Genomic DNA, 114,776 nt, shown 5'->3' with positions numbered 1-114,776 from the left:
CCGCTCGCTGGGCGCGCTGACCATCGGTGTGGTGACCCGCCCCTTCACCTTCGAGGGTCGTCGCCGCGCGAACCAGGCCGAGTCCGGCATCGGGTCGCTGCGCGAGGAGGTCGACACCCTCATCGTGATCCCGAACGACCGCCTGCTGTCGATCAGCGACAAGGGCGTCACCATGCTCGACGCCTTCCGCTCGGCCGACCAGGTACTCCTCTCGGGTGTGCAGGGCATCACCGACCTCATCACCACCCCGGGTCTGATCAACCTCGACTTCGCCGACGTGAAGTCGGTCATGCAGGGTGCCGGCTCGGCCCTCATGGGCATCGGCTCGGCCCGCGGTGAGGACCGCGCGGTCGAGGCCGCGGAGCTCGCCATCTCCAGCCCGCTGCTGGAGGCCAGCATTGACGGCGCCTACGGCGTGCTGCTCTCGGTGCAGGGTGGCAGCGACCTGGGTCTGTTCGAGATCAACGAGGCCGCCCGCCTGGTGCAGGAGGCCGCCCACCCGGAGGCCAACGTCATCTTCGGAACCGTCATCGACGACGCGCTGGGCGATGAGGTGCGCGTCACCGTCATCGCCGCCGGGTTCGACGGTGGCGAGCCGACCCCCCGCGAGGACGCCAGCGCGCAGACCGGCCAGCAGGCCGCCGGCGAGCATGCCGCCGGTGGGCACCTCGGTGCGGGCTTCGGTGGCCCGTCCCGCCCCTCCGTGCAGCGCCCGGCCCAGCAGGGTGGCACCCAGCCGGCGCCGCAGCGCCAGCAGGCCCAGCGTCCCCCGCAGCAGGCCGCGCAGCAGCGTCCGGCCCCGCAGAAGCGCCAGCAGCCCGCCGGTCAGAAGCCGAAGGGCCAGCAGGCCGGTCAGCGCCAGGCCGACCTGGACGTGCCCGACTTCCTGAAGTGATGGCCGAGGTCGCCAGCCGCACCGCCTGACCCCGGGCCGGGACCGATCGTCCCGCCCCACCCCAGGCCCCTCCCGCGCTGAACCCGCATCGGTTCATGCCGGGAGGGGTCTGCGGCGTGTCCGGGGGGCCAGGAGGTCACAATGGAGGAGTTCCCCCGCACACGACCGAAGGTGCCCCGTGACCCCGTCTGGATCCACCTCCCACGCCCCCGCCACGCCCGTGTGGTGGCAGGAGTCCCTGCCCCCCGCGGATGACCTCTGGGGGGTCGAGTGGCTCTTCACCCGCCGGGCTGTGGACCACTTCCCGGGGGAGGGCGGCATGGCCGGCTTCAATCTGGGCGACCACGTCGGCGACGATGCGGGGCGCGTCGCCGCGCACCGGAGGGCCCTGGCCCGGGGTCTCGGCGTGGGGCTGGACGACCTGCACTGGATGAACCAGGTGCACGGGGCCTCGGTCCGAGTGGTGGACGCCGAGTCGGCCAGTCACACCCCGGCCGGTTCGCACGTGCTCCCCGAGTCCGACGGCCTGGTGGTCGATGCGGCCGAGCGCCACGCGGCGGGCCTCGAGCCCGGAGCCGGCCTCGTGGTGGTGGCCGACTGCACCCCGACCCTCCTGGTGGACCGTGAGCGAGGTCTGTGTGCCGTCGTCCACGCTGGGCGCCCGGGCATGCTCGCGGGGGTCGTGGAGCGCACCGTCCAGGAGCTGCGAGCGCGGGGGGCCCAACGGCTCGAGGCCGTCGTCGGCCCGTCGGTGTGCAGCCGCTGCTACGAGGTGCCGGCCGAGACGCGTGACGACGCCGAGCGACGGGAGCCGGTGTCCGTCGGCCGGACCTCCTGGGGGACCCCCAGCATCGACGTCGCCGCCGGGGTGGTGGAGCAGCTGTCCCGCCTCGGGGTCTCGCTGCGTGAGTGGGTCCGCGGGTGCACCCTGGAGGACGAGGACCTCTTCAGCTACCGCCGTGACGGCAGCACCGGCCGGCTGGCCGGCGCGGTCCGCCTGGTGCCGCCGACCTCGGGGGGCCTGTCGTGAGGTCCGATGCGGTGACCCTGCCCGAGGACGCCGACGCGCGCACCGCGGAGCTGGCCGACGGGCTGCAGGCGACGCTCGCCCGCATCGAGGAGGCCTGTGGCCGGGCCGGGCGGTCGCCCGAGGAGGTCACCCTGGTGGTGGTCACGAAGTTCTTCGGGGCCGAGGACCTCGCCCGGCTGGTGCGCCTCGGGGTCCGGGACGTGGGGGAGAACCGCGACCAGGAGGCCGCGGCGAAGGCCGCCGCGTGGCCCGACCACCTGCCGGCGGGGGAGCGGGGCGTGGCCGAGGCGGTGCGGATGCACTTCATCGGGCAGGTGCAGAGCAAGAAGGCCGGCTCGGTGGCGGGCTACGCCGACCTGGTGCACTCGGTGGACCGGCTCAAGCTGGTGGGTGCCCTGGACCGCGGGGCGCAGCGGCACGGCCGACGCCTCGCCGTGTGCGTGCAGGTGGACCTGGACCCCGTGGTCGAGGGTGGCGAGCCCGACGCCGGACGTGGTGGGGCCCACCCCGACGACCTGCCGGAACTGTGCGCGGCGGTGGACCGGTCCGAGCGGCTGGACCTCGCCGGGCTGATGACGGTCGCCCCGCCCCAGGTGGAGCCCGCCCGGGCCTTCGCCGAGCTGGCCCGGGTGCACGCCGCGGTGCTGGCCGAGCACCCGGGCGCCACGATGCTGTCGGCGGGCATGAGCGGGGACCTGGAGGCCGCCGTCGCCGCCGGTGCGACACACGTGCGGGTGGGGTCGGCAATCATGGGGGCACGTCCGCCGCTGGGCTAGCCTTGCCCCACCACGCCGACCGACCCCGATGCCTCCCCGGAGGTCGATCCTCGGGGGCGGCGTGCCGGAACTTCCCACGATTGCCCGTCAGGACCAGCCGGGAGCTAGGAGCGACACATGGCCGGTGTCTTCAACAAGACGATGGAGCTGTTGGGCTTCGCCGAGATCGACGAGCGCGACCGCTACGACGCCTACGACGACGAGGTCGACCGCGACGAGGCGGACCGTGACCCGCGCAGGGCCCCCGGTCGGGAGGAGAGCGGCGCGCACCGCCTCGACGACGATGACGCGCGCAGCCCCCGCGAGGAGCGCGGCCGTGCCGTGGCCCCCGTCCCTGCGGACCGGCGTGAGCGCGCCGTGACGCCGCGTCCCGAGTCCCGTCGATCCGCAGGAGTTCCCATGGGCGGCATCCACCGCATCACGACCATCCACCCGGCCACCTTCAACGAGGCCAAGCTCATCGGTGAGAGTTTCCGCGAGGGCGTGCCGGTGATCATGAACCTGACCGACCTGTCCGATGGTGACGCCAAGCGCCTGGTGGACTTCGCCGCCGGTCTGGTCTTCGGCCTGTACGGCTCGATCGACCGCATCACGAACAAGGTCTTCCTGCTGTCTCCGGAGGGCGTGTCCTCCGAAGGCGGGCAGGGCGACCCGACCGGCCAGAACCCCGGCCAGAACAGCTCCGACTGACCCGTGGTCGTCCTCCTCGCCGTCCTCCACCTGGCGCTGTTCCTGTTCTTCTGGGCCCTGCTGGTCCGGATGATCTTCGACTGGGTGCAGTCGTTCGCCCCCTCCTGGCGCCCCTCGGGTCCGGCCCTGGTGCTCGCCGAGGGCGTCTTCACGGTCACCGACCCGCCCCTGAAGGGGCTGCGCCGGCTGATCCCGCCGCTGAACCTCGGGGGGATCCAGCTCGACGTCGGGTTCCTGGTGCTGGCCATCGGCACGCTGATCCTGATGGGGATCGTCAACCCCCTCGGCTGACCGTCCTCCTGCTCGTCCACACGACGGCCCCGCCCCGCCCGGGCGGGGCCGTCGTGCGTGGCAGACTCGAGGGTGACGGTGACGCGAGAGGACGAGGATGCCCCTGAACCCTGATGACCTGTTCGAGCACGAGTTCGACGAGACCCGGCTGCGCCCCGGGTACGAGAAGAGTCAGGTCAACGACTTCTTGGACGGCGTGCAGGTGGAGCTGCGTCGCCTCATCGCGGAGAACGAGTCGCTGCGCGACCGGCTGCACGGGCAGAGCGAGGCGCCGGAGTTCGCCGGGGGCTGGGAGGGGCCGGTGGAGCCGATCACCCACGCGCCGCCGACGACGGGGTCGATGGGGCGGGCCACGGCGGACGACGGCTTCGTCCCGGCCGGCGGTCCGGCTGCGCCCGCCGGTTCGGCCGAGCAGGTCCGGCAGGAGGCCGACCAGCGGATCATGGCGGCCATGCACGCGGCGGAGAGCGCGGAGTTCGACGCGCACCACCGCATCGAGCAGGCGCGCCGTGAGCAGACGGAGGCCGAGGCCGCGCTGGAGCGGGTGAAGGAGCGCGTGGCGGGTCTCACGAGCGCTGCCGACCGGGTGGAGGCGGCCGGTGACGAGGGGGCGCAGGCCGGAGAGCTGTTGGCTGCCGCGCAGCGCCTGCACGACGAGCACGTGTGGGCCGCCGAGGAGTCGGCCCGCTCGCGCGAGCAGCACGTCGAACGGAGGCTGGCGGAGCTCGAGCAGCGCATCGCGGACGCGCGGGAGCGCCTGGCCGAGTCCGACGCCATGCTCCGATCGCGCGCCGACGAGTTCGCCGCGTGGGCCGCCGAGCAGCGGCGCTTCCTGGCCGCCCCCCCGGAGCGCAACGCGGGCCAGCCCAGAGGTCGCTCGGGAGCAAGCTCCCTCTGGGGGTGACGGGTTCCGCTTTCCTGCGTGAGTGAACTCCGGTCGAACAGCAGGTGACGATTTGGGCACAAAGCGGGTGTGTGCTTTGTCTCACGTCGAGAAGAGCCTATGGTTCCCGCAATCGTTCCGCGAGGGAACGCCACGCACAGTCACAGGCCGTCCGCAGTCCCCTGTCGAGGGGCGCCGGGGCCGGTGTTCGACGAACCGAGGAGAAGCGGTGGCCACGACGACCGCGAGCAAGAAGGCACCGGCCAAGGCGGCTTCCACCGCCACGAAGGCCCCGGTGAAGTCCACCGCGAAGAAGGCGCCGGCCACCAAGGCACCCGCGTCGAAGACGGCGTCGACGAAGACGACCTCATCGAAGTCGGCTGCCAAGAAACCCGCTGCCAAGAAGGCGCCGGCGACGAAGGCCACGGCGAAGACGGCCGCGGCGAAGACCCCGAAGAAGGCCGCAAAGTCGGCCGCCAAGAAGGCTCCCGCCACGAAGGCGCCGGCGACGGTGGGTGAGCGGCTCACCGGTCGCAAGGCCGCCAAGCCGAAGGCCCTGGTCGTCGCACAGGCCGAGGCCCCCTGGTCCAAGGCGGAGCTGAGCGAGGTGCGCACCGAGCTCGAGGCCGAGCTGCGCCGCCTCACCCAGGAGCTCGAGCTGGCCGAGCAGGACCTGCTCGAGCTGGTGAGCAGCAGCATCGACTCCCAGGGCGACGAGGCCGATGCCGGGTCGTTCAGCAGCGAGCGCCAGCACGAGATGACGCTGGCCGAGAACTCCCGCGCGCTGCTGGTGCAGACCACCACCGCGCTGGGGCGCATCACCGACGGCACCTACGGACAGTGCGAGGTGTGCTCGGAGCCGATCGGCAAGATGCGGCTCCAGGCCTTCCCTCGTGCGACCCTGTGCATGCCATGCAAGCAGCATCAGGAGCGGCGCTGAACGCGCCCCACACCCCGTCCTCCGACCGTCCGACCCGCCGCCGGGGCCACCTGCCCCTGGTGGCGGGTCTCGCCACCGTGTGGGTGGTGGTCGACCAGGTCACCAAGGAATGGGCCCTGGCCCGTCTCGACCGGGGGGAGGCCGTCCCCGTCTTGGGTGAGCTGCTGCAGCTCCGGCTGGTGTTCAACCCCGGCGCCGCCTTCAGCCTGGGCACCTCGGCCACGCCGGTGTTCACCGTGCTGGCCACGGTGGTCTCGCTGGCGATCCTCTGGTTCAGCCGCCAGGTCATCAGCCCCGCGTGGGGCGTGGCCCTGGGGCTGATCGCCGGCGGCGCGGTCGGCAACCTGGTTGACCGGCTCGTCCGGGCGCCGGGCTTCGCGCGGGGGCACGTGGTGGACTTCCTGGCCCTGCCGAACTGGCCGGTGTTCAACGTGGCCGACATCGGTGTGACCTGCGGGGCTGCCCTGGTGGTCCTGCTGGCCCTGCGCGGCATCGAACCCACCGATCCCGACGCGGCGGACGAGGCCGTTGCGGCCCCCGCAGCCCCCGCCGATGCCCCCCACGCGGCCCCCGACAACCCCCAGGAGCGCGCATGAGCGACACACGGACGGTCGTCGTCCCCGACGGCCTCGAGGGCGAGCGGGTCGATGCGGGGCTCTCTCGGCTGCTGGGCCTCTCCCGCAACAAGGTGGCCGACATCGCCGCCGAGGGGGGCGTGCTCATGGGGAGCAAGGCCCTGGGCAAGGGGGACCGCCTGCTGGCCGGTGAGCTGGTGACGGTGACCCTGCCGCCGGAGAACCAGGCGCCGCCGGTGCTGCCGAGCACCGAGTCCATCCCCGGCCTGCGCGTGGTCCACGAGGACACCGAGATCATCGTCGTGGACAAGCCCGCCGGGGTGGCCGCGCACCCGAGTGTGGGGTGGAAGGGCCCGGACGTGGTCGGCGGGCTCGCCGCCGAGGGCTACCGCATCTCCACCTCCGGGGCGGCCGAGCGGCAGGGCATCGTCCAGCGCCTCGACGTGGGCACCTCCGGGCTCATGGTGGTGGCCAAGTCCGAGCGCGCATACAGCGTGCTGAAGCAGGCCTTCCGGGACCGCGTGGTCGAGAAGACCTACCACACGCTCGTGCAGGGCCTGCCGGATCCGCTCCAGGGCACCATCGACGCCCCCATCGGACGCCACCCGGGCCACGACTACCGGTTCGCCGTCATGTCGAACGGGCGCCCCAGCATCACGCACTACGAGCTGCTCGAGGCCCACCGGGCGGCGTCGCTGCTGGAGGTGCACCTGGAAACCGGGCGCACCCACCAGATCCGCGTGCACTTCTCGGCCATGGGCCACCCCTGCGCCGGTGACCTGACCTACGGCGCGGACCCGACGTTGGCCAAGCGCCTGGGCCTGGTGCGGCAGTGGCTGCACGCCGTGGAGCTGGGCTTCACGCACCCCGGTTCCGGGGAGTGGGTGACCTTCACCAGCGAGTACTCCGAGGACCTGCAGGCGGCCATCGACCAGCTCCGCGGCTGACCGGGGCGGGGGAAGCCGGCCGTCGGCGAGGCTGTCGGTGGCGCGACCTAGAATGACCCGCGATGAGCGCGCCTGGGTCTGCTGAGAACTTCGTCCACCTGCACAACCACACCGAGTACTCGATGCTGGACGGTGCAGCGCGCATCGACGACATGTTCACCGTCGCCGACGAGATGGGCATGCCCGCCATCGCCAGCACCGACCACGGGTCGGTCTTCGGGGCCTACGAGTTCTGGTCGAAGTCGCGGAAGTTCGAGACCAAGCCGATCGTCGGTGTGGAGGCCTACCTCACCCCCGGCACCCACCGCACGGACAAGACGCGGGTGAAGTTCGGCGACGGGGGCCGCAACGACGTCTCCGGTTCGGGCGCCTACACCCACATGACGATGTGGGCCGAGACCACCGAGGGCATGCACAACCTCTTCCGGGCGTCCTCGCTGGCCTCCATCGAGGGCTTCTACTTCAAGCCGCGCATGGACCGCGAGCTGTTGGACCGCTACGGCAAGGGGATCATCGCCACCACGGGGTGCCCGTCCGGTGAGGTGCAGACCCGGCTGCGGCTGGGGCAGTACGACAAGGCCAAGGAGGCCGCGGCCGAGTTCCGGGACATCTTCGGCAAGGACAACTTCTTCTGCGAGCTGATGGACCACGGGCTCGACATCGAGCGCCAGGTCCGGGCCGACCTGCTGAAGCTCGCCAAGGAACTCGACCTGCCGCTGGTGGCCACCAACGACCTGCACTACACGCACAAGGAGGACGCCAAGGCCCACGGTGCCCTGCTGTGCGTGCAGTCCGGGTCGACGCTGATGGACCCCAACCGGTTCAAGTTCGACAGCGACGAGTTCTACCTGAAGTCGGCCGCTGAGATGCGCCACCTGTGGCGCGAGGTGCCCGAGGCCTGCGACAACACGCTGCTCATCGCCGAGCGGTGCAACGTCGAGTTCACCGAGGGCGAGGGCCGGTACATGCCGCGCTTCCCCTGCCCCGACGGCCACGACGAGACCAGCTGGTTCATCTCCGAGGTGCAGACCGGGCTGGCCCGTCGCTTCCCCGAGGGGGTGCCGGACTACGCGCTGAAGCAGGCCGCCTACGAGCAGGACGTCATCATCAACAAGGGGTACCCGGGGTACTTCCTGGTGGTCGCGGACTTCATCAACTGGGCCAAGGAGAACGGCATCCGGGTCGGGCCGGGCCGTGGCTCGGGTGCGGGGTCCATGTGCGCGTACGCGATGGGGATCACCGACCTCGACCCCATCCCGCACGGACTGATCTTCGAGCGCTTCCTCAACCCCGAGCGCGCCTCGATGCCGGACTTCGACGTCGACTTCGACGAACGCCGTCGCCCCGAGGTCATCAAGTACGTCACCGAGAAGTACGGCAGCGACCGCGTGGCCATGATCGTCACCTACGGCACCATCAAGGCCAAGCAGGCCCTGAAGGACGCCTCCCGCGTGATGGGCTTCCCGTTCGCCACCGGGGAGAAGCTCACCAAGGCCATGCCCCCGGCGGTGATGGGCAAGGACATCCCGCTGTCGGGGATCTTCGACGAGAAGCACCCGCGCTACGCCGAGGCCATCGACTTCCGCGAGCTGCACGCCAACGACCCCGAGGCCCGCGAGGTGTTCGACACCGCGGTGGGGCTGGAGGGGCTGAAGCGCCAGTGGGGGGTACACGCGGCCGGCGTCATCATGGCCAGCGAGCCCCTCATCGACCTCATCCCGATCATGCGGCGCGAGGCCGACGGCCAGATCATCACGCAGTTCGACTACCCCAGCTGCGAGACGCTCGGCCTGGTCAAGATGGACTTCCTGGGCCTGCGCAACCTCACGATCCTCGATGACGCGATCGCCAACATCGAGATGAACCGCGAGGAGACGATCGACCTCGATGCCCTGAGCAAGGACATGACCGACCCGGCGGCCTACAAGCTGCTGGCGCGCGGTGACACCCTCGGTGTGTTCCAGCTCGACGGCGGCGGCATGCGCTCGCTGCTGCGGCTCATGCAGCCGGACAACTTCGAGGACATCTCCGCCGCCCTCGCGCTGTACCGCCCCGGCCCGATGGGGGCCAACGCCCACACCAACTTCGCGCTGCGCAAGAACGGCAAGCAGCCGGTGGACTACATCCACCCGGAGCTCACCGAGGCGCTCGAACCGATCCTGAAGATGACCTACGGGCTGATCATCTACCAGGAGCAGGTCATGGAGATCGCGCAGAAGCTGGCCGGGTACACGCTCGGCAACGCCGACCTGCTGCGTCGCGCGATGGGCAAGAAGAAGAAGGAGGTGCTGGACGCCGAGTACGTGAACTTCGAGGCCGGCATGCTCGCCAACGGCTACTCCAAGGACGCGGTGGAGACGCTCTGGGGCATCCTGCTGCCCTTCAGCGACTACGCGTTCAACAAGGCCCACACCGCGGCCTACGGCGTGGTCTCCTACTGGACGGCCTACCTCAAGGCCAACTACCGGGCCGAGTACATGGCCGCCCTGCTCACCAGCGTGCGCGACGACAAGGACAAGTCCGCGCTCTACCTGGGGGAGTGCCGCCGCATGGGCATCAAGGTGCTCCCGCCGGACGTCAACGAGTCCATCGCGAACTTCGCGGCCGTCGGGCAGGACATCCGCTTCGGGCTGGAGGCCATCCGCAACGTCGGCGGCAACGTGGTGCGCGCCATCGTGGCCACGCGCGAGGAGAAGGGGAAGTTCACCTCCTTCGAGGACTTCCTGCGCAAGTGCCCTGCGGTGGTGTGCAACAAGCGCACCATCGACTCCCTCATCAAGGCCGGGGCGTTCGACGACCTGGGCCACCAGCGGCAGGCCCTGGCGACCGTGCACGAGGCCTACGTCGACGCGCTGGTGGGGGAGAAGAAGGAGCAGGAGCGCGGCCAGGAGTCGCTGTTCGCCTCGCTGATGGGGGACGGCGGCGACGACGCCTCCAGCATCGGCGGCATGCCCGCGATCCCGGACCTGGAGTGGGACAAGCAGACCCTGCTGGCCTTCGAGCGGGAGATGCTGGGTTTGTACGTCTCGGACCACCCGCTGTTCGGCATCGAGCACGCCCTGAGCCGGGCGAGCGACACCAGCATCGCCCACCTGAACTCCGAGGACGGCCGGCCTGACGGGGCGGAGGTCACCATCGCCGGGCTGATCACGCAGGTGGTCACCAAGCGTAACAAGCGGGGTGAACTGTGGGCGATCGCGACGGTGGAGGACCTCGAGGGGTCCATCGAGTGCCTGTTCTTCGCGCGCACCTACATGACCGTCTCCACGATGCTGACGCAGGACGTCGTCTGCGTGGTCAGCGGGCGCGTGAAGCGCGGGGACGATGCGGTGTCGATCTTCGCCAGCGACCTGCGCCTGCCGGACCTCGACGACGGACCCCGGGGCCCGGTGATGATCCACATGGCCATGAACCAGACCACCGACGCGGTGGTCGGCAAGCTGCGCAACGTGCTCTCGGACCACCCCGGGCCCACCGAGGTGCAGATCCACCTCACCCAGCCCGGTCGGCGCGTGGTCATGCGGGTGGAGGACAGCCTCCGCGTGGAGGCGAGCAACTCCCTCTTCGGTGACCTCAAGCAGCTCCTGGGCCCGAACTGCCTGCCGGTGGCCTGAGCGTGTCCTGAGGTCTCCGTGAGGGAGACACCAGGACACGCTGGGGCTACACCCCCCGTGGGTGCTGCTCACCGCGTGGGCTCGCCGGCCCTCAGAGGGACCCCTGCTTCTCCACCACGAGGATGCGGGCCGGGCCCTGGGGATGGGCCACGTGCTCGTCGCCCGCCTCGGCCACGCAGATGCGCCCCGGGGCGAGGCGCTCGGTGTGCTCGACCCCGTCGGCGCGGTAGTGCATGTCCACGGTGCCGTCGAGCACGACGAACACCTCGGTGCCGTCGTTCACGTGCCAGACGTAGGGTTCGTCGGTCCAGTGCAGGCGCACCGAGGCGCCCTCCACCACGGTGAGGTCCTGGGCGCCCCAGGCGCGGTCTGCGGTGTACTCGGAGGCGGTGAGGAAGCGCATGACCCCACGATAGTTCCCCGCCGCGTGACCGTAGGGTGAGCCCATGTCTGCCAGCATCCCCTCCCAGCCCCCGGTCGCACCCCGCCGCCCCCTCGTCCGCGAGCACCACGGCCAGGTCTTCACCGACCCGTGGGAGTGGTTGCGCGACACCGAGGACCCCCAGGTGGTGGCCCACCTGGAGGCGGAAAACGCCTGGACCGACGAGCAGCTCGCCGACCAGGCGCCCCTGCGGGAGACCCTCTACGGTGAGATCGCCGGCCGCACCCAGCAGACCGACGTCTCGGTGCCCGCCCGCCACGGTCAGTGGTGGTACTACACGCGCACCGTGGAGGGCCAGCAGTACCCGATCCACGCCCGGGTGGCGGCCACGGGCGAGTACGCCGCGGACCGCCCCCGGCTCGATGCGGGAAACGTCCCAGCGGGCGAACAGGTCCTGCTCGACGGCAACGCAGAGGCCGGGGACTCCACCTTCTTCTCCCTGGGCGGTTTCACCGTCAGCCGCGACGACGCCCGGCTGGCCTTCGCGACCGACACCACCGGCGACGAACGGTTCGACGTCACCGTGGTGGACCTGGCGACCGGCGAGCGCATCGACGAGTCGATCACCGGGGTCGGCTACGGCCTGTGTTTCAGCCACGACGCCAGCCAGTTGTTCTACGTGCGCGTCGACGAGTCCTGGCGCCCCCACGAGGTGTGGCGCCACACCATCGGCGCCGACCCGGACACCGACGAGCTGCTGCACACCGAGACCGACGAGGCCTGGTGGATGGGGCTGGACTCCTCGGGCGACGAGCGCTGGGTGCTCATCGGCAAGGCGTCCTCGGACTCCAGCGAGTGGTGGCTGGTGGACGCCACCGACCCCACCAGCCAGCCGCGGGTTGTGCAGCCGCGCCGCGACCGCTTGGAGTACGACGTCGACGTGGCCGGTGAGGACCTCCTGCTGGTGCACACCGTGAACACCCCCGAGGGGGAGCTCGCCACCGCCACGGTCGACGCGCCGGGGCTCGAGCACTGGCGGCAGGTCACCCCACCGGCCGACGGCGAGCGCCTGCTCGGCTGCGAGCTGTTCGAGCACTTCGCGCTGGTGACCCTGCGCCGCGACGGGCTCACGGGCCTGCGCGTGCTGCCCCGCGGGGTGGACGCCGGCGGGGCCCCCCCGACCGACGACGCTGGCGGCCTGACCCTGGGCGCCGCGGTGGACGTGGCCCCCGACGAGGCGCTCTACAGCATCGGCGCCGGCGCGAACCCGGAGTTCACCGCCACCACGCTGCAGGTGGTCACCGAGTCCCTGATCACCCCGCCGACCACCAGCGAGTACGACCTGGCGCCGCTCCTGGCCGGTGGCCCGCTGCCCGCACCCACGGTGCTGCGCCAGCAGCCCGTCCTCGGCGGGTACGACCCCGGCGCCTACACCCAGGAGCGGCTCTGGGCCACCGCGGCCGACGACACCCGCATCCCCATCTCGGTGGTGCGCCGCAGCGACCTCGAGCCCGACGGCACCGCACCCGGGCTGCTCACCGGCTACGGGGCCTACGAGGTCTCCAGCGACCCGGACTTCCGCATCAGCCGACTGTCCCTGCTCGACCGGGGCGTCGTCTTCGCCATCGCCCACGTGCGCGGCGGTGGCGAGATGGGGCGCGCCTGGTACGAGAGCGGTCGCATGGAGCACAAGGCCAACAGCTTCACCGACCTCAACGCGTGCGCGCACGCCCTCATCGATGCCGGGTGGGTCGATGCGGGGCGCCTCGCCGTCGAGGGTGGGTCGGCCGGGGGTCTGCTGCTCGGTGCGGCGATCAACCTGGAGCCGGACCTGTACCGGGCGGCCCACCTGGCCGTGCCCTTTGTGGACGCACTGACCACCATCCTGAACCCGGAGCTGCCGCTGACGGTGGGGGAGTGGACCGAGTGGGGCAACCCGCTGGCGGACCCGCAGGTCTACGAGGGCATGGCCGCCTACACGCCGTACGAGAACGTGCGTGCGGAGCAGTACCCGGCGATGCTGGCGACCACCAGCCTCAACGACACCCGTGTGGGCTGCGGGGAGCCGACCAAGTGGGTGCAGATGGTGCGCTCCCGGGCGACGAACGACCCCATCGAGCGGCCCGTGCTGCTGCGCACCGAGATGGTGGCGGGCCACGGCGGGCGCTCCGGGCGCTACGACGCCTGGCGCGACCGGGCGCTCGAGCTGGCCTTCCTGCTCACCCACATCGGGGTCGATCGGTGACCACCACCGGCGCGGCTCCCCGCGCTGGCCAGGACGGGGAGGAGGGTCGGGAGATCGCCCGCCTGCAGGTGCTGAGCACCGTCTGGTCCGTGGTCGACCACGCGTCGGGCATGCAGGACGACATCCCGGCACTCTGGGCCCGGTGTGCCACGGAGGCCGCGCCGACTCGGGTGGTGCGGCTGCTGCCGGCAGGGGAGACCGCGCCGCGCTCGGTGGACGCCGCTGGCGTCGCTGACGCAGCGGATGCGCGGGCCACCCACCCGGCCACCGGCGAGCCCGCGCGGCTGCCCGAGCAGATCCTGACCGTCACTGACGAGCAGTCCGGGTACCGATTCGCCTCCCGGGTCATCTCGTCGTCGATCGCCGAGCACGTGGGCAAGGCCCTGATGTTGCACGCCGGCGCGCTCACCGTGGCGGGCGGGGACCGCGCCGTCGCGCTGGTGGCCGCCTCGGGGACGGGCAAGACCACGGCCAGCCGGGTGCTGGCCCAGCAGGGGTGGGGCTACCTGACCGACGAGTGCGTGGCCGTGGGGGAGGACCTGACCATCCAGCCGCTGGCCAAGCCCCTGTCGGTCGTCACCGACCCGGCTGCCGGCGGCCACCTCAAGCACCAGGTGGGGCCGGACGAGCTGGGCATGGCAGAGCCCGGGGAGTCGGCCGTGCTGGCCGGCATGGTGCTCCTGCGCCGCCTGCGCAACGAGGAGGAGGTCGCCCGGGACGGGGGCATCCTGCCCCGGCTCGATGAGGTGGACCTCGCCGAGGCGCTGGGCCGCCTCGCGCCGCAGACCTCGGCGCTCAGCCGCACGCCCGGGGGACTGGCGCGGCTTGCGCAGGTGGTGCGCGAGGTGGGCGTGGTCGAGCTCGTCTACTCCGAGATCGAGCAGGCCTCGGGGTTGCTCGCCGACTGGGTGGCGGGCCAGGCCCACCGCCCACGGCTGCCTGCCGACGAGCCCGACGTGCTGGTCGGCGGCGCGCCGTGGGACCAGGTGCTCGTGAAGCCGGGCGAGGTCGAGGCGTTGACTCCCTCGGCCCGGTGCCAGCGGGAGGACCACTCCAGCGCGGTGCTCACCACCGACGGCCAGGCCGTGGTGATGACCGGATCCGAGGTCACCCAGTTGGGCCCGCTGGGACGGGTGCTGTGGGAGCGGCTCGCGGAGCCCCGCGCGCTCGGGGAGTTGCAGGAGGCGCTGGTGGAGGCCTTCGGGGAGCACCCCGACGCTCCGGCGATCACTGCCGAGGCCCTGGCTTCCCTGCGGTCCCAGGGCCTGGTGCGGGTGGTCTGAGGGCGCCGGCCGGGCTCACCCCGGCTGGCGCACCCCGGACGCACGACCGCCTGCTGTCCGCGGGTGCGGACAACGGGCGGCCTGATGCCGGCACCGTGGGGGAGAAGTGCTGTTCCCCAGGGGATCCGGATCAGATGTGGAAGTACAGCTCGTACTCGTACGGGTTCGGGCGCAGACGCATCGGCTCGATCTCGTGGGTCCGCTTGTAGTCCACCCACGCGGCGATCAGGTCCTCGGTGAACACGTCACCCTCGGTGAGGAAGTCGTGGTCGGCCTCGAGCGCAAGGAGCGCGTCGTCGAGCGAGAACGGCAGCTGGGCGATGGCGTCCTGCTCCTCCGGCGGCAGCTCGTAAAGGTCCTTGTCCACCGGCTCCGGCGGCTCGATGCGGTTGCGGATGCCGTCGATGCCGGCCATCAGCTGCGCGGCGAAGCACAGGTAGGGGTTGGACGACGGGTCCGGCACGCGGAACTCCACGCGCTTGGCCTTGGGGGACGAGCCGGTGATCGGGATGCGGATGCAGGCTGAGCGGTTCCGCGCCGAGTACACCAGGTTCACCGGGGCCTCGTAGCCGGGCACTAGGCGGCGGAACGAGTTGATGGTCGGGTTCGTGAAGGCCAGCAGGGCCGGGGCGTGCTTGAGCAGGCCACCGATGTACCAGCGCGCCGTGTCCGAGAGCTGGGCGTAGCCGTTCTCGTCGTGGAACAGCGGCTCGCCGTCCTTCCACAGGCTCTGGTGGGTGTGCATGCCCGACCCGTTGTCACCCATCACCGGCTTGGGCATGAAGGTGGCCGAGCGGCCGTCCTCCCACGCGGTGCCCTTGACGACGTACTTGAACTTCATCATGTCGTCGCCGGCGTGCAGCAGCGTGTTGAACTTGTAGTTGATCTCCTGCTGGCCGGCCGAGCCCACCTCGTGGTGGCTGCGCTCGACCTCGAGGCCCACCGCATCGAGGTTCTTGCAGATGCGGTCGCGCAGGTCGGTGTAGTGGTCGGTCGGGAAGACCGGGAAGTACCCACCCTTGGTGCCCACCTTGTAGCCCTGGTTGCCCCCGAGCTCCTCCTCGCCGGTGTTCCAGGCGGCGGCCTCGGCGTCCACGGCGTAGAAGGCGCTGCCGGGCTTGGTCTCGAACCGGACGTCGTCGAGCACGTGGAACTCGGCCTCGGCGCCGATGAAGACGGTGTCGGCGATGCCGGTGGTCTTCAGGTACTCCTCGGCGCGCTTGGCGATGGTGCGCGGGTCACGGCCGTAGGGCTCGTCGGTGAAGGGGTCGACGATGGAGTAGTTCATCACCAGCGTCTTGGCGTCACGGAAGGGGTCGATGTAGGCGGTGGCCACGTCCGGCAGCAGCTTCATGTCGGACTCGTGGATGGCCTGGAAGCCGCGGATGGAGGAGCCGTCGAACATCTGGCCGGTGGCCAGGGCCTCGGCGTCGACCGTGGAGGCCGGCACGTTGAAGTGCTGCATCACCCCGGGGAGGTCGCAGAAGCGGATGTCGAGGAACTCCACCTCCTCGTCGCGGATGTAGTCGATGACCTCTTGCGGGCTGGTGAACACGTCGGTGCCCTCCTGGGAGCGAGATGTGGCCGCCATCGTGTGGTCGGGACCGTCGATGACGAGGAGACTCCCCCACACTATCGATCGGGCTTTGCCGAGGCGTCACCTGCGTGTTACGGGCTGGTTACGTGTCGGGTCCTGACTCCTCGATGGGGTGCGCGCCGCGGCCCGCGGGCCCCTCCGTACCCTGTGCGCGTGGACAGACGTGAGATCGGCTCGTGGCTCAGCGGACCCCGTGCGGCACTGCCGGAGGATCAGCGGCCCCCGGACCAGGACCACCCGGGGCAGCGCCTCGGTTTGCCCGCGCAGGGCCCGGGTTCCATCGCCCCGCTGATGCGGCGGCTGGTGGCCCTGTTCATCGACTGGTTCGCCTGCCTGGCCATCACCGCGGCCACCTGGGGTGACCTCCAGGCCGGCGGGACCGGACAACTGGTCACCCTGGGCATCTTCGTGCTCGAGAACATCGTCCTGGTGGCCACCCTCGGCTCCACCCTGGGCCACAAGGTGATGGGCCTGCAGGTGATCCGTCTGGACGACCGGCCGGTCACCCTGTTCGATGCGATCTCCCGCTCCCTGCTCATCGGGTTGGCGATCCCCGCGCTGATCTGGGACCGCGACCTGCGCGCCATGCACGACTGGCCGCGCCGCACCGCCATCGTCCGCGGCCGCTGAGCCGGACCGCCCCGGCCCGGGGCGCCCCCGTCCCGCATCGCGACCCGACCCCGCCGCGACGGCCCGACACGACGAAGGACGCCCCCCGCCGGAGGATCCGGGGAGGGCGTCCTTCGTCGTGCGCTGGTTCGCCTCAGCGCATCGTGGAGCGCTTGGCGGTACGCATCCGCTGTGGGTCGATGCCCTTGGGCAGGCCCGCCTGTTGCTTCAGGCCCCCCATTGCCGTCAAGCGGCGGTGCACGGCCTCGGCCTCGGCCGTCGTGATCTGCTTGGGCAGCTTCTTCACCTCGCGGATGACCTGGCTCATCGGCGTGCGGTCGTCACCGGAGCCCACCAGGTAGGTGGCCACGGGGACCTCGGGGCCGACGATGCGGTGCACGTGTTTCTCCTGCGCGGTGAGCATGCGCTGCGCAGCGTTCTTGGGCCCCTCGGCCACCAGCAGGACCCCTCGACGGCTCACGCCGCGGAAGACCATGGCGGCGGCGCTCATGTCCTGCATCGAGCGCGCACGGCGAGGCATCTCGGCCGCCACGGGCTCCTGCTCGTACCACCAGCTGCGACCGAGGGCCTGCAGCACGGCGCCACCCTGACCGGGCTGGCCCTCCACCTGGGTGTAGGCCGCCTTCTGCGCCAGCCGGCCCAGGGTGAAGGTCACCGCCACCAGGGCGATCGGCAGTCCGAGCACCATGAAGTAGACGAAGAGGTCGAACAGCAGGCCGAGGACGCCGAACAGCACCATGACGCCCAGGAAGACCGCCAGCATCAGCCACGGGGTGTTCGGGTTCGCCCGGGCCGTCATGCGGTAGACCTCGCCGATCTGCGACAGGGTCTTCTTCATGCGGCTGGTCAGCTTCGGCTTGTCGGCCTTCGCCTTCTTGCCGGCGGGGGTGGTCTTGTTCTTCGCCATGCGGGGACTGGTTCCTCGGTCTGTGGGTTCGGAGGGGGAGGGGGCCGTCAGGCGGACGCGCTCAGACGCTTCTCCACGAGCGTGCGGGCCTCCTGGCGGGCGCCGTCGTCGGCGGCCTCACCCAGGTGGGAGAGGTGCTCCGGGATCTCGCGGCCCAGCTTCTTCATGGTCTGGGCCCAGAGGCGTCCCGCACGGTAGGAAGAGCGCACCAGCGGTCCGGCCATGATGCTCATGCCCAGGGACTCACCGTACTCGCTGTGGGCGACGAACTCCTCGGGCTTCACCCACCGGTCGATGGGGTGGTGCAGCTTCGAGGGCCGCAGGTACTGCGTGATCGTCAGGATGTCGCACCCGGCGTCGCGCAGGTCCCGCATCGCCTGGCGGATCTCCTCGTCGTCCTCGCCCATGCCCAGGATGAGGTTCGACTTCGTGAGCAGACCGTCCTCCTTGGCCATGGAGATGACCTTGAGGGACTTCTCGTAGGTGAAGGCCGGGCGGATCTGGCGGAAGATGCGCGGCACCGTCTCCAAGTTGTGGGCGAACACCTCGGGGCGGGCGTCGAACACCTTCTGGACGAGTTCGGGCTTGGCACCGAAGTCCGGCGGCAGGATCTCCACGCCCGTGTTCGGGTTGCGCTCGTGGATGGCGCGGATCGTGTCGGCGTACAGGGTGGCGGCGCCATCGGGCATGTCGTCGCGGGCCACACCGGTGACGGTGGCGTAGCGCAGCCCCATCTGGGCCACGGAGTTCGCGACCTTCAGCGGCTCCATCGGGTCCAGCGCCTGGGGCTTGCCGGTGGCGATGTCGCAGAAGTCGCAGCGGCGGGTGCAGGTGTCACCACCGATGAGGAAGGTGGCCTCGCGGTCCTCCCAGCACTCAAAGATGTTGGGACAGCCGGCCTCCTGGCACACGGTGTGCAGGCCCTGGCCCTTCACCATCGAGTTCACTTCGCGGTACTCCGGTCCCATCTTGGCGGTGGTCCGGATCCACTCGGGCTTGCGCTCGATCGGCGTCTCGGCGTTGCGCGCCTCGACGCGCAGCAGACGGCGACCCTCGGGGGCGATGGTCACTTCACGACTCCCTGCGTTGACGATGGTGTCCCGGGCCCCCGCGTGCGGGGTGGCGCCCGGCCAGTGCTCAAGGATACGCCGCGGGCCGGCCGAGCCGGTCTGCGGGCGGGGCTCAGGCGGTGGCGGCCTCGGCGGGGGTCGCGGTCCGTGCCACCTCGACGGCGCCCAGCACCTCGTGCAGGTGGCGCTCCACCGCCGGGAGCACGTCCCGGACCGTCACGGGGGCCCGCCCGGCGCGCTCGAGCTCGATGGCCAGGGTGGTCACCCCCGCATCGGCGATGCCGCAGGGGACGATGCCGTCGGCCCACCCCAGCGTGCAGTCGACGTTCAGGGCGAAGCCGTGCATGGTGACGTCGCGGCTGACGCGGATGCCGATGGCGCCGATCTTGCGGTCCTGGCGCACGGCGGGGTCCGGGGAGCCCGGGTCACCCAGCACCCACGCACCACTGCGCCCCTCCACCCGGGTGGCCTCGATGCCGTACTCGGCCACCGTGCGGATCAGGACGTCCTCCAGCCGCCGCACGTGGGCCACCACGTCCACCGGGTCGGCCAGGCGGACGATGGGGTAGCCGGTCAGCTGACCGGGGCCGTGCCAGGTGATCTTGCCGCCGCGGTCGACGTCGACCACGGGGGTGCCATCGAGCGGGCGCTCGTGCGGCTCGGTGCGCTTGCCGGCGGTGTAGACCGCGGTGTGCTCCAAGAGCAGCACCGTGTCCTCCCCGCCGTCGGCGACCTGCTGGTGGACCTGCTTCTGCAGCTCCCAGCCCTCCATGTAGTCCACGGTGTCCGGTACGAGTCCCAGGTGCTCACAACGCATGCCCCCGAGGGTACGCCTGTGGACGGCGCACGACACGGAGGTCGCCTGCTGGGTCAGGCTGCGGTCATGGCACGACTGGACGAACTGCTGCAGGACGGGTGGAGGCCGCAACCGCGCGAGGTGGTGCGCCTGCTGCGCGACGTGGGCTCGGAGCTGACGCGGCTCCACCGCGGGGGAGCGGTCCACGGGGGCATCAGTCCCGCATCGGTGGAGCGGACCGCGGACGGCGGCTTCCGCCTGTGCCCGGCCGACGCGGCCGGGCGGGACCCCTGGCTGGTGGAGCCGCCGGAGGTGGTCGATGGCGACGCCCCCACCGTGCAGAGCGATGCGTACGAGTTCGCTGCCACCACGGAACAGGTGGTGCGGTCCGTGGAGTGGGAGGTGCCCGGGGCCGTGGTGGTCGCGGTGCAGCGGTCCCTGCGGGAGAACCCCGGCGCCCGGCCGTCGGTGACGGCCTTCGTCGTCTGTGCCACCGAGGAACTCGTCGAGCACCAAGACGAGGACGAGGACGAGGACGAGCACGCACACGAGGGCAAGGGCAAGCACGAACACGTGGAGGAGGGAGGGGTTGCCACCGGCGAGGTGATCGAGGGCGAGGGGCCGGAGGCGGGGCCGGAACCGCCCACCGACCCCCTGCCCGTGGTGGACGGCCCCGGGGACCGCGAGGGGCAGGACGTCGCAGGGGACCAGGACGCCCAGCGGATTGCGGCCCTCCGGGAGTCGTTGCGGGCGGCGGCGGCCGAACCGCCTCGACGCGGGCTGCAGGGCGCGGGGCGTCGGCGCGGGCGGTTGCTGGCCGTGGGGGCGGCGGCGCTGCTGCTGACCGGCAGCCTCTGGTGGGCGGGGCGCCCGGCTCCGGCTCCGGCTCCGGAGCCGGTGGCGGCGCAGGTGCCCGCCGCGGAAGGGAGCGTGGCAGCCGGGGAGCAGGCCATCCCGTCGGCCGCGGAGTCCTCGTCACCCCCGTCCACATCGCCCCCGCCCTCGCCGGGGGCCACCGAGGACGGCCAGGGCCCCTCGCAGGCCGCAGGGCCGATGCCTGCCGCCGAGGACGTCGAGGCGCTGCTGGACGCGCGCGCCGCCGCGTGGGCCGAGGGTGACGAGGAGGCGCTGGCCGAGGCAGTCGTCCCCGGCAGCCCGGCCTGGGAGCGGGACAGTGCCACCGGCCCCGGTGGCGGGGAGGTCGAGCTCCCGAGCTACCGGGTGTCGGACCTACAGGCGGTGCCGGGGAAGGGGACGTCCGGGCTGGTGCTCACCGCATCGGTCGCCCAGGGCTCCGACGGCGACCCGGTGCCCGTGCGCCTGGTGCTGGAGGCAGCCGATGGCGCCGGAGCGGGCCGGCTCGTGGACTGGACGGTGCTCTCCGCGGCCGAGGACGCGCCGACCGACGGGTGACCGGTCGGCGTGGGTGCTGCGGGTGCTGTGGGGTGACGGGGCGACCCTCGGTGCCCGGGCGGGGTCACCCCATCGGGCGGGCCCGGGACACGGCCAGGGGCCCCTCACGCGTGAACGTGAGGGGCCCCTGGGTGCAAGGGGGAACCGCCGCGGCGGTGCCGGTGATCAGACGTCGAACTGACCGCTCTCCAGACGCTCCTTCATGGTGCCCAGGAAGCGCGCGGCGTCGGCGCCGTCCACGATGCGGTGGTCGTAGGACAGGGCCAGGTACACCATCGAGCGAATGGCGATGGTCTCCAGGCCGTCCTCGTCGCTCACCACGACCGGACGCTTCACCACGGCACCGGTGCCGAGGATCGCCACGTTCGGTTGGTTGATGATCGGCGTGTCGAACAGCGCCCCGCGCGAACCGGTGTTGGTCAGCGTGAAGGTCGCGCCGCTCAGCTCGTCCGGGCCCACCTTGTTGTCGCGGGTGCGGGTGGCCAGGTCGTCGATCTTGCGGGCGATGCCGGCGATGTTCAGCGAACCGGCGTCCTTGATGACCGGGACCAGCAGGCCCTTCTCGGTGTCGACGGCCATACCCAGGTTCTCCTGGGCGTGGTAGATGATCTCGTCGCCCTCCAGGCTGGCGTTCACCGTCGGGTGCTCCTTGAGCGCCTCGATGGCGGCCTGCGCGAAGAAGGGCAGGAAAGAGAGCTTCACGCCCTCGCGCGCCTGGAAGTCCTTCTTCGTGCGGTCACGCAGTCGGGCGATCTTGGTGACGTCCACCTCGACCACGGTGGTGAGCTGCGCCGAGACCTGCAGCGACTCCATCATGCGCTGGGCGATGACCTTGCGCAGCCGGCTCATCTTCTCGGTGGTGCCGCGCTTGGCCTGCAGGCCCTCCAGGGCCCCACCGGAGGACTTCGCCGGAGCGCCGGAGTCCTTGGACCCGGACTTCGCGGAGTCCTTGCCCTCGGCGGACGCCTTCTCCGCAGCGGGCTTCTCCTCGGCGGCGGGCTCCTCGGCCTTTGCGGAGTCCTTGCCCTCGGCAGCGGCCAGCACGTCCTGCTTGCGGATGCGGCCACCCACGCCGGAACCCTCCAGGCTGGAGAGGTCCACGCCGTGCTGCTTGGCCAGCTTGCGCACCAAGGGGGTCACGTAGGTGTCGGAACCGGAGGAGTCCTTGTCCTCGGACTTCTGGTCCTTGGCGGGCTTCTCCTCCTTCTTCGGCTCTTCCTTGGCGGGCTTCTCGGACTTCTCCTGCTCGCCCTTCGCGTCGGCGTCGCCACCCTGGTCGGCGCCGGCGGCCACCTCCTCGGCGGTCCCGGCCTCCATCGAGTCGTCCTCGGAGGAGTCGGCGGCCTTCTCCTCGGCCTTCTCCTCCTCCTTCGGCTTCTCGTCCTCGGAGTCGCCCGCGTCGTCACCGCCGGCCTCGCCACCGATCACACCGAGCTCGCCGCCGACCTCGATGGTCTCGTCCTCGCCGGCGATGATCTTGGACAGCACACCCGCGTAGGGGGAGGGGATCTCGGTGTCGACCTTGTCGGTGGAGACCTCGAGCAGGGGCTCGTCGACCTCGACCTCGTCGCCCTCCTCCTTCAGCCAGCGGGTGACGGTGCCCTCGGTCACGGACTCGCCGAGCTCCGGCATCGTGACGGTCTGGCCCTCGCCGCCGCCACCACCGGAGGACTTCTTCGGCTTCTCGTCCGCGGAGTCGTCCTGGGCCTCCTCGTCCTGCGCCGGCTCCTCGGACTCCTCGTCCTGCGCGGGCTCCTCCTCGGCCTTCTCGTCCTCGGCGGGCTCGCTGTCCTCCTCGGAGTCACCCGAGTCGTCGGACGAGCCACCCTCGTCGTCGCCGATGACGGCCAGGTCGCCACCGACCTCGACCGTGTCGTCCTCCTCGGCGAGGATCTCCTGCAGCACTCCCGCCACCGGGGAGGGGATCTCGGTGTCCACCTTGTCGGTGGAGACCTCGAGCAGCGGCTCGTCGACCGCAACCTCGTCACCAACGCCCTTCAGCCAGCGGGTCACCGTGCCCTCGGTCACGGACTCGCCGAGCTCCGGCATCGTCACCTTTTCAGACATTCCCTGTCTCCTCGGTAGATCGTTGAGCGGTCATTGCCAGCCCTTGCGGGCCCATTGTCCACGGTCTCGACGGTCGCGCACTACCCGGGGCGCGACCGCCGCTCCGTGCTCGTCTCAGTTGTGTGCGTGCAGCGGCTTGCCGGCCAGGGCCAGGTGGGCCTCGCCCAGGGCCTCGTTCTGGGTGGGGTGGGCGTGGATGAGGGCCGCGACCTCCTCGGGCATGGCCTCCCAGTTGTAGATGAGCTGGGCCTCGCCGACCTGCTCGCCGATGCGGGCGCCCACCATGTGGATGCCCACGACGGGGCCGTCGGTGCGGCGCACCAGCTTCACGAAGCCCTGGGTCCCCAGGATCTGGCTCTTGCCGTTGCCGCCCAGGTTGTACTCGACGGACTCGACCTCGCCGTACTTCTCCTTCGCCGCGGCCTCCGTGAGGCCGACCGAGGCGATCTCCGGGTCGCAGTAGGTGACGCGGGGGATCCCGGACTCGTCGATGGGGGTCGGGTCCAGTCCGGCGATCGTCTCGGCCACGAAGATACCCTGCGCGAAGCCGCGGTGGGCGAGCTGCAGACCGGGGACGATGTCGCCGACCGCCCACACGTGGTCCACGGAGGTGCGCAGCTTCTCGTCCACGGTCACGAAGCCGCGGTCCAGGGTGACCCCGGCCTCCTCGAAGCCCATGTCCTCGGTGACGGGGCCACGGCCGATGGCGACCAGCAGCATGTCGGCCTCGAGCTCGGTGCCGTCCTCGAGCGTGACGGTGACGCCGTCCTCGCGGTTGTCCACCGACTGGAACCTGACCCCCGTGCGCACGTCGATCTTGCGCTTGCGGAAGGCCCGGTTCAGGGTCTTGCTCACGGCCTCGTCCTCGGCGGGCACGATGCGGTCGAGCCCCTCCACGACCGTGACCTTGGCGCCGAAGCTGGTGTAGACGCTGGCAAACTCGACGCCGATCACGCCGCCGCCGAGCACCACCACGGACTCCGGCACGGTGTCCAGCTGCAGGGCCTGCTCGGAGGTCATGACCCGGCCGCCGACCTCCAGGCCGGGGATGAGCTTCGGGCGGGAGCCGGTGGCCAGCACCACGTCCTTGCCCACGAGCTCGCGGTCGCCCACGGTGACCGTGTTCGGGGCGGTCAGGCGCCCCTCGCCCTCGACGTACTCGACCTTGCGGGACTTCACCAGGCCCTGCAGCCCCTTGTGCAGGCGGCCGATGATGCCCTCCTTGTAGGAGTTCACCCGGCCCATGTCGATGCCCTCGAAGGTCGCGTTGACGCCGAAGGTGTCGCTCTCACGCGTGCTGTCGGCCACCTCGGCGGCGTGCAGCAGCGCCTTGGTGGGGACGCAGCCCGAGTGCAGGCAGGTGCCGCCCAGCTTGCCCTTCTCGACCAGCGCGACCGTCAGGCCCAGCTCCGCGGCGCGCAGGGCCGCGGCGTAACCACCGCTTCCGCCGCCGAGGATCACGAGGTCGTGGGTGGGCGTGCTGCTGGGCATGGGGACTCCTGACGTCGGCGGCCTCCACGGGCGCCCTTGCCCGGGAGGGGAACGTGGCCCATCGTGCCACGCGGGCTCGCCCCGATGACTCCAGGTGCGCGGTCCCCGCCAGTGCGCCGTGCCCGGGCCGGAAACCCTGTGGACGCGGCCCGCTGCCGGTGCAAGGGTGGACCCCAGTCGAGCACCGCGGACCGGCCGTGTCGCAGCATCGGCGGGAAGGAGGTCGAGTCATGACGAACGAGCACGTCACCGACGAGACCAAGCGCAAGTTCGAGGAGGCCCTCAAGGCCAAGAAGTCCCACGGCGGCACGGACGTGTCCGCCGAGGGGCGCCACGGCAAGGTGGACAATTCCCATGGTGCCGAGACCTCGGGCGCCCAGCAGATGTTCCGTCGCAAGAGCGTCTGAGCGCCGCCCTCGCGGTGCACGGAGCCCCCACCCGGTCCGGCCGGGTGGGGGCTCTGCCGTGTCCCCGCTCCGGGGCGGGCGACGCAGGGTCAGGCGACCGGGACGTCCTCGAAGACGGCCAGCAACGTGCGCACGCCCGAGCCGGTGCCGCCGGTGGGGGTGTAGCCCCAGGGGCTGCCCTCGTTGAAGGCCGGGCCCGCGATGTCCAGGTGGGCCCACGGGATCTGCTCGGCGTCGCCGGTCACGTGGTCCGCGCCGCCCTGGGCGCCGACGAAGCGCTCCAGGTAGGCCGCAGCGGCCTGCATGCCGGCCGGCTTGCCCGGGATGATGTTGCGCAGGTCGGCCACCGAGGAGGTGACGCCCTCACGCACCTCCTCGGGGATGGGGAAGCCCACCATCGGCTCGCCGGTGCGGGCGGACGTGCCCACGACGGCGTCGCGGACGGCGTCGTCGTTGCCCATCACGGCGATGGTGCGGTCACCCAGCGCCATCACGGCCGCGCCGGTGAGGGTGGCGATGTCCATGATCAGGTCCGGGTTCTCGCGGGTGGCGAGCACCAGGCCGTCGCACATGGCCAGGCGGCCCTCGGCGTCGGTGTTCAGGACCTCGACGGTCAGCCCGTTCAGCGCGGTGACCACGTCACCGGGGCGCTGCGCGTTGTGCGAGGGCATGTTCTCGGCCAGGCACAGGATGCCGGTGATGTTGGCCTCCACGCCCAGCTCGGCGGCAGCGAAGACCGCCCCGGCCACGGCAGCGGCCCCACCCATGTCCATCTTCATGGTGAACATGGAGGCGCCCGGCTTCAGCGAGATGCCACCGGTGTCGAAGGTGATGCCCTTGCCGACCACGGCGACGTGCTGGGTGGCGTTCTGCGGGCGGTAGCGCAGGACCGCGATGCGCGGCTTGCGCTCGGAACCCATGCCCACGCCGTAGAGCGCGCCGGCGCCCATCTCGCGCAGCTGGGTGTCGTCCATGACCTCCACCTCGATGCCGGCAGGGGCCGCGGCCTGCACGGAGGCCACGAAGCTCTCCGGGTACAGGTGGTTCGCGGGGGTGTTCACCAGGTCACGGGCGTAGCGCATCTGGCGGCCCAGCACGGCGGCCCGCGCGAAACCGGCCTCGAGCTCACCGGCGCCCTCGGGGGCGACCACGGCGATGCGGCGGACCTCCGGGGCGTCGGCCTCGACCTCGTCGGTCTCGGTGACCTTGCTCTTGTACCGGGTGTCGGCGTAGGCGCCCAGGGCCGCACCCTCGGCGACGGCGACGGCGCCCTCGGCGTCGGCGGCCGGCAGGGCGAAGGTGATGCTGGTGGCGCCACCGCTGGCGTGCACGCCGGCCCCGGCGGCGCGGCGCAGGCGGTCGGCGGTGAGCTCCTCGGCGTCGGCGGACCCCAGGCCGGCCACGACGACCAGGCCGGCGGAGGTCCCGGCGGCGCCGGCGAGCACGGTCGTGCTGTCGATCTTGCCGGTGGCCTTCAGGGTGGTCAGGGCCTTGGTGATGGACTCGGTGGCCTCGGAGGGCAGGCCCGCATCCGCCAGCTGGGCCTTGCCGCCCACCGCCCAGGCCCCCAGCACCAGGGCGTCGGTGTCCGCCTCGGCGGCGGTGCCGCTGGCGACCGTGAGCTCCAGGTCGTACGCGGACAGCTCGAAGGGCAGGCTCGTCATGGGTTCTCCTAGCAGTTTTCGGGGTGCGCGGCGCGGCCGCGGAGAGCACCTTGATCGTACGCACCCCATCCCGGTGCTGTGACCGCGGTCACCGGTACGGTTCGACCCATGACCGACAACTCCCTGAAGAAGTCCCCCCTCCACGACGCCCACGTGGCGCGCAACGCCAAGATGGCCGACTTCGGTGGCTGGGACATGCCGATCGAGTTCCCCGGCGGCGGGGTCAAGGCCGAGCACACCGCCACCCGTGAGGCCGTGGGCCTGTTCGACGTCTCCCACATGGGCAAGGTGCGGGTCTCGGGCCCCCGGGCTGCGGACTTCGTCAACAGCTGCTTCACGAACGACCTGAAGCGGATCGAGCCGGGCAAGGCGCAGTACACGATGTGCTGCGCGCCCGACGGTGGCGTCATCGACGACCTCATCCAGTACCTGCGCTCCGACGAGGACGTCCTGCTGGTGCCCAACGCTTCCAACGCCACCGAGGTGGCCGAGCTCCTCACCGCCGAGGCCGCCGATCGCGCCCCCGGGGTGACCGTCTCCGACGAGCACACCCAGCACGGCATCATCGCCGTCCAGGGCCCGAAGGCCGACGAGGTGATGGCCGAGCTGGGCCTGCCCACCCACCACCCGGACTTCATGTCCTTCCTGGACGCCCAGTGGGAGAGCCACGAGGTCGTGGTCTGCCGCTCCGGCTACACCGGGGAGAAGGGCTACGAGATCATCTGCCCGTGGGACGCCACCCCGGCCCTCTGGGAGGCGCTGGTCGCCGCGGCCGAGGAGCGCGGCGGCCTGCCGGCGGGACTGGGTGCCCGCGACACCCTGCGCACCGAGATGGGCTACCCGCTGCACGGCCACGAGCTCTCCCGCGAGATCTCCCCGGTCATGGCGCGCAATGCCTGGGCCGTCGGCTGGGACAAGGAGTCCTTCTGGGGCTCCGAGGCGCTCGCCGAGCAGCGGGCCGCGAAGTCGGGGCGCCTCAACCGCGGCCTCAAGGTGACCGGGCGCGGCATCCCGCGGGAGGGCAACGAGATCAAGGACTCCGAGGGCACCGTCATCGGGGTCGTCACCTCCGGCACGTTCTCGCCCACGCTGGGCCACGGCATCGGCATCGCGCTGGTGGACCGCAGCCACACCTTCGGCGACCAGGTGGTCATCGACGTCCGCGGCCGCGAGGTGCCCGCCGAACTCGTGAAGCCTCCGTTCGTGGAGGCCGGCGTCCGCGCCTGACCGAGGATGCGTGCCGATGAGGCCCGCCCCAGCCGGGGCGGGCCTCATCTGTGCGGGTGGGTCTCAGCGTCGCCTGCGGCGCCGCTCCTGGAGCCGGCGGGAGACGGTGGAGCGCAGGCCCCCGGCACGCCCGGGCGTGGACGGCAGGGGCCGCAGCAGCAGCCACAGCCCAGCGCCCAGGAGCGCCAGCGCCAGCAGGGTGGCGTACCAGGGGACCAGGCCACCGGCCGGCTGCACGGCAGCGGCCTCCTCGGGGGCACCCGGGTCCGCGTCGTCGGCGATCGCGCCGTCCTCGGAGTCCGTGGGGGAGGGGACCCCACCCTCCTCGGGGGCGCTCGTCTCGTCGCTGGACCCGCCGTCGCTGGATCCGTCGTCGGTCTGTGGTCCGCCCGGCTCGTCCTCCTCGCCCTCGGGCAGCGTGGGGGAGGCGGGCTCGGGAACCTCGGGCGTGTGGCTGGCCTCCTCGGGGGAGAGCACGACGGCCTCCACCGGCTCCTCCGATGCGGTGAGCACCGCCGAATCGGCATCCGCCACCAGGTTGGCCGAGCAGCCCTCGGAGGGGTGCCCGTTGACCGCGCAGATGCCCTGCCCGGAGTCCTCCACGTCCAGCACCGACTGCAGCGTCTGCTCGGTGGTGAAGTCCACCGGCACGGTGGCGCAGGTGGTCTCCACCTGGGGTAGGTGGTCCGGGCGGGCCACCGGGGCCTCCTCGCCGCGGCCGTAGTCCACGACGACGGCCACCCGTTTCACGCCCTCGTACCAGGTGGCGTCGCGGCACGAGCTGTCGAAGTCGGGCAGGGCGCGGGGCTGGCGACCCTCACCGGTGTCCCGGGGGACCAGGGAGTACCGCACCCCCACCGTGGATCCGTCCTCGGGGACCGCGGTCCGCGGGCCGTCCTCGGGGACCTCCCACCCCTCCCAGCCGGCTGTCCAGGAGGACCAGTACCGCGTGCCGGTGTCGGCCGCTGCCGGGCCGGCCAGGGCCACGGGGCCGACCAAGGCCACCGTGGCGGCCACCCCCCATCGAGTCGCGGCCCCCCGCCGCGAGGTCGCCGGTCGGCGCGCCCCGCCTGTCGTCTCGCGCTGCATCGTGTGTCTCTCCCCGTCCGTGGGTGCTGGGTCGTCCCAGTGCCTGCGCGCCGCAGTATGTCACCGCCCGTATCCTTGGGCCATGGCCCGCCGACTTACCGAGCAGACGATCGAGGACCTCCCGGAGCAGGAGGTGGACACCCGCCCCGCTGGACAGCAGAAGAAGGGACGACCCACCCCCAAGCGCCGGGAGGCCGAGGCCGCGCGCCGCAAGCCCCTGGTGGTGGCCGACCGCAAGGCCGCCAAGCAGGCCGACCGCGAGGAGCGGGCACGGCAGCGGGCGATCGTCCGGCAGGGGACGCTGGCGGGTGACGACCGCTACCTGGCCCCCCGGGACCGCGGGCCGGTCCGGGCCTACGTGCGCGATCGCGTGGACGGGCGGTTCTCGGTCGGCCAGGTGATGCTGCCGGTGCTGCTGACCGTGCTGGTGGCCACCGTGGTGATGATGTATCTGCCCGAGCAGTCCTCGTGGGTCCGCATCGGTGTGTTCGTCGCCGTCTACGGCATGTTGCTCTGGGGCCTGGTGGACGGGTGGATGCTGGCTCGCCGCCTGAAGGGCGAGATCGGGCGCGTGTTCCCCCAGCGGGCCGGCGAGACCAAGGGACTCACCAGCTACGTGATCCTGCGGAGCTTCCAGATGCGCGGCTCGCGCACTCCGCGCGCCGCCGTGGAGCGGGGCGAGACCCCGCGCGCCCTGCGCTGAGCCCGCCAAGTACACCGCCCGTCGGGCTCTGACCGGCCCCACACGGCCGCCGGTGCGGCATAGGGTCGGGGCATGAGCCAGAACGACCAGTCCTCCGCGTCCTCCTCCCGCCCCACCGCCGCCGAGCTGCGGGCCGCCGTCCGGGCCGGCATGCCACGGGTCGTCGACGAGCTGATCGAGCTGGCGCGGATCCCCAGCGTCTCGATGCCCTCCTTCGACCAGGCGCACGTGCAGGCCTCGGCCGCGGCGACTGCCCGGCTCCTGCAGGACGCCGGGCTGGCGGTCGAGATCGTCACCGAGGGCGGCGCCCCGGCGGTCATCGGCAGCCTCCCCGCACCCGAGGGCGCCCCGACCGTACTCCTCTACGCCCATCACGACGTGCAGCCGCCCGGGGACGACGCGGACTGGGACACCCCGCCCTTCGAGCCCACCCGACGGGGCGACCGGCTCTTCGGCCGCGGGTGCGCCGACGACAAGGCCGGCATCATGGCCCACGTGGCGGCGCTCCGTGCCCACGGCGGGCGACCGCCGGTGGGCGTCACCGTCTTCGTCGAGGGGGAGGAGGAGTACGGCTCCGAGAGCCTGCCGGCCATCCTGGGGAAGCACGGGCACAAGCTGGAGTGCGACGCCATCGTCCTGGCGGACTCGGCCAACTGGAAGGTTGGCGTCCCCGCCCTGACCACTTCGCTGCGCGGCATGGTGCGCGTGCAGGTCACCGTCTCGACGCTCAGCCACGCGGTGCACTCGGGCATGTACGGCGGCCCGGCGCTGGACTCGCTGACCGCGTTCTCCCGCCTGGCAGCCACCCTGCACGACGAGCAGGGGGACGTGGCGGTCGACGGGCTGGTGTCCGATGCGGTGGGCGACCTGCCGATGGTCGAGGCCGATTTCCGGGCCGAGTCCGGCATGCTGCCCGACAGCCACCTGATCGGCACCGGCAGCCTGACCGAGCGCCTGTGGGGCAAGCCGACCGCGAGCGTCATCGGCGTCGACGCCCCGAAGGTGTCCGAGGCCTCCAACACGCTGCTGGCCTCCACCACCGGGCTGTTCTCCTTCCGTCTGGCCCCCTCCCAGGACCCGCAGGAGGCCTATGCCGCCATCGAGCAGCACCTGCGCGCCAACGCCCCCTGGGGTGCGACCGTGGAGGTGAGCCTGCAGGACGCCGGCAGCGGGTTCAGCGCCGACGCGACGGGCCCGGCCTACGACGCGGCCCGGACGGCCTTCGGTGCCGCCTGGGGGACCGACGCGGTGGACATCGGCCTGGGCGGTTCGATCCCCTTCATCGCGATGTTCGCCGAGAAGTTCCCGCAGGCGTCCATTCTGGTGACCGGCGTGGAGGACCCCGACACGCGCGCCCACGGGGCCAACGAGAGCCTCCACCTGGGCGAGTTCGAGAAGGTCTGCGTCGCCGAGGCACTGCTGCTCGACGTCCTCGCCGGGTGATCTCGGTGCGCCTCCTGCCGTGGCGGCGGAATGTCCACACCGGTGTGGGCGTTCCCGCGGGGGAGGGGCGTACCCTTGACATTGATTCCAGCAGCACCATCAGTGAGGACTCACCATGACTGTTCAGGACACCACCACGTCCGAGGCCACGCACGGCGTGACCCTGACCCCGGTCGCGGCCGAGAAGGTCAAGAGCCTCCTCGACCAGGAGGGGCGCGACGACCTGCGCCTGCGCATCGGCGTGCAGCCCGGTGGCTGCTCGGGCCTGATCTACCAGCTCTACTTCGACGAGCGCACCCTCGACGGTGACGCCACCCGCGACTTCGGCGGCGTCGAGGTCGTGGTGGACCGCATGAGCGCTCCGTACCTGGAGGGTGCGGCGATCGACTTCGCGGACACCATCGAGAAGCAGGGCTTCACCATCGACAACCCCAACGCGGGCAGCTCCTGCGCCTGCGGCGACTCCTTCAGCTGAGTCCGTGAGGTTCCGCTGCGGCCTGGACTTCGAGTCCGCCGTCGCCGCGGCGGACCCGCAGGAGGACCTCCTGGGTGCCGGGGGCGATCTCGCCCCCGGCACCTTGCTGTCCGCCTACTCCCACGGCGTGTTCCCGATGGGGCTGGGGCCCGGTGGGAGGGGACCCCTGGGCTGGTGGTTCCCGGTGGAGCGGGGCGTCCTGCTGCCGGGGGAGATCCACGTCAGCCGCTCGCTGCGGCGTTCGTTGCGCACCTTCACGCTCACGGTCGACCGGGCCTTCGGTGCGGTGACCGAGGCCTGCGCCGACCCGGACCGGGAGGGGGCATGGATCACGCCCGAGGTGCGGCGCGCCTACGGTGACCTGCACCGGATGGGGTGGGCACACAGCATCGAGGTGTGGCGCCAGCATGAGCTCGTGGGCGGGCTGTACGGCGTGGGGATCGGGGGATTCTTCGCCGGGGAGTCGATGTTCCACCACGTCACCGACGCCTCGAAGGCCGCGATGGTGGGGATGGCGCGGGTCATGGCGCAGGCCGGTCAGGACGCCCTCGTGGACGTGCAATGGCGTACCGACCACCTCGCCTCGATGGGGGTGCGGACCGTCGACCGGCAGGAGTACCTGCGCAGGTTGGAGGTCGCCACCGAGGGGGTGGATCCGTGGCGGCGAGCCTCCCGGGACGTCGTCTCCGACGTTGGGTAGGATGAACGCACAACTGCAGTGCTCCGTCTCACGATCGTGCACTGTCGAACCCTGCTTCACGGAAGGCGGCATCGAGTGCACAGGCACCCCGAGAACACACGGCGCTGGCAGCGCCCCGCGGTCCTGGCCGGCGCGGCCACCCTGGGCGCACTGGTCCTCAGCGCGTGCGGAAGTTCAGACCAGATCGCGCGGGGCTACCTCCCCGAGGGCGTCACGGAGAACTCCGACGGCGTGACGACCTTCTGGGTCGGCATGTGGATCGCCGCCCTCGCGGTCGGCGTGCTCGTCTGGGGACTCACTGCCTGGTGCATCGTCGCCTACCGCCGCAAGGACGACAGCGAGCTGCCCAAGCAGGTCCGGTACAACATGCCCATCGAGATCCTGTACACCGTGGTGCCGATCGTCATGGTCGCCGGCCTGTTCGTGCAGAACGTGAAGCTGGAGAACGACCTCATGGACCTCAACGAGGAGCCCGAGAACATCGTCCACGTGGCGGGCAAGCAGTGGAGCTGGGACTTCAACTACCTGAGCGACGACGTGCACGAGTCCGGTCAGCAGGCCGTTCTCACCGGTGAGGAGGGCGTGGCCGAGGGGCTGCCGACCCTGTACCTCCCGGTCAACGAGCGCACCGAGTTCGTGCTCACCGCGCGTGACGTCATCCACTCCTTCTGGGTCCCGCAGTTCCTCCAGAAGCTGGACATGATCCCCGGTGTCGTCAACCGCTTCCAGGTGACGCCCACCGAGGTCGGCACCTACCAGGGCAAGTGCGCCGAGCTCTGCGGCGCGTACCACTCCGAGATGCTCTTCCAGGTGAAGGTCGTCGAGCGGGACGAGTACGACAAGCAGATGCAGGCGCTGGAGGACGCGGGCAAGTCCGGCTTCCTCGACACCGGCTACGACCGCAAGGAGCTGGTCCATGGTGAGAACGACGTGGAGGACCGCGACGTGAACCACAACGACTGGATGCTCAAGGGCGGGAAGGACGACTGATGGCAACCATCTCTCACCCGGGGGCAGCGCACCGCGTCGCTGACGAGGCGCGCCCCGTGACCCGGCCGCAGACCCGCGCAGGGTCCATCGCGGTCAAGTACCTCACGACGACCGACCACAAGGTCATCGGCAACCTGTACTTCATCACCTCCTTGGCGTGGTTCTGCCTCGGTGGCCTGATGGCCCTGCTGATCCGCGCCGAGCTGTTCGACCCGGGCATGCAGGTGCTGCAGTCCAAGGAGCAGTTCAACGCGCTGTTCACCATGCACGGCACGGTGATGCTGCTGCTCTTCGCGACGCCGCTGTTCGCGGGCTTCGCCAACGCCCTGATGCCGCTGCAGATCGGCGCGCCGGACGTGGCCTTCCCGCGCCTCAACATGTTCGCCTACTGGCTCTACCTCTTCGGTGGGCTCATCGCGGGGGGCAGCTTCCTGTCCCCGTCGGGTGCGGCCTCCTTCGGCTGGTTCGCCTACCAGCCGCTGGCCGGTCCGACCTACAGCCCGGGGCTGGGCGGTGACCTCTGGGTCATGGGTCTGAGCCTCGCCGGCTTCGGCACGATCCTGGGATCGGTCAACTTCATCGTGACCATCGTGTGCATGCGCGCGCCGGGCATGACGATGTTCCGGATGCCAGTCTTCACGTGGACCATCCTGATTACCTCGATCCTGGTGCTGGTCGTCTTCCCGGTGCTGACCGCGGCCATGTTCGCGATGGCGGCCGACCGCATCGTGGGGACCCACATCTATGACCCCTCCAACGGTGGCGCGATGCTGTGGCAGCACCTGTTCTGGTTCTTCGGCCACCCCGAGGTCTACATCATCGCCCTGCCCTTCTTCGGCATCATTTCCGAGATCATCCCGGTGTTCAGCCGCAAGCCGATCTTCGGGTACAAGACGCTGATCCTGGCCGCCGTGGCCATCGCGGCGCTGTCGATGTCGGTGTGGGCCCACCACATGTACGGCACCGGTCAGGTGCTCCTGCCCTTCTTCGCCGTCATGACCATGCTGATCGCGGTGCCCACCGGTGTGAAGTTCTTCAACTGGATCGGCACCATGTGGAACGGTTCCCTGAGCTTTGAGACCCCGATGCTGTGGTCGCTGGGCTTCATGGTGACCTTCCTCTTCGGTGGTCTGACCGGTGTGGTTCTGTCCGCCCCGGCGGTGGACCTCCACCTCACCGACTCCTACTTCGTGGTGGCGCACTTCCACTACGTGGTGTTCGGCACCGTGGTGTTCACGATGTTTGCCGGCTTCTACTTCTGGTGGCCCAAGCTCACCGGCAAGATGCTGAACGAACCGCTGGGCAAGCTGCACTTCTGGATGCTGTTCATCGGCTTCCACACCACCTTCCTGGTGCAGCACGTGCTGGGCGTCGAGGGCATGCCCCGTCGCTACGCCGACTACATGGTCGAGGACGGGTTCACCCTCCTGAACCAGATTTCGACGGTCGGATCGTTCATTCTGGGTGCATCAATGCTGCCGTTCTTCTGGAACGTGTACATCACCCACAAGAAGGGCGAGTACGTGAACACCGACGACCCGTGGGGTTGGGGTTCCTCGCTCGAGTGGGCCACCAGCTGCCCGCCGCCGCGTCACAACTTCAACTCCATCCCGCGGATCCGCTCCGAGCGTCCGGTGTTCGACATGAACCACCCGGAGGTGGCAGCTCTGGACGCCCCGACCCCTGACTCCCAGGTTCTGGGTTCTCTGGTGGACGAGCCGGACATGGCTGGTGTGCACGGTGGCAACTCGTCCCACGAGGACGCGAACTACAGCGACGGCCCCGCGGCCGGCCGCACGACCGAGAAGTGAGGACACCCATGAAGGTTGAAGGCAAGCTCTTCTGGTACCTGGTGCCCCCGCTGGTGCTGTTCTTCTTGGTGTACTCCTTCTGGACCGGGTGGAACGAGTGGGTCGGAGCCATCGGGCTCGCACTCTCCGCGGCGATGGTGGCCATGATCGGCTGGTACATCGGTGTCACGGCCAAGACCCTGCCGGGCCTGCGCCCGGAGGACGACCGGTACGGACACATCGACCAGATCTCTGGCCACTACGGTCACTTCGCCCCGTACTCCTGGTGGCCGCTGTGGCTGGCCCTGGCCGCTGCCGTGGTCTTCCTCGGCGTGGCCATGGGCTGGTGGATCGTCTACATCGGTTCGGTGTTCCTGGTGTTCGCAGTGATCGGTTGGGTCTACGAGTACTTCTCCGGCGCCCACCACGTCTGAGCCACCGCGCCTGACGTCCTGAGCACCGCGCCACGCGGCCCCGTCCTCCCTTGGGAGGGCGGGGCCGCGTCGTTGTGCAGCCATGCCACGCCAGCGCAGTCCCGCGCGGCGGTGGCCGGCCGGGTGGGCGGAAACTGCGCCCGTGGCCTGGCGGGGCAGGGGCGTGCGGAGAGGGAACGGACCAGCTACACCGGCGCAGGCTCACGTGACCGTGCTGTGGCGCGGTGGAGTGAGTCCCACGCGGTAGTGGACGGCGCGCAGGTGGGCGGGGAGCGCGCGCTGCGACGGCAGGCAGGCAGGCGGGCAGCGCAGGGCGGGCGGCGGAGTGAGTCCCGCGCGGCGGCGTCCGGTGAGGTCAGGCCCAGCCGAGCTCGTGCAGCCGGTCGTCGTCGATGCCGAAGTGGTGGCCCACCTCGTGCAGCACCGTCACGGCGATCTGCTCCCGCAAGGCGTGGGGCGTGCGGTATGCGTGAGAGAGGGGCCCCCGGAAGATGAAGATGCGGTCAGGGATCGGGGGCGGCATGAACCCCCCGCGCTGGGGCAGGGGGACGCCCTCGTAGAGGCCGTACAGCACCGTTCCCTCGGCGTGGGCGCCCGGAGCGCTGATGCTCTCCAACTGCGCACGGTCAGGTTCCTCCTCGACGAGGATCACCACGTTGTCCATACGGTCGATCAAGGCCTCTGGCAACCGGTCCAGGGCATCGCCCACAGCTTCCTCGAACTGTTCGAGCGTCAGGGCATAGGAGGCGGCCATGCAGGGCAGAGTACGCCAACCGTGGCGACGTGCCACGGGGTCGCCAAACCGCGGCGGGGTGAGCACGAGAACGGGCCGCCCTCCCGAAGGAGGACGGCCCGTTCAAGCGGGGGAGTGCGTCAGTGGCGCTTCTGGCCCTGCAGCGTCTCCTCCACGGCAGCCACCTCGTTGCTGGCCTGGGCGGCCAGGTGGTGGTCGTGCGCGTGGTGCTCGTCGGCGTGGGCCTCGGCGAGCTCGGCCGGCGTCACGGCCGGGATGCGGTCCTCGAAGAAGAACGAAGTCATCTTCGCGCGCGACTTGTCCATGAAGGACGGCTTGCGCTGCACACCGTTCTCGTCGGTGCCCGCGATCTCCTCGGCGGTCAGCGCCCGGTAGTCGGGGTGCTGCACGAGATTCCAGCGCTCGTAGGGCGAGAGCTCCTCGTGAGCCTCGAAGAAGCGGCCCTCCGGCGTGCGGACGATGCGGCCGGACTCGCGCCCGTGCAGCACCTTCTCGCGGTCGCGGCGCTGCAACGAGAGGCAGATGCGCTTGGTGACCCAGAAGGCGATCACCGGGCCGACGAAGAACAGCGTCCGCAGGGCGATGGTGATGTCGTTGATCGACAGCCCCAGCTTGATGGCCATGAGGTCGTTACCGGCCGCGGCCCACAGGACCACGTAGACGGTGACGAAGGCGGCACCCAGACCGGCACGGACCGGCGCGTTGTACGGGTACTGCAGCAGGTGGTGCTCACGGTCGTCGCCGGTCACCCAGGCCTCGAGGAACGGGTAGACCATGGCCAGGCCGTACATGAACGGGATCAGGAACAGCGAGCCCGGGAAGATGTTCATGCTGAACGTCCGGTCGAAGAGGACGAACTCCAGCCAACCAGGCAGCAGTCGCAGGGCGCCGTCCGCGAAGCCCATGTACCAGTCAGGCTGTGAACCAGCCGTCACCTGTGTGGGCTCGTAGGGCCCGTAGGCCCAGATCGGGTTGATCGTGACCAGGGCCGAGATCAGCACCGTCAGACCGAACACGATGAAGAAGAAGCCACCGGCCTTCGCGGCGTACACCGGCATCACGCGGAAGCCCACGACGTTGTCGTTGGTGCGACCCGGCCCGGGGTACTGGGTGTGCTTGTGCACGGCCACCAAGATGATGTGGACCGCGAACAGGCCGACCAGGATGGCCGGGATGATCAGCACGTGGAAGGCGTAGAAGCGGGGGATGATCAGCTCGCCGGGGAAGCCGCCGCCGAAGAGCATGTACGACAAGTACGTACCGACGATCGGGGCGGACATCAGGAAGCCCTGCATGGCGCGCACACCGGTACCCGAGAGCAGGTCGTCCGGCAGCGAGTAGCCCATGAAGCCCTCGAAGATGGCGATCATCGACAGCGCGCAACCGATGACCCAGTTGATCTCGCGCGGCTTGCGGAACGCGCCGGTGAAGAACACGCGGAGGGCGTGGAGCATGATCGCGACGATGAAGATCAGCGCGGCCCAGTGGTGGATCTGCCGCATGAGCAGACCGCCCTTGATGTCGAAGCTGATCGCCAGCGACGAGTCGTAGGCCTCGGACAGACCGATGCCGCGCAGGGGCTCGTAGTCGCCGTCGTACACCGTGTGTGCCATCGACGGGATGAACCACATGGTCAGGAAGACGCCTGTGATGAGGCAGATGACCATGGAGTACATGGCGATCTCACCGATCATGAACGACCAGTGGTCCGGGAAGACCTTGCGCATCAGGTACTTCGAGAAACCCGCACCGCCGGTGCGTGCGTCGACCCAGGTGGCGACGTTCTCGATGGGGCCGCGCTGCGTCTGCGCGGCGGGTGCCGGACGCGTGCGACGCGCCGTGCGGGACTCTGCAGCGGTGCTCACAGTTCACGCTCCCAATAACTCGGACCAACGGGCTCCGCGAAGCCCTGGTCAGCCTTCAGGTAACCCTCGTCGTCCACCGAGATCTTCAGCTGCGGCAGCGGGCGCTTGGCCGGGCCGAAGATCACCTTGCAGTCCTCCGTCACGTCGAAGGTGGACTGGTGGCACGGGCACAGCAGGTGGTGCGTCTGCTGCTCGTACAGCGCCACCGGACAGCCGACGTGGGTGCAGATCTTGGAGTAGGCGACGATGCCCTCGTAGCCCCAGTCGCGCTGCTTGTCCGACTTGATGTCGTCGGGGTTCAGGCGCATGAGCAGGACGGAGGCCTTGGCCTTCTCGTCCAGCGGGTGCTCGGCGTCGTTGATGCCCTCGGGGAGGATGTGGAAGACCGAGCCCAGCGTGACGTCGGAGGCCTTCACGGGGATGCCGTCCGGGTCGGTGACCAGACGCTTGCCCTCGGCCCAGAAGGTCTCCGCCAGGTCGTTGCCCGGGAGGGGGCCCATGGAGCCGACCAGCTGGATGCCCAGCGGCAGGGCGAACAGGCCCATGGCGCCACCGAGCGTGTACTTGATGAGGGGGCGACGCATGATCTGCGAGGACTCCAGGCCCTCGGCCACGGTGTCGGCGAAACCCTGACGCGTCTCGGCGTCGGCGGCCAGCACGTGGCGCTCCTCGGTGACCTCGTGGTCGTCCATCAGGGTCTTGGACCAGTGGACGATGCCCAGGCCGATGCCGAGCAGCGACAGGGCCATGGTCACACCGAGGACCACGTGGTACAGGTTCTGGGAACCGATGCCGGGGATGGTGCCCACGGCGTCCTGGTCCATCCAGAAGTAAGCCACGATGAAGCCCAAGGTGCCCAGGATCGACAGCAGGAACAGACCTGCCACCTGGCGCTCGGCGCGTGCAGCAGCCTTGGGGTCGACGTCGGCCCAACGCAGGACGTGCGGGGGATGGCCGGGGTTCTCGAAGTGTTCCGGCACCACGTCGTGGTGGGAGTCACCACCGTGGGGCACCGGGCGGTTGGAGCCGTGCGACATGGCGTCCTCTCCGTGGGCGGGAATGTGGGCAGGGGGCATCAGCTGGACTTCCTCGTCAGCCAGAAGGCAGCACCGAGGAAGAGTCCGATGCCCAGGGTCCAGATGAAGACACCGTCGGCCACCGGGCCGAGGTTGCCGAGGTCGTTACCACCCTGGTTGGGCGCGTTGTGCATCTCGTCCAGGTAGGCCGAGATGTCCTCCTTGTCCTGGGGGGACAGGTTGGAGTCACTGAAGACCGGCATGTTCTGGGGGCCGGTGTCCATGGCCTGATAGACGTGCTTGGGGCTGACGCCCTCCAGGGAGGGGGCGTACTTGCCGCGCGTCAGGGCGCCACCGGAGCCGTTGAAGTTGTGGCACATGGCGCAGTTGACGCGGAAGAGCTCACCACCGTGGGCGGCATCAGCGCCCTCGAGGTCGGTGTACTGCTCCTCCGGGACGGCCGGGCCGTCACCCAGGCTGGCCACGAAGGCGGCCATCTGGTCAATCTGCTCCTGGTCGAACTGCGGCTCCTTGCGCATGGCCTGCACACCGGGGGCGGCCAGCGGCATGCGGCCGGTGGCGACCTGGAAGTCGACGGCGGCAGCGCCGACGCCCACCAGCGACGGCCCGGCATCGGTGATGCCCTCGCCGTTCGCGCCGTGGCAGGTGGCGCAGTTGGCCTGGAAGAGCTTGTTGCCCTCCTGGACGTCCTCAGCGGACATGGCGGCCGTCTCGGCGCGCACCTCCGAGGGCTTGAGGGCCATGTAGAGACCGCCCATGACGGCCAGGGCTGCCAGCAGCAACACGAAGATCGCGGCGGGGTGGCGCCGGTATTCGAGGAGGGAGTTCATCGGTCGGACCAATCGTCGGAGGACTCAGGGGCGAACTGGGGGTGGCGGGGCGAGGCGGCCATCACCGAAGCAGGTAGATCGAGGCGAACAGGACGATCCACACCACGTCGACGAAGTGCCAGTAGTAGCTCGTCACGATCGCGCCGGTGGCCTGCGAGTGCGAGTAGTGGCGGGTGGTGAACGTCCGGCCGATGATCAACAGGAAGGCCATGAGTCCACCCAGCACGTGGATGCCGTGGAAGCCGGTGGCCAGGTAGAAGATCGACGTGTAGGAGTCGGTCTGCAGGGTGAAGCCCTCGTGCACCAGCTCGGCGTACTCGAAGACCTGGCCGGCGATGAACACCGAGCCGAAGATGTAGGTGAGGACGTACCACTCGCGCATGCCCCACTTGCCGACCTGCAGGAGGCTGCCGGTCCGGGAGGACTGGCCGTGCTCGGCCTTCATCACGCCGAGCTGGCACCACACGGAGGAGATCACCAGGATCATCGTGTTGCCCAGCGCGAACGGGACGTTCAGCGAGGGAGTGTGCAGGTCCCACAGTTGCGGGGCTACGGCCCGCAGAGTGAAGTACATCGCGAATAGACCGGCGAAGAACATGAGCTCGGAGCCGAGCCACACGATCGTCCCGACCGCAGCCATGTTGGGTCGGGTCACCGGGCCGAGTGCGTTGGAGCGGATCTCGGCAGGAGCAGGGGAGTAGTTCGCAGTCGCCACCTGAGCATTATGGACCATGGCCGATCGTGAACCGGGGAGGGTCACCCCCTCTACGACGGCGCGTCGCACTTTTCGGCCCGGACCCGCTCCGGTGGAGGGTCCCGGGGCGTCGTTAGGCTGGCGGCATGACGACCAGTTCCGGTGACCTCACGTGGCGTTCGATCCTCTCGGAGCTGCTGGCTGGCAGGGACCTGGGTGGGGACGCCGCATCGTGGGCCATGGATGAGGTGATGTCCGCCCGGGCGTCGGACGTCGAGGTGGCCGGGTTCCTCGTGGCCCTGCGGGCCAAGGGGGAGTCCGTGGCCGAGGTCCGCGCACTGGCGGACGTGATGGTGGAGCACTCGGTGCCGCTGCCCCTGCGACGTGAGGGCCGCCGCGTGGTCGACATCGTCGGGACCGGGGGAGACGGCTTCGACACGGTCAACATCTCCACCATGGCCTGTGTCATCTCGGCGGCCGCCGGTGTGACTGTGGTGAAGCACGGGAACCGGGCCGCGTCCTCGAAGTCGGGCGCCGCCGACGTGCTGGAGGCACTGGGGGTGGATCTGGCGCTGGAGCCCGCGGACGTTGGTCGCGTGGCCGAGGAGGCGGGCATCACCTTCTGCTTTGCCCAGACATTCCACCCCTCGATGCGGTTCGCGGCCCCTGCCCGCCGTGGGCTGGGCGTGCCCACCGCCTTCAACATCCTGGGGCCCATCACCAACCCGGCGCGTCCCGAGGTCTCGGTGGTGGGTTGTGCGCAGGAGTCCGTGATGGACCTGCTGGCCGGGGTGTTCGCCGACCGGGGCACCTCCGCCGTGGTGATGCGGGGGCGGGAGGGTCTGGACGAGGCGAGCACCGCTGGGCCGACCGACGTCCGGTGGGTGCGTGACGGCGTCGTCACGCAGTTCGTGCTGGAGCCGGCGGTCGTGGGTGTGCGCCACCACACGACCGAGGAGCTGCGGGGTGGCGATGCCGCGCACAACGCCGAGGTCGCCCACCAAGTCCTCGGAGGGGCCGACCTGCCGGCCACCGAGGCGGCCGTCCTCAATGCGGGACTGGCTCTCGCCGCAGCCTCACCGGTCGACGGGGCGCTGGACCAGGCGGGTTTCGACGCCCTGGTGGCCGACAGCGTCCGGGCTGCGCGTGCTGCGATCGCGGACGGCTCGACCCAGCGGGTCCTGGCCGACTGGGTACGGGCGTCGCGCGGCACCACCTACCCGGCGTGACCCACCCGGTCGGCCCGCCGGCCTGACCGGCGCGGTGGGCCGCCTCAGCTGTCGAGGCCGATGGCGAACGCCTGGGCCTCGTCGTCCGCGGAGTAGGTACGGAACGCGATGTGGGTCTCGGTGTCGGTGACGCCCTGGACCTTGTTGAGCCGGTCGGCGATGACGTCGGCGAAGTCCTCGTGCCGCTCCACCTGCACCACGGCGATGAGGTCGACCGCGCCGGCGGTGGAGTACACCTTCTCGATGCCGGGGATCTCGGCGATGCTCTGGGCCACCTGCGGGATCTTGGCGGACTCGGCGTGGATCAGGACGATGGCGGAGATCATGGGCCCAGCCTAGCGCCGGGGGCCGCGGCGGGACCGGGCCGAGGGCAGGTCGGCGGCGACGGCCTCCTCGAGCAGGTCGGTGACGGCGGCGGCGGAGTGCACCGGGGTGGCCCAGCCGTCCGAGGCGGTGACCAGGCGCACCCCCTCGGCCTCCAGCCAGCGCAGGACCAGGTCGGTCTCACCCGGCAGTGCCGCGGGGGAGCCGTCGGTCCGTGCCCGGACCACCTCGGCCGTGGCGGTGAGGGCCTCGACGACCGGCATGGGGTCGACACCCCGGGGGGCCAGGGCCGACCCGGCGAGGCGACCGTGGCGGATGCACACCAGCTCCCAGCCGCCACCCCGCATCGGGGCGGCGGCCACCAGCTCACGGACACCGGCCAGCGCCTCGTGCCGCTGGCGACGGGCGGCTGCCCGCAGGTAGGCGCGGGCGCCGTCCCGCAGCACCCTGGCCTCCTCGTACCGTTCGGCGCCCGCGAGCTCGTCCATCCGGGCCGCCAGGGCCTGCCAGGCCTCGCGGTGGTCGGTGGCCAGGGCAGCGCGCGCACGCGTGGTGACCTCCGCGTACTCGGAGCGGGACATGGCGCCGGTGCAGGGCGCACCGCATCGGCCCAGGTCGGCCAGGGCGCAGGCGGTCGTGGCGCGGGCGGCGGAGGCCTCGGTGATGCGGCTGGTGCACTGACGCAGGGGGAGGGCCGAGTGGAGGGCCTGGACCGCCTCCTTCGCGGCGCTCGCCGAGGGGAAGGGGCCGATGTGGGTCGCCGCGTCGTCCGAGACCGCGCGCACCACGGACAGGCGGGGGAAGGGTTCGTCGGTCAGGCGCACGTAGGGCAGGGAGGCGCCCTTGAGCCCGGCGCGGTTGTACCGGGGCCGGTGCTCGGCGATGAGGCGCAGCTCCCGCACGGAGGCCTCCAGTGCCGTGGGGCACACGATCGGCACCACGCGCTCGGCGAGGCGCACCATGTCCCCCATGCGCCGCCTGGTCTCCGAGGCCGTGAAGTACTGGGACACCCGGCGGCGGATGTTGACCGCCGTGCCCACGTAGAGCACCTCACCGGCCGCGTCGAGGAAGCGGTAGACGCCGGGGGCTTCAGGCAGGTCGGCGGCCAAGGTGCGCTTGCGACGCCGCGCCTCCGGCACGTGCCGGCTGTACGCCAGCAGCTCCTCGAGCGAGTGCACACCCAAGGGGCCCACCCGCTCGATGAGCCCGTGGAGCACGTCCACGGTGGCCCGTGCGTCGTCGAGCGCACGGTGGGAGGGTGTGGTTTCGGCCCGGAAGTACGCCGCCAGCGTGGAGAGCTTGTGGTTGGGCACCTCGGGGCGGGGGAGCAGCTGCCGGGCGAGGTGGACGGTGTCGAGCACGGGGTTGCCGGGCGCCGGGCGGCCGGTCCGCTCGCACGCGCGCCGGACGAAGGCGGTGTCGAAGCGGGCGTTGTGGGCGACGAGCACCGCATCGCCCACGAACTCCAGGAAGTTCGGCAGGACCTGCTCGATGGAGGGGGCGGCCGAGACCATCGCCGTCGTGATGCCGGTGAGCACCTGGATGTACGGGGGGATGCCCGCGGCGGGGCGCACCAGGGTCTGGAACTCGCCAACCACCTCGCCGCCGCGCACCTTGACCGCCCCGAACTCGGTGATCTCGCTGTCGGCCGAGCTGGTCCCCGTGGTCTCCAGGTCGAAGACCACGAAGGTCACGTCGGCCAGCGGCGTGCCCAGGTCCTCGAAGCTGCCCTGGATGCCGTGGCGGGGCGGGGTGCTGTGCGGCATGGCGGCACCGTAGACGCGAGGGCCGACAACCTCCGGAGACCGGGCGGGATGTGGACAGAGGAACGGATGTTGTCGGTCGTGTGTTCTAGCGTGGGTTCGTGTCGGGGCGAGGTGCCGAACCCGCCCGTGGATCCGAGGAGGAGACGACCATGCAGCAGCACGGGATGACGCAGCAGGACACCGACCGGCCGGGGTCGACCGGGTGCTCGGCCTGTGCCACCCACCTGGGGGGCGACTCGCCCCGCCGAGCCGCTGGCGGCGGGTGCGAGGACCATCTGGACCCCCGCGAGCAGGAGGCCGTCGCGGCGCTCGTGCGCGGCGGCCTGGTGGAGCTCGGGACGGCGCTGGGCCTGCGGGCCGAGGTCGTGACGACGGCGGGTGCGGGTCGGGTGGTCACAATGGTGTGATGCACCCTTCTCCGCGCCGCGCTGGACCCTGGGCGGCTGGGGTGATCTGTGCCGCTGTGCTCGTGACGGCGTGCGGGGGAGAGCAGGGTCCCGTGCCGGGGGTCGGGGGTACGGAATCGTCCGCCGGTGCGGGGGGATCGGGTGGCCCGCCCGGTGAGTGGAGCCGGGGCGCCCCGTCCTGTGCCGGTCCCTCAGGACGTCCGGGCGCGTTGGGGGCCGGCGGCACCCCGTGGCCCGATGAGGTCCGCGCGGCCGACGAGCTCGTCCGGAGTCGGTGGGAGGCGCGGCCCGGCCCGCGAGACGTCGTGGTGCGCCTGGTGGAGGACCGCGAGGAGTTCGAGGCCCTGGGTGGCACGGACGCGGTCCCGGGGTTCACCCGGGGACTCCAGGTGTCCCCCGGTGGTTCCACGGCCGTGGACTGTCCGTCTCCGGGTGACGGGAGCGTCGAGGTCGTCCTGCACCCGGGGGTGGCGGACCTGGCACCGGCGGACCGTGGCCTGGTGCTCCGGCACGAGCTGGTCCACGCCCGCTACGACCAGGTGATCGACCCCGCCGAGCCGGAGTGGTGGCGCGAGGGGGTGGCGGAGTGGGTCGCGCACGGCTCGCCACCGGGATCACTCGCGGCGTCGGACCCCTCGGTAACGACGTCCCCGGCCGCCCGCGCCAAGGACTACCGCACCGCACACCGGGCGGTCGCGGCACTCGCGGACCACCGGCCCGGCCTGGTTGCCGACGTGGACGCTGCCTGGGGCACCCCGGAGCTGGAGGACGCCTCCGAGCTGAGGGACCACCTGGTGGCCCGGGGTGTGCCCCGGGCCACCCTCGAGACCGTGGTGGACCGGGCCCAGGATCAGGCAGACTGAGCCAGCCTCCGGGACGTCCGGTGGTCCCACCCGTCCGGCGCCCGTGCCGGACCGCCTGGTCGTTCTCTCTGTGGAGGTTGTATGTCCCTCGCCATCGGTGTCGACATCGGAGGCACCAAGATCGCTGGGGCCCTGGTCCGGGACGGCGAGATCCTCCAGCGGGCGCGGGTCGAGACCCCCGCCGAGGACGTCGGAGCCATCGTCGAGGCCGTGACCACGGTCATCCAGGACCTCCAGGGCAAGGCGGGGGGCGAGGACGTCGTGGGTGCCGGCATCGCGTGTGCAGGCCTGGTGGACGCCGCGGGCGAGACCATCCTGTTCGCCCCGAACCTGGCGTGGCGGGACGAGCCCCTCAAGGCGAAGGTGGCCGCCCAGGTCGACCTGCCGATCCGGCTGGAGAACGACGCCAACGCGGCAGCCTGGGGGGAGTTCCGCCACGGAGCTGCCCGGGACCACGACGACATGACCCTCATCACCGTCGGGACCGGCATCGGCGGCGGCATCGTCAACGATGGCACCCTCCTGCGAGGCGCTGCCGGAGTGGGCGCCGAGATCGGCCACATGCGCGTGGTGCGCGACGGCCTGCGCTGCGGGTGCGGCAACCGCGGCTGCTGGGAGCAGTACGGCTCGGGCAGCGCCCTGGTCCGCGAGGCCCGCGACCTCATCCGGTCCGGTACCCCCCACGCAGCTCGCCTCAGCGGCGCCTGCGGGGGCGATCCCGACGCGCTCGAGGGGGCCGACGTCACGAAGGTGGCCGAGGAGGGCGACCCCGCGGCGGCGGAGCTCATCCACGAGCTGGGGGTCTGGATCGGCGAGGGCGCAGCCAGCCTCGCGGCGATCCTCGACCCGGCGGCGATCGTCATCGGCGGCGGGGTGAGTGCTGCCGGCGACCTGCTGCTCGAGCCCGCTCGCCGGGCCTTCCACCGCAATCTCACCGGTCGCGGTTACCGCCCGTGGCCGGAGATGGTGATGGCGAGCCTGGGCAACGACGCGGGCGTCATCGGCGCGGCCTCGATCATGCTCGACGAGCGGCCCACGAGCTGAGGCCTCACTGGTCGCCGGTCACCCGGCGGGCGAAGGCCACGGACTCCTCGTGGACGCGGGGGGCGTCGTGGTCGAGCGGGACCACGTGGAAGCTGTTCTCGAGCACGACCTCGCGGACGTCCGTCGAGGAGATCCGCCGCAGGATGCTGGCACTGCTGCGGGCCGGCACTACGTGGTCCACGGCCGAACGCATCAGCAGGACCGGGCAGGTGACCTCGCGCGCCCGCCGCCGCACTCCCCGCCACAGGGCCCGCTGGGAGTTCAACGCGTGCATGGGCACCCGGTCATAGGCCAGCTCACCGGGACTGTCGGGATCGGCGACGTCGCCGGCGATGCCGGGCATCGACGGCCGGACGTGGCGCACCAGGGGGGTGAGGGGCACGAAGGGGTTGACCGCCGCGACGGCCGGGTTGACCAAGATCACACCGGCCACCCGGCCGGGGTGGGCGACGGCGAGCGCCAGGGCGAGCGCGCCCCCCATCGACAGGCCGCCGACCACGGCGGGACGGAGCTCGCTGGCGCGCAGGAGGGACCGTTCGGCGATGCGGTACCAGTCCTCCCAGCCGGTCCGGTTCGCCGCCTGCCAGGTGCGTCCGTGCCCGGGAAGCCGCGGAACGTCCACGGAGAACCCGGCCTGCTGGAGCGCCTCGGGCCAACGCCCCAGCGATTGCGCCGTCCCGGTGAAGCCGTGGCACAAGACCACCTGGGCCGAGCCCTGCGGCCCCGGCAGGTATCGGCCCTCTCCGCCGGGCAGGGGAGGGGTGACCGGTTCGATGACGGGGGTGGGGGGCGCCATGGAGACCATCCTGACACGGGGGCACGGTCGTGGCCGTGGAAAGATGGGGCCCGCGGTGCAGGAACACCGTCGAGCAGGACTGCCACCACGCCCGGACCGCGTGGTGGTCGTGTCGAGACGCAGGAGAACAGGTGCTCTACTGGACCCTCAAGAACGTGGCGCTGGGCCCGGCGCTCACGGCGCTGTACCGGCCCGTGGTCCACGGGCTGCACCACGTGCCCCGCAACGGTCCGGCGATCATCGCCGCCAACCACAGCAGCTTCTTCGACTCGATCGCCCTGCCGCTCGTGGTGCCGCGCCAGCTGCGCTACCCGGCCAAGGCCGAGTACTTCAACCAGCCCGGGGTCAAGGGCAAGGTCATGGCGGGCTTCTTCCGGGGCGTCGGGCAGATCCCGACCGACCGGTCCGGGGGTCGCGCCAGCCTCGCCGCGCTGGGGGAGGCCGAGCAGGTGCTCAAGGACGGCAACCTGCTGGGGATCTACCCGGAGGGGACGCGCTCCCCGGACGGCCGCCTCTACCGGGGGCGCACCGGTGTGGTCCGCCTGGCCCTGGCCACCGGCTCCCCGGTCGTCCCGGTGGGCCTGGTGGGCGTGGACGAGATCCAGCCCATCGAGGCCTCGGTGCCGAAGGTGCGGAGCTTCACCGCCACCTTCGACGAGCCCTTCGACGTGACCTCGTTCGTGCAGTCGCTGCATGCCGGCGAGTCGGCCGAGGAGCAGAACCGGGCGGTTCTGCACCCCCGTCGTGACGACCTGCGGGCCGCCACCGACGAGATCATGCGCCGCATCCAGTCCATCACCGGCCAGGAGTACGTCGACGAGTACTCCAGTGTGGTCAAGAGTCGACGAGCAGCGGAGGGCTCATGAATGCCTCGTTCGGGATCACCCATGCCGACCCCCTGGCCCACGTGGTCGACTGGGCGGACCTGCCGGCCGCGCAGCAGCCCACCTGGCCCGATGCGGAGCAGGCCCGGCAGGTGCAGCAGACGCTCCGCCGTTACCCCCCGCTGGTCTTCGCCGAGGAGTGCGACACCCTCACCGAGCACCTGGGAGCCGCCGCCCGGGGAGAGCGCTTCGTGCTGCAGGCCGGCGAGTGCGCCGAGACCTTCGACCAGGTGACCGCGGTCAACATCCGCGACCGGGTGGGCGTCCTGCTGCAGATGGCCGCGGTGATGACCTACGGCGCCGGTGTGCCCGTGGTGAAGATCGGCCGCATCGCCGGGCAGTTCGGCAAGCCGCGTTCCAGCGACACCGAGACGCGCGATGGCGTCGAGTTGCCGGCCTACCGGGGCGACATGGTCAATGCCTTCGCCTTCGACGGCGTGGCCCGTGAGCACGACCCGCAGCGCATGCTGGCCGCCTACAACGCCAGCGCCGCCACCCTGAACCTGGTGCGGGCATGGACCACCGGTGGGTACGCCGACCTCGGCAACCTTGCCACTTGGGGCGCCGACGCGAGCACGGAGGCCACACGCGAGTTCGCCGAGGTGAGCCGTGGCATCGAGCGGGCGCTGCGCTTCACCAAGGCCGTGGGCGCCGACTCACCGGCCTTTCACTCCACGGAGTTCTTCGCCAGCCACGAGGCCCTGGTGCTGGACTACGAGAAGCCGCTCACCCGCATCGACTCCCGGACGGGCAACCCGTACGCGACCTCCGGCCACTTCCTGTGGTGCGGCGAGCGCACGCGCGACCCCGATGGCGCACACATCGACTTCCTGGCCAGTGTCACCAACCCGGTGGGGGTCAAGCTGGGCCCGACCACCACGGCCGATGACGTACGTCGCCTGGTGGACCGTCTGGACCCCCACCGCACGCCCGGGCGCCTGACCTTCATCTCCCGGATGGGGGCGGGCCGGGTGCGCGAGGCGCTGCCGCCGGTGGTCCAGGCCGTCCGCGACCTGGGGGCACAGCCGGTCTGGCTGACCGACCCCATGCACGGCAACACCTTCACCAGCAGCACCGGCCACAAGACGCGGCGCTTCGACGACGTGGTGGACGAGGTGCGGGGCTTCTTCGAGGTGCACGGCGCGCTGGGGACGGTTCCCGGCGGCCTGCACGTGGAGCTCTCGGGCAACGACGTCACCGAGTGTGTCGGCGGCGTGGTGCCGGTGCTGGAGAACGACCTGGGCGTGCGCTACGAGAGCCCGTGCGACCCGCGCCTGAACCGCAACCAGAGCCTGGAGCTCGCGTTGCTGGTGGCGCAGATGATCAGTGACGACCCGACCCTGGGAGGTGCCTGAGATGGCCCAGCAGGACCTGCTCGACACCATCGAGTGGCTGACCGTGCCCGACCTGGTGGAACGACTGGGGCTGGGTGTCAGCTCCGTGCGCCAGTTGATCAAGGACCGCGAGGTCATCGGCGTGCGGCGCGGGGAGAACCAGTCGCTGCAGGTGCCGGCGCGCTTCTTCGACTCCGACGGCGTGCTCAAGCACCTCACCGGGACGCTCACCGTCCTGTCCGACGGGGGGATGTCCGACGAGGACATCATCCGGTGGCTCTTCGAGCCCGACGAGACGCTGCGCGAGGGCTCGGCGATCGAGGACCTGCACGCCGGTCACAAGACGGAGATCCGCAGGAGGGCCGCCGAAGCGGCGTGGTGAGAACCCATCGATGGGGGGGGTGGCGCCGGTCTGGCGCCGCCCCCCATCGGGGTGTTCAGGACGCGCGGCGGGTGGTCAGGTGGGCGAGCTCCACCAGTGCCTCGACGGCCTCGGTATCGAGGGTGGGGCGGGCCCGCTCCAGGGCGGCCAGTGCCCGGTCACGGTCGGTGTCGATCTGCTGCTCCACCTGGTCGGCCGCGCCGCTGGAGGTGATGAGATCCCGCATCCAGGTGGTGTCCTCGGCCGACAGGTCGGGTGAGCCCAGGAGGTGGGTGAAGCGCTCGGCGTCCGCGGGGTCGGCGCCTGCGAGCACCCCCACGACCAGGGCGGTGCGCTTGCCCTCGCGCAGGTCGTCCCCGGCCGGCTTGCCGGTCACCGAGGGGTCGCCGTAGACGCCCAGGACGTCGTCGCGCAGCTGGAACGCGAGCCCCAGGTGGAGGCCGTAGTCGCTGAGGTGCTGGCGCGTGGTGGGGTCGACCCCGGCGGCGTCGGCCCCGATGAGCAGCGGGTGCTCGATGGAGTACTTGGCGCTCTTGTACTGCATCACCCGGCGGACCCGCTCGTGGCGCGCGTCGGTATCGAGTGTCTCCCAGGGGCGGGCGGCGTTGAGGATGTCGAGGAACTGCCCGGCCATCAGCTGGGTGCGCATCAGGTTCCAGGTGGGGCGCGCCCGCAACATCTGCTCGGGCTCCCACCCGCACCCGGTGAAGGCGGCGTCGGCCCAGACCAAGCACAGGTCCCCGGCCAGGATGGCGCCGGCGATGCCGTGGTCCTCGGGGGACCCCTCGAAGGCGTGCTCGCGGTGGCGCTGCGCCCAGACGCGGTGGGCGGCGGGGGTGCCGCGGCGGGTGTCGCTGTCGTCCATGACGTCGTCGTGGAGCAGGGCCGCGGCCTGGAAGAACTCCATCGCGGTGGCGGCCTGGAGGGTGGCCTCGTCGGCACTGCCCCCGGCGGCCACGTGGCCCCAGGTGAGGAACCCGGGCCGGAGGCGCTTGCCGCCCTGCATGAGGGACTCGATGGCCTGCGCCAGCTCGTCGGCGGCGGGATCGATGGGGGTCAGGTGGGCACGGTGGTCGGCGATCTGGGCGGTGATGCTCGCGCTGATCGTGGCCTGGAAGGCGTCTCCGAGGGGGTGTGACGTCACCGCCACATGGTAGGCGGCGGCGCGTGTCCGGGTCCGGGGGAGGCGCGGGTCCGGCGCCGGGGGTGGGGGCGGTGTGGGGAGGTTGTCGGTGTCGTATGGATGAATGGGTCTTGACCGCAAGAGTCGTACAGGCGTACCGTCTGGATGTGCGGTGAGACATGGAACATTCTTCCAACTCAGGGTCGGAGTGGGGAGCGGGACCGGCAGGAGGAACGTGCGATGAGGAGATGTGCCGAGGCCGTGGAGGTGCGGGCGCAGGGGGTGGCCGGTCAACCGGATGCCTTCGTCTGGCGGGGCCGGCTCTACGTGGTGTGCGAGGTGGTGGACCGCTGGCGGCGGCGCCACCCGTGGTGGCGCTACGTGACCGAGTCCGAGGGGCTGGCGCTGGAGACCGGCGCGGACCAGGAGGTGTGGCGGGTGGAGGCCCGCGCGGGGCGGCACAGCCCGACCGGCGTCTTCGACCTGGTGGCACCCCCGGCGGGTGTCTGCGCTGCGTGGCAGCTCGACCGGGTCCTGGACTGACGACCGCAGGAACGACGCGAGGGAGACGAACGATGACCACGATGACGAACCCCCCGACCTGGACGGTGGGCGCCGGGGCGCCGGCCGGCACCGTGCTGGACCTGGTGGAGCGGGCCCGGGCGAGCCTGGCCGAGGCGTGTGCGGCGCCTGCCCCCGAGGACCGCTACGAGGCGGCCCACCTGGCCGCGTTGCGCGCCGCGGCGGCGGTGGTCGCTGCCCGAACGGTGCCGGGCAAGGCATCCCGACCCCGGAGCGTCTGGGAGCTCCTGAGCGGGGTCGCCCCGGAGCTGCAGGAGTGGGCGATCTTCTTCAACGGGTCGGCCCAACGCCGGGCGGCACTCGCCCGGGGGCGGCACTGCTCGCAGCGGGAGGCCGACGACCTGGTGCGGCAGGTGGACGAGTTCGAGCAGCAGGTGCGCGGTGTGCTGGGCATGCCCGTCCTGCCGTCGGCCACCGCGCTGCTGGTGGCCGGGTGGCCCGCGCAGGGGCGGTGATGAGCGCTGACTTCGCCCACCTGCACGTGGCCTCCAGCTTCTCGTTGCAGTACGGGACCTCCCGGCCGCAGGAGCTCGTGGACCGTGCAGCGGCGTGGGGGCAGTCCCACCTCGCCCTGACCGACCGCGATGGTCTCTACGGGGCGGTGCGCTTCACCCGGGCCTGTGTGGAGGCCGGGATCGTGCCGGTGGTGGGGGTCGACCTCGCCGTGGCCCACGACGCGCCGGCCGGCCCGCCGGCCGCGCGGAGAGCCGGCCGGCGGCAGCAGCCCGTCCGGGGCGGCTCCTGGGTGGACGAGAGCCACTGTCGGGTGCGGGTGCTGGCCGCCGGGCGTGCAGCGGGGCACGGGAACGGTGTGGGGTGGGCGGCGCTGTGCCGGCTGGTCTCCCACACCCACGCGGCGGGGGAGCGGGGTGAGCCCCGCACCACCCGGGCGCTGGTGGCCGGTGCTGCTCCCGCGGTCCGGGTGCTGCTGGGGCCGGACTCCGACGTGGGGCAGGCGGTCCTGCAGCGTCGCCGGTCCGAGGCCAGGCGGTTGCTGCACGGGTGGGTGGAGGCGGTGGCCGAGCAGGTGGGCGGGACCGCTGCCGCCCGTCGGGTGGTGGTGGTCGAGCTGGTGTGCAGCGGGGCGCCGGCTGGTTCCCCGGGGTGCACAGAGCAGGCCGTGCGCATGTGGCAGCTGGCGCAGGAGGTCGGGGTGCGCGCGGTGCTGACCGCCGCGGTCCGGCACGCCGACCCCGAGGGCGTGGTGGTGGCCGACGTGCTGGACGCCGCCCGTCAGCACGTGCTGCTCGACCCCCGCCACCTCGACCAGCGCACCTCCGCGGCCCACCTGGCCTCGACGGCCAGCATGGTCCGCGTGGCCCACTGGCTGGCCGAGCGGGCCGGCCAGCCACCGCGGGTCGCCGACCAGCTGCTGGCCGCGACCTCGGGGGTGGCAGCCGAGTGCGGGCTCTCCGCCCGGGACGACCTCGGGATCGGGTCGGTGCACCTGCCCGAGCCCGAGGTGCTCGGGTTCACCGACACCGCCGACGCCCTACGTGGCCTGACCGCGCGGTGCCGCGGGGCGGTCGACGAGATGTACCGGGGCGCAGCACTGCGGCGCCGTGCCCGGGAGCGGATGGAGGCCGAGCTGGCCACCATCGAGCAGTTGGGCTACCCGACCTACTTCCTGACCGTGGCCCGGGTGTGCGACCTGATCCGCGAGGTGGGGGGTCGCGTGGCGGCCCGGGGCTCCGGCGCCGGGTCCCTGGTGAACCACCTGCTGGGGATCAGTCGGGTGGACCCGTTGCGGCACGACCTGCTGATGGAGCGCTTCTGCTCGCCGCTGCGGGCCGAGCTGCCGGACATCGACATCGACGTGGAGTCGGCGCGCCGCCCCGAGATCTACGAACGCATCCTGGAGCGGTTCGGAGCGGGACGGGTGACCTGCGTGTCCATGATGGAGACCTACCGGGTGCGGCACGCCGTCCGGGACGTGGGGGCGGTGCTGGGCATGCCACCGGTGGAGGTGGACGCCATCGCCAAGGCCTTCCCCCACGTGCGCGCCCGGGACGCCCGCGCCGCCATCCGGGACCTGCCCGAGCTGCGGGCCGCCGGGTTGGACGCCCCCCGCCTGCAGCGGATGTTCGACCTCGTGGAGCGCCTGGACGGCCTGCCGCGCCACATCGCCCTGCACCCGTGCGGGGTGGTGCTGTCGAACCTGGGCCTGCGCGACCGCACGCCGGTGGAGGAGAGCTGGATCGGTTTCCCGATGAGCCAGTTCGACAAGGACGACGTGGAGGACATGGGGCTGCTCAAGCTGGACGTCCTGGGCATCCGCATGCAGTCGGCGATGGCGCACACCGTGGACCTGGTGGAGTCCACCCACGGGGTCCGCCTCGACCTGGACGACGAGGAGCAGGTGCCGCACGACGACGCCGAGACCTTCGGGCTGATCGGGTCGACCCGCACCCTGGGCTGCTTCCAGATCGAGTCCCCCGGGCAGCGGGAGCTGGTTGGCAAGTTCGGCCCACAGACCTTCGAGGACATCATCATCGACATCTCGCTGTTCCGTCCCGGGCCGGTGAAGTCGGACATGATCACCCCCTTCCTGTCGGCGCGGCAGGGGTGGGCGGAGCCACTGCTCATGCACCCGGCGCTCGAGGAGCACCTGCGCAGCACCGAGGGGGTGGTGGTCTTCCACGAGCAGGTGCTGCAGATCATCACCGCCACCACCGGGGTGAGCCTGGCCCACTCGGACGAGGCGCGCCGGGCCATGGGATCGCCCGACGGGCGGGACGCCGTGGAACGGTGGTGGCGCCCGGCGGCCGCCGCCCGCGGTTTCACCGGGGAGGTGGCCGACCGCATCTGGGAGGTGCTGGCAGCCTTCGCCTCCTTCGGGTTCTGCAAGGCCCACGCGGCCGCCTTCGCCCTGCCCACCTACCAGTCGGCCTGGTTGAAGACCCACTACCCGGCGCACTTCATGGCGGGGGTGCTGACCCACGACCCCGGCATGTACCCCAAGCGGTTGATCATGGACGACGCCCGGGAGCTGGGCGTCGAGATCCTGGGCCTGGACGTGAACGCCTCCGGTGAGGGCTACCGGGTGGAGCGGGTCGCCGACTCGTCCGGCCCGGGAGAGTGGCCGGCCTCGGCGGGCCCGGGCGCGCCCGACCCCGACCTGGCCCTCGACCGGGTGCGGCAGCGGGCACGGCAGTGGGGCGTGCGGATCGCGCTGACCGAGGTGAAGGGACTGGGCGAGGACGATGCCCGACGCATCGTGGAGGGGCAGCCGTACAGCTCGTTGGCCGACTTTTGGCAGCGGGCGCAGGTGGACCGCCCCCTGGTGGAGCGCATGGTCCTGGCTGGTGCCTTCGACGCCTTCGCGTCCCCGGCGCGCCGCCGCGACCTGCTGGTGGAGCTGATGGACCTCGAGCGGTGGCGCGACCCCCGGCCCCGCGGCAAGCGCGCCCGCCTGGCCGGGGAACGGGCCGAACAGGACCGCCGGCGCCGCGCCGGTCACGGTACCCAGCAGGTCCTGGAGCTCGGCGTTCCCCGGGCCGTCGACGCCACCGGGCTGCCACCGATGGCGCTGGAGGAGCAGGTGGCCCACGAGCTGGACGTCCTGGGCATGGACGTCACGGCCCACGTGCTCGAACCGCACCTGCCCACCCTGCGGGAGCTGGGCGTCACGCCGGCCCGGGACGTCCGGACCATGCGGTCCGGGGCGGAGGTCCTGGTGGCCGGGGTGCGGGTGGCCACCCAGACTCCTCCGGTCCGGTCGGGACGGCGGGTGGTCTTCGTGACCCTCAACGACCCCACCGGTGCCAGCGACGCGACCTTCTTCGAGGACGTCCAGGGCCCCTACGCCACGGTGCTCTTCCAGTCCTGGTTCCTGCTGGTGCGTGGCGTCGTGCGCCGGACCGGCCCCCGGGGGGTGTCGCTGCGGGCCACCGGGGCCTGGGAGCTCTCGGGGCTCACCGAGGCTCACCGGGCGGGGGGAGCCAGTGGGCTGTTCACCGCGTGGGAGGAGGCCGACCGGGTGCAGCACGAGCGCAGCGAGGCGGGACAGGCTGCGGCACGTGCGGTACGGGCAGAGGGACAGGAGGCTCCGGAGGGCCGGAGGGTGCTGGTGCACGCCTCGGGGTACCGCCAGTCGCCCTACGCGGACGTCGGCGCAGCCGGACCGGCCGTGGCGAGTGGCCGCGTGCTGGGTGCGGGCGGCGGAGTGCCCTCGCGCAAGCTCTGGCACAGCTCGCCGGGGAGCTCGGGGTGGTGAGCGTGGCAGCCCGGGAGCAGACCGCCGTCCTGCACGTGGACATGGACGCCTTCTACGCGTCGGTGGCCCTGGTGGACCGCCCGGAACTGCGCGGTCAGCCGGTCATCGTCGGTGGGGGCCACCGGTCGGTGGTGCTCTCGGCCACTTACGAGGCACGCGCTTTCGGGGTGCGCTCGGCGATGCCGATGGCTCGCGCCCGACGCCTGTGCCCCCAGGCCACCGTGGTGCGGCCGGACCACGAGCGCTACGCCGCGGTCTCGGCTGCCGTGATGGAGATCTTCCGACAGGTGACCCACGCCGTGCAGCCGACCTCCGTGGACGAGGCCTTCCTGGACGTCACCGGCACCTCCCGCCGGTGGGGGAGCCCGCTGCAGGTGGCCGAGTGGATCCGGCGGACCGTGGCCGCCGAGCAGCACATCACCTGCTCGGTGGGCATCGGCCCCAACCCATTCGTCGCCAAGGTCGCCTCGGGGCAGGCCAAGCCGGACGGCACCCGCCAGGTCACCCCGGCCGAGGTGGTGTCCTTCCTGCACCCCCTGGACGTGGGCGTCCTGTGGGGGGTGGGGGAGAAGACCCAGGAGCAGCTGGCCCGGTTCGGGCTGACCACTGTCGCCCAGGTGGCCCACACCCCGGTGGTCACCCTGCAACGCATCGTGGGCGACCACGCCGGGGCGGCGCTCGCGGAGCGGGCGTGGGGTCGCGACCCACAGCGGGTCCGGCCCGTGGTGGCCGAGAAGACCATCGGCAACGGGCAGACCTTCGACCACGACATCGACGACCCCCGCCAGGTGGAGACCCGGCTGCTGCTGCTCTCCGACCGGGTGGCCGCCCGGGCCCGCACGGCAGGGGTCATGGGGCGCACCGTACAGGTGACGGTGCGGTTCGCCGACTTCACCACCGTCCAGCGGTCCCGCACCCTGCAGCGCCCCAGCGACGTGAGCCGGGAGATCCACCAGGTGGCACGGGAGGTCTTCGCCTCCCTGGGCCTGCAGCGGGCCCGGGTGCGGATGGTGCGGGTCACCCTCTCGGGCCTGACGCCCACCGACCGGACCCCGCGGCAGGGCATGCTGGACGAGCCGGAGGTGGGGTGGCGGGAGGCTGATGCGGCCGTGGACCGGGCCAGCGCACGGTTCGGTGCCGGCATCGTCCGGCCGGCCAGCCTGCTGCCGGAGGAGCGGGGCCCCCGTGGCCGGGCCGGGTCGGGGGCGCATGCGTAGACTGGACCCAGCAGGCGGGTGACCCCGCCGTGGACCGGTGCGCCGGAGGTGGAGGTGACCATGGCCCTCTCTGAGGAGGAGCGGAGCCGGCTCGAAGCGCTCGAGCGCTCGTTGATGTCCTCGGGTGCCGGGGACGACTCCGGCATGCCGGAGATCGAGCGCAGTGCCCGCCCGGACTCTCAGGACCCCTTCGCGTTCCTCACCGGTGGCCACCCCGGCCGTGGTGCCGGTGCTGATCCCTTTGCCGAGCAGGCTTCCGGAGCGCGCCGGGTCTCCCTGCGCAGCTCGGGCCGGGCCACCCCGGCCCGCATCGCCGTGGTCCTCGCGCTGGGGCTGGCCGGGCTGGCTCTCTACGCGGTGGCCGTGTGGTCGCAGATCCCGTGGTTCGGCGCCGGCGGGTTCGTGCTGTGGATCCTCGCCGTGGCCTGGTGGCTGCGCACGCCGTCGCCCACGGGTGCCGGCGGCTCGGCTCCTCGGGGCCGGGGTCAGAAGCCCGGGCGCCCCGGGCCGACGGGCCGCGGTCCCTCGGGCAACGCCGGTCCCCGACGCTCCAGCGCGCGCCGCGCCGAGCAGGGTGACGACGGCTCGTTCATGCAGCGGCTCGAGGGCCGCTGGGACGCCCGCCGCAACGACCGCGACGCCTGATTGCGCCCACGGCGTAACCCGGAAGTCCTGCGCCCCGACCGAGGTTGTGCCCACTACAAAGGAGCCGGGACGGTCACCTGACCGGACCGGCGAGTCGTACCCACCAAGGAGGCACCGTGGACACTGCATACGCCCCCACCCTGACCAACTCCGACCGTTGTGACCGGTGCGGAGCCCGCGCCTACATCCGCGCCACCGTGGCCGGCTCGCACCTGCACTTCTGCGCCCACCACGGCCAGGAGCACCTGCCCGCGCTGCAGGACCGCGACGACGTCGAGATCCTCGACGAGACCGCCCAGCTCCACGTCTGACCCACCGCCATGGACTGGACGGTCGTCACCGGCGTCGTGGTCGCGGCCCTCATGGTCCTCGGACTGGTCGGCAGCACCCTGTTGGTGCTGCCGGGGCTGGCACTGATCTGGGGGTCCACCCTGCTGTGGGCGGTCGTCGCGCAGACGACGGCCGCCTGGTGGGCCTTCGGGCTGGCCACGGCCATCGCCGCCATCGCAGCGGTGGCCGTCTGGTTGGTGCCGGGGCGTCGCATGAAGCGCGCCGGCATCAGCAACACCACCTTGCTGGCGGGCGTGGTGCTCGGCATCATCGGATTCTTCGTCATCCCCGTGGTCGGCCTGTTCCTCGGGTTCGTGGCCGGGGTCTTCCTCAGTGAATCCGCGCGTCGCCGCACCAGCGCCCTCACCCCCTGGCAGGCCACCGTCCAGGCCCTCAAGGCGGTGGGCACCAACATCCTCATCGAGATCCTGGCCGGCCTGCTCATCATCGGGGTGTGGATCGCCAGCCTCCTCCTGCCCGCCCTCTTCTGACAGGGCGGAGGGCGCCGAACTGCCCGCAGTGTGTCGGGCGAGCGGAGTGGCACCGGCAGGTTGTCGGTGCCGTCACCTAGGTTGACCTGCGTGACTCCCCGCACTGCCAAGGCCTCGACCACCAGCACCTCCAGCTACGACGCGCGGCACCTCCAGGTGCTCGAGGGTCTCGAGGCGGTGCGCAAGCGCCCGGGCATGTACATCGGCTCCACGGACTCCCGCGGCCTCATGCACTGCCTGTGGGAGATCATCGACAACTCGGTCGACGAGGCCCTCGGCGGCTTCGCCACGGGCGTGGACGTCACCCTGCACGCCGACGGCTCGGTCGAGGTCGCCGACGACGGCCGCGGGGTGCCAGTGGACATCGAGCCCCGCAGCGGGCTCACCGGTGTGGAGCTCGTGTACACCAAGCTGCACGCCGGCGGGAAGTTCGGTGGGGGCTCGTACACCGCATCGGGAGGCCTCCACGGCGTCGGCGCCTCGGTGGTCAACGCCCTGTCCTCCCGCCTGGACGTCGAGGTCGACCGCGGGGGCAAGACCTGGGTCATGAGCTTCCGCCGCGGCGAGCCCGGTGTCTTCGACGACGCCGGCGGCGAGCCCTCGCCGGACAACCCGTTCACTCCCTTCACCACCGGCAGCGAGCTCATCGAGCGCGGGAAGACCAAGCGGGGTGTCACCGGTACGCGCGTGCGCTACTGGGCCGACCCGCAGATCTTCCTGGCCGATGCGGAGTTCTCCCACCGCCAGCTGACCGACCGCGCCCGCCAGACCTCCTTCCTCGTCCCCGGACTGCGGATCGGGCTCACCGACAAGCGCCGCATCCCCGGCACACCGGGGGAGACCGCCACCCACACCGAGACCTTCCTGCACTCCGGCGGCATCACCGAGTTCGTGGACTACCTCGCACCGGACCAGGCCGTCACCGACACCTGGCGCCTGCAGGGCACGGGCACCTTCACCGAGACCGTCCCGGTCCTGGACGACGCGGGCCACATGGTTCCCACCGAGGTGGAGCGCGACTGCGAGGTCGACATCGCCCTGCGCTGGGGCACCGGGTACGACGCCGTACAGCGGTCCTTCGTCAACATCATCGCCACCCCGAAGGGCGGCACCCACGTGGCCGGCTTCGAGCAGGCGCTGCTCAAGGTCGTCCGCAAGCAGGTGGAGGCCAACTCCCGCAAGCTCAAGCCGGGTAAGGACAAGGTCGAGAAGGACGATGCCCTGGCCGGCCTGACCGCCGTGGTGACGGTGCGCCTGGCCGAGCCGCAGTTCGAGGGCCAGACCAAGGAGGTGCTGGGCACCTCCGCGGTGCGCAGCATCGTGTCCAAGGGGGTGGAGACCGAGCTGACCGAGATCTTCACCAGCAGCGCGCGGGGGCGCAAGCAGCAGGCGGGCGCCGTGCTGGAGAAGATCGTCACCGAGATGAAGTCCCGCGTCTCGGCGCGCATGCACAAGGAGACGCAGCGGCGCAAGAACGCCCTGGAGACCTCCTCGCTGCCCACCAAGCTCGTGGACTGCCGCTCCACCGAGACCGAGGCCTCGGAGCTGTTCATCGTCGAGGGTGACTCGGCACTGGGCACCGCGAAGCTGGCTCGGCAGAGCGACTTCCAAGCCCTTCTGCCCATCCGCGGCAAGATCCTCAACACCCAGAAGGCATCCGTGGCCGACATGCTCGGCAACGAGGAGTGCGCCGCCATCATCCAGAGCATCGGGGCCGGTTCGGGGCGCAGCTTCGACCTCGCCTCGGCGCGCTACGGCAAGATCATCATCATGACCGACGCCGACGTCGACGGCGCCCACATCCGCACCCTGCTGCTCACCCTGTTCTTCCGCTACATGCGGCCGATGGTCGATGCAGGGCGCGTCTTCGCCGCCGTGCCGCCGCTGCACCGCATCGAGGTGGTCAACCGGGGCAAGGCGAACGACTACGTCTACACCTACTCCGAGGCGCACCTGCGCAAGGAGCTGGCCCGCCTGAAGCGCAACGGCCGCACGTTGAAGGACCCCCTCCAGCGCTACAAGGGTTTGGGCGAGATGGACGCCGACCAGCTGGCAGAGACCACGATGGACCCCGCCCACCGCACCCTGCGCCGCATCACGATGCGGGACGCCCAGGTGGGGGAGGACGTGTTCAACCTGCTCATGGGCAGCGATGTGGCCCCGCGCAAGGAGTTCATCATCAGCAACGCCGCCACGCTGGACGCCGAGCGCATCGACGCCTGATCCCCGAGCCGGCCCCGCCGGCTTCCCGGCGGGCCCACCCAGTTCGGTATCACTGTGGACACGTTCCGAGTGTCGGTCTGGTCAATCGGCCCGGCGTGCATCACTCTGACCCCATGAGTACTGCCACGTCACACGACGCCCCTGCCCAGGGCGGCTCGGCACCCGGAGAGGTGGACACCGAGCTCAAGCGGGTCCTCGGGCCGAAGCTGCTCCTGCTGTTCATCATCGGAGACATCCTCGGAACCGGCATCTACGCGATCACCGGCAAGGTGGCCGGCGAGGTCGGCGGTGCCGTGTGGGTGCCGTTCGTCATCGCCTTCACCATCGCGATCATCACCGCCTTCGCGTACTTGGAGCTGATCACCAAGTACCCGCACGCCGGTGGTGCCGCCAACTTCATCCACAAGGCCTTCGGTCTGCAGTTCGTGACCTTCATGGTCACCTTCACGGTGATGGCCTCGGGTATCACCTCGGCCGCCACGGCCGCCAAGGCCTTCGCCTCGAACCTGGTGGCCGGTGTCGGCCTCGACTGGGCTCCGGAGGGGGCCGCGGTGCTGGGCATCGCGGTGGCCTTCATGATCGTCGTGGCCCTGGTGAACTTCCGCGGCGTGGCCGAGTCGGTCGGGCTCAACGTGGTGCTCACCATCATCGAGCTCACCGGTCTGATGCTGGTCATCTTCGTGGGCCTGTGGGCCGTGGCGGGCATGAGTGACGCCCCGGTCGACTTCTCCCGCGCCATGATGTTCGAGACCAGCGGTGACAAGAACGCCTTCTTGGCCGCGACCGCCGGCACCTCGCTGGCGTTCTTCGCCATGGTGGGCTTCGAGGACTCGGTGAACATGGCCGAGGAGACCAAGGACCCGGTCAAGACCTTCCCCAAGATCATGCTCAGCGGTCTGGTCATCACCGCCATCATCTACGTGCTGGTGTCGGTCACCGCCGTGGCGCTGGTGCCGGTGGGACAGCTCAGCCAGGGCGACACCCCGCTGCTGCAGGTGGTGCAGGCCGGCGCGCCGAACCTGCCGATCGACACGATCTACCCGTTCATCGCCATGTTCGCCGTGGCCAACACCGCGGTGATCAACATGCTGATGGCCTCCCGCCTGCTCTACGGCATGGCCAAGCAGGACGTCCTGCCCCGCCCGCTGGCGCTGGTGCACAAGGGTCGCCAGTCGCCGTGGGTGGCGATCATCGTCACCACCGCCCTGGCTGTAGGCCTCATCCTGGTCGTGGGGCAGGTGACCGCGCTGGGCGGCACCACCGCGCTGCTGCTGCTGGCCGTGTTCGCCATGGTGAACATCGCCTGCATCGTGCTGCGCAAGCGCGACCACGAGGTGGAGCACAGGTACTTCAAGGCTCCCGGGTGGATCCCGTGGGTCGGCGCGGTGCTGTGCCTGTACATGGTGGGTCCGTGGACCGGCCGTGACACCGAGCAGTACGTGATCGCCGGCTGGTTGCTGCTGATCGCGGTGATCCTGTGGGCCCTGACCTGGTTCCTCAACCGGGCCCTGTACGCCAAGCCCACGCGGGTGCGCCACCCGGAGGACCTGCGCTGAGTCCCGCCGGACCACCGGCCGGTCGTGACGCACCTCCCCTGCATCGATGCGGTGAGCGGACCCTCGTGGTCTGCTCACCGCATCGTCGTTCGCGCCGGTGGGATGCACTGACTGGGACCAGGAGCCCGTGGCGCGGATCCCGACCCGCGTGGCGCGCGGCGCGGCAGATGGGTGACACGTACTCTTTCTGCGTCCCCCCCCACTGACGCGCGGATTCTCTGGGCGTCCCGGCACCCTTGGAGATCCCGTGTCCCGATCCACCCCCTGCACCGACAGCCACCGTCGATGAACCGCCGTCGGGGGTGCCTCGGCTGTGGTTGCGCGGCCGCCGTCCTGGCGACGATCACCCTGGTCGTGGCCGTGATGGTGGCGGCGTTCGTCGCCGGCGAGGAGCCAGAGCCCGCGGAGTCGAGTCCGGAGGCGTCGGCGGCGGCAGAGCTCGAGCCAAGCGCCACGGCCGAGCCCACGGACGGCCCCGCACCGGCCGGGGAGTCCTCCGCGACGGGCGTGGAGAAGTCCGCCAGGGGTGGGGAGGCGTCTGCCAAGGACCCCGCGCCGCAGAGCTCGTCGGCGGCGGCCCGGGCGGCAGCCGCCCCCGTCCCCGTGCCGACCGGGGCACAGTCCCCGCGCAGCGCGGAGTCCACGCGGACCGCCACGGGGGAGCCGAGCGCCCCCGCGCCGGAGAGCTCGTCGGCGTCGCCCTCGACGACCTCCGCGCCTGCCCCGACGCCCGAGGTCGCGCCGAGCACCGAGAGGGCCGTGGCCCCGGCGAGGGCAGCGAGCAGCGAGTCCGGACCGGTGGTGAAGGTCGTCGACGGGGACACCATCGACGTGGCCACCGCTAACGGGACCGAGCGCATCCGCATCATCGGCCTGGACACCCCGGAGATCGGGGAGTGCGGGTTCAGCGAGGCCTCGGCCGCCATGGCCGACCTGGTGGCGGGGCGCTCGGTCCAGCTGGTGCGCGACCCCACCCAGGACAACCGTGACCGCTACGGCCGCCTGGTGCGCCACGTGCACCGTGGCAACACCTCGGCGGCCGTGGAGATGATCCGCCGCGGACACTCGGCCGAGTACCTCTACGGAGCCGAATACCAGAACCGGTCGGCACACCTGCGGGCCGAGCGGGAGGCCCGGGCCGCGAAGGTGGGCATGTGGTCGACGCGCGGCTGTGCCACCCCGACGCCCACGCCGAGCCCGACGCCCACGCCGAGCCCCACCCCGACCGAGCCGGTGACCGTGGTGGCCCCGCCCGAGCCCACGCCCACGGCACCCGCACCCACCGGGAGCTGCCGCATCAAGGGGAACATCTCCAGCAGTGGGGAGAAGATCTTCCACTCCCCGGGCCAGGCGCACTACGAGCGCACCAAGATCTCGCTGGACAAGGGAGAGCGCTGGTTCTGCTCCGCGGCCGATGCCGTGAAGGCGGGGTGGCGAGCCGCCAAGCAGTGAGTCGTGCCGCGGCCCCGGTCACCTCGTGCGGGTGACCGGGGCCGTGGCGTCTGCTGTGCCGGAGTCAGACCCCGGGGCCCACCAGCAGCAGGGTCGCGGACAGCACCACGCCGACGGTGATGAGGATCATCGTGGTGTAGCCCAGGATGTCGCGGATCCGCAGGCCCGCAATGGCCAGCAGCGGCAGCGCCCAGAAGGGCTGGATCATGTTCGTCCACTGGTCGCCGTAGCTCACGGCCATGATGGCCACCGACGGGTCCACGCCCAGGCGCTCGGCCGCATCGAGCAGGATGGGGCCCTGCACGGCGATCTGGCCGCCGCCGGAGGGGACGAAGAAGTTCACCAGGCCGGCCGAGAGGAAGGCCAGGAAGCCGAAGGTCTGCGGGGTGGAGATGTTCACCATCGCGTCCGAGAGCATCGTGATGAGCCCGGTGCCGGCCATCACGCCCATGATCCCGGCGTACAGCGGGAACTGCAGCAGGATCTCGCCCACGTTGCTCGCGGCGTCCTTCACCAGCTCCACCAGCTCGGCCGGCGAGCTGACGATCAGCAGGATGAGGGCCAGGAAGGACCAGTTCACGATGTCTAGGGTGAGCGAGCCGCCATCGGTGAAGTGGATGGCGAGGTAGGCGGCCACGAGCAGTCCCAGCAGGAGCGTGGGCACCCGGGAGGCGTCCACCGCATCGGCCGGCGTCTCCACCGCGGGCAGGGTGGGGGAGTCGGTCTCGGCCGACTGGGCAGGCATCTCAGCGACGTCGGCGCCGGCCTTCGGGGCCATCAGCGCGACGGTGCCCAGGATCACCAGCAGCGCGACGGCGGTGGCCGTCATGTTCCACCAGGAGAAGGTGGTCTCGGTGATGGGGATGATCTCGCCCACCTGCGCCGCGACGAACGAGTCGGGCGTGGCGGCGGTCAGCGGCGCGGAGCCGGAGTAGCCCATGTGCCAGATGCTCATACCGGTGTACCCGGTGGCCACCAGCAGCGGGAAGTGCGCGGGCTCGCCGCGGCGGGAGGTCTGGTTGGCCACCTCCTTGGCCAGCAGCGCGCCGACGACCAGACCGAGACCCCAGGTGATGAGGGTGGCCAGGCAGGTGATCAGTGCCACGAAGACGTAGGGCATCACCCGACCCCGGGGGATGGCACCCAAGCGGCGCAGGCCGGCGCGTACCGGGCGGGTGTTGGCCAGCACATGACCGAGCATGAGCACCAGCGACATCTGGGTCATGAACGCCAGTAGCCCGGCCAGCCCGACGCCCCAGGCGGAGACGACCTCCTTGGGCCCGGAGTCGGTGAGCAGCAGGGCGGCGAGCACCACGACGAGCGTCAAGACGATGGCGAACACCAGGGCCGAGGGGATGAAGCGCTCGACCAACGCGTTCACCGGCCCCATCAGCCCCTGCCCGCGGCGTGGTGGGCTCGATGGGGTGCGTGGGCTGGGTGCGGTGGTGGTGGACACGGGGGACCTCCGGGGTGGGGGCGGGCAACGACCGCGCCAGTATGCGTGACGTGGACCACGCGCCCGTGGAGGGGGTGTGGGTGCCCGTGGCCGTCAGGAGTCGTTGCTGGCGGTGGACGCCATGGACACCAGGAGCGCCACGGCCAGGGAGGCGATGAGTGCCCCCTGCTCCGTCACCCGAGGATCACCGGCGAGGCTCCGGCATCACAGCCGTTCACCGGCGCGGTACCCCAGCATCGTGCCGAGGACGACGGAGAGGACGAAGGCCGCCAGGCCACCTCTCACGTACTCCCCGGGGGACAGGAACGGCGCCCGGTCCACGACGTGGTGGTCCAGGACGAGGCCCACGCAGGAGAGGGCCATCAGGAGCGCCCCCGCGGCAATGGGCCAGAGTGCGGCCCTGTGCACGGACCGCCAGGCCGCGTCACTCGAGAGCGCCCTTCCGACGCGCAGTCCGATGAGGTTGTTCGGGGAAATCCCTCCCGAGGCGCAGCTGGCGACCACCAGCGCGGCACATGACGACAGGACGGTCAGGACGACCAGGACGAGCGTTGCCTCTGTGACAGGCACGTCATGAACTCCTCACGAACGTCCGAACCGTTCCAGCCCGCGTGCCTCGACCTCGGGTGGCTGCCACCCCTCCCGCAGGGACACGGACACGACGAAGAGTAGTGGACTGCCCAGTGTCAGGGCAGTCCACCAAGGGTCCACCGTGCCGCCGTACCAGTGGACCGGCCACCACGGGAACGGCTTGTCGTCCCAGGTGCCCGGCGTGAGGGGCACGGAGAGGATGACCACCACCCAGAGGGTTGCAACCGCTGCCTGCCGGGACGGAATGAGGGCCACCGCAACCAGCCCGCAGGCGATCGCACTGGTCCACCCCTTGAGCGTGGGTACGCCCGCGAGCTCCAGCAGCGCAGCGACGGCCAGAGCCGCTCCGGCGGTGAGACCGGAGAAGAGCCAGGTGACCGACCTGCTCGTGAACACCGCTCTCCACGCCTCCCACGCCACCTCCTGCCGGGAGGACCAGATGACGGCAGTGGCCACGAGGGTGGCTGCAGCGGTGGAGACCTGGGCGGTGCTCCCAGAGAGCGAGGGGATGACCAGCGTGTGGTGGCCCACGAGTGCGTGCATGCCGGCGGCCACCACGAGGAGGGCCGCGCAGGTCCGCCATGGGTGCAGTCGCAGGACCAGCAGGGCCAGGGTGGTCAACACGAGAAAGCGTCCTCGACGTCCTGGGCCGAGGGGCGGTCGCCCTTACCGGTCGCCATCCAGTTGATGACGCGGGCACGGGGCGTCTGGGAGGCCAGAGCCTGAGGTGACGGCACGGCCATCCCACACTCCGGGGGAGAGGCCCAGGAGGCGGCAATCGAGACCCTGCCCGATCCCTCGATCCACAGGGTGGACAACCGGCTCGTCAATGGTCGCGGTTCTTCGGAGTCGAAGATCTCCTGGATCCGGTCGGGTGGGAGCTCCGTGATGATCATGACGGCCTCACGCTCGACCGGCAGGTCCAGTGCGTAGAGGTTCCCTGCCGCGTCCTGGGCCGACGGCAGGTACCTCTCGTGGCCGGGCAGGACGCACACCACGGGCTCCAACCCGGCGCACTCGCTGGCCTCGGCCGACGGGTCGCTCACGATCTCCTGCACATCCGTGACCGCCGTGCCCACGGTCAGGAGGACCACCAAGGGGGCCAGCCCGGAGAGCCGCAGCAGGGTGGTGGGGCCGGATGTGGCCGCCCACGCCATCAGGAGCACGCAACCGGCCAACAACGCGGCTACCACCGCACGGATGGTGACGATCTCCCACGAGTACTGGCGGCCCACTCCCTCACCCAGTCCTCCGCCGGTTGCAAAGACCTCCACGAAACCGTCGGTGGCGAAGGCGGTGGCGGTCCACAGGGCGACCATGGTCACGACGGGCGCCAGGGGATGCCGCCAGAGGAGAGCGACGCCAGCACCGACTACGCCACCGGTCAGGGAGCTGAGGAGCAGTGCAATGACAGCACCGGGCAGCCAGGGCAGGACGTGTTCCCCCGGGCCCAGCGCCATGGTCGTGGCCATGGCTTCGAGGCCAACGAGCAGGGCCAGGAGAGTCGGCACCAGTGCGCCAAGGGCCACCATCCGGCCCAGCCGCCCGGTGCTGTGCAGCCAGTCACCTCGGCCGTCTACGAGGAGGGAACGCGTCGACCAGCCCGCGATCGCCGCCGTCAAGGGGGTGTTCAGCGCCGCGATGGATGTTGCTGCTGTGACGCTCTTGCCCGGGTCGACCCTCCAGATGTCGATACTGCTCAGGACGGCCACCGCGCCCCCCCCAGGAGCGCGAGGACGAATGCCACCCAGAAGAGAGGACGTTGCCACGTGAGGAGCCCCACGTCAGCCTCGCCCCAGCTGCGTGGAGATCTCCCGCACCGCTGCCGTCCGGACGTCCGTCCCGTGTGCGGGAAGACGTGCGCTGGTGAGGCCCCCTGCCTGCACGATGGTGACGTAGTCGCCCCATGCCTCCACGTCCTCGAGCAGGTGGGTGGAGCTCACGACGGTGACCTCCTGGGCGATGCCGTGCAGGACACGGGCGAACTCCTGGCGGAAGACGACGTCCGTCTCCGAGGTGGGCTCGTCGAGCAGGAGCACCCCAGGGAGCGGGCAGAGGGCCTGCGCCACCGTGAGTCGCTTCCGCTGCCCCCCGGAGAGACTGTGGACCGGAGTGCCGGCCTGTGGCTCGAGGCGCGTACGGGCCAGTGCCTGCTCCGCTGCATCGCTCGCGTCGGTTCTGCCGCGCCGGGGTGCCCGGAGGCGGAAGGCGAGCTCGCACAGGTCGTGGGCCGTCAGATGCTGTGGCCACCTGATGCTCTGCGGTGCGTAGCCGACCGAGACACGCGTGATCGACGATCCCCCCACCTCGATGGTTCCGCGGTGGGGGAGGACCCCGGCCATGGCCCCGATGAGGGAGCTCTTCCCTGAGCCATTCACTCCGACGACCGTGATGAACGTGTCCCCCAGGTGCGTCACGTCGGTGGACAGCACCGTGCGGTTGCCGCGTCTGACGCAGAAGTCCCGCAGCTCGATGCCGGCCATCAAGAGTTGAATCCGCCGTGGCGGGGTGCCGAGCACACGTCGCCACCGTGGTACCACGGCCGGTCGCGGCAAATCTTCACCGCGGCGCGCATCGAGTTCCCGTTGCTGGCAACGCCGGACGTCGGCCACATCTCCGTGCCGTAGCCCGTGAACACCGGCGAGGACCACTCATCGTGCTTCCACCATCCGGTTCCGCAGGAGATCGACTGACCGCCCACGGAGCTGTGCTTCTTGTGGGCGGAGAAGTTGATGTGTCCTTGGGCGCCGCGGTCATCTGTCTTGTTGACGTCAGAGATGTAGTCCCGGACGCGAATCTGGTCTCCATGCATGGGTCTGTTCCGTTCTCGGCAGAGCCCTCTGATGGGGCTTTGAGAGAGTGCGGCACGGGGGGGAGGGATCAAGCCACTCGACAGAAACTGACCGAATCTTTACCCTGGCCCCCGATCAGCCGATCGCCGCGATGGGGGCGCTCACACCCGTCCCGGACCCGTCCCGCCGCTCGGTGGGCTCCGGCAGCTCCACGGCCCGGCCGGTGGCGTCAACGGCCCGAGGGTCGGCCCCAACCCAGGCAAGCATCAGCCCGTCCTCGCCCTTCAGCAGACGGTGGCAGCGGACGCCGGCCGTGGCGCGTCCCTTGGCGGGGTAGGCGGACAGCGGCGTCACCTTGACGGTCCCCGCATCGGTCCCGGGCAGGGCCCCGGATGATCCGGCGACCGTCACCACCATCGCGTCCTCCGATGCGGCGGGCACCGCGGCGAAGCCCAGCACCCGCTGTCCCTCGGGCACCTTGATGCCGGCCACCCCGCTCCCGCTGCGGCCCTGCGGGCGCACCAGCGAGGCGGAGTACGTGAGCAGCGCGGCCGCATCGGTGACGAACACGAGGTCCTCCTCGCCGGTGGCGAGCTCGACCGCGCCCACCAGCTCGTCCCCGTCGGCCAGGGTGATGACCTCGAAGGAGTCCTTGCCGCCCGGGTAGTCCGGGCGCACCCGCTTGACCACGCCGCCGGCGGTGGCCAGGGCGAGCCCGGGGGAGTCCTCCGCGCCCTCCACGCGCACCAGCGCCAGCGGTCGCTCCCCGCCGGCGAGCTCGGTGAACGCGGCCAGCGGTGCGCCACCTGCCATGCCCAGGGCGTCCGAGCCGGGCAGCGCCGGGAGGTCCACCACCGACAGGCGCACCAGACGCCCGGTCGAGGTCACCAGACCCACCGTGCCCCGCGCCGTCGAGGCGACCACCGAGGCGAGCGCGTCGTGGTCCACGCGCCCCGCACCGGCCGCGCGGACGTCGTCGCGCGACAGCACCGATGGGGTGTCCTCGCCCCGCGGCACGCGGGCGACCAGCCCCGTCGCGGAGAGCACCACGGTCACCGGGTCGTCGGCCACCTCCAGCGGCGCGGCCGGCGTCATCGCGGCGGCGGCCTCGCTCTCCAGCAGCACCGTGCGGCGGGGCGTGGCGTGCTCCTTGGCCACGGCGGCCAGCTCGTCGCTCACCACGCGGCGCAGCAGCGCCTCGTCGGCCAGGATTGCCTGCAGCTCCTCGATCGCCCGCAGCAGGTCGTCGCGCTCGGTCTCCAGCTCGATGCGGGAGAACTTCGTCAGGCGCCGCAGCTGCAGCTCCAGAATGTAGTTGGCCTGCAGCTCGGAGAGGTCGAAGACCTGCATCAGGCGCGTGCGGGCCTCGGCGGTGTCGTCCGAGGAGCGGATGAGCTGGATGACCTCGTCGATGTCGAGGATCGCCAGCAGCAGGCCCTCCACCAGGTGCAGGCGCTCCTGCCTCTTGCGCAGGCGGAACTCGGTGCGGCGGCGCACCACCTCGCACCGGAAGTCGACGTACACGGCCAGCAGCTCGCGCAGCCCCAGGGTGCGCGGCTGGCCGTCCACCAGGGCGACGTTGTTGATGCCGAAGGACTCCTCCATCGGCGTCTGCTTGTACAGCTGGGCGAGCACGGCCTCGGGGTTGAAGCCGTTCTTCACCTCGATCACCAGCTGCAGTCCCTTGTGCCGATCGGTGAGGTCCTTGACGTCGGCGATGCCCTGCAGCTTCTTGGCCTGCACCTGCGTCTTGAGCTTGGCGATCACCTTCTCCGGCCCCACCAGGTAGGGCAGCTCGGTGACCACGATCCCCTTGCGCCGGGGGGTGACGTTCTCGATGCGGACCGTCGCCCGGGTGCGGAAGGACCCGCGCCCGGTGCGGTAGGCGTCACGGATGCCGTCCAGGCCCACGATGCGCCCGCCGCCGGGCAGGTCCGGCCCGGGGACGAAGCGCATCAGGTCCTCGACGGTGGCGCCCGGGTTGTCCAGCAGGTGGCGGGCGGCGGCGATCACCTCACCCATGTTGTGGGGGGCGATGTTGGTGGCCATGCCCACCGCGATGCCGCTGGCGCCGTTGACCAGCAGGTTGGGATAGGCCGCGGGGAGCACCTCGGGCTGCAGCAGCTGGTCGTCGTAGTTGGGCACCATGTCGACGGTGTCCTCGTCCAGCGTCTGCGTCATGAGCAGCGCGGCCGGCGCCATGCGGGCCTCGGTGTAGCGGCTGGCGGCCGGCCCGTCGTCCAGCGAGCCGAAGTTGCCGTGGCCGTCCACCAGGGGCACCCGCATCGAGAAGGGCTGGGCCAGGCGCACCAGGGCGTCGTAGATGGCGGTGTCACCGTGCGGGTGGTACTTGCCCATCACCTCGCCGACCACGCGGGAGGACTTCACGTACCCGCGGTCCGGGCGCAGGCCGAGCTCGTCCATGCCGAACAGGATGCGGCGCTGCACCGGCTTGAGGCCGTCGCGGGCGTCGGGCAGGGCGCGGGAGTAGATGACCGAGTAGGCGTACTCGAGGAACGCCGAGCTCATCTCCTCCTCGACGTCGATGTCGATGACCGTGTCGGCCACCTGCGTGGGCGTCTGGAGGTCCTTGGAGTTCTTCGGCACGGGCGTCAGTATCGGCCACACCGGGCCGAATCGCCCGCACCAACGCGCCTGCGGCCGGGCACCCGTGGGGCCCGGCCGCAGCAGGAGGGGGCGTTCAGCCCTTCAGGTCGGGGAAGTCGCTCTCCCAGAACTCCCACTCGCTCGCCCGCTCGGTGGGGTCGTCGCCGACCGGGTGGAACTCGTTCTCGCGCGCCTTGAGCTCCACGCGCCGGATCTTGCCCGAGACCGTCTTGGGCAGCTCGCCGAACTCCAGCCGGCGCACCCGCTTGTAGGGGGCCAGGTTCGCGCGGCAGTAGGACAGGATCGACTCGGCGATCTCCCGGCTGGGCTCGGTGCCCTCCACGAGCACGACGTAGGCCTTCGGCACCGCCAGGCGCGTCGGGTCGGGGGAGGGGATCACGGCGGCCTCGGCCACGAGCTCGTGCTCGATGAGGACCGACTCCACCTCGAACGGGCTGATGCGGTAGTCGCTGGCCTTGAACACGTCGTCGGCGCGCCCCACGTAGGTGATGTAGCCGTCGGCGTCACGCATGGCCACGTCACCGGTGTGGTACGCCCCGTCCCGCATCGACGCCGCGGTGCGGTCGGCATCACCGTGGTAGCCCACCATCAGGCCGATGGGGCGCCCTCCCGCCCCCTCGAGGCGGAGGCACAGCTCGCCCTCCTCGCCGGGTTCGGTCACCTCGGTGCCGGTGGCCGCATCGAGCAGCACCACGTCGTACCCGGGCAGCGGACGCCCCATCGAGCCGGGCTTGAGCGGTCGGCCGGGCGGGTTGCCGATCTGGGCGGTGGTCTCGGTCTGGCCGAAGCCGTCGCGGATGGTCACGCCCAGGCCCTTCTCGACCGCGCGGATCACCTCGGGGTTCAGCGGCTCGCCGGCCCCGACCATCTCGCGGATGGCCAGGCGCTCGCGCCAGGCGGCCAGGTCCTGCTGGATGAGCATGCGGTAGACCGTCGGCGGCGCGCAGAAGGTGGTGGCGCCCTCGTCGGCCAGCACCTGCAGCAGCGTGGCGGCGTCGAAGCGCGGCTGGTTGATGACCAGGATGGTGGCCTCGGCCGTCCATGGCGTGAACAACGAGCTCCACGCGTGCTTGGCCCAGCCGGGGGAGGAGATGTTCACGTGCACGTCCCCGGGGCGCAGGCCCACCCAGAACATGGTGGACAGGGCCCCGTAGGTGTAGCTGGTGTGCGTGTGCTCCACCAGCTTGGGCGCCGAGGTGGTGCCGGAGGTGAAGTAGAGCAGCATCGTGTCGTCGGCCCGGGTCGGGGCCTCGGGGGTGAACTCGGTGGGGGCAGAGGCGAAGTCCTCCAGGCGCAGCCAGCCCTCGGGTGTCTCGTCGTCCCCGCAGACGGCGAAGCGCTGGAACTCACCGTCCACCTTGGCGAAGGTCCTGGCCTCGTACGCGTTGGTGATGACGTGCTTCACCTTCCCGCGGGCGACCCGGTCGGTGAGGTCCTCCGGGGTGAGCAGGGTGGTGGCCGGGATGACCTCTGCGCCGAGCTTGATGCAGCCGACCATCACCTGCCACAGCTCGGTCTGGTTGCCGAGCATCACCAGCACGCGGTCCCCGCGCGCGACCCCGTTGTCCCGCAGGTGGTTGGCCATCTGGGAGGAGGTGGCGGAAACCTCGGCCCAGGTCAGCTGGTGGGTGCGGGTGCCGTCCTTCACGATGTCGACGATCCGCAGCGCGGGGGTGTCCGCGCGCGGGCCGGCGGCCACGGCATCGATGTGGTGCAGGCCCCAGTTGAACTCCGTCGGGCGGGGCATCACGAAGGCGTCGACTGCTGCGTCGTCGGCGTCGTGCAGCGCCAGGACGGCGTCACGGGCGGCGTGGAACTCAGCGGTGGGTGTGCTCATGGCCGAACACTACCGACGGGGCGGGCTGCGTCACACCCCCGCGTCACCCGAGTCCCCGGCCGCCGGTGCGGGCGGCGCCCGGGGGCGGTGTCTCTCTGCCATATTGGGGGCATGGATGATGCCGCGCCCACCACCGAGGAGCTCCGGGCGGCGCGGGCCGCCACCTGGGAGGCCGACGTCGTCCTGCGGGACGGCGCCGTCGCGCACGTGCGCCCGATCCGGCCCGACGACCGCCGGGCCCTGGCCGCCTTCCACCGCGGCCAGTCCGAGCGCTCGCGCTACCTGCGCTTCTTCGCCGCGATCCCGGAGCTCTCCGACCGGGACCTCGACCGCTTCACCCAGGTGGACCACGACCAACGGGTGGCCCTCGTGGCCGAGATCGGGGGCGAGATCATCGCCATCGCCCGGTTCGACCGCATCGACCCCACCACCGCCGAGGTGGCCTTCAACGTCGCCGACGAGCACCAGGGCCGGGGTCTGGGCTCGGTCATGCTCGAGCACCTCGCCGCCATCGGGGACGAGGTGGGCCTGGGCCGGTTCACGGCCGACGTGCTGCCGGAGAACCGGCAGATGATGAACGTGTTCACCGAGGCGGGCTACGAGGTGGCCCACCGCTTCGAGGACGGGGTCATCGCCGTCTCCTTCGACATCGAGCCCAACGAGCACTCGCGCGAGGTGCGGGAGTCGCGGGAGCAGCGCGCCGAGGCGCGGTCGATGGTGCGCGTGCTGCGGCCGGAGTCGGTCGTCATGATCGGTGTCTCGCGCCGTGAGGAGGCGATCGGGCACAAGGTGCTGGCCGAGATCGTGGCCGGCGGGTACCAGGGCCGGTTGGAGGTGGTGCACCCCGAGGTCGGCGAGCTCGCCGGCATCACCACCACCCCCAGCGTGCGGGAGGTGACCGGGCCGATCGACCTGGCGATCATCGCCCTGCCGGCCGACACCGTGCACGAGGTGGTGGCCGACTGCGCCGCCATCGGGGTGCGCTCGGTGCTGGTGGTCTCCGCCGGGTTCGCCGAGGCCGGGCCGGAGGGCGCCCGCCGCCAGCGCGAGCTGCTGCGGCTGGTGCACTACCACGGCATGCGCCTGGTGGGGCCGAACTCCTACGGGTTGAGCAACTCCTCCCCGGAGGTCTCGCTGAACGCCACCCTCGGGGCGCCCTCGGTGCGGGGCCGGTTCGGGCTCTTCGCACAGTCCGGGGCGCTCGGGGTGTCCGTCACCCAGATGGCGCGCCAGCGCGGCGTGGGCCTGTCCACCTTCGTCTCGGCGGGCAACCGGGCGGACGTCTCGGGCAACGACGTCATGCAGTACTGGATGGAGGACGACGACACAGCCGCCGTGGGGCTGTACCTGGAGACGCTGGGCAACGCGCGCAAGTTCTTCCGCATCAGTCAGCGGCTCTCGGCCAAGAAGCCGATCATCGCCATCAAGTCCGGCACCTCGGGCTACGGCGTGCCCCCGGGGCACCTCATCCGGCGCAGCCGCGCGCGACCGGAGGCACTGGACGCCATGCTGCGCCAGAGCGGCATCATCCGCGTGTCCAACCTGCACCAGATGTTCAACATCGCCCAGCTGGTGCTCCACCAGCCCCTGCCCGCCGGGCGCGGGGTCGCCGTGGTGGGCAACTCCACGTCGCTGGCGGCGCTCGCGGCGGACGCGTGCATGGGGTGGGGGCTGCAGGTGGCGCGCGAGCCGCACTCGTTGCCCCACGACGCCTCGATGGGGGAGATCGCCGAGGCGCTCCACGAGGCCTTCGAGGACCCCACCGTGCACGCGGTGCTCGCGGTCTTCATCCCGCCGCTGGTGGGCGACGGGCGCGACGTGGCACGCACGGTGGCCCAGGTGGCGCTGGACCACGAGAAGCCCTGCCTGACCACCATGACCGGCATGGACGGGGTGAACGAGACGCTCTCGGCCACGAAGGACACGCCCGACGGTCCGGTCACCGAGGTGGTGCCGGCCTACATGGTCCCCGAGGACGCGGTGCGCGCCCTGAACGCCGTGGAGCGCTACGCGGCCTGGCGGCGCAGCTCCCGCGGCGAGCTCGTGGCCCCCGAGGGCATCGACTGGCAGGCCATCGACGCCGCCCAGGAGATCGCCAGCGACGCGCTGCTCTCGGCCCCGGTGGGTCGGGAGCTGCGCCCGGAAGAGACGTCCGAGCTGCTGGCCGCCGTGGGTATCGAGCTGGCCACCGGCTCCGGTGGCGAGCCCGCCGGTGGGTGGCCCACCGACGCGGTGCCGCTGGTGGTGGGCGCGACGGAGGACCCGCTGTTCGGCCCGGTGGTCTCACTGCGCTTCCACGGCTCGACAGCGGCCCTCCTGGGCACCCCCTCCTACCGCGTGCCGCCGCTGACCGACGCGGACGTACACGACCTGGTGGATTCGCTCCAGGGCAGTCGCCTGCTGGCCGAGCGCGGTGTGGACCGGGCTGCCCTGGAGGAGCTAGTCGCTCGGGTGTCGGTGCTGGCCGATGCGGTGCCCGAGCTCGCGGAGCTGCAGCTGAGCCCCGTCGAGGTCACCCCCCGCGGCGTGGTGGTGCACGCGGCGCGGGCGACGGTGGAACGCCCCGAGGTGCGGCAGGACGCGGGGCGGCGGAGCATCTCCCGGTGACGGGGGCCCGGCTCGCTCCGGCAGGTCGTCGGTGCCGGGTGGCAGGATGACCCCCATGCTTGGACGCCCCCACGACGTGCCCGTTCCGGCGGACACCCTGCCGCAGGACCTCTCCGACGACATCGAGGCCGCCGGCTACTACCCGGCGCTCGTGGCCGACGTGGTGGCCACGGCCGTCGCCGGGCAGGAGATCCTGGCCCACCTGGTGCACCAGGAGGCCACCTTCGACACCGAGACCGTGCGGCGTCATCTGACCGTGCTGGTGCTGACCCCCGGCCGGCTGGTGATCGCCCACGCGGACGACCGGGACGCCGAGCACGTCGAGTCCGCCCCGGTGGCGATGGCGACGACCGAGACCGTGCCGTTGTCCCGGCTCCGCGGGGTGGTGCTCTCGCACGTCATGGCCAACCCGGAGAACTACGAGCCCGGCAGCCTGGGCCGCGAGGTGACCCTCACCCTGGGCTGGGGTGCGATCAGTCGGCTGGATCTGGTGCCGGCGCAGTGCGCCGACCCGCAGTGCGACGGCGACCACGGCTACGAGGGCACCGTCGCGGGCGACGACATCTCCCTGCGGGTCAGCGGCGAGGTCTCCGGGGCGCAGGCCGTGCAGCAGGCACTGGACTTCGCCCGCACCGTCCAGGCGAGCCTGGGCCGGTGACGCGCCCTCCCGTGAACACCCACCCGCTCCTGACCACCGACCGGCCCGACGCCGCCCTGGGCTATGGGCCGCAGGGCCTGGCCTCCTCGTTCGCCGGTCTCGCGGCCTCCCTGGGCGTCGACCTGCCGGGCGTCCCGGTGCGCGACCTGCCACGGGCCCACGGCGTGGTGAGCGTCCTGGTCGACGGGCTCGGCTGGTCGCTGGTGCAGCGCTACGCCGGCCACGCGCCCTTCCTGCGCTCGCTGCTGCAGGACACCACCCACTCGGTGCCCGCGGTCTGCGGCTTCCCCTCCACCACGGCCGTCTCGTTGGCCACCCACGCCACGGGTCTCGCGCCGGCGGTCCACGGCCACGTGGGGTACGCCGTCCGCGACCCGCACAGCTCGGTGGTCTTCAACCACCTGAGCTGGAAGGACGGGCCGGACCCGCTGACCTGGCAGGCCCAGCCCACCCTCTTCGGGCGCCTGGCCGATGCGGGGGTTCGCGTGGTGCGCGTGGGGCAGAAGAAGTTCGCCACCTCCGCACTGACCCGGGCCGCCCAGCGAGGCGGCACCTACCTGCCGGCCGACGGCCTGGCGAGCTGGACCGCCGCCGGGATCGATCTGGCCCGCCGGGCGAGTGCCGGCGAGCCCACCGCCGCCTACCTCTACTGGCCGGTGCTCGACCAGATCGGCCACGCCCAGGGGCCCGGATCGCTGGACTGGGTGGGTGCCCTGGAGCAGCTGGACGCCGCCCTGCGCGAGCTCGTCGAGGGCCTGCCGGCCGGGGTGCACTTCTCCCTGACGGCCGACCACGGCATGCTCGGCATCGAGCCGGACGGCGCGTTGCGCACCGACGACCCCCGTCACGCCCACCTGACCGATGGGGTGGCTGCCGTCGCGGGGGACCCCCGGTGCCGGTTCCTGTACCTGCCGCGCCAGGACGAGAGCCCGGAGGGGCGCCAGCAGGAGGCCGACCCCCATCGGGTCGCCGACGTGGTCTCGGCCTGGCAGGAGTCCGTGGACACCCACGCCCTCGAGGCGGGGCTGCCGGGGCCGGGAGCGGTGGTGGTCTCCCGCGCCGAGGCCGTGGAGAACGGCTGGTTCGGTGCGGGGACCACCCCGGAGAACCTCTCCCGCATCGGCGACGTGCTCGTGGTGGGCACCGACGTCACCTTCCTCGCGTTCGTCCCCGGGCCCGACAGCACCGGTCAGATGTCCCTCAAGGGCTGGCACGGCGGGCTGCACGCCGAGGAGCTGCTCGTGCCCGACCTGTTCGTCCCGGCCCGGTGAGCCATGGCTGAGCTCGCGTTCTTCACCGGCACCATGGACTGCGGAAAGTCCACCCTGGCCCTGCAGATGGACCACAACCACCGGGCCCGCGGCCGGCACGGGCTGGTCTTCACCTCCCGCGACCGTGCGGGGGAGGCCACCGTCAGCTCCCGCCTCGGCCTCCAGCGGGAGGCCCTGGAGGTGCACGAGGAGCTCGACTTCTTCGCGATGGTGGTGACCGAGGCCAGCAAGGGGCGACCGGTGCACTACCTCATCTGCGACGAGGCGCAGTTCTACACCGCCGCCCAGGTGGAGCAGCTCGCACGACTGGTGGACGAGCTGGAGATCGACGTCTTCGCCTTCGGCATCACCGCCGACTTCCGGGCCGAGCTCTTCCCCGGCAGCAAGCGGCTGCTGGAGCTTGCCGACCGCACCCAGCTGCTGCAGGTGGAGGCCCTGTGCTGGTGCGGCCGCCGGGCCACGCACAACGCCCGCGTCGTGGACGGGCACATGGTGCTGGAGGGCGACCAGGTGGCCGTGGGCGATGTGGCCGACGGCACCGAGCGCTCACCGGTGGTGGAGTACGAGGTGCTGTGCCGCCGCCACTTCATGCGGCGGATGACCTCCCACGTGGCCCAGGTCAGCTCCCCCGAGGGGGAGCTGCTGCCCTTCGACCTCGACGTCTGCGCGGTGCCACCGACCCGCTGACCGGGGTCAGTTCTTGGAACCGCCGAACATGATGTCGTCCCAGCTCGGCACCGACGGGCGGCCCTTGCCCCGGCGGGACTGCCGCTGCCGCGGTGCGATCGGTGCGGACTCGGCCTCCTCCAGCGGCAGCCGGTCGTCGCCGGAGGCCGCCGGCTGGTCCGGGTGCGGGGCACCCTGTCCCGCCGAGCCGGCCTGACCGCGTACCTCCTTCTCCTGCTGGTGGTCCTGCTCCTCGCGCTGGTCCTGCCAAGCCGACGCCTGGGGACGCTCCTGGCCACCGGACCCCGAGGCCTGGTCGGCCTGCTCCTGCTCGAGCGGGTCGCCGGCTCGCAGCGGGCGCTCGTGAGACACCCCGGCGCGCGCGGCGTGGCTGACCGGCTGGTGCTCGGAGCGTCCATGGTCCCCCTCCGGCTGCTGCAGCGAGTCCACCTGCTGGGCGGCGGAGTCGGAGTCGAAGCCGTCTTGCTCGGCCGTGCTCAGCCACCGGGCCTCGTCGTCCTGCGGGGACAGGGCCGAGGTGATGACGTCGAAGTGCCAGACCGCGCGCCGCTCACGGCCGCCGGCCTCGAAGGTCAGGCTCACCGCCCACGGGTTGCCGTCCAGGCGCCAGGCGTCCCACCACGCCTCGTCGGGGCGCAGCCCCCGCATCACCAGGCGCTCCTTGGCCCGCTTCTCCAGAGTGGGCGAGGGGCCGCGGCCGAAGGAGGGAAGGTGCACTGCCCGGGCCAGGGCGGCCACGTGCTCGCGCTCGGCCAGGATGGGTGCCTCGTAGCGGGAGACCTTGTCGGTGCTCCACCCGGACATCTCGGACACCTGCTGCGCGCTGGCGCCCGCCCGGATCATCGCCTGCACGTCGCGCGGCGTCATCGTGGTCTCCGCGGTGTCGGTGGTGGTGCTCGGGGTGGGCCCGGGGCGCTGGTGCAGGGCTGCCACCAGGGCCGAGGTGATCTCCAGCCGGTACTGCGTGCCGGAGGGTTCCTGCACGACCAGGTGGGTCCCGGAGTCGTCGACTCCCAGGAAGGTCAGCTCGTCCATGCGCACTCCTCGCCATCGGCCCGTCACCGCGGCGCGGTGGGGGTAACAGTCTGCCTGCCCCGCCGGCCGGGGGCTGCGGCGCCACGTGGCGACGCAGCGGTGCTCCGGTACGGGGCGCCTCCATCGCACCATGCCACGGCCGTCCGTGTCGCACCGGGGGACCACGCCGCGCCGTACGATGCCGCTGATGAATCCCTTCGATCCCGCGCTGGCACTGGCGCTCGACCTCATCGGGGTCTTCGCCTTCGCGGTCTCCGGGGCCCTGGTGGGGGTGCGCCGCGGGCTCGACCTGTTCGGGGTCCTGGTCCTCGCGTGGCTGACGGGCCTGGGCGGGGGGACCCTGCGCGACCTGTTGATCGGCGCCGTGCCCCCGATGGGGGTCTCGGACTGGCGGATGATCTCGGCCGCCCTGACCGCCGGTCTGCTCACCTTCGTCCTCCACGGTGGCGTGGACCGGTTGAAGCGCCCGATCCGCGTGCTGGACTCGGTGGGTCTGGCCTTCTTCTGCGTGGCCGGCACCCTGAAGGCGCTGGAGTTCGGGGTGGCGCCGGTGACCGCCGTGATCGTGGGCACCGTCACAGCGGTGGGCGGGGGAGTGATGCGTGACGTGCTGGCCGGGCAGGTGCCCGAGCTGTTGCGGCGCGAGCTCTACGCCTTCCCGGCCCTGGTGGGCGCCTCCCTCACGGTCGCCGCCCACCACCTGTACCGCATCGGTCCGGAGACGGTCTGGCCCATCATCGGGCTGGTCTTCGGAATCCGCATCGCTGCGATCGTGTTCGACTGGCACGCCCCCCAAGCCCGCCGCACAGGAGAATCCGGATGACCGACACCACCTTGTCCCCGTACGACGCCGTCCTGCTCACCTCCTTCGGTGGCCCCGAGGGGCCCGATGAGGTGCTGCCCTTCCTGCGCCGCGTGACCGCCGGGCGCGGGATCCCCGACGAGCGCCTGGTGGAGGTGGGGGCCCACTACTCCCACTTCGGCGGACGCAGTCCCATCAACGACCAGAACCGGGCGCTCAAGGCCGCCCTGGAGGCGGAGCTGGCGCGGCGCGGCATCGAGTTGCCGGTGCTGTGGGGCAATCGCAACAGCGAGCCCTTCCTGGCCGACACCGTCGCCGAGGCCGCCGCGGCGGGCCACCGGCGGCTGCTCGCCCTGACCACGAGTGCCTACTCGAGCTACTCCAGCTGCCGCCAGTACCGGGAGAACCTGGCGCAGGCCGTCATCGACAACCACGATGCGGGCGGCGCGCCGGTCCGCATCGACAAGGTGCGCCCCTACGCCCACCACCCGGGCTTCTCGGCGACGAACGCCCGCCTGGTGACCGATGCGGTGCGCCGACTCCTCGCCGACCACCCGCCCCAGGAGGTGGCGGTGGTCATGGTGACCCACTCGATCCCGGACACGATGGACGAGACCTCCGGCCCGGGCGACAGCGACGGCCACGTCTACCAGCAGCAGCACCAGCAGCTGACCGGCGCGATCGAGGACGAGGTGGAGGCGACCGTCGGGCACGCCCTGCGCACCGACCTCACCTACTGCTCCCGCTCCGGAGCCCCCCACCACCCGTGGCTGGAGCCCGACGTCAACGACCACCTGGCCGAGCTCGCGTCCGAGGGGTTCAAGGCGGTGGCGGTGGCCCCCATCGGCTTCGTGAGCGATCACATGGAGGTGGCCTACGACCTGGACGTCGAGGCCGCGGCCACCGCCGAGGAGCTGGGTCTGACGATGGTCCGTGTGCCCACCGTGGGGGTGGATCCGGAGTTCGTGGTGGGGCTGGTGGACCTGCTCGAGGAGCGGGCCGCCGAGGCGCGGGGCGAGGAGGTCACGCTGCGGCAGTGGCCCCCGTCGGTGCCCATGCCCTCGCAGTGCGCCCCGGGCTGCTGCCCCAACCTGCGCACCGCCGCGCCCGCCCTCTGCGGGGCGCCCGAGGAGCAGCCGGACGGGTATGCGGAGGCCACGGATGGCCTCTGAGCCCAACGATCCCAACGAGTCCAGCCGGCGCGGGCCCGGCCAGCCCGGCCAGCCCGGCCAGCCCGGCCAGCCCGGCCAGCCCGGTCAGCTCGAGCAGCTGGACCGCCTCGTCGCGGCCGTGACCGCCCAGGAGGTGGCCGGGCTGCGCGGCCTCGCTGCCCGGTTGGCCCGCGAGGCGGGGGAGCGCCTGGTGGCCGGGCGTCCCGAGGAGGTGTCCGTCGCTGACACCAAGTCGACCGCGACCGACGTGGTGACCGCGGCCGACCGGGCCAGTGAGCGCTGGCTGCGCGACGAACTGCGCCGCCTGCGTCCCGGCGACGCGGTGCTCGGTGAGGAGTACGGGGACGTCCCGGAGGAAGCCGCCGCGCCGTCCGCCTCCGTCCCGGAGGAAGCCGCCGCACCCGGGGACCCCGTCCCCGCGGGGGCTCCGGGGGCCGGGGACGGCCCGCGCCTGACCTGGGTGCTCGACCCCATCGACGGCACGGTGAACTACCTTTACGGCCTGCCGGCCTGGGGTGTGTCCGTGGCCTGTGTGGTGGGGGACCCGCAGGTGCCGGGGGCATGGACGCCGGTGGCCGGCGCCGTCAGTGCGCCGGTGTGGGGCGAGCTGTTCCACGCCGGCACCGGTCAGGGCGCCGTGGTGGAGGGGCCCCGGGGTGGCCCCCGCGAGCTGGCCGTGAGCGAGCCGTCCGACCCCGCCCAGGCCCTCGTGGCCACGGGCTTCGGCTACGCCGCCGAGCGGCGCGCCGTCCAGGGCCGCGTCGCCGCGGAGCTGCTGCCGCGCGTGCGCGACCTGCGGCGGATGGGCTCGGCGGCCATCGACCTGTGCTGCGTGGCCGCGGGCCGGGCGGACGCCTACTACGAGAGCGGCACGAAGGTGTGGGACCACGCTGCGGGCCTGCTCGTGGTGACCGAGGCAGGGGGCCGGGTCACCGGCCTGGACGGCTCCCCGCCCGGCGCGCCGATGGTGGTCGCGGGCGGGCCCGCGATGACGCGCTGGCTGCACGACGAACTGGTGCGTCTGGGCGCCTGAGCCGGGGGCGGAATGCCCCACGCCGTAACGGTGTTGCAAAAACTCCGCGGATGGGGCACCCTCCGCGCGTGCCACGCCAGCCGGACGTGGTGACACCCTCACTTTCAGGAGATGGCTGTGGCGACCGATTACGACGCTCCCCGCAAGAACGACGACGACATCGAGGCCGACTCGATCGAGGAGTTGAAGAACCGCCGCGGCGACACGAACTCCGGCAAGGTGGACGTCGACGAGACCGAGCAGGCCGAGGGTTTCGAGCTGCCCGGCGCCGACCTGTCCAGCGAGGAGCTGTCGGTCCGCGTGCTGCCCACCCAGACCGACGAGTTCACCTGCAGCTCCTGCTTCCTGGTGCACCACCGCAGCCAGCTGGCCTCGGAGAAGAACGGGCAGCTCATCTGCTCCGAGTGCGCCTGACGACCGTGAGCACTCCCTCGGCCCCGCTGCGGGTGGCCAGGCTGTCGCCGCGGGCCACCCTTCCCTCCCGGGCCCACGCCGGCGATGCGGGGGCGGACCTCCACGCAGCCGAGGAGATCACCCTCGCGCCGGGGGAGCGCGCCTTGGTGGGCACCGGCATCGCCCTGGCCCTGGAGCCGGGCACGGTGGGGCTGGTCCACCCCCGCTCGGGGCTGGCGGCCCGCCACGGCATCACCATCGTGAACGCCCCCGGCACGATCGATGCGGGCTATCGCGGTGAGGTCCGCGTGTGTCTGCTGAACAGCGACCGCTCCGCACCCTTTACGGTGAGGGTGGGAGACCGCATCGCCCAGCTGGTCGTCCAGCGCGTGGAGCTGCCCCCCATCGAGGAGGTCCAGGACGTGACCCACCTGGGCACCACCGACCGCGGCACCGGCGGGCACGGGTCCACCGGCCGCTGACCCGGCGACCGCACGCAGCACCGACGAGGAGACACCGAGGCACATGGCACTGTTCAAGCGGTCCCGCACCCCCCGCGACGCCGAACCCGCCCCCGGCGGGGGCGTCCGCGGCGCGGACCTCACCGACGACGAGCTGCGCGAGCTCGGCCTCTCCGCCGACGAGGTCGACCGCATGGGCGGCCTCGAGGCGCTGCTGGCCGAGGAGACCCCGGCCGAGCCGGTGGCCGAGGAGGCCGACGAGATGGGCTCGGCGCAGCGCGACATGCTGCGGGCCGAGGCCGAGGAGGCCGTCGCGCTGGGGCTGCCCCGCCCCGAGGGCCTGCGCGCGACCGGGCCGTACGACTCCTCCGAGGTGCCCTCCCCGCGCAACCGGGTGGACATGGGCTCCATCTGGGTGCCCGGGGTCGGCGGCATGCAGATGCGGCTGGAGTCCGACCGCAAGACCGGCGCCGTCACGGCCGTGAACATCCTGCTGGGCGACTCCAACCTGCAGCTCCAGGCCTACGCCGCCCCCATCTCGGGCGGCCTGTGGAAGGAGATCCGCGAGGGTCTGGTGGGTGGGCTGGAGAAGTCCGGCAGCCACGGCGCGGTCGTCGAGGGCCCGCTGGGCCCGGAGATCCACGCCCGCATGCCCCGCACGGGCCAGCTGGGGGCGGACCAGGCCAGGGCCAAGACCGCCCCGGTGCGCTTCATCGGCATCGACGGCCCGCGCTGGTTCCTCCGCGCCGTGATCTCCGGCCCGGCGGCCGTCGACCGCGAGAAGGCCGGCCTCATGTACGCCCTCATCAAGGCCACCGTCGTCCACCGCGACGACGTGCCCCGTGAGCCCCGCTCGCTGCTCCCGCTGGAGCTGCCCTCGGACTCGCCGGAGAACGGGTCGATGGCGGCGCGCAGCCAGCCCCGCCCGGGAACCGCACCGGCCTGATGGCCACCCCCATCCCGCCGGTGGAGCCGCGGGAGGCCGCGCTCGACGCCCCCGCGCAGTCGGGGAGCCACCCGGCCCCGACCGGGGTGGAGGAGACCGTCGAGGCGGTGATCCGCCACCGCCTGGCCGACACGCTCGGGGGCTGGCGCGGCTCGCTCGAGACGGCGCTGCCGACGGTGGCCTTCGTCATCTGGTGGCTGGCCCGCGAGGACCTCACCGGCGCCGTGATCGCCTCGGCCGTGGTCGTGGTGCTGCTCGCGGCGGCCCGGCTGCTCACGGGGGGCACCTTGCGCTACGTGGGCGCCTCCCTGGTCGCCACCGCGCTGGCCGCCTTCTTCGCGCTGCGCTCGGGCAACGCCGAGGACGCCTTCCTGCCCGGCATCCTGATGTCCGCTGCCTGGGGCGTGGTGACCCTGGCCTCGATCCTGCTGCGCTGGCCCCTCATCGGCTTCCTCGTGGCGATCGGCGACCCGCAGTTCGAGCAGCAGCCCACCCGCTGGCGCAGCTCGCGGGCGATGGTGCGGGTCTGCTCGCGGCTGACCTGGGTGCTGGTGGCCCTCTACGCCGTGCGCGTGGCCGTCATGCTGCCGATGTACCTGGCTCAGAACGTGGCGGCGCTGGGCGTGGCGAAGGTCGTCATGGGCTGGCCGCTCTACCTGGTGGCCGTCGCGGTCATGGTGTGGATGCTGGTGCGCGGACGCACCGCCGTCGACGACCGGCTCTGAGCGACCCCACTGGGTGCGCGACGGGGCCCGGCCGCCCCCGTGCCGCCTAGACTCCGGGCCATGTCGCGCCGCCAGAACCGTCCTTCCCCCCGGCAGTCGGACCTCGTCGGGACGCGGGCCGTGGTCGAGGTGGGGGAGGTGGCCCACGGGGGGCACTGCGTGGCACGGATGCCGGACGGGCGGGTGGTCTTCGTGCGCCACGCCCTGCCGGGGGAGCAGGTCGAGCTGCTGGTCACCGAGGGCGGGTCCGACAGCCGTTTCCTGCGCGCCGATGCGGTGCGGGTGCTGCGGGCGGCCCCCGGGCGGCGGGAGGCTCCCTGCCGGTTCTCCGGGCCGGGTGGGTGCGGGGGCTGCGACTTCCAGCACGCGACGCCCGAGGCCCAGCTCGAGCTCAAGCAGCAGGTGCTCACCGACCAGCTGCGCCGCCTGGCCGGGTACGAGGGGCCGGTGGAGATGCGGGCGCTCGAGACCCAGGGGCCGGCGGGGCTGCGCTGGCGCACCCGGGTGGAGTTCACCCTCGGGGCCGACGGCGTGCCCGGCCTGCGGCGGCACCGCAGCCACGAGCTCGTCCCGGTCGACGACTGCCTGATCGCCACCGAGGCGGTGGTGGGTGCTGCGGGGCTCGGCCGTCCACGCGGGGCCGGGGTCACCGGCATCGACGTGGTGGCCCCCGCGGTGGGGGACGCCGTGGTGGTGGAGCTGGGCCACCGAGGGCGGGTTCTCGGGTCCGAACCGGTCGTCCAGGAGCAGACCGTCTCCCCGGAGGGGGAGCCGCTCGCGGTCCACCTGGGGGCGCGCGGGTTCTGGCAGGCCCACCCGGCCGCCGTGCCCACCTACGTGCAGCACGTGCTGGCGGAGCTGGACCCGCGTCCGGGGGAGCGGGTGTGGGACCTGTTCAGCGGCTCGGGGGCGTTCACGGTGCCGCTGGCCCTGGCCGTCGGCGCCACCGGCGAGGTGCTGGCCGTCGAGGGGAGCGAGCCGGCGGTCGACGCGTGCGCGGCCGCGCTGGAGGAGCACGCCCCGCACACGGTGGCCGACCTGGTGGTGGGCGACGTGGCCGAGACCCTGGCCCGCTGGGAGGGCGGCACCGACCTGGTGGTGCTGGACCCGCCGCGCACCGGGGCCGGACCTGCCGTGGTGGAGGCGGTCGCGGCCAGCGGCGCCTCCCGCATCGCGTACGTCGCCTGCGATCCCGCGGCCCTGGGGCGGGACCTGGGGCACGCCCGCCAGGCGGGCCTCGAGGTGGAGCGGGTGGTCGGCTTCGACGCCTTCGGCACCACCCACCACCTGGAGGCGATCGCCACGCTGCGACGGGCGCGCGGGTGAGGTCTGCTATTATCTTGATGTCAAGATAAAAAGAGCGAGGTCATCCCCTCCCCGGGCGGCGGTCGAAGGCACCCCTGTCTGGACCAGAACCGTTCCGCGCCCCAGAATGGATGACGACGGCAGCAGCCCGTCCGCCCCGGCGGACGAAGGCGTGCTGGACCACCACCACCGTCGCCGGTCCGCACTCGTGCGGTCCTCGAGCGGCTCAACGAAGGGATTGGTTGTGAGCGACAGCTTCGGAGCCAAGTCGACCCTCGCGGTCGGCAGCAACGAGTACCAGATCCACCGCATCAAGGACGTCGAGGGCCTCGAGGGCGCCGAGACGCTGCCCTACAGCCTCAAGGTGCTGCTGGAAAACCTGGTGCGCACCGAGGACGGCGAGAACATCACCGCCGACCACATCAAGGCCATCGCGGACTGGGACGAGAACGCCGACCCCAGCGTGGAGATCCAGTACACGCCGGCGCGCGTGATCATGCAGGACTTCACCGGTGTGCCCTGCATCGTCGACCTCGCCACCATGCGCGAGGCGATGGCCGAGCTCGGTGGTGACGCCACCAAGATCAACCCGCTGGCCCCGGCCGAGCTGGTCATCGACCACTCCGTGATCATCGACGTGTTCGGCACCGCCGACGCCTTCGAGAAGAACGTCGAGATCGAGTACGAGCGCAACGAGGAGCGCTACCAGTTCCTGCGCTGGGGCCAGACCGCGTTCGAGGACTTCAAGGTCGTCCCCCCGGGCACCGGCATCGTCCACCAGGTCAACATCGAGCACCTGGCGCGCACCGTCATGACCCGTGAGGTCGATGGGGCGATGGTCGCCTACCCCGACACCTGCGTCGGCACCGACTCGCACACCACCATGGTCAACGGCCTGGGTGTGCTGGGCTGGGGCGTCGGCGGCATCGAGGCCGAGGCCGCGATGCTGGGCCAGCCCGTCTCCATGCTCATCCCGCGTGTGGTGGGCTTCAAGCTCTCCGGCGAGATCCCCGCCGGGGCCACCGCCACCGACGTGGTGCTCACCATCACCGAGATGCTGCGCGAGCACGGCGTGGTCGGCAAGTTCGTCGAGTTCTACGGCGAAGGCGTCGGTGCCGTGCCGCTGGCCAACCGCGCCACGATCGGCAACATGTCGCCGGAGTTCGGCTCCACTGCCGCGATGTTCCCCATCGACGAGGTGACTCTGGACTACCTGCGCCTCACCGGCCGCTCCGACGACCAGGTTGCCCTGGTCGAGGCCTACGCCAAGGAGCAGGGCATGTGGCACGACCCGAGTGCCGAGGCCCGCTACTCCGAGTACCTGGAGCTCGACCTCTCCACCGTGGTGCCCTCCATCGCCGGCCCGAAGCGCCCGCAGGACCGCATCTCGCTCACCGACGCGAAGGCCGCCTTCCGCAAGGCCCTGCCGGACTACGTCGGGGACGCCGGCGCCACGCCGGCCTCGGCCATGAGCAGCGAGGTGGACGCCGCCTCGGCCATGTCCTTCCCGGCCAGCGACGCCCCGGCCACCGACGGCCACACCACGGCCGAGGGCCACGAGATGGAGCGCCCGGTGCACGGGAACGGGGAGGCCGGGGCCGGTCGCCCCTCCAGCCCGGTGTCGATCACGCTGGCCGACGGGACCGAGACCGAGCTCGACCACGGTCACGTGGCGATCGCCTCGATCACCTCCTGCACCAACACCTCCAACCCCTCGGTGATGATGGCCGCAGCCATGCTCGCCAAGAACGCCGTCGAGAAGGGCCTGCAGGTCAAGCCGTGGGTCAAGACCTCGATGGCGCCCGGCTCGCAGGTCGTCACCGGGTACTACGACAAGACCGGCATGTGGCCGTACCTGGAGAAGCTGGGCTACCACCTGGTCGGCTACGGGTGCACCACCTGCATCGGCAACTCCGGCCCGCTGCCGGAGGAGGTCAGCGAGGCGGTCAACGAGCACGACCTCAGCGTCGTCTCGGTGCTCTCGGGCAACCGCAACTTCGAGGGCCGCATCAACCCGGACGTGAAGATGAACTACCTGGCCTCCCCGCCGCTGGTGGTCGCCTACGCGCTCGCGGGCACGATGGACTTCGACTTCGAGTCCGAGCCGCTGGGTCAGGACGCCGAGGGCAAGGACGTCTTCCTGAAGGACATCTGGCCGGCCGCCGACGAGGTGGAGAAGGTCATCGCCGAGGCGATCACCACCGAGATGTTCACCGAGGACTACGCCGACGTGTTCGAGGGCGACGAGCGCTGGAAGTCGCTCGAGACCCCCGAGGGCGACACCTTCGAGTGGGACGCCGAGTCCACCTACGTCCGCAAGCCCACCTTCTTCGAGGGCATGCAGGCCGATCCGGAGCCGGTGCAGGACATCAGCGGTGCGCGCGTGCTGGCGCTGCTGGGTGACTCGGTCACGACCGACCACATCAGCCCGGCTGGTGCCATCAAGGCCGACAGCCCCGCAGGCAAGTACCTGCAGGAGCACGGCGTGGAGCGCAAGGACTTCAACTCCTACGGCTCCCGTCGCGGCAACCACGAGGTCATGGTCCGTGGCACCTTCGGCAACATCCGCCTGAAGAACCTGCTGCTGGACGACGTCTCGGGTGGCTTCACCCGCAACTTCCTGGACGGTGGCGAGCAGACCACCATCTTCGAGGCCTCCGAGGCCTACCAGGAGGCGGGCGTGCCGCTGGTCGTGCTGGCCGGCGCCGAGTACGGCACGGGCTCCTCGCGTGACTGGGCCGCCAAGGGCACGCGCATGCTGGGCGTGAAGGCCGTCATCGCGCAGAGCTTCGAGCGCATCCACCGCTCCAACCTCATCGGCATGGGTGTGCTGCCCCTGCAGTTCCCCGAGGGTGAGACGGCGGAGTCCCTGGGCCTGGACGGCACCGAGACCTTCGACATCGAGGGGATCACCGCCTTCAACGACGGTGAGACCCCGAAGACGCTGAAGGTCACGGCCCGCAAGGACGGTGGTGAGGGCATCACCTTCGACGCGGTGGTCCGCATCGACACCCCCGGTGAGATGTCCTACTTCCGCAACGACGGCATCCTGCAGTACGTGCTGCGTTCGCTGGCTGCCTGAGCCACGCGGGTCCGCCCTGCGGGCCCGCCCACGCTGCGCCCGTCCCCACCGGGGCGGGCGCAGCCGCGTACGGGGCGCGACCCCGCCCCGCGATGCCGTGAGCGTCACCCCGGGAGCGTCCTGCCCCGCCCCTCGATGCGGTGAGCCTCACCCCGGGGGGTGTGCGTCGGTCCGCGATGCTGTCGGTGCCCGGCGTTATCGTGACGGCGTCCTGACCGGTCCGGCCGCGCAACGGTCCGCCGGTCGGACCTGAGCAGGGGCGCCGTGCCCCATCGATCCAACGAGGGAGGGGTGGTGTGAGCCCGGAACACCGTGAGCCGGAACTCGGCCGCCCCGTGCCCTCGGGGCAGCCCGTCGCCGGCTTCGGCTCAGGCCCGGCCGACTCCGGGCGCATCCAGGGCCTGGACGGCCTGCGCGCGCTGGCCGTCGGCCTGGTGGTGGTGTACCACCTCCTGCCGGATCGGCTGCCGGGTGGCTTCATCGGGGTCGACGTCTTCTTCGTCATCTCCGGCTTCCTCATCACCACCCTGTTGCTGCGCGAGGTGCGTCGCAACGGGTACATGAACATGCCGACCTTCTGGATGCGGCGCATCCGACGGCTGCTGCCGGCCCTGGTGCTGGTGCTGCTGGTGTGCACGGCGCTGGTGTGGATCGTGGACGTCACCCGCGGGGGAGACCTGCGGGTCGGGTTGGGGCGCCAGGTCCTCGGGGGGCTGACGTTCACCACCAACTGGGTGGAGATCGCGCACGGCACCTCCTACTTCGACCAGAACCAGCCCGTGCTCTACAAGCCACTGTGGTCGCTGGCGGTGGAGGAGCAGTTCTACCTGCTGTGGCCGCCGGCTCTGGCCCTGATGCTGGTGCTCTCCGCCCGCTGGCGGCCACGCCTGCTCATGGTGCTGGGCCTCGGGATGGGCTCGGCGCTGTGGATGGCGGTGCTCTACTTCACGGCCGAGGACGTGACCCGCCCGTACTACGGCACCGACTCCCACCTGTTCGGGTTGATGGCCGGGGTGCTGGTGTCCTTCTGGTGGATGTCCCGCGGCAGCTGGCTGCGGAGCCGGGCGTGGTGGCGGTGGCGGGGGCCGGCGGGTCTCGCGGCCCTCGCGGGCGTGCTGCTGCTCTCGCGGGTGATGCCGGAGGACCGTGCAGTCACCTACCTCGGGGGACTGGTCCTGGCCTCGGTGCTGACCGCGGTGGTCATCGCCTCGTTGCTGCCCGGGCGCACCTGGTTGCACACGCTGTTGGAGCTGCGGCCCATGGAGTGGGTGGGGGAGCGCTCCTATGGGCTCTACCTGTGGCACTGGCCGGTTCTGCTGCTGATGCTGGCGGCCCTGCCGGCGCAGGAGGCCGGGTCCCTGGGGTACTGGATGCTCCGGCTGGTGGCGGTCGTGCTGACGGTGGCCGTCGCCGAGCTGAGCTACCGCTGGGTGGAGACGCCCATCCGGAGGCAGGGCTTCCGGGCTTGGACGCTCGGCAGGGTGGAGGCGGTGCGGCGCAGCGCGCCGGAGTCCGCCCGCGTCCCGGTCACGCCGGCGCGCCTGGTGGCCGGTGGTGCGGCGACCGCGCTGCTGATGGGCGGTGTGGCCGTGGCGACGGCCCCGGACAAGACCGAGACGCAGCTGGCCATCGAGGCCAACGAGAAGGCGCTGGCCGAGCTGGAGCCCGAGGTGCCGGTGCCCAGTTCCGTGCCGGTCGAGACGGTCGGCCCCGGCGGCCCGTCGTCGTCCTCCGGCAGTGGTGCCGACCCGTCGGGGGAGTCCGGTGACGGAGAGTCGGGCTCGTCCGGTGACGAGCCGAGTGGGTCGGACGGCTCCTCCGACGACGGTTCCGCGAGCCCCGAGCCCTCCGAGCCGGCCCCGACCGCCTCGTCGAACGGCCCCGGGCAGGACGAGTCGGGCGAGGGCGAGTCCGGCCAGGGCCCGTCGGGTGAGGGCGAATCCCGCGAGGACGAGGCCGGGTGGTACGTGCCGCGGGGCGACCAGGTCACTGTCTTCGGGGACTCCCTGGTGGTCTCGAGCCTCTACGGCTTCCAGGACAAGTTCCCCGGGGTGCAGCTGGTGGCGAAGTCCAACCGGCAGTGGCCGGAGGGTCGGGCGCTGGTCCGGGCACACCTCGATGCGGGATCCGTGCGGGACTCGGTGGTGCTGTCCTACGGCACCAACGCCGGGGTGCGCGAGCCGGAGATCGTGCGAGAGACGCTCGACCTGCTTGGGCCCGAGCGGCAGGTGGTGCTGGTGAACCTGTACGGCAAGTCGTCCTGGATCGGGGAGTCGAACGACAACCTGCAGCAGATCGCGGACGAGTACCCGAACGTCGCCGTGGCCGACTGGCACTCCCTCGCCTCGGAGAACCCGGGGTACCTGCAGAGCGACGGTGTACACCCCGACATCGAGGGCGCCAACGCCTATGCCCTCCTCGTGAAGGAGACCTTCGCCGCGCAGGCGGGGGAGTGACGGGGCTGGAACGCGCGTCGGGGCGCCCATTGGATATCTGGTACGGATGTTCCATACACTGCAGGCATGACCTCAGGACCTCCCGGCTGGCCGGCCGCCGTGCGCCCCGTCGACGCGCCCGGGTGGCAGCAGGATGCCGTGAGCTGGCTGCTGGACCTGTGCCCGGCGGACTTCCGTGCCTACGACGGCTGGCGCCGTCACCCGGTGATGCTGGCGTGGATGGCCGAGCGACACGTGGCGGGCCAAGTGGAGGTGATGCGTCAGGCGTGGCGGGACGTCCGGTTGAACGTGGGGGTCCACGTCCCGCCGGAGGCCCTGCCCTCGCTGATGGAGCACATGGCCGCCGAGGGACGTCGCCTGGCGGAGGCCCACCGTGGCGCGGCCCTTCTCCGGGAGGCACTGCAGGGAGAACGATGGGCCCCGCGCCTCTAGACTGGGCCCTTCCACGACGGAACGGACTTTGCGTGAGCACGTTGGACCACATTGGCGACCCGAGCGACCTCAGGGCCCTGGCAGCGGACCGCCTGCCGGCCCTCGCTCAGGACATCCGCACCCGCCTCATCGAGAGCGTGTCCCGCACCGGCGGGCACCTTGGCCCGAACCTCGGGGTGGTGGAGCTGACGATCGCGCTGCATCGCGTCTTCGAGTCCCCGCGCGAGGCGATCGTCTTCGACACCGGGCACCAGAGCTACGTGCACAAGATGCTCACCGGGCGCACCGACTTCAGCACCCTGCGCCAGGCGGGCGGCTTGAGCGGCTACCCCTGCCGGGCGGAGTCCGAGCACGACGTGGTGGAGAACTCGCACGCCTCCACCTCGCTGAGCTGGGCCCACGGCATCGCGGTCGCCCACCGGCTGCGGGGCAACACCACGCCCACGGTCGCGGTCATCGGTGACGGTGCGCTCACCGGGGGGATGGCCTGGGAGGCGCTGAACAACATCGCGGCGGACAAGACCCTGCCGCTGGTGATCGTGGTGAACGACAACGAGCGGTCCTACGCGCCCACCCTCGGGGGCATGGCCGAGCACCTGGCCCACCTGCGGACCCAGCGCCGGTACGAGCAGGCCCTGAGCTGGACCAAGAAGAGCGTGCAGAGCGCCCCGGTGGTGGGGCGGCCGGCGTTCGACGCCCTGCGCGGCTTCAAGAAGGGCGTCAAGGACATGCTGGCGCCGCAGGGCCTGTTCGAGGACCTCGGCATCAAATACCTGGGCCCGGTGGACGGTCACGACCTGGAGGACCTCGAGAACTCGCTGCGTCTGGCCAAGCGCTTCGGCGGTCCGGTGATCGTGCACGCCATCACCCAGAAGGGGCGTGGGTACGACCCCGCGACCAACGACGAGGCCGACCGCTTCCACGCCGTGGGCAAGATCAACCCGGAGACCGGGCTCCCGCTGGAGATCGCCGGCCGGGCCTGGACCGAGGAGTTCTCCGAGGAGCTCGTCGACCTGGCGGGGGAGCGGGAGGACGTCGTGGCCATCACCGCGGCGATGCTGATCCCGGTGGGCCTGGAGCCGATGCAGCAGGCGTTCCCCGAGCGGGTGTTCGACGTCGGCATCGCCGAGCAGCACGCGGTCACCATGGCGGCCGGCATGTCCTACGCCGGGCTGCACCCGGTGGTGGCCATCTACTCCACCTTCCTCAACCGCGCCTTCGACCAGTTGCTCATGGACTGTGCGCTGCATCGGCAGGGGGTGACCTTCGTGCTCGACCGCGCCGGCATCACTGGTTCCGACGGGGCCTCGCACAACGGCATGTGGGACCTGTCGCTGGTGGGCATCGTGCCCGGGGTGCACCTGGCTGCCCCCCGCGACGGGGTGCGCGTGCGGCAGGCGCTGCGCGACGCCGTGCAGGTGGACGACGCGCCCACCGTGCTCCGCTTCCCCAAGGGCTCCGTGCCCGAGCCGATCGAGGCGGTCGCACAGCGGGACGGGATCGACGTGCTCACCGAGGACGGCGACGGTGCCGTCGACGAGCTGGTGGTCGCGGTGGGGCCCATGGCGCCGGTGGCCCTGGAGGTCGCTGAGAAGCTGCGGGCCTCCGGACGGTCGGTCCGGGTGGTGGACCCGGTGTGGATGCTCCCGTTCTCCGACGGCCTGCGCAGCGAGATCGAGCGGGCCGGCGGCCGGGTCAGCGTGGTCGAGGACAGCCTCGTGGTCGGTGGCCTCGGCAGTCGCGTGGGTGCCGAGTACCCGCAGCGTGAGGTGCGCACCTTCGGCATCCCGCAGCGCTTCCTGGACCACGCCTCGCGGGGGCAGCTGCTGGCCGAGCTCGGTCTCAACGCCGACACCATCGCGGCCGCGTTGCTGGACTCAGCGGACTAGGGGCCGGGCAGCTCGCCCCGGGCGCGCAGCAGGTCCACCATCCGGTCGGCGCGGTCGGTGACGATGCCGTCGACGCCCAGGTCGAGCAGCCGCTCCATGTCCGCCACCTCGTTGACGGTCCAGACGTGGACGTGGGCCCCGGCGAGGTGGGCGGCATCGAGGAAGGCGTCGTCCACCACCCGGATCCCCCGGAAGTGCTCCGGCACCTGGTAGGCGCCCACCCCCCGGGACACCGTGCTGATGGCGCGGTGGGCGAGCGACTCCAGGGTGCCGGCCACCTGCCGCCCCGGCCGGGCCATCCGTCCGCGTCGCCACTCCGCGGTCACGACGCCCACCCCGGCGGCCAGCACCAGCAGCCGGCTGGCGGCCCACATCAGGGCCGTGGTGCGCTCACCGGCGGAGGTGGCCACCGGTCGGCTCAGCAGGGCCAGGGCCCGCCGGCGACGACGGTCGTCGAAGGAGGTCACGAGCACGCGGTCGTGGGCGCCGAGCCGTTCGATCACGGCCACCGTGGGTTCCACGGCGGCCTCCGACTTCAGGTCGATGTTCACCCGCAGCGTCGGGTGCCGCTGCAGCAGCTCCGCCAGGGTGGGGATGGGGTGGTCCCCGGTGATGCGGGCAGCACGCACCACCTCCCACGGCAGGTCGTCCACCAGGCCCGCTGAGTCGGTCACCCGCTCCAGGGACTCGTCGTGGAAGGCGACGACGACCCCGTCGGTCGTGGTGTGGACATCCGTCTCGACGTACTCGCACCCCAGGGCCACCGCCGCGTCGAAGGCGGCCATCGAGTTCTCCCCGCCATCCGGTGCGAAGCCTCGGTGGGCCAGCACGACGGGGCGGCCGGTGGTCAGGTAGGTCGGCCGCGCCTCGGAGGGGCTGTGGTCCGCGGCGGGCAGGCGATGACGGGTGGCGGCCATGCGCACACTCTCACCCATCGAGGTGAACGCCACGTGACCGGCAGAGTGCACGCCGCGCACGTGCCTGTCCACCCGCGCCACACGCCGGAGGGGCCCCCACCACTGGTGAGGGCCCCTCCGGGCGGTCGCGGGGCGAGCCCGCCGCTGCGTCGACTCAGATGTCGCGGAACACCGTGATGCTGGCGCCGAGCTCGTTGAGCCGGTCGGCCAGCGCCTCGTACCCGCGGTTGATCACGTAGACGTTGCGCAGCACCGAGGTGCCGGGGGCAGCGAGCATGCCCAGCAGGATCACGACGCCGGGGCGCAGTGCCGGCGGGCACATGATCTCCGCGGCGCGCCAGCGGGTGGGGCCCTCCACCTGGATGCGGTGCGGGTCCAGCAGCTGCACCCGCGCACCCAGCGTGGAGAGCTCGGTGAGGTGGATCGCGCGGTTCTCGTACACCCAGTCGTGCACCAGGGTCTTGCCCTCGGCCATCGCGCCGATGATGACGAAGAAGGGCAGGTTGTCGATGTTCAGGCCCGGGTACGGCATCGAGTGGACCTTGTCCTGCGGCGCGGCCAGGGGGCCGGGCTTGTAGGTCAGGTCCGCCAGCCGGGTACGGCCGTTCTTGGAGGTGTACTCCTCGGATAGCTCGTACTTCATGCCCATGTGCTCGAGCGTCGCCAGCTCGATCTCGAGGAACTCGATGGGGGCTCGGTTGATGGTGATCTCCGACTGGGTCACGATCGCGGCGGCCAGCAGGCTCATGGCCTCGATCGGGTCCTCGCTGGGGGAGTACTCCACGTCGGCGTTGATGTCCTCCACACCGGTGATGGTGAGGGTCGTGGTGCCGATGCCGTCGATCTTCACCCCCAGCTCCTCCAGGAAGAAGCACAGGTCCTGGACCATGTAGTTGCTGGAGGCGTTGCGGATCACCGTGGTGGTCGGTTCCATCGCGGCGGCCATGATCGCGTTCTCGGTGACGGTGTCGCCCCGCTCGGTGAGCACGATGGGGCGGCCCGGGGCCTTCTTGTTGACCGTCGCGTTGTACTGGCCGTCGGTGGCCAGCACCTCCAGGCCGAAGGGCTTGAGGGAGTTCAGGTGCGGGCCGACGGTGCGGGTGCCCAGGTCGCAGCCCCCGGCGTAGGGGAGCTGGAACTCGGGGTAGCGGTGCAGCAGCGGGCCGAGGAACATGATGATCGAGCGGGTGCGGCGGGCCGCGGCCTCGTCGATGTCCTCCAGACGGAGGGTCTCCGGCGGCGTGATGCGCAGGTCGTTGCTGTCGCCCAGCCACTTGGTCTCGATGCCGATGGAGTTCAGCACCTCGAGGATGCGGTTGACCTCTTCGATGCGGGCCAGGTTGCGCAGGGTGGTGGTGCCGCGGTTGAGCAGCGAGGCGCACAGCAGGGCCACGGCGGCGTTCTTGGAGGTGCGCACGTCGATCGATCCGGACAGCTTGCGTCCGCCCTCGATGCGCAGGTGCTGGGGCATGGAGGCGGGGATCACGATGTCGTGGTCCAGCGCCTCGCTGACCTTCGCCACCGTCTCCAGGGAGAGGTTCTGCTTGCCCTGCTCCATCCGCGCCACGGCGCTCTGGCTGGTGTTCAGGATGTCCGCCACCTGCGTCTGCGTCATGCCTCGGTGCAGTCGCGCGTCGCGGATGAGGTTCCCGATCCGTGCCAAGTACTCATCAGTCATGGCTCGACGCTATCTCATGGATGAGATATCGCAAGGTGGGCTGGCGAGTCGTGTGTCACGTCGACCACGGGCCCCACGCGCATCGCCCCGAGGGAGCCCCGCGCACATCACCCGACCACGCCCCGCCCGAGCGTCCCCCGACGACGCACCTCCCTCGCGTCAGTCCGTCGGCGCCGGGGCCTCGGCCGCGCGCACGATGACGGGCACGGCCAGCTCGCGCTGCCACGGCCGGGCGCCACCGGCCTCCAGGTCCGCGTCCACCTGGGCGGCCTGTAGGTGCTCCCGGTCGGCGGTGTCCCACAGGACCTCCCGCAGCAGCGAGGGCGTGAGGAGGTTCTCCACCGGGACGCCGTAGCCCTCCGCGAGCTCGCCCAGCTCGGCGCGGGCCGCCGCCAGCCGTGCGGCAGCCCGCGGGTCACGGTCGGCCCAGGCCTTCGCCGGTGGGGGACCGACGGAGGGGAGCTTGGCCGGCGGCAGCTCGGCCTCGGGCAGCTCGGCGGCGCGGACCACGGCACCCCACCACTGGTCGGCATGCCCCTGCAGGGTGGCCATCGCGCGGCGCACACGGCGCTCGGCGGCGCCGGTCGCCCGGTGGGGACGCCCGCCCCGGCTGTTCTTCGCCCCGCGGGCCGCCAGGGCGTAGCGGACGACCGGGGCCATGTCCGCGGGGTCCACCATCGGTGCCGTGGCCAGTGCCACCAGGGCGTCGTCGTGCATCACCTTCGACGGGGTGACGTCCCGCTCCCGGGCCATCTCGTCACGCACCAGCCACAGCTCGCGCAGCGTGGCCGCCTGGCGGGGACGGCGGATGCGGTGGGTCCCCGACGTGCGGCGCCACGCCTCATCGCCGTGGTCCTTGGCCGTGAAGGAGGTCAGGGCGTCGAACTCCTGCCGGGCCCACTCGTCACGCCCGAGCCGCTCCAGGTCGGCCTCCATGGCGTCACGCACCTCGACCAGGACCTCGACGTCCAGGGCCGCGTAGACCAGCCAGTCGGTGGGCAGCGGACGGGTGGACCAGTCCACCGCCGAGTGCTCCTTGGCCAGGGTCAGGTCCAGGTAGTGCTCGACGACCGCGGCCAGACCCACCCGGGGAAGGCCGACCAGCCGCCCCCCGAGCTCCGTGTCGAACAGGGAGCGGGGGCGCAGGCCCAGGTCGGCCAGGCAGGGCAGGTCCTGGGTGGCGGCGTGCAGCACCCACTCCGGCCCGTCCAGGGCCTCGGCCAGGGGCGACATGTCGGTGATGCCCATCGGGTCCACCAGGAGCGTCCCGGCACCCTGCCGGCGCAGCTGCACGAGGTAGGCGTCGTTGCCGTAGCGGTGGCCCGAGGCGCGCTCGGCGTCGATCGCCACCGGGCCGGTCCCGGCGGCCACCCGGGCGGCGGCCTCGGCCAGTCCTGCGTCGTCGGCCACGACCGGCGGCAGGTCCTCGGCGGGGTGGGTGAGCGGAGTCGGCATCAGACCACCCCGTGCAGCGCGACCACGCCCTGCGGCAGCGTGGGGACACCGGCGACCGTCGTCAGGAGGTCCCGCCACGCCTCGAGGTGGCGCAGGAGGTCGTGGTCCAGGGGGGTCCAGGAGGCGCGGATCTCCAGCGCGACCTCCACGCCGTGGTGCTCCCGCCCGCCGAACGGCTCCGAGGTCACCCGCGTGCTGGTGCCGCTGAGCTCGCCCACGGTGCAGTTCTGCTGGGCCAGGCTCTCCGAGACCCACTGGCGCCCGACGTCGCCGAACAGGGGGTCATGGGCCAGCTCTGGCTCCAGCGGCGTGCTCACGAAGGTGACCACGCGCCACGGTCCGCCCCACTCCTCGGGCTCGGACGGGTCGTGCAGCACCACCAGCCGGCCGGTGGCCAGCGGCTCGTCGGAGCCCTCGGGGTCCAGCACCTCGGCGGTGAAGGCCACGGAGGTGGGGGCCAGGCGCGAGGGGGAGGGGACCTCCTCGGTGAGCACACCAGCGCGGGGCGGCGCCCCCCTCAGGGCGTCGAGACTTGCCTGCGGGTCAGCAGCGCGGCGCCCGCGCAGGATGTGTGGGGTCACGGCCTCGACGATATGGGGGCCCACCGACAACCTCCGCAAGGCGCGCCGTGGGACCATGGCGCCATGACGGACCCCACCGCCACCCCTCGTTCCTCGTCCCTGGACGCCGCACCGTCCACCACCGTGCCGGACGGCTCCGCGCAGCCCGGCCAGGTGCCCACCCTGGTGGCCGCCGCCCGCGGCCAGGAGGTGCCGCACACGCCGGTGTGGTTCATGCGCCAGGCCGGCCGCTCCCTGCCCGAGTACCGCGCGCTGCGCGAGGGCAACGCCATGCTCGAGGCCTGCCGCACCCCGGAGCTCTGCACCGAGATCACGCTGCAGCCGGTGCGCCGCCACGACGTGGACGCCGCCATCTTCTTCAGCGACATCGTCGTGCCGCTCCACGCGCTGGGCGTGGACCTCGACATCGTGCCCGGCACCGGCCCCGTCGTGGCCGAGCCCTTCCGCACCCGGGCCGACCTGGACCGTCTGCCGGGCCTGACGGCCGACATGGTCCCGGACATCAGCGAGTCGATCGCCGCCGTCCGCTCCGCGCTGCGCCCCGACCAGGCCCTCATCGGCTTCGCGGGCGCCCCGTTCACGCTGGCCAGCTACCTCGTCGAGGGTGGTCCGTCCAAGAACCACGAGCGCACCAAGGCGCTCATGCACGGCGACCCCGAGCTCTGGAACGACTTCTGCGAGCGCCTCGCCTCCATCGCCGGCGCCTTCCTGCAGGTGCAGGTGGACGCCGGTGCCGATGCGGTGCAGCTGTTCGACTCGTGGGTGGGCTACCTCAACCGTGCCGACTACCAGCGCTTCGTCGCCCCACACTCCGCGGCGGCCTTGGCGTCCGTGGCCGGCCGGGTGCCCCGCATCCACTTCGGGGTGGGCACCGGTGAGCTGCTGGACCTGATGGGCCAGGCCGGCGCCGAGGTGGTGGGCGTGGACTACCGGGTCGACCTCGCCGACGCGCTGGAGCGCACCGGCGGGCGGTACGCCCTGCAGGGCAATCTCGACCCGGCCCTGCTGTTCGCCCCCGACGAGCCACTGATGGCCCGCGTCGACGAGATCGTCGAGGCCGGTCGGGTGGCCCCGGGCCACCTGTTCAACCTCGGCCACGGCGTGCTGCCGTCCACCGACCCGGACGTGCTCACCCGCGTGACCGCACGGGTGCACGAGACCTCCGCCCGCTGATGCCGGCACGCTCGGTCGTCGTGGTCGGCGGCGGCATCAGTGGTCTGGTGGCGGCCTGGCAGCTCGTCGAGCAGGAGGGGCTCCCGCCCGCCGAGGTGACGGTGCTCGAGGCCCGCGACCGGGTGGGCGGCGTGCTCCTGCGCCGTGAGGTCGCCGGGAACCCCGTCGACCTGGGTGCGGAGTCGGTGCTCACGACGCGGACCGAGGCGCTCGACCTCATCGAGGAGCTCGGCCTGACCGCCGAGCTGCACCGACCGACGGGGGTGCCCGCGTCGGTGTGGTCGCGGGGCGGCTTCCACCCGGTGCCGCGCGGCACGATGATGGGGGTCCCCGGTGACCCCTCGCTGGCGGCGGGCCTGCTCACCCCCGAGGAGGTAGACCGGGCCCGGGACACCGGGTGCGAGCACACGCCGGTCACCGAGGACCTCTCGGTGGGCGACTTCGTCGAGCAGCGCATGGGCCCGGCGGTCGTCGACCGGCTGGTCGAGCCGCTGCTGGGCGGGGTCTACGCCGGTGACGCGCGACGGCTGTCGCTCACCGCCTGCATCCCCGCCCTGGCAAAGGTGGCACGCGAGGGCGGGGCCCTGGCCGATGCCGTGGCCGCGCTGACCGATCGCAGTGGTGGGACGCAGGCGCGCCCGGCGCCGCCGTTCGCCTCCCTGGAGGGAGGCCTCGGGCGACTGCCCGAGGAGCTGGCGCGCCACCTGGTGGACCGGGGGGTCACGCTGCGGACCGGCACCGAGGTGGTGGCCCTGGAGCACCGTGGGGAGCAGCGGGAGGCGGCCGGGTGGGACCTCACCCTGGCCGACGGCCAGAGGATCGCGGCCGATGCGGTGCTGCTGGCCGTGCCCGTCCCCGCGGCCGCGCGGCTGCTCGCCGGCACGGCGCGGGAGGCCGCGGCCGACCTGGCCGGGGTGCGCACCGCATCGATGGCGGTGGTGATGTTCGCGTTCCCAGCGGCCACGATGCCGCCGCTGGAACGGTCGGGTTTCCTCGTGCCCCCGGTGGACGGGCGGGCGGTCAAGGCTGCCACGTTCAGCTCTGCGAAGTGGCCCCACGTGGGGGACGACGACGTGGTCTACGTGCGTGCCTCGCTGGGGCGCGCGGGTGACGACGCGGTGCTGGAGCACGGGGACGCGGCCCTGGCGCGGTTGGCCCTGCAGGACCTGCGGACCGCGGTGCGTCAGGACAGGGGGGCCGAGCTGCCCGACCCGGTCGAGTTCGTCGTCCAGCGCTGGGACCACGGGCTGCCGCAGTACGACGTGGGGCACCTCGAGCGGATCGCCGGGGTGCGGGCCGCTGTGGCCGGGTTGGACGGCATCGAGCTCGCCGGGTCGGCCTACGACGGGGTGGGCATCCCGGCCTGCATCGCGACCGCCCGGGGCGCTGCCTCGCGGCTGGTGGCCCGTGGGACAATGGCCCGATGAGCGATCGCGATCGAGTCAGTCCGAGCAAGGTCCGGGAGATCAACGAGTCCATCCGCTACACGATGTGGTCGGTCTTCGAGGTGCCGGCGGCGCTGCCGGCGGACCGCATCGAGGAGATCGCCACCGAGGCGGAGGCCTTCTTCGGTGGGCTCGTCGATCAGGGGGTCGAGGTGCGGGGCGTCTACGACCTGGCCGGGATGCGGGCCGGTGCGGACTACCTCATCTGGTGGCACGCGGAGTCCAACGACCAGCTGCAGTCGGCCTTCAAGGCCTTCCGGCGCACGGAGCTGGGGGCCCGCTCGCACGCCACGTGGAGCGTCTCGGCGCTGCACCGGCCGGCGGAGTTCAACAAGAGCCACGTGCCGGCCTTCCTGGCCGGGGGTCGGGTGCGCGAGTACCTGTGCCTGTACCCCTTCGTGCGGTCGGTGGAGTGGTACCTGATGGAGCCCGACGAGCGTCGCGGCATGCTCGTGGAGCACGGTCAGAAGGCCCGCGACTACGCCGAGGTGCGGGCGAACACCATCCCTGCATTCGGGTTGGGCGACTACGAGTGGGTGCTGGCGTTCGAGTCCGACGACCTGGGGCAGATCGTGGACCTCATGCGCACCATGCGTGAGACCGAGGCCCGGCGGCACGTGCGCGAGGAGATCCCGTTCCACACGGGCAAGCGCACCCCCATCGGGCAGCTGGTGCGAGAGCTGCCGCACCACCCGGCGGTCTGAGGCGAGCCGAAAGGGGGCCACCCGTGGTGGGTGGCCCCTTCAGTGTGTTCGCGTGCCGGGCGTGCGCCGCTCAGTTCCGCGCGCCGCCGACGGCACTCAGCGCCCGGCGCCCCTCAGTCCTGGGTGCCTCGGATGGCTTCTTCGCCGCCATCGGGGGTGAAGGTGAGGCAGACCGAGTTGATGCAGTAGCGCAGGTCGGTGGGGGTGTCGAAGCCCTCGCCCTCGAACACGTGGCCCAGGTGCGAACCGCACGCGGCGCACCGGGCCTCGATGCGGGGGCGGCCCGGCAGTGAGTTGTCCTTGAGGTACTCCACGCGGTCGTCGGCCAACGGGGCGAAGAAGGCCGGCCAGCCGCACGACGCGTCGAACTTCGTGCTGCTGCGGAACAACTCGGTGTCGCAGGCGCGGCAGGAGTAGGTGCCGGGGGAGTCGAAGGAGTCGAACTTGCCGGTGCCGGGACGCTCGGTCCCGGCCTGACGAAGGACGGCATACTCCTCGGCGGAGAGCTCCTCGCGCCACTCGGAGTCGTCGCGCCCCTTGGCGTACTTGGCGGAGTTGAGGATGGGGATGTCCATGCCCACGATTCTCCCACCGGGCTCCACGACGTGCAGCCGGCGGGGGGCCGGGCGCCGGGTCTGGACTCGACGTGCAGCCGGCGGGGGCGCCGGGTCTGGCCACAGCCGTCCCGACGCCCCTCGCCCCGCCCCCGCCCTCCACGTGGCGCGCTGGCTCAGCGCAGCGTCCGCCAGGGAATGCTCACCACCTGGGGGTCGTGGTCGCTGAGCTGGTCGTGGAAGTCGGCGTTCACGTGCACCACGTCGTGCTCGTACGGCGCTCCTCCGAAGGGGTGGGCCGACTCGGTGAGATTCCGCGAGAGCAGGATGTGGTCCAGCACCTGCGAGTTGCCCTGGTAGTTGTACGTGTACCGGTCCTGCGGGGCGAGCTCGCGGGGGAGGTCGCGCAGCGCGGTGGCACCCGACCCGACCAACGTGTCGGTCACTGGGGAGAACTCGAAGTCGTTCACGTCGCCGGCCACGATCACGTTGGCCGTGGCGTCCTTGGCCAGCAGCGAGTCCACGAATCCGCGCACCTCCCGGGCCTGCGCCAGGCGCTGGACCTCGGAGGGCCGCTCCGGCTGCTGCCAACGACCGAACAGCGGGTCGTCACCGCCCTTGGAGGCGAAGTGGACGCCGATGACGAACAACGGCCGGCCCCGGTAGGAGTACTCGGCGACCAATGGCTTGCGGGAGTTCTCCCAGGCGGTGCTCATCGGGTTGATCCGCCCGGGGGAGACCGAGAGGCGCGCCCAGCGTCCGCGCTCCTGGACGGTCGTGGCGGTCGTGGCGTCGCCACCGGCTCGCTCGACGAAGCGCAGGCCCGGCACGTCGGTGCGGTGCAGGAAGACGTTGCGGATGTTGCCACCGGGCTGGCCGCCGTCGGCCCCGTCCTCGGGGTTGATCCACGCGGCCTCGTAGCGCGGCCCGCCGGCCTCCTCGATGGCGTCGACGAGCTTCGCGACGGTGGTGCCGGAGTCCACGGTGCCGTCGTTCTGGGACCCGTTGTTGTCCTGGATCTCCTCGAGGGCCACGATGTCGGGGGAGTTCAGGTTCTCCACCAGCTGGTCGGCCAGGCCGGCGAACTTCCCGGAGTCGTCGGTGGGGGAGAGGTTCTCCACGTTGAAGGTGGCCACGTCCACGGCGTCACGACGGTTGGGGAGCGTCACCTCACGGTCGAAGGTGCTGTCCACCACCTGGCCGAGCTCGGTGACCTGCAGCTTGAAGTTGGCGTAGGAGTAGTCGAGCACGCCCTGGGTCAGCCCGGAGAACCGGGCGCCGGTGTCGACCTGTGGCAGCGCATCGGGGCCGATGAGGGCGTCGTCCAGGTGCACCCGCATCGCGTTGGGCTGGTCGTACCCGCCGTAAACGACGCCGCCAGCCAGGCTGGCCTGGGCGCCGGCGGTGGTGGGGACCACGGGGATCTCGCCGAACGAGGCGGTCGGGCCCACCACGCGGGCGTCATGGAGGCCGACCTGCATGCCCTCCAGGGACTCGTAGGTGTCGATCGCGTCGCGCTCGGGCCGGAAGGGGGTGCTGTCGTCCTCGACCGAGCCGGGGTCGCCGGCCTCGATGGTCTGGGCGGGTACCTGGACGTCCTTGCCGAGCACGACCGGGGCGGGCAGCTCGGCGGTGCCGGTGACCTCGACCTGGGGAGAGCTGAGCTGCGTGGTGGTCAGGTTGTCCCAGCCGCCGGACCCGCCGGGGCGGTACTCGGTGACCGTCCCACTGAGCTCGACGGTGTCACCGGTGCTCACCTCCGCGGCGCCGCGGCTGAAGACGTAGAGGCCCTCACTGGTGGCGGGGTCGTCGTCGGGGGTGAGGGACTGGACCCAGAAGCCGTTGCGGTCGGTGGCGGTGACCACCCCGTTCACGCCCTGGACCACCTGTCCCTCGAGGGGAGAACGGTGGGCGGCGCCCTGGACCTCGGCGATGGTGGCGGTCGTGGGTTCGGGACCGGGGTCGGGGTCGCCCACGGCGTCGCAGTCGCGCACGGGGGTGCTCGAGTTCTGGGGCGTCGGGGTGCCAACGGTGAAGTCGCCGGCGTTGACGTCGGTGTCCCAGCAGGGCTCGGTGCGTTCCACGGACGTGGTGTTCGAGGTGCGGTCGGCCGGGGCGCCCTCGGCGGTGTCAGCGCCACCCCAGCCCAGCAGGTCGACGACGGTGCCGTCCGGCCCCACGAGCTGCAGCTTGGCGCCGGAGGAGGACATCGGGACCGTGCCGGTGGTGTCGGGCGTGGGCAACGGTGCGGCGCTGGTGTTCGCACCGGCGGCCTGCTGCACCAGGTGGTGGCCCCCGGGCTGGATGGTCCCGGTCAGCGGGGTCCGCTGGGCGCTGGTGCCGTTCGCGGAGCGGTACTCCAGGGTCCACCCGGTCAGGTCGACCGGGGTGGCGGACCGGTTGAACAGCTCGACGAAGTCGTTGCGCAGGGTGGCACCGGAGTTCCCGCCGCCGCCGTAGGCCTCGTTGATGACGACGTCCGGGCTCACCGCATGGGCGGCCGGTCCGGTGGGGCCCACGAGGGACACGGTGGGCAGGAGGAGCGCAGCGCTCAGGGCGAGGCTGCGACGAGGGGTGGGGCGCATGGTGGCCTTCCGGGAGCGAGGGGTGTGAGTGGGGTCACGATGGTGCGTGGCCCAGTGTCGTGCGTCGTGCGGACTCGTGCGTGGTCCAGAGTCGTGCATGCTCCAGTGCCGCGCGTCGGTCACTGTGACCCGCCCGGATGCCGTGCGGGTGAACGCGCCATGTCGCGACGGCGAACAAATCCGCACCCGCGCCGCTAGTCTCGACGCATGGCCAGCAAGGCAACCACCCTCGAGGTCCCCGGTCCCGACGGGCAGGTCCGTTCCCTCCGCCTCTCTAGTCCCGACCGGGTGATGTGCCCCGCCGGTGACCAACCGGGGTCCACGGACGTCACGAAGCTGGACCTCGCCGAGTACCTCGTCGCGGTGGCCGGCCGCTTCCTCGAGGCGAATGCCGACCGGCCGGTCACCCTGCAGCGCTTCCCCACGGGCATCTTGGGGGAGGAGTTCTACTCGAAGAACCCGCCCAAGGGCGCGCCGGACTTCCTGCGCACCACCACCTGCACCTACCCGAGCGGGCGCTCGCACGAGCAGGTGGTCCTCGACGAGATCGGGGCTGCCGTGTGGGCCGCCCAGATGTCCACGCTGACCTTCCACCCCTGGCCGGTGCGGACGAGTGACCACTCCGGGGAGCTGCTCAACGACTGCCCCGATCAGGTGCGCCTCGACCTGGACCCGATGCCGGGGCGAGGCTTCGCCGACGTGGTCACCATCGCCCGTGCGGCCCGGGACCTGCTCGACGAGCTGGGTCTGACCGCCTACGTGAAGACCTCCGGCAACCGGGGCCTGCACGTGTTCGCCGCCATCGAGCCGCAGGCCGAGTTCCTGGACGTGCGCCACGGGGTGATCGCCATCGCCCGCGAGCTCGAGCGGCGCCTCCCGGAGCTCGTGACCACCCGCTGGTGGAAGGAGGAGCGCGGTGACAAGTGCTTCATCGACTTCAACCAGCACTGTCGCGATCGCACCCTGGCCGGCGCCTGGAGCCCCCGCGCCCTGCCCGGGGCTCCGGTCTCGCTCCCGGTCGCCTGGGACCGCCTCGATGGCGTGACCCCGGGCGAGGTCGTCATCCCCACCATCGCCGACCACCTGGCCGAGCCCGACCCCTGGGCGGGCATGCTCGAGCACCGGGCCTCGTTCAGCCGGGCCATGGACCTGTGGCAGGCCGACCTCGAGCGCGGACTGGGGGAGGAGCCGTTCCCGCCGGACCACCCGAAAATGCCGGGTGAACCACCCCGGGTGCAGCCCTCGCGGGCACGAGCCCAGAGCACCTGAACGCAGACTCACCACGGACCTCCCGACAACTCGGGCGGTTCGTGACTCCACGGTGGCGTGCGCAGCGGACACGGGGCACCCCGCCTGTGAGTCGGTGTTCTCGGTTCCCATGACTCACCCCCGCGAGCCGCTGCGGCCGAAACCCCCTGTCCCGACCTCGTCCACCCACTCTAACACATGTTCTAGTTCAGCGCCACCCGCTAACCGTACATGTGGACGAGCACTCAGTCGTCTCGATGCCCCCGCGCCGCCCGCGTCAGCCGCTGGGCCCGCGCCGCCAACAGGCCCGTCCCCGCCAACAGCAGCAGCAGCGCCACCACGGTCACCAGCGCCAGCGGCAGCCACCCCATGCCCTGCCAGCCCAGCACCAGCAGCGCCGCGGCCACCATCAGCGCCACGATCGACATCGACCGCACCACCCCCTTCACGGGCACCGGCAACGCCCCGCTGCGCGCCATCATCAGCACTCCCACCCCGCCGGTGACGGCCGCCGCCACGGCTCCGGGGACCCAGGAGGTGTCGGTGGCGTTGGCTTCCAGCAGCAGGGGCGTCATCGCTTCTCCAGGGTGTGTGGGGGAGTGCAGGGTCACCGCGCGAGGCGGCCGGGGCGCGACCTCAGGAATCCGCGGCCAGCACGGCGTTCAGATCGTATCCGGAGGCCACGTCAACCTGCTCCAGGGTGCACTCGGTGGGCCCCTTGTCCTCCCGCCAGCGGACGAACCGCACCGCGTGCCGGAACCGGTGCCCCTCCAGCTGGTCGAAGGCCACCTCCACCACCCGCTCGGGCCGCAGCGGCACGTAGCTGGTGTCCTTGGCCGAGGTGAACCGGTTGCGTTCCCGCTCGGCCGCCGCCACCGAGCCGTCCGCCGTCCGCACCACCAGAGGCTCCAGCTCCTCGGCCAGCTCCAGCCGCCGGGCCGCGGTGAACGCCGAGATGCCGCCCACAGGCACCAGTTCCCCACCGGAATGGAGGCCCAGCAGCAACGACCCCACGCCCGCGCCGCTCTTGTGCACCCGGTAGCCCACCAGCACCGCATCGGCCGTGCGCTTGTGCTTGACCTTCAGCATCGTGCGCTTCCCGGGCTCGTACGGACTGTCCAGCCCCTTCGCCACGATGCCGTCCAGCCCCGCCCCCTCGAACTGGGTGAACCACCGCGCGGCCTCGTCCGCATCGGTCGTCGCGCGCGTCAGGTGCACCCCCCTCGATGCGGGAAGCCCACCCACCAACGCCGCCAACCTCTCCCGGCGGGTCGCGAAGGGCTCCTCGAGCAGCTCCCCGGAGTCGTCGGCGAGCAGGTCGAAGCAGATCACCTCCCCGGGCGTCTCGACCGCCAGCTTCTCGATGCGGGAGGCCGCCGGGTGGATGCGCTGCGAGAGTGCGTCCCAGTCCAGCCGCTCGGTCCCGGGCTCGCCGGAGCGCACCACCAGCTCGCCGTCGACGATCGCCGGCGCCGGGATGGCGCGCACCTTCTCGACCACCTCCGGGAAGTACCGCGTCAGCGACTTCCCACTGCGCCCGATGAGGTCGACCGCGTCGTCCCCCTCGCCCGCGGCCGTCGCGGCGTCGGCCCGGGCGCCCCGTACGACGAGGATGCGGAAACCGTCCCACTTGGGCTCGTAGCTGCAGCCGCCCGGGAGCGCGTCGGGGGAGGGCACGCTCGTGGCGGCCTTCGCGAGCATCACGCCCGGGAGCGTCCCGGCATCGGCTGTCGTCATGCCTCCAGTGTGACCCACGGGGGTGCGGTGTGGGGGTCGCAGCGTGGGCGCCGTGAATGCCCTGGTGACCCGTGGCAGGGTGCCCCCATGAGCAGCCCCCGCTACGTGCTCGCCCTGGACCAGGGAACCACCAGCACGCGCGCCATCGTCTTCGACCACGACGGCCGCATCGTCGCCTCCGACCAGCTGGAGCACGAGCAGGTGCTGCCCCGGCCGGGGTGGGTGGAGCACGACCCGATGGAGATCTGGCGCACCACCCGCACGGTGTTGGGAGGGGCCCTCACCGCCGCGGACACGAACGCCTCGCAGGTGGCGGCGCTCGGTATCACCAACCAGCGGGAGACGACCGTGGTCTGGGACCGCCACACCGGGCAGCCGGTGTACAACGCCATCGTCTGGCAGGACACGCGCACCCGCGCCGACGTGGAGGAGCTCGCCGGTGAGCCCGGTGAGGACGGCGAGCCGATGGGGGACGGCCGCTTCCGCGACGTGTGCGGCCTGCCGTTGACCACCTACTTCGCCGGCCCGAAGCTGCGCTGGATCCTGCACCACGTCGAGGGGGCCGCCGAGCGGGCCGCGGCCGGGGACCTCCTGTTCGGCACGACGGACTCGTGGGTGATCTGGAACCTGACCGGCGGCCCGCGCGGCGGGGTCCACGTCACGGACGTCACCAACGCCTCGCGGACGATGCTGATGGACCTGCGCACCCTGCAGTGGGACCCCGGCGTCTGCGAGGACCTGGACATCCCGATGTCGATGCTCCCGGCGATCCGCTCGTCCTCCGAGGTCTACGGCGTCGTGGACAGCGACAGCATCCTGGCCGGCGTCCCCGTGGCCGGCGCCCTGGGTGACCAGCACGCAGCCACCCTGGGACAGGCCTGCTTCACCCCGGGCATGGCCAAGAACACCTACGGCACGGGCAACTTCCTGCTGCTCAACACCGGCAGCGAGCCGGTGACCTCCCACCATGGGCTGCTGACCACGCTGTGCTGGAAGCTCGGCGAGGACGACCCGGTGTACGCCCTGGAGGGATCCATCGCGGTCACCGGCTCCCTGGTGCAGTGGCTGCGCGACAACATCGGCCTCATCGGCACCGCCGACGAGGTGGAGGAGCTGGCCGCCACCGTCGAGGACAACGGCGGCGCCTACTTCGTGCCGGCCTTCTCGGGGTTGTTCGCCCCGCACTGGCGGTCCGATGCGCGAGGGGCCCTGGTGGGGCTGACCCGTTACGTGAACAAGGGCCACATCGCGCGTGCCGTGCTGGAGGCCACCGGTTTCCAGACCCGCGAGGTGGTGGACGCGATGCGGGCAGACGCACGGGAGCTCGACCTCCAGGTGAGCGAGCTGCGGGCCGATGGGGGCATGACGGTCAACGAGACCCTGATGCAGTTCCAGAGCGACGTCCTGGGCCTTCCCGTCCTCGTGCCGGAGGTCAGCGAGACCACGGCGTTGGGCGCGGCCTACGCGGCCGGGTTGGCGATCGGGTTCTGGCAGGACACCGCAGAGCTCGCCGCCCACTGGCGCGAGTCCCGCCGCTGGGAGCCGCAGATGACCGCAGAGGTGCGCGAGCGGGAGGTGCGCCGCTGGTCCAAGGCCGTCGAGCGCACCCTGGACTGGGTGGAGGACGAGTGAGGCCCCACGCCCCGGCAACTGTCCATGCCTCCAGCGACCCTGCGTAGGATCGCCCCATGGCACTGACGGCCGCCATGTGGCGACGCATCGGGGCGGTGACCGGCTGGGTGGTCGGGAGCACCGCCGCCGTCACGGGTGCCGCCGTGGTGGGCACCGCGGCCTACTTCGGCCGTCGCGTGCTCACCCCCGATGCGGTGCACCCCGACGACTGCGAGCTCCTGGCCGTCGACACCCACCTGCGCACCGTCACCCTCGCGGCCAACGGTCTGACCCTGCAGCCCGGTCGCTACGGGCTGTGGCTGAAGGGCGGTGACGGGCACCTGCGGTTCAGCGACGTCATCGAGCACCACGAGGACACCGGGCGCGTGGTGCGCCGGTTGGACACGGTGGACGACGAGCTCCCGGAGCCCGGCCCTGCCCGGCTCAACCCGTACTACTTCCCGCGCGACCCGCAGCAGGCCCTGGGCCTCGCGGCGCGGGACCTGAGCCTGACCTCCGACATCGGGGACTTCCCGTGCTGGCAGGTGCTCCCCGAGGGCGTCGCCGACGGGCCGGCGCTGCGCCACGACCGCTGGATGGTCACCGTCCACGGACGCGCCGCGCGCCGCGAGGAGGGCTTCCGCGCCATCGCCCCCTTCCGCGAGGCCGGCTACGCCTGCCTGGTGCCCGCCTACCGCAACGACACCGAGGCGCCGCGCAGCGCCGACGGCCGCTACAACCTGGGCCTCACCGAGTGGCGAGACATCGACGCCGCGCTGCAGCACGCCGTGGAGCACGGCGCCACCGAGATCGTCCTGGTCGGCTACTCGATGGGGGGAGCGATCGTCCTGCAGACCCTCGCCCAGTCGACCCATGCCGATGCGGTGTCCTCCGTCGTGCTGGACGCTCCGGTCGTCGACTGGGGGCGGGTGCTCTCGCACGCCGCCAGCCGGGCGCGGGTGCCGGCGGGGGTGGAGCAGCTGGCCCGGCACCTGATGGGGCGTGAGGAGGCCAAGTTCCTCTTCGCCATCAGCGAGCCGCGCGACCTGGCGCTCATGAACTGGCTGGACCGCGCCGGCGAGCTGCGCCACCGGATGCTGGTGATCCACTCCCGCCAGGACGAGGTGGTCCCCGTGGCCTCATCCCGGGAGCTGGCCGAGCTGCGCCCGGACCTGGTGACCCTCAGCGAGTGGCCCGCCGGCATGCACTGCCGGGAGTGGAACACCGACCCGCAGGGGTGGGAGCAGGTGGTGCAGCGCTTCGTCACGCGCCAGGACTCCTCCGCCAGCGGCTGAGCACCACGGAGTCCTCCTCCAGCATCCCGGCCAGCTCCCACCGCAAGGGGGTGGACAGCGCGCCCGGGAGCGAGCCCTCGCCACCACCGATGTGGGTGGGCGCCAGGGTCTGGCACCACTCGTCCACGAGCTCCTCGGTGAGCAGTTGCTGCCAGATCGACGGCCCGCCCTCGCAGAGCACCACGCGGTGGCCCGCGTCGCGCACGTCCTGAAGCACGCCGGCGAACCCGTCGCGCGCGTCGACCGTCAGGACCCGGTCGGCCCCGGTCAGCTCCGCCCCGAGCTCGCCACTGCGGGACACCACGGCCAACAGCGGTGGCTCCTCGCCCAGTCCGGCAGCGGTCCGGAAGGGCGCCCAGCGCGGGTCGACGGTCACCGGCCGGTAGGCCTCCCGGCGGGCGGTGGAGCCACCCACCAGCACCACGTCGCACAAGGCACGCAGGAGCCCGAACACCCGGGCGTCGGGCTCCGTGCCCAGCGAGCCGCTCACCCCATCGGGCCCGGTCACGGCGCCGTCCAGGGAGGTCACCAGGTTGGTGCGCACCCACAGTCCGCGGGTGCGGGCGGCACCCAGGCTCACCGCATCGAGGGGTGGGGCGTAGAGCTCGGCCAGGTCGGCGTCGGCGAGGGGCGCCTGGCCGGTCATCAGGTCACGCATGCAGACAGGGTGGCAGAGTGGGTTCATGGGAAAGAAGAAGGACGCCAAGAAGAAGCTCGAGAAGGTCGAGAAAGCAGCGAAGGCTCAGAAGAAGGAGCTCACGAAGGAGCTCAAGGAGGCCGCGAAGGTCCGTGAGCAGGCCGAGCGGGAGGCGGCCGGTGCCATCGAGCCCGGCGCCACGCCCTTCAGCGACGCCCTGCGGGTGGACACCGGCTTCCGGCTGGAGGAGGTCGACCCGCGGTCCACGCCGGCCTTCACGGGCAACAAGGTGCAGGGAAAGCTGGCCATGGCCGCCAGCAACGACGAGCTCGACGAGCTGCAGGAGCGGCTGTGGGCGGCCGGCACCCGGGGGGAGAAGCGCCGTCTGCTGCTGGTCGTGCAGGGCATGGACACCTCCGGCAAGGGCGGCGTCATGCGCCACGTGATCGGTGCGATGGACCCGCAGGGCGTGCAGATCGCGGCCTTCAAGGCACCCACGGCGCAGGAGAAGAAGCACGACTTCCTGTGGCGCATCCGCAAGGAGCTGCCCGAGCCGGGTCACGTCGGGGTGTTCGACCGCTCCCACTACGAGGACGTGCTGGTGGCGCGCGTGCACGACCTGGTGCCGCCGGAGAAGTGGAAGGAGCGCTACAAGCTCATCAACGCCTTCGAGCGCGAGCTGGCCGACGAGGGCATCACCATGGTCAAGGTGATGCTGCACATCTCGCCGCAGGAGCAGTCCGAGCGGCTCATGGAGCGGCTGGAGCGCCCGGACAAGCACTGGAAGTTCAACCCCGGCGACCTCGACGAGCGTGAGTACTGGGACGACTACCAGGAGGCCTACCAGGTGGCCCTCACGCGCTGCTCCACCCAGGGCGCCCCGTGGTTCGTCGTGCCGGCCGACCGCAAGTGGTACGCCCGCCTGGCGGTGCAGCAGCTGGTGCTGGAGCACCTGCACGCGCTGGACCTCCAGTGGCCCGAGGCGGACTTCGACGTCGAGGCCAACACCGAGCGCCTGCGCGAGCAGATCGCCGCTCGTGAGCAGGCCGAGGCCGAGGCTGCCGCGCAGGCGGTCGCGGAGCTCGAGGCCGAGACCGAGACCGAGGCTGCACAGGACTGATCCCCCGCAGCGGGAACACGAACGCCGTCCGGGGTGCTGACCACGGGGACACCCACCGATGAGGAGGCCACCCATGGCAGCACCCCAGGACGTCCCCACGATCACCCTGAACAACGGGGTCGAGATGCCCCAGGTGGGCTTCGGGGTCTTCAAGGTCCCCCCGCGCGAGACGCAGCAGGCGGTGGAGACGGCGCTCGAGGCCGGGTACCGCCACATCGACACCGCTGCGGGCTACGCCAACGAGGAGGCCGTCGGCAAGGCGCTGCGTGCCTCCGGCATCCCGCGCGAGGAGTTGTTCGTCACCACCAAGCTCCGGAACGGTGAGCAGGCCGCCGGCACCGCCCGCGCCGCCTTCGAGACCAGCTTGGAGCAGCTGGGCCTGGACCGGGTGGACCTCTACCTGGTCCACTGGCCCGCCCCGGGCCTGGGCACCTACCGCGAGGCGTGGGCGGACCTGGAGCAGGGCTTCCGCGACGGTCTGGCGCGCGCCATCGGCGTGTCCAACTTCCTGCCGCACCACCTGCGGGACCTGCTCCAGGGCTCCACGGTCGTGCCGGCGGTCAACCAGATCGAGCTCCACCCCAGCTTCCAGCAGCCCGAGACCCAGCAGGCCTCGCGCGAGCACGGACTGGCCGTCGAGGCCTACGCCCCGCTGGGACAGGCCAAGGACCTCGACCTCCCGGCGATCACCCGCATCGCCCAGGAGAAGGGCGTCACGCCCGGCCAGGTGGTCCTGCGCTGGCACCTGCAGGAGGGCCGCATCGTGATCCCCAAGTCGGTCACGCCCGAGCGGATCGCCTCGAACATCGACCTGTTCGGCTTCGAGCTGAGCCAGGGAGACATGGCCGAGATCACCGGGCTGGACACCGACACGCGCCTCTTCCCGAACCCGGACGAGGCCAACTTCACGCAGATGGACTGAGCATGACCCCCTTGCCCCACCTGGTGCAGGGGTACGCCGCGGCCCTCCCGGAGCTCTCGCAGCCCTGGGAGGCCGCGTCGGTGCCCGAGCCCCGGCTGCTCGCCCTCGACGAGGCCGTGGCCGCCGACCTCGGTCTCGATGCGGGGTGGCTGGCCTCCGCGGCCGGCCTGGCCTTCCTGACCGGGGACCTCTCGGCGCTGCCCGACGCGCCGCCGACCGTCGCCCAGGCCTACGCGGGGCACCAGTTCGGCGGATTCTCCCCGTTGCTGGGCGACGGGCGGGCGCTGCTGCTGGGCGAGCTCACCGACGCCGCGGGCCGCACCGTGGACCTGCACCTCAAGGGATCGGGCCGCACCCCTTTCGCCCGCGGCGGCGACGGCAAGGCGGCCGTGGGCCCGATGCTGCGGGAGCACCTCATGAGCGTCTTCGTGCACGCCGTGGGCATCCCGACCACCCGGTCCCTGGCCGTGGTGGCCACGGGGGAGCAGGTGCTGCGGGAGGTCGCCCTGCCCGGGGCCGTGCTGGCCCGGGTGGCCTCCAGCCACCTGCGCGTGGGCACCGTCCAGCACGCCGCGGCATCCCACGGCCCGGAGGTGACCGCGCGCCTGGTGCGGTACGCCCTGGAGCGGCACCACCCGGAGCTGCTGGGAACCCCCGAGCCCCCCGCCCTGGCGCTGCTGCGTTCCGTGGCGGACGCCCAGGCCCGCCTGGTCGCGCAGTGGATGGGCGTCGGCCTGGTGCACGGGGTGATGAACACCGACAACATGACCCTCTTGGGCGAGACCATCGACTACGGGCCCGTCGCCATGCTGGAGGCCCACGACCCGCAGGCGGTTTTCAGCTCGATCGACACCCAGGGCCGCTACGCCTACGGCAATCAGCCGGCGATCGCGCAGTGGAACCTCGCGCGGCTCGCCGAGGCGCTGCTGCCCCTCATCGACGACGACGCCGACGCGGCGGTGGAGCGGGCCACCGAGGTGGTCACCGGCTTTGCCCAGACCTACCGGGCGGAGCACACCGCCGTGTTCTCCGCCAAGCTCGGCCTGGCCGAACCCGATGCGGGGCGGGTGGCCGAGTACCTCGAGCACCTGACCGCCGAGGGACTGGACCACACCGCGTCCTTCCGCGCCCTGGCCGACGAGGCCGAGGCGGCGGGCGATCCCGAGAGGGCAGCGCGCCTGCGGGCCGTGAACCCGGTCTACGTCCCGCGGAACCACGTGGTCGAGGAGGTGCTCGCCGCAGCGACCGCGGGCGACCTCGCGCCCTTCGAGCGGCTGGTCGGTGCGCTGCGCGAGCCCTTCACCGAGCGCCCGGGCCTGGACGACCTCGCACGCACGGCTCCGGAGGGCTGCCCGCCCCACGTGACCT

Annotated in this window: 101 protein-coding genes (2 of these 101 running past the window's edge); 65 read left to right on the top strand and 36 right to left on the bottom strand. The window is 71.8% G+C overall.

What is annotated here, in order from left to right:
* The 10 genes from ftsZ to dnaE form a co-directional block, all read left to right on the top strand.
* Positions 1–895, top strand: the 3' portion of a protein-coding gene (ftsZ, locus tag KSED_RS08100; RefSeq protein WP_015779614.1) for a cell division protein FtsZ. Its footprint begins 353 nt before the window's first position; the window shows 895 of its 1,248 coding nt (coding positions 354–1,248); the start codon falls outside the window, past its left edge; the stop codon is at positions 893–895.
* Between the two features lie 178 nt (positions 896–1,073).
* Complete coding sequence (locus tag KSED_RS08095; RefSeq protein ID WP_015779613.1) at positions 1,074–1,925, top strand: purine nucleoside phosphorylase YfiH/LACC1 family protein; 852 nt, start codon at positions 1,074–1,076, stop codon at positions 1,923–1,925.
* Positions 1,922–2,701, top strand: coding sequence for a YggS family pyridoxal phosphate-dependent enzyme (locus KSED_RS08090; RefSeq protein WP_237699515.1), 780 nt, complete (start codon positions 1,922–1,924; stop codon positions 2,699–2,701). The genes KSED_RS08095 and KSED_RS08090 overlap by 4 nt, the downstream gene beginning before the upstream one ends.
* Before the next feature lie 117 nt (positions 2,702–2,818).
* On the top strand, positions 2,819–3,391 hold the full coding sequence (locus KSED_RS08085) for a cell division protein SepF (RefSeq protein WP_015779611.1): 573 nt from the start codon (positions 2,819–2,821) through the stop codon (positions 3,389–3,391).
* A 3-nt stretch (positions 3,392–3,394) separates the two neighbouring features.
* On the top strand, positions 3,395–3,682 hold the full coding sequence (locus KSED_RS08080; protein ID WP_015779610.1) for a YggT family protein: 288 nt from the start codon (positions 3,395–3,397) through the stop codon (positions 3,680–3,682).
* Between the two features lie 97 nt (positions 3,683–3,779).
* Positions 3,780–4,586: a DivIVA domain-containing protein gene (locus tag KSED_RS08075; protein ID WP_015779609.1), complete on the top strand. Its 807-nt coding sequence runs from the start codon at positions 3,780–3,782 to the stop codon at positions 4,584–4,586.
* Positions 4,587–4,794: 208 nt separating this feature from the next.
* Positions 4,795–5,505: a TraR/DksA family transcriptional regulator gene (locus tag KSED_RS15330; RefSeq protein ID WP_015779608.1), complete on the top strand. Its 711-nt coding sequence runs from the start codon at positions 4,795–4,797 to the stop codon at positions 5,503–5,505.
* Entirely contained in the window at positions 5,478–6,101 is a 624-nt protein-coding gene (lspA, locus tag KSED_RS08065) for a signal peptidase II (RefSeq protein ID WP_015779607.1), read from the top strand. Before KSED_RS15330 ends, lspA begins: the two co-directional genes overlap by 28 nt.
* On the top strand, positions 6,098–7,027 hold the full coding sequence (locus KSED_RS08060; protein ID WP_015779606.1) for an RluA family pseudouridine synthase: 930 nt from the start codon (positions 6,098–6,100) through the stop codon (positions 7,025–7,027). The genes lspA and KSED_RS08060 overlap by 4 nt, the downstream gene beginning before the upstream one ends.
* A gap of 62 nt (positions 7,028–7,089) precedes the next feature.
* A complete protein-coding gene (gene dnaE, locus KSED_RS08055; protein ID WP_015779605.1) occupies positions 7,090–10,641 on the top strand; it encodes a DNA polymerase III subunit alpha in 3,552 nt (1,183 codons plus the stop codon).
* Between the two features lie 91 nt (positions 10,642–10,732).
* On the opposite strand, the gene KSED_RS08050 is transcribed toward dnaE, so the two are convergent.
* Complete coding sequence (locus tag KSED_RS08050; protein WP_015779604.1) at positions 10,733–11,044, bottom strand: cupin domain-containing protein; 312 nt, start codon at positions 11,042–11,044, stop codon at positions 10,733–10,735.
* 43 nt (positions 11,045–11,087) lie between these two features.
* On the opposite strand from KSED_RS08050, the gene KSED_RS08045 reads away from it, so the two are divergent.
* Both KSED_RS08045 and KSED_RS13690 read left to right on the top strand, forming a co-directional pair.
* Positions 11,088–13,268, top strand: a complete 2,181-nt coding sequence (locus tag KSED_RS08045; protein ID WP_015779603.1) for a S9 family peptidase — start codon at positions 11,088–11,090, stop codon at positions 13,266–13,268.
* The gene (locus KSED_RS13690) at positions 13,265–14,551 is read left to right on the top strand and encodes a PqqD family protein (protein ID WP_015779602.1); all 1,287 of its coding nucleotides are present in this window, start codon (positions 13,265–13,267) and stop codon (positions 14,549–14,551) included. Before KSED_RS08045 ends, KSED_RS13690 begins: the two co-directional genes overlap by 4 nt.
* 130 nt (positions 14,552–14,681) lie before the next feature.
* Here the strand turns inward: KSED_RS13690 and glnA are convergent, their stop codons facing one another.
* A complete protein-coding gene (gene glnA / locus KSED_RS08035; protein WP_015779601.1) occupies positions 14,682–16,106 on the bottom strand; it encodes a type I glutamate--ammonia ligase in 1,425 nt (474 codons plus the stop codon).
* A gap of 195 nt (positions 16,107–16,301) precedes the next feature.
* Between glnA and KSED_RS08030 the strand changes: the two genes are divergently transcribed.
* Complete coding sequence (locus KSED_RS08030; RefSeq protein ID WP_015779600.1) at positions 16,302–16,778, top strand: RDD family protein; 477 nt, start codon at positions 16,302–16,304, stop codon at positions 16,776–16,778.
* 133 nt (positions 16,779–16,911) lie between these two features.
* On the opposite strand, the gene KSED_RS08025 is transcribed toward KSED_RS08030, so the two are convergent.
* The 3 genes from KSED_RS08025 to lipB form a co-directional block, all read right to left on the bottom strand.
* Positions 16,912–17,685 (bottom strand): DUF4191 domain-containing protein, encoded by a 774-nt coding sequence (locus tag KSED_RS08025; protein ID WP_015779599.1) that lies wholly within the window; start codon positions 17,683–17,685, stop codon positions 16,912–16,914.
* A 47-nt stretch (positions 17,686–17,732) separates the two neighbouring features.
* On the bottom strand, positions 17,733–18,755 hold the full coding sequence (lipA, locus tag KSED_RS08020; protein WP_015779598.1) for a lipoyl synthase: 1,023 nt from the start codon (positions 18,753–18,755) through the stop codon (positions 17,733–17,735).
* A gap of 112 nt (positions 18,756–18,867) precedes the next feature.
* Positions 18,868–19,572, bottom strand: a complete 705-nt coding sequence (gene lipB / locus KSED_RS08015) for a lipoyl(octanoyl) transferase LipB (RefSeq protein WP_015779597.1) — start codon at positions 19,570–19,572, stop codon at positions 18,868–18,870.
* Positions 19,573–19,638: 66 nt separating this feature from the next.
* Here lipB and KSED_RS08005 point away from each other — a divergent pair, with 66 nt between their 5' ends.
* The gene (locus tag KSED_RS08005) at positions 19,639–20,964 is read left to right on the top strand and encodes a serine/threonine-protein kinase (protein WP_015779596.1); all 1,326 of its coding nucleotides are present in this window, start codon (positions 19,639–19,641) and stop codon (positions 20,962–20,964) included.
* Between the two features lie 165 nt (positions 20,965–21,129).
* Here the strand turns inward: KSED_RS08005 and sucB are convergent, their stop codons facing one another.
* Both sucB and lpdA read right to left on the bottom strand, forming a co-directional pair.
* Positions 21,130–23,031: a 2-oxoglutarate dehydrogenase, E2 component, dihydrolipoamide succinyltransferase gene (sucB, locus tag KSED_RS08000; RefSeq protein WP_015779595.1), complete on the bottom strand. Its 1,902-nt coding sequence runs from the start codon at positions 23,029–23,031 to the stop codon at positions 21,130–21,132.
* Between the two features lie 114 nt (positions 23,032–23,145).
* Entirely contained in the window at positions 23,146–24,522 is a 1,377-nt protein-coding gene (gene lpdA, locus KSED_RS07995) for a dihydrolipoyl dehydrogenase (protein ID WP_015779594.1), read from the bottom strand.
* Positions 24,523–24,752: 230 nt separating this feature from the next.
* Between lpdA and KSED_RS14910 the strand changes: the two genes are divergently transcribed.
* Positions 24,753–24,929 carry a DUF5302 domain-containing protein gene (locus tag KSED_RS14910; protein ID WP_015779593.1) on the top strand — a complete coding sequence of 59 codons (177 nt, stop codon included), beginning with the start codon at positions 24,753–24,755 and terminating at the stop codon, positions 24,927–24,929.
* 89 nt (positions 24,930–25,018) lie between these two features.
* On the opposite strand, the gene KSED_RS07990 is transcribed toward KSED_RS14910, so the two are convergent.
* Complete coding sequence (locus KSED_RS07990; RefSeq protein WP_015779592.1) at positions 25,019–26,593, bottom strand: leucyl aminopeptidase; 1,575 nt, start codon at positions 26,591–26,593, stop codon at positions 25,019–25,021.
* A gap of 108 nt (positions 26,594–26,701) precedes the next feature.
* Here KSED_RS07990 and gcvT point away from each other — a divergent pair, with 108 nt between their 5' ends.
* Entirely contained in the window at positions 26,702–27,820 is a 1,119-nt protein-coding gene (gene gcvT / locus KSED_RS07985) for a glycine cleavage system aminomethyltransferase GcvT (protein WP_015779591.1), read from the top strand.
* A gap of 63 nt (positions 27,821–27,883) precedes the next feature.
* Here gcvT and KSED_RS13685 read toward each other — a convergent pair whose 3' ends face one another.
* The gene (locus tag KSED_RS13685) at positions 27,884–28,837 is read right to left on the bottom strand and encodes an SCO2322 family protein (RefSeq protein WP_015779590.1); all 954 of its coding nucleotides are present in this window, start codon (positions 28,835–28,837) and stop codon (positions 27,884–27,886) included.
* 154 nt (positions 28,838–28,991) lie between these two features.
* On the opposite strand from KSED_RS13685, the gene KSED_RS07975 reads away from it, so the two are divergent.
* From KSED_RS07975 to KSED_RS07945, 7 genes are all read left to right on the top strand, one after another.
* Positions 28,992–29,612 (top strand): DUF3043 domain-containing protein, encoded by a 621-nt coding sequence (locus KSED_RS07975; RefSeq protein WP_015779589.1) that lies wholly within the window; start codon positions 28,992–28,994, stop codon positions 29,610–29,612.
* 72 nt (positions 29,613–29,684) lie between these two features.
* Positions 29,685–31,055, top strand: a complete 1,371-nt coding sequence (locus KSED_RS07970; RefSeq protein ID WP_015779588.1) for a dipeptidase — start codon at positions 29,685–29,687, stop codon at positions 31,053–31,055.
* A gap of 115 nt (positions 31,056–31,170) precedes the next feature.
* Positions 31,171–31,530, top strand: a complete 360-nt coding sequence (locus tag KSED_RS07965) for a HesB/IscA family protein (RefSeq protein ID WP_015779587.1) — start codon at positions 31,171–31,173, stop codon at positions 31,528–31,530.
* 4 nt (positions 31,531–31,534) lie between these two features.
* On the top strand, positions 31,535–32,230 hold the full coding sequence (aat, locus tag KSED_RS07960; protein ID WP_015779586.1) for a leucyl/phenylalanyl-tRNA--protein transferase: 696 nt from the start codon (positions 31,535–31,537) through the stop codon (positions 32,228–32,230).
* Positions 32,231–32,305: 75 nt separating this feature from the next.
* Positions 32,306–33,220, top strand: coding sequence for an aa3-type cytochrome oxidase subunit II (gene ctaC / locus KSED_RS07955; protein WP_015779585.1), 915 nt, complete (start codon positions 32,306–32,308; stop codon positions 33,218–33,220).
* The gene (gene ctaD, locus KSED_RS07950) at positions 33,220–35,031 is read left to right on the top strand and encodes an aa3-type cytochrome oxidase subunit I (protein ID WP_015779584.1); all 1,812 of its coding nucleotides are present in this window, start codon (positions 33,220–33,222) and stop codon (positions 35,029–35,031) included. The genes ctaC and ctaD overlap by 1 nt, the downstream gene beginning before the upstream one ends.
* Positions 35,032–35,039: 8 nt before the next feature.
* Positions 35,040–35,444: a cytochrome c oxidase subunit 4 gene (locus KSED_RS07945; protein WP_015779583.1), complete on the top strand. Its 405-nt coding sequence runs from the start codon at positions 35,040–35,042 to the stop codon at positions 35,442–35,444.
* Positions 35,445–35,799: 355 nt separating this feature from the next.
* On the opposite strand, the gene KSED_RS07940 is transcribed toward KSED_RS07945, so the two are convergent.
* The 5 genes from KSED_RS07940 to ctaE form a co-directional block, all read right to left on the bottom strand.
* A complete protein-coding gene (locus KSED_RS07940; RefSeq protein WP_015779582.1) occupies positions 35,800–36,198 on the bottom strand; it encodes a metallopeptidase family protein in 399 nt (132 codons plus the stop codon).
* Positions 36,199–36,317: 119 nt separating this feature from the next.
* Positions 36,318–38,063 (bottom strand): cytochrome bc1 complex cytochrome b subunit, encoded by a 1,746-nt coding sequence (gene qcrB / locus KSED_RS07935; RefSeq protein WP_015779581.1) that lies wholly within the window; start codon positions 38,061–38,063, stop codon positions 36,318–36,320.
* Positions 38,060–39,100: a cytochrome bc1 complex Rieske iron-sulfur subunit gene (qcrA, locus tag KSED_RS07930; RefSeq protein WP_015779580.1), complete on the bottom strand. Its 1,041-nt coding sequence runs from the start codon at positions 39,098–39,100 to the stop codon at positions 38,060–38,062. The genes qcrB and qcrA overlap by 4 nt, the downstream gene beginning before the upstream one ends.
* 38 nt (positions 39,101–39,138) lie before the next feature.
* Complete coding sequence (gene qcrC, locus KSED_RS07925; protein ID WP_015779579.1) at positions 39,139–39,930, bottom strand: cytochrome bc1 complex diheme cytochrome c subunit; 792 nt, start codon at positions 39,928–39,930, stop codon at positions 39,139–39,141.
* Between the two features lie 61 nt (positions 39,931–39,991).
* Positions 39,992–40,645 (bottom strand): aa3-type cytochrome oxidase subunit III, encoded by a 654-nt coding sequence (ctaE, locus tag KSED_RS07920; RefSeq protein ID WP_015779578.1) that lies wholly within the window; start codon positions 40,643–40,645, stop codon positions 39,992–39,994.
* A gap of 125 nt (positions 40,646–40,770) precedes the next feature.
* Between ctaE and trpD the strand changes: the two genes are divergently transcribed.
* Positions 40,771–41,853 (top strand): anthranilate phosphoribosyltransferase, encoded by a 1,083-nt coding sequence (gene trpD, locus KSED_RS07915; RefSeq protein WP_015779577.1) that lies wholly within the window; start codon positions 40,771–40,773, stop codon positions 41,851–41,853.
* A gap of 44 nt (positions 41,854–41,897) precedes the next feature.
* On the opposite strand, the gene KSED_RS07910 is transcribed toward trpD, so the two are convergent.
* Together KSED_RS07910 and KSED_RS07905 are read right to left on the bottom strand one after the other, a co-directional pair.
* Positions 41,898–42,179 (bottom strand): Lrp/AsnC family transcriptional regulator, encoded by a 282-nt coding sequence (locus KSED_RS07910; RefSeq protein ID WP_015779576.1) that lies wholly within the window; start codon positions 42,177–42,179, stop codon positions 41,898–41,900.
* Between the two features lie 9 nt (positions 42,180–42,188).
* Positions 42,189–43,943, bottom strand: coding sequence for a DEDD exonuclease domain-containing protein (locus tag KSED_RS07905; RefSeq protein ID WP_015779575.1), 1,755 nt, complete (start codon positions 43,941–43,943; stop codon positions 42,189–42,191).
* 149 nt (positions 43,944–44,092) lie between these two features.
* Between KSED_RS07905 and KSED_RS07900 the strand changes: the two genes are divergently transcribed.
* The 3 genes from KSED_RS07900 to KSED_RS07890 all read left to right on the top strand — a co-directional run bounded on the left by KSED_RS07900 (position 44,093) and on the right by KSED_RS07890 (position 46,257).
* Positions 44,093–44,350, top strand: coding sequence for a hypothetical protein (locus KSED_RS07900; RefSeq protein WP_015779574.1), 258 nt, complete (start codon positions 44,093–44,095; stop codon positions 44,348–44,350).
* A 209-nt stretch (positions 44,351–44,559) separates the two neighbouring features.
* Positions 44,560–45,213, top strand: coding sequence for a hypothetical protein (locus KSED_RS07895; RefSeq protein WP_015779573.1), 654 nt, complete (start codon positions 44,560–44,562; stop codon positions 45,211–45,213).
* An 81-nt stretch (positions 45,214–45,294) separates the two neighbouring features.
* Positions 45,295–46,257 carry an ROK family glucokinase gene (locus KSED_RS07890; RefSeq protein WP_015779572.1) on the top strand — a complete coding sequence of 321 codons (963 nt, stop codon included), beginning with the start codon at positions 45,295–45,297 and terminating at the stop codon, positions 46,255–46,257.
* Positions 46,258–46,261: 4 nt separating this feature from the next.
* On the opposite strand, the gene KSED_RS07885 is transcribed toward KSED_RS07890, so the two are convergent.
* Positions 46,262–47,053: an alpha/beta hydrolase gene (locus KSED_RS07885; RefSeq protein ID WP_015779571.1), complete on the bottom strand. Its 792-nt coding sequence runs from the start codon at positions 47,051–47,053 to the stop codon at positions 46,262–46,264.
* Positions 47,054–47,184: 131 nt separating this feature from the next.
* Between KSED_RS07885 and KSED_RS07880 the strand changes: the two genes are divergently transcribed.
* The 3 genes from KSED_RS07880 to KSED_RS07870 are packed head-to-tail and all read left to right on the top strand — an operon-like array spanning position 47,185 to position 49,653.
* Complete coding sequence (locus KSED_RS07880; protein ID WP_015779570.1) at positions 47,185–47,919, top strand: lysophospholipid acyltransferase family protein; 735 nt, start codon at positions 47,185–47,187, stop codon at positions 47,917–47,919.
* Positions 47,916–49,292 (top strand): class II 3-deoxy-7-phosphoheptulonate synthase, encoded by a 1,377-nt coding sequence (locus KSED_RS07875; RefSeq protein ID WP_015779569.1) that lies wholly within the window; start codon positions 47,916–47,918, stop codon positions 49,290–49,292. Before KSED_RS07880 ends, KSED_RS07875 begins: the two co-directional genes overlap by 4 nt.
* Position 49,293: 1 nt before the next feature.
* Positions 49,294–49,653: an Rv2175c family DNA-binding protein gene (locus KSED_RS07870; protein WP_015779568.1), complete on the top strand. Its 360-nt coding sequence runs from the start codon at positions 49,294–49,296 to the stop codon at positions 49,651–49,653.
* A 55-nt stretch (positions 49,654–49,708) separates the two neighbouring features.
* Here KSED_RS07870 and KSED_RS07865 read toward each other — a convergent pair whose 3' ends face one another.
* Positions 49,709–50,797: a polyprenyl synthetase family protein gene (locus KSED_RS07865; protein WP_015779567.1), complete on the bottom strand. Its 1,089-nt coding sequence runs from the start codon at positions 50,795–50,797 to the stop codon at positions 49,709–49,711.
* Between the two features lie 219 nt (positions 50,798–51,016).
* Between KSED_RS07865 and KSED_RS07860 the strand changes: the two genes are divergently transcribed.
* The 10 genes from KSED_RS07860 (at position 51,017) to KSED_RS13680 (ending at position 63,488) form a co-directional block, all read left to right on the top strand.
* A complete protein-coding gene (locus KSED_RS07860; protein WP_115306742.1) occupies positions 51,017–51,319 on the top strand; it encodes a DUF6504 family protein in 303 nt (100 codons plus the stop codon).
* Positions 51,320–51,360: 41 nt separating this feature from the next.
* On the top strand, positions 51,361–51,813 hold the full coding sequence (locus tag KSED_RS07855) for an SAV_6107 family HEPN domain-containing protein (protein ID WP_049758653.1): 453 nt from the start codon (positions 51,361–51,363) through the stop codon (positions 51,811–51,813).
* Positions 51,813–55,574, top strand: a complete 3,762-nt coding sequence (locus KSED_RS07850; protein ID WP_041291441.1) for a DNA polymerase III subunit alpha — start codon at positions 51,813–51,815, stop codon at positions 55,572–55,574. Before KSED_RS07855 ends, KSED_RS07850 begins: the two co-directional genes overlap by 1 nt.
* On the top strand, positions 55,568–56,791 hold the full coding sequence (gene dinB / locus KSED_RS07845) for a DNA polymerase IV (RefSeq protein WP_015779563.1): 1,224 nt from the start codon (positions 55,568–55,570) through the stop codon (positions 56,789–56,791). Before KSED_RS07850 ends, dinB begins: the two co-directional genes overlap by 7 nt.
* 60 nt (positions 56,792–56,851) lie before the next feature.
* Positions 56,852–57,436, top strand: coding sequence for a hypothetical protein (locus KSED_RS07840; RefSeq protein ID WP_143827360.1), 585 nt, complete (start codon positions 56,852–56,854; stop codon positions 57,434–57,436).
* A 116-nt stretch (positions 57,437–57,552) separates the two neighbouring features.
* Positions 57,553–57,747: a DUF7455 domain-containing protein gene (locus KSED_RS07835; RefSeq protein WP_015779561.1), complete on the top strand. Its 195-nt coding sequence runs from the start codon at positions 57,553–57,555 to the stop codon at positions 57,745–57,747.
* A gap of 9 nt (positions 57,748–57,756) precedes the next feature.
* Positions 57,757–58,257: a DUF456 domain-containing protein gene (locus KSED_RS07830; RefSeq protein ID WP_015779560.1), complete on the top strand. Its 501-nt coding sequence runs from the start codon at positions 57,757–57,759 to the stop codon at positions 58,255–58,257.
* Between the two features lie 90 nt (positions 58,258–58,347).
* Positions 58,348–60,480, top strand: coding sequence for a DNA gyrase/topoisomerase IV subunit B (locus KSED_RS07825; RefSeq protein WP_015779559.1), 2,133 nt, complete (start codon positions 58,348–58,350; stop codon positions 60,478–60,480).
* Between the two features lie 113 nt (positions 60,481–60,593).
* Positions 60,594–62,036 (top strand): APC family permease, encoded by a 1,443-nt coding sequence (locus KSED_RS07820; protein ID WP_081439793.1) that lies wholly within the window; start codon positions 60,594–60,596, stop codon positions 62,034–62,036.
* A gap of 285 nt (positions 62,037–62,321) precedes the next feature.
* On the top strand, positions 62,322–63,488 hold the full coding sequence (locus tag KSED_RS13680) for a thermonuclease family protein (RefSeq protein ID WP_015779557.1): 1,167 nt from the start codon (positions 62,322–62,324) through the stop codon (positions 63,486–63,488).
* Between the two features lie 64 nt (positions 63,489–63,552).
* Here the strand turns inward: KSED_RS13680 and KSED_RS07805 are convergent, their stop codons facing one another.
* The 8 genes from KSED_RS07805 to KSED_RS07770 all read right to left on the bottom strand — a co-directional run bounded on the left by KSED_RS07805 (position 63,553) and on the right by KSED_RS07770 (position 72,792).
* Positions 63,553–64,878, bottom strand: coding sequence for a short-chain fatty acid transporter (locus KSED_RS07805; RefSeq protein ID WP_015779556.1), 1,326 nt, complete (start codon positions 64,876–64,878; stop codon positions 63,553–63,555).
* 270 nt (positions 64,879–65,148) lie between these two features.
* Positions 65,149–65,514, bottom strand: coding sequence for an SdpI family protein (locus KSED_RS07800; RefSeq protein ID WP_015779555.1), 366 nt, complete (start codon positions 65,512–65,514; stop codon positions 65,149–65,151).
* Between the two features lie 12 nt (positions 65,515–65,526).
* Positions 65,527–66,159 (bottom strand): hypothetical protein, encoded by a 633-nt coding sequence (locus tag KSED_RS07795; protein WP_015779554.1) that lies wholly within the window; start codon positions 66,157–66,159, stop codon positions 65,527–65,529.
* The gene (locus KSED_RS07790) at positions 66,153–67,247 is read right to left on the bottom strand and encodes a hypothetical protein (protein ID WP_015779553.1); all 1,095 of its coding nucleotides are present in this window, start codon (positions 67,245–67,247) and stop codon (positions 66,153–66,155) included. Before KSED_RS07790 ends, KSED_RS07795 begins: the two co-directional genes overlap by 7 nt.
* A 72-nt stretch (positions 67,248–67,319) precedes the next feature.
* A complete protein-coding gene (locus tag KSED_RS07785; RefSeq protein ID WP_015779552.1) occupies positions 67,320–68,018 on the bottom strand; it encodes an ATP-binding cassette domain-containing protein in 699 nt (232 codons plus the stop codon).
* Positions 68,018–68,347, bottom strand: a complete 330-nt coding sequence (locus KSED_RS07780) for a hypothetical protein (RefSeq protein ID WP_015779551.1) — start codon at positions 68,345–68,347, stop codon at positions 68,018–68,020. The genes KSED_RS07785 and KSED_RS07780 overlap by 1 nt, the downstream gene beginning before the upstream one ends.
* Before the next feature lie 115 nt (positions 68,348–68,462).
* The gene (locus KSED_RS07775) at positions 68,463–70,934 is read right to left on the bottom strand and encodes a DNA gyrase/topoisomerase IV subunit A (protein ID WP_015779550.1); all 2,472 of its coding nucleotides are present in this window, start codon (positions 70,932–70,934) and stop codon (positions 68,463–68,465) included.
* Positions 70,935–71,028: 94 nt separating this feature from the next.
* The gene (locus tag KSED_RS07770) at positions 71,029–72,792 is read right to left on the bottom strand and encodes an AMP-binding protein (protein ID WP_015779549.1); all 1,764 of its coding nucleotides are present in this window, start codon (positions 72,790–72,792) and stop codon (positions 71,029–71,031) included.
* Positions 72,793–72,903: 111 nt separating this feature from the next.
* Here KSED_RS07770 and KSED_RS07765 point away from each other — a divergent pair, with 111 nt between their 5' ends.
* From KSED_RS07765 to KSED_RS07750, 4 genes are read left to right on the top strand one after another with little or no spacing between them, the layout of a single operon-like run.
* Positions 72,904–75,399, top strand: coding sequence for a bifunctional acetate--CoA ligase family protein/GNAT family N-acetyltransferase (locus KSED_RS07765; protein WP_015779548.1), 2,496 nt, complete (start codon positions 72,904–72,906; stop codon positions 75,397–75,399).
* Between the two features lie 55 nt (positions 75,400–75,454).
* Positions 75,455–76,057, top strand: coding sequence for a DUF5998 family protein (locus tag KSED_RS07760; RefSeq protein ID WP_015779547.1), 603 nt, complete (start codon positions 75,455–75,457; stop codon positions 76,055–76,057).
* Entirely contained in the window at positions 76,054–77,328 is a 1,275-nt protein-coding gene (locus KSED_RS07755) for an alkaline phosphatase family protein (protein WP_081439792.1), read from the top strand. Before KSED_RS07760 ends, KSED_RS07755 begins: the two co-directional genes overlap by 4 nt.
* Positions 77,329–77,331: 3 nt before the next feature.
* Positions 77,332–78,015: a thymidine kinase gene (locus KSED_RS07750; protein WP_015779545.1), complete on the top strand. Its 684-nt coding sequence runs from the start codon at positions 77,332–77,334 to the stop codon at positions 78,013–78,015.
* A 6-nt stretch (positions 78,016–78,021) separates the two neighbouring features.
* Here KSED_RS07750 and sepH read toward each other — a convergent pair whose 3' ends face one another.
* A complete protein-coding gene (sepH, locus tag KSED_RS13675; RefSeq protein ID WP_015779544.1) occupies positions 78,022–79,050 on the bottom strand; it encodes a septation protein SepH in 1,029 nt (342 codons plus the stop codon).
* Positions 79,051–79,237: 187 nt separating this feature from the next.
* Between sepH and KSED_RS07740 the strand changes: the two genes are divergently transcribed.
* From KSED_RS07740 to dxs, 12 genes are all read left to right on the top strand, one after another.
* The gene (locus tag KSED_RS07740) at positions 79,238–79,873 is read left to right on the top strand and encodes a trimeric intracellular cation channel family protein (protein WP_015779543.1); all 636 of its coding nucleotides are present in this window, start codon (positions 79,238–79,240) and stop codon (positions 79,871–79,873) included.
* A complete protein-coding gene (locus KSED_RS07735; protein ID WP_015779542.1) occupies positions 79,870–81,024 on the top strand; it encodes a ferrochelatase in 1,155 nt (384 codons plus the stop codon). Before KSED_RS07740 ends, KSED_RS07735 begins: the two co-directional genes overlap by 4 nt.
* Positions 81,014–82,057, top strand: a complete 1,044-nt coding sequence (locus KSED_RS07730; RefSeq protein ID WP_015779541.1) for an inositol monophosphatase family protein — start codon at positions 81,014–81,016, stop codon at positions 82,055–82,057. Before KSED_RS07735 ends, KSED_RS07730 begins: the two co-directional genes overlap by 11 nt.
* A gap of 117 nt (positions 82,058–82,174) precedes the next feature.
* Positions 82,175–82,471, top strand: a complete 297-nt coding sequence (locus KSED_RS14585; protein WP_015779540.1) for a DUF4193 domain-containing protein — start codon at positions 82,175–82,177, stop codon at positions 82,469–82,471.
* 5 nt (positions 82,472–82,476) lie between these two features.
* Positions 82,477–82,932, top strand: a complete 456-nt coding sequence (gene dut / locus KSED_RS14580; protein ID WP_237699512.1) for a dUTP diphosphatase — start codon at positions 82,477–82,479, stop codon at positions 82,930–82,932.
* A 43-nt stretch (positions 82,933–82,975) separates the two neighbouring features.
* A complete protein-coding gene (locus KSED_RS13670; protein ID WP_015779538.1) occupies positions 82,976–83,857 on the top strand; it encodes a DUF3710 domain-containing protein in 882 nt (293 codons plus the stop codon).
* The gene (locus tag KSED_RS07710; protein ID WP_015779537.1) at positions 83,857–84,582 is read left to right on the top strand and encodes a DUF3159 domain-containing protein; all 726 of its coding nucleotides are present in this window, start codon (positions 83,857–83,859) and stop codon (positions 84,580–84,582) included. Before KSED_RS13670 ends, KSED_RS07710 begins: the two co-directional genes overlap by 1 nt.
* A gap of 60 nt (positions 84,583–84,642) precedes the next feature.
* On the top strand, positions 84,643–85,908 hold the full coding sequence (locus tag KSED_RS07705) for a class I SAM-dependent RNA methyltransferase (RefSeq protein ID WP_041290900.1): 1,266 nt from the start codon (positions 84,643–84,645) through the stop codon (positions 85,906–85,908).
* A 223-nt stretch (positions 85,909–86,131) separates the two neighbouring features.
* On the top strand, positions 86,132–88,969 hold the full coding sequence (locus tag KSED_RS07700; protein WP_015779535.1) for an aconitate hydratase: 2,838 nt from the start codon (positions 86,132–86,134) through the stop codon (positions 88,967–88,969).
* Between the two features lie 296 nt (positions 88,970–89,265).
* Positions 89,266–91,425 (top strand): acyltransferase family protein, encoded by a 2,160-nt coding sequence (locus tag KSED_RS07695; protein WP_015779534.1) that lies wholly within the window; start codon positions 89,266–89,268, stop codon positions 91,423–91,425.
* Positions 91,426–91,491: 66 nt separating this feature from the next.
* Positions 91,492–91,857, top strand: a complete 366-nt coding sequence (locus KSED_RS07690) for a hypothetical protein (RefSeq protein ID WP_041290899.1) — start codon at positions 91,492–91,494, stop codon at positions 91,855–91,857.
* Between the two features lie 32 nt (positions 91,858–91,889).
* The gene (gene dxs, locus KSED_RS07685; protein ID WP_015779532.1) at positions 91,890–93,746 is read left to right on the top strand and encodes a 1-deoxy-D-xylulose-5-phosphate synthase; all 1,857 of its coding nucleotides are present in this window, start codon (positions 91,890–91,892) and stop codon (positions 93,744–93,746) included.
* Here dxs and KSED_RS07680 read toward each other — a convergent pair.
* The 4 genes from KSED_RS07680 to KSED_RS07665 all read right to left on the bottom strand — a co-directional run bounded on the left by KSED_RS07680 (position 93,743) and on the right by KSED_RS07665 (position 98,377).
* Complete coding sequence (locus KSED_RS07680; RefSeq protein WP_049758651.1) at positions 93,743–94,663, bottom strand: glycerophosphodiester phosphodiesterase family protein; 921 nt, start codon at positions 94,661–94,663, stop codon at positions 93,743–93,745. The genes dxs and KSED_RS07680 overlap by 4 nt on opposite strands.
* Positions 94,664–94,817: 154 nt before the next feature.
* Positions 94,818–96,341 carry a helix-turn-helix domain-containing protein gene (locus tag KSED_RS07675; RefSeq protein ID WP_015779530.1) on the bottom strand — a complete coding sequence of 508 codons (1,524 nt, stop codon included), beginning with the start codon at positions 96,339–96,341 and terminating at the stop codon, positions 94,818–94,820.
* Positions 96,342–96,500: 159 nt separating this feature from the next.
* Positions 96,501–97,796, bottom strand: a complete 1,296-nt coding sequence (locus tag KSED_RS07670; protein WP_015779529.1) for an HRDC domain-containing protein — start codon at positions 97,794–97,796, stop codon at positions 96,501–96,503.
* Positions 97,796–98,377, bottom strand: a complete 582-nt coding sequence (locus KSED_RS07665; RefSeq protein ID WP_015779528.1) for a DUF3000 family protein — start codon at positions 98,375–98,377, stop codon at positions 97,796–97,798. The genes KSED_RS07670 and KSED_RS07665 overlap by 1 nt, the downstream gene beginning before the upstream one ends.
* Before the next feature lie 63 nt (positions 98,378–98,440).
* On the opposite strand from KSED_RS07665, the gene hemE reads away from it, so the two are divergent.
* From hemE to hemQ, 3 genes are read left to right on the top strand one after another with little or no spacing between them, the layout of a single operon-like run.
* Positions 98,441–99,550, top strand: a complete 1,110-nt coding sequence (gene hemE / locus KSED_RS07660) for a uroporphyrinogen decarboxylase (RefSeq protein WP_015779527.1) — start codon at positions 98,441–98,443, stop codon at positions 99,548–99,550.
* On the top strand, positions 99,550–100,977 hold the full coding sequence (gene hemG / locus KSED_RS07655) for a protoporphyrinogen oxidase (RefSeq protein WP_015779526.1): 1,428 nt from the start codon (positions 99,550–99,552) through the stop codon (positions 100,975–100,977). The genes hemE and hemG overlap by 1 nt, the downstream gene beginning before the upstream one ends.
* Positions 100,974–101,699, top strand: a complete 726-nt coding sequence (gene hemQ / locus KSED_RS07650; protein ID WP_015779525.1) for a hydrogen peroxide-dependent heme synthase — start codon at positions 100,974–100,976, stop codon at positions 101,697–101,699. The genes hemG and hemQ overlap by 4 nt, the downstream gene beginning before the upstream one ends.
* A 113-nt stretch (positions 101,700–101,812) precedes the next feature.
* On the opposite strand, the gene msrB is transcribed toward hemQ, so the two are convergent.
* A complete protein-coding gene (msrB, locus tag KSED_RS07645; protein ID WP_015779524.1) occupies positions 101,813–102,274 on the bottom strand; it encodes a peptide-methionine (R)-S-oxide reductase MsrB in 462 nt (153 codons plus the stop codon).
* Positions 102,275–102,429: 155 nt separating this feature from the next.
* The gene (locus tag KSED_RS07635) at positions 102,430–104,838 is read right to left on the bottom strand and encodes a DUF8508 domain-containing protein (protein ID WP_015779523.1); all 2,409 of its coding nucleotides are present in this window, start codon (positions 104,836–104,838) and stop codon (positions 102,430–102,432) included.
* A 207-nt stretch (positions 104,839–105,045) separates the two neighbouring features.
* Between KSED_RS07635 and KSED_RS07630 the strand changes: the two genes are divergently transcribed.
* Positions 105,046–106,107: a DNA polymerase domain-containing protein gene (locus KSED_RS07630; RefSeq protein WP_015779522.1), complete on the top strand. Its 1,062-nt coding sequence runs from the start codon at positions 105,046–105,048 to the stop codon at positions 106,105–106,107.
* A 224-nt stretch (positions 106,108–106,331) separates the two neighbouring features.
* On the opposite strand, the gene KSED_RS07625 is transcribed toward KSED_RS07630, so the two are convergent.
* The gene (locus tag KSED_RS07625) at positions 106,332–106,661 is read right to left on the bottom strand and encodes a hypothetical protein (RefSeq protein WP_015779521.1); all 330 of its coding nucleotides are present in this window, start codon (positions 106,659–106,661) and stop codon (positions 106,332–106,334) included.
* Between the two features lie 61 nt (positions 106,662–106,722).
* Positions 106,723–107,823 (bottom strand): ATP-dependent DNA ligase, encoded by a 1,101-nt coding sequence (locus tag KSED_RS07620; RefSeq protein ID WP_015779520.1) that lies wholly within the window; start codon positions 107,821–107,823, stop codon positions 106,723–106,725.
* An 87-nt stretch (positions 107,824–107,910) separates the two neighbouring features.
* Here KSED_RS07620 and glpK point away from each other — a divergent pair, with 87 nt between their 5' ends.
* Positions 107,911–109,455: a glycerol kinase GlpK gene (gene glpK, locus KSED_RS07615; protein ID WP_015779519.1), complete on the top strand. Its 1,545-nt coding sequence runs from the start codon at positions 107,911–107,913 to the stop codon at positions 109,453–109,455.
* Positions 109,456–109,511: 56 nt separating this feature from the next.
* A complete protein-coding gene (locus KSED_RS07610) occupies positions 109,512–110,729 on the top strand; it encodes an alpha/beta hydrolase family protein (RefSeq protein WP_015779518.1) in 1,218 nt (405 codons plus the stop codon).
* On the opposite strand, the gene KSED_RS07605 is transcribed toward KSED_RS07610, so the two are convergent.
* Positions 110,698–111,387, bottom strand: a complete 690-nt coding sequence (locus KSED_RS07605) for a dihydrofolate reductase family protein (RefSeq protein ID WP_015779517.1) — start codon at positions 111,385–111,387, stop codon at positions 110,698–110,700. The two genes, KSED_RS07610 and KSED_RS07605, sit on opposite strands and share 32 nt — an antisense overlap.
* A gap of 25 nt (positions 111,388–111,412) precedes the next feature.
* Between KSED_RS07605 and KSED_RS07600 the strand changes: the two genes are divergently transcribed.
* From KSED_RS07600 to KSED_RS07590, 3 genes are all read left to right on the top strand, one after another.
* Positions 111,413–112,486 carry a polyphosphate kinase 2 family protein gene (locus tag KSED_RS07600; protein ID WP_015779516.1) on the top strand — a complete coding sequence of 358 codons (1,074 nt, stop codon included), beginning with the start codon at positions 111,413–111,415 and terminating at the stop codon, positions 112,484–112,486.
* Between the two features lie 73 nt (positions 112,487–112,559).
* Positions 112,560–113,408, top strand: a complete 849-nt coding sequence (locus tag KSED_RS07595) for an aldo/keto reductase (protein ID WP_015779515.1) — start codon at positions 112,560–112,562, stop codon at positions 113,406–113,408.
* A 2-nt stretch (positions 113,409–113,410) separates the two neighbouring features.
* Positions 113,411–114,776, top strand: partial view of a protein adenylyltransferase SelO gene (locus KSED_RS07590; protein ID WP_015779514.1) — the 5' portion only. The gene runs 14 nt beyond the window's last position; only the first 1,366 of its 1,380 coding nucleotides appear in the window; the start codon lies at positions 113,411–113,413; its stop codon lies off the right edge, out of view.

It is taken from the genome of Kytococcus sedentarius DSM 20547 (genome assembly GCF_000023925.1).
Lineage (GTDB): Bacteria > Actinomycetota > Actinomycetes > Actinomycetales > Dermatophilaceae > Kytococcus > Kytococcus sedentarius.
Note: the sequence above shows the minus strand (reverse complement) of the source record. Positions and strands in the feature narration are given on the sequence as shown.

Bases quoted from the DNA above. Each gene is read 5' to 3' on its own strand.
- qcrA (WP_015779580.1), bottom strand. From the start codon at position 39,100: ATGTCGCACGGCTCCAACCGCCCGGTGCCCCACGGTGGTGACTCCCAC.
- KSED_RS07965 (WP_015779587.1), top strand. From the start codon at position 31,171: ATGACTGTTCAGGACACCACCACGTCCGAGGCCACGCACGGCGTGACC.
- KSED_RS07630 (WP_015779522.1), top strand. From the start codon at position 105,046: ATGGCCAGCAAGGCAACCACCCTCGAGGTCCCCGGTCCCGACGGGCAG.
- KSED_RS07620 (WP_015779520.1), bottom strand. From the start codon at position 107,823: ATGACGACAGCCGATGCCGGGACGCTCCCGGGCGTGATGCTCGCGAAG.
- trpD (WP_015779577.1), top strand. From the start codon at position 40,771: ATGACGACCAGTTCCGGTGACCTCACGTGGCGTTCGATCCTCTCGGAG.
- KSED_RS07680 (WP_049758651.1), bottom strand. From the start codon at position 94,663: ATGGCCGCCACCCGTCATCGCCTGCCCGCCGCGGACCACAGCCCCTCC.
- glpK (WP_015779519.1), top strand. From the start codon at position 107,911: ATGAGCAGCCCCCGCTACGTGCTCGCCCTGGACCAGGGAACCACCAGC.
- KSED_RS07730 (WP_015779541.1), top strand. From the start codon at position 81,014: ATGGCCTCTGAGCCCAACGATCCCAACGAGTCCAGCCGGCGCGGGCCC.
- KSED_RS07690 (WP_041290899.1), top strand. From the start codon at position 91,492: ATGACCTCAGGACCTCCCGGCTGGCCGGCCGCCGTGCGCCCCGTCGAC.
- qcrC (WP_015779579.1), bottom strand. From the start codon at position 39,930: ATGAACTCCCTCCTCGAATACCGGCGCCACCCCGCCGCGATCTTCGTG.
- KSED_RS07905 (WP_015779575.1), bottom strand. From the start codon at position 43,943: ATGCCGCACAGCACCCCGCCCCGCCACGGCATCCAGGGCAGCTTCGAG.
- KSED_RS07820 (WP_081439793.1), top strand. From the start codon at position 60,594: ATGAGTACTGCCACGTCACACGACGCCCCTGCCCAGGGCGGCTCGGCA.
- KSED_RS07875 (WP_015779569.1), top strand. From the start codon at position 47,916: ATGAATGCCTCGTTCGGGATCACCCATGCCGACCCCCTGGCCCACGTG.
- sepH (WP_015779544.1), bottom strand. From the start codon at position 79,050: ATGGACGAGCTGACCTTCCTGGGAGTCGACGACTCCGGGACCCACCTG.
- KSED_RS07765 (WP_015779548.1), top strand. From the start codon at position 72,904: ATGGATGATGCCGCGCCCACCACCGAGGAGCTCCGGGCGGCGCGGGCC.
- KSED_RS07670 (WP_015779529.1), bottom strand. From the start codon at position 97,796: ATGCCGACTCCGCTCACCCACCCCGCCGAGGACCTGCCGCCGGTCGTG.
- KSED_RS07600 (WP_015779516.1), top strand. From the start codon at position 111,413: ATGGGAAAGAAGAAGGACGCCAAGAAGAAGCTCGAGAAGGTCGAGAAA.
- KSED_RS07675 (WP_015779530.1), bottom strand. From the start codon at position 96,341: ATGACTGATGAGTACTTGGCACGGATCGGGAACCTCATCCGCGACGCG.
- KSED_RS07850 (WP_041291441.1), top strand. From the start codon at position 51,813: ATGAGCGCTGACTTCGCCCACCTGCACGTGGCCTCCAGCTTCTCGTTG.
- KSED_RS07735 (WP_015779542.1), top strand. From the start codon at position 79,870: ATGACCGACACCACCTTGTCCCCGTACGACGCCGTCCTGCTCACCTCC.
- KSED_RS08045 (WP_015779603.1), top strand. From the start codon at position 11,088: ATGTCTGCCAGCATCCCCTCCCAGCCCCCGGTCGCACCCCGCCGCCCC.
- KSED_RS07900 (WP_015779574.1), top strand. From the start codon at position 44,093: ATGCAGCAGCACGGGATGACGCAGCAGGACACCGACCGGCCGGGGTCG.
- KSED_RS07885 (WP_015779571.1), bottom strand. From the start codon at position 47,053: ATGGCGCCCCCCACCCCCGTCATCGAACCGGTCACCCCTCCCCTGCCC.
- KSED_RS08075 (WP_015779609.1), top strand. From the start codon at position 3,780: ATGCCCCTGAACCCTGATGACCTGTTCGAGCACGAGTTCGACGAGACC.
- KSED_RS07975 (WP_015779589.1), top strand. From the start codon at position 28,992: ATGGCCCGCCGACTTACCGAGCAGACGATCGAGGACCTCCCGGAGCAG.
- sucB (WP_015779595.1), bottom strand. From the start codon at position 23,031: ATGTCTGAAAAGGTGACGATGCCGGAGCTCGGCGAGTCCGTGACCGAG.
- KSED_RS07610 (WP_015779518.1), top strand. From the start codon at position 109,512: ATGGCACTGACGGCCGCCATGTGGCGACGCATCGGGGCGGTGACCGGC.
- KSED_RS08005 (WP_015779596.1), top strand. From the start codon at position 19,639: ATGGCACGACTGGACGAACTGCTGCAGGACGGGTGGAGGCCGCAACCG.
- KSED_RS07740 (WP_015779543.1), top strand. From the start codon at position 79,238: ATGAATCCCTTCGATCCCGCGCTGGCACTGGCGCTCGACCTCATCGGG.
- lipB (WP_015779597.1), bottom strand. From the start codon at position 19,572: ATGCGTTGTGAGCACCTGGGACTCGTACCGGACACCGTGGACTACATG.
- KSED_RS07940 (WP_015779582.1), bottom strand. From the start codon at position 36,198: ATGGCCGCCTCCTATGCCCTGACGCTCGAACAGTTCGAGGAAGCTGTG.
- KSED_RS07855 (WP_049758653.1), top strand. From the start codon at position 51,361: ATGACGAACCCCCCGACCTGGACGGTGGGCGCCGGGGCGCCGGCCGGC.
- KSED_RS08060 (WP_015779606.1), top strand. From the start codon at position 6,098: ATGAGCGACACACGGACGGTCGTCGTCCCCGACGGCCTCGAGGGCGAG.
- KSED_RS07910 (WP_015779576.1), bottom strand. From the start codon at position 42,179: ATGATCTCCGCCATCGTCCTGATCCACGCCGAGTCCGCCAAGATCCCG.
- hemQ (WP_015779525.1), top strand. From the start codon at position 100,974: ATGAGCGATCGCGATCGAGTCAGTCCGAGCAAGGTCCGGGAGATCAAC.
- KSED_RS07970 (WP_015779588.1), top strand. From the start codon at position 29,685: ATGAGCCAGAACGACCAGTCCTCCGCGTCCTCCTCCCGCCCCACCGCC.
- KSED_RS07635 (WP_015779523.1), bottom strand. From the start codon at position 104,838: ATGCGCCCCACCCCTCGTCGCAGCCTCGCCCTGAGCGCTGCGCTCCTC.
- KSED_RS07605 (WP_015779517.1), bottom strand. From the start codon at position 111,387: ATGCGTGACCTGATGACCGGCCAGGCGCCCCTCGCCGACGCCGACCTG.
- KSED_RS07945 (WP_015779583.1), top strand. From the start codon at position 35,040: ATGAAGGTTGAAGGCAAGCTCTTCTGGTACCTGGTGCCCCCGCTGGTG.
- hemG (WP_015779526.1), top strand. From the start codon at position 99,550: ATGCCGGCACGCTCGGTCGTCGTGGTCGGCGGCGGCATCAGTGGTCTG.
- hemE (WP_015779527.1), top strand. From the start codon at position 98,441: ATGACGGACCCCACCGCCACCCCTCGTTCCTCGTCCCTGGACGCCGCA.
- KSED_RS07830 (WP_015779560.1), top strand. From the start codon at position 57,757: ATGGACTGGACGGTCGTCACCGGCGTCGTGGTCGCGGCCCTCATGGTC.
- gcvT (WP_015779591.1), top strand. From the start codon at position 26,702: ATGACCGACAACTCCCTGAAGAAGTCCCCCCTCCACGACGCCCACGTG.
- lpdA (WP_015779594.1), bottom strand. From the start codon at position 24,522: ATGCCCAGCAGCACGCCCACCCACGACCTCGTGATCCTCGGCGGCGGA.
- KSED_RS07860 (WP_115306742.1), top strand. From the start codon at position 51,017: ATGAGGAGATGTGCCGAGGCCGTGGAGGTGCGGGCGCAGGGGGTGGCC.
- KSED_RS07870 (WP_015779568.1), top strand. From the start codon at position 49,294: ATGGCCCAGCAGGACCTGCTCGACACCATCGAGTGGCTGACCGTGCCC.
- KSED_RS13670 (WP_015779538.1), top strand. From the start codon at position 82,976: ATGGCACTGTTCAAGCGGTCCCGCACCCCCCGCGACGCCGAACCCGCC.
- KSED_RS07750 (WP_015779545.1), top strand. From the start codon at position 77,332: ATGGCTGAGCTCGCGTTCTTCACCGGCACCATGGACTGCGGAAAGTCC.
- KSED_RS07710 (WP_015779537.1), top strand. From the start codon at position 83,857: ATGGCCACCCCCATCCCGCCGGTGGAGCCGCGGGAGGCCGCGCTCGAC.
- msrB (WP_015779524.1), bottom strand. From the start codon at position 102,274: ATGGACATCCCCATCCTCAACTCCGCCAAGTACGCCAAGGGGCGCGAC.
- KSED_RS07785 (WP_015779552.1), bottom strand. From the start codon at position 68,018: ATGGCCGGCATCGAGCTGCGGGACTTCTGCGTCAGACGCGGCAACCGC.
- lspA (WP_015779607.1), top strand. From the start codon at position 5,478: ATGCAAGCAGCATCAGGAGCGGCGCTGAACGCGCCCCACACCCCGTCC.
- ctaD (WP_015779584.1), top strand. From the start codon at position 33,220: ATGGCAACCATCTCTCACCCGGGGGCAGCGCACCGCGTCGCTGACGAG.
- KSED_RS13680 (WP_015779557.1), top strand. From the start codon at position 62,322: ATGAACCGCCGTCGGGGGTGCCTCGGCTGTGGTTGCGCGGCCGCCGTC.
- KSED_RS08025 (WP_015779599.1), bottom strand. From the start codon at position 17,685: ATGGCGAAGAACAAGACCACCCCCGCCGGCAAGAAGGCGAAGGCCGAC.
- KSED_RS07770 (WP_015779549.1), bottom strand. From the start codon at position 72,792: ATGAGCACACCCACCGCTGAGTTCCACGCCGCCCGTGACGCCGTCCTG.
- KSED_RS07705 (WP_041290900.1), top strand. From the start codon at position 84,643: ATGTCGCGCCGCCAGAACCGTCCTTCCCCCCGGCAGTCGGACCTCGTC.
- KSED_RS07890 (WP_015779572.1), top strand. From the start codon at position 45,295: ATGTCCCTCGCCATCGGTGTCGACATCGGAGGCACCAAGATCGCTGGG.
- KSED_RS07595 (WP_015779515.1), top strand. From the start codon at position 112,560: ATGGCAGCACCCCAGGACGTCCCCACGATCACCCTGAACAACGGGGTC.
- KSED_RS07625 (WP_015779521.1), bottom strand. From the start codon at position 106,661: ATGACGCCCCTGCTGCTGGAAGCCAACGCCACCGACACCTCCTGGGTC.
- KSED_RS07760 (WP_015779547.1), top strand. From the start codon at position 75,455: ATGCTTGGACGCCCCCACGACGTGCCCGTTCCGGCGGACACCCTGCCG.
- KSED_RS07780 (WP_015779551.1), bottom strand. From the start codon at position 68,347: ATGCATGGAGACCAGATTCGCGTCCGGGACTACATCTCTGACGTCAAC.
- KSED_RS14910 (WP_015779593.1), top strand. From the start codon at position 24,753: ATGACGAACGAGCACGTCACCGACGAGACCAAGCGCAAGTTCGAGGAG.
- dnaE (WP_015779605.1), top strand. From the start codon at position 7,090: ATGAGCGCGCCTGGGTCTGCTGAGAACTTCGTCCACCTGCACAACCAC.
- KSED_RS07805 (WP_015779556.1), bottom strand. From the start codon at position 64,878: ATGGGGCCGGTGAACGCGTTGGTCGAGCGCTTCATCCCCTCGGCCCTG.
- KSED_RS07990 (WP_015779592.1), bottom strand. From the start codon at position 26,593: ATGACGAGCCTGCCCTTCGAGCTGTCCGCGTACGACCTGGAGCTCACG.
- KSED_RS07840 (WP_143827360.1), top strand. From the start codon at position 56,852: ATGGCCCTCTCTGAGGAGGAGCGGAGCCGGCTCGAAGCGCTCGAGCGC.
- KSED_RS08085 (WP_015779611.1), top strand. From the start codon at position 2,819: ATGGCCGGTGTCTTCAACAAGACGATGGAGCTGTTGGGCTTCGCCGAG.
- KSED_RS08050 (WP_015779604.1), bottom strand. From the start codon at position 11,044: ATGCGCTTCCTCACCGCCTCCGAGTACACCGCAGACCGCGCCTGGGGC.